At 40.2% G+C, this 110,016-nt stretch carries 82 protein-coding genes, 1 tRNA gene and 3 pseudogenes; 59 read left to right on the top strand and 27 right to left on the bottom strand.

Going from position 1 to position 110,016, the window contains the following annotated elements; genetic code table 11:
• Positions 1-255: 255 nt before the first annotated feature.
• Complete coding sequence (locus tag QM469_RS05180; RefSeq protein ID WP_414276140.1) at positions 256-9,738, top strand: mucin-binding protein; 9,483 nt, start codon at positions 256-258, stop codon at positions 9,736-9,738.
• A gap of 240 nt (positions 9,739-9,978) precedes the next feature.
• Entirely contained in the window at positions 9,979-11,262 is a 1,284-nt protein-coding gene (gene tig, locus QM469_RS05175) for a trigger factor (RefSeq protein WP_315640887.1), read from the top strand.
• Between the two features lie 46 nt (positions 11,263-11,308).
• Here the strand turns inward: tig and QM469_RS05170 are convergent, their stop codons facing one another.
• The 3 genes from QM469_RS05170 to rnhC all read right to left on the bottom strand — a co-directional run bounded on the left by QM469_RS05170 (position 11,309) and on the right by rnhC (position 15,272).
• Positions 11,309-13,675 (bottom strand): ATP-dependent RecD-like DNA helicase, encoded by a 2,367-nt coding sequence (locus QM469_RS05170; RefSeq protein WP_414276141.1) that lies wholly within the window; start codon positions 13,673-13,675, stop codon positions 11,309-11,311.
• Positions 13,676-13,775: 100 nt separating this feature from the next.
• Positions 13,776-14,387 (bottom strand): signal peptidase I, encoded by a 612-nt coding sequence (gene lepB / locus QM469_RS05165; protein WP_075231822.1) that lies wholly within the window; start codon positions 14,385-14,387, stop codon positions 13,776-13,778.
• Between the two features lie 3 nt (positions 14,388-14,390).
• Positions 14,391-15,272 carry a ribonuclease HIII gene (rnhC, locus tag QM469_RS05160; RefSeq protein ID WP_414276142.1) on the bottom strand — a complete coding sequence of 294 codons (882 nt, stop codon included), beginning with the start codon at positions 15,270-15,272 and terminating at the stop codon, positions 14,391-14,393.
• 86 nt (positions 15,273-15,358) lie between these two features.
• On the opposite strand from rnhC, the gene zapA reads away from it, so the two are divergent.
• From zapA to QM469_RS05145, 3 genes are all read left to right on the top strand, one after another.
• Positions 15,359-15,661, top strand: a complete 303-nt coding sequence (gene zapA, locus QM469_RS05155; protein ID WP_414276143.1) for a cell division protein ZapA — start codon at positions 15,359-15,361, stop codon at positions 15,659-15,661.
• Positions 15,658-16,206 (top strand): CvpA family protein, encoded by a 549-nt coding sequence (locus QM469_RS05150; RefSeq protein WP_414276144.1) that lies wholly within the window; start codon positions 15,658-15,660, stop codon positions 16,204-16,206. The genes zapA and QM469_RS05150 overlap by 4 nt, the downstream gene beginning before the upstream one ends.
• Positions 16,207-16,469: 263 nt before the next feature.
• Positions 16,470-18,806 carry an endonuclease MutS2 gene (locus tag QM469_RS05145; protein ID WP_414276145.1) on the top strand — a complete coding sequence of 779 codons (2,337 nt, stop codon included), beginning with the start codon at positions 16,470-16,472 and terminating at the stop codon, positions 18,804-18,806.
• A 29-nt stretch (positions 18,807-18,835) separates the two neighbouring features.
• On the opposite strand, the pseudogene QM469_RS05140 reads toward QM469_RS05145, so the two are convergent.
• The 3 genes and pseudogenes from QM469_RS05140 to QM469_RS05130 all read right to left on the bottom strand — a co-directional run.
• Positions 18,836-19,084: pseudogene (locus QM469_RS05140) on the bottom strand (transposase); the annotation flags it as partial.
• Between the two features lie 270 nt (positions 19,085-19,354).
• Entirely contained in the window at positions 19,355-21,193 is a 1,839-nt protein-coding gene (locus QM469_RS05135) for an N-acetylmuramoyl-L-alanine amidase (RefSeq protein ID WP_414276146.1), read from the bottom strand.
• Between the two features lie 110 nt (positions 21,194-21,303).
• The gene (locus QM469_RS05130; protein ID WP_414276147.1) at positions 21,304-21,657 is read right to left on the bottom strand and encodes a DUF3397 domain-containing protein; all 354 of its coding nucleotides are present in this window, start codon (positions 21,655-21,657) and stop codon (positions 21,304-21,306) included.
• A 251-nt stretch (positions 21,658-21,908) separates the two neighbouring features.
• Here QM469_RS05130 and QM469_RS05125 point away from each other — a divergent pair, with 251 nt between their 5' ends.
• Positions 21,909-23,159, top strand: coding sequence for a dicarboxylate/amino acid:cation symporter (locus QM469_RS05125; RefSeq protein ID WP_414276148.1), 1,251 nt, complete (start codon positions 21,909-21,911; stop codon positions 23,157-23,159).
• 14 nt (positions 23,160-23,173) lie between these two features.
• Positions 23,174-24,115: an ATP-grasp domain-containing protein gene (locus QM469_RS05120; RefSeq protein WP_281335069.1), complete on the top strand. Its 942-nt coding sequence runs from the start codon at positions 23,174-23,176 to the stop codon at positions 24,113-24,115.
• 226 nt (positions 24,116-24,341) lie between these two features.
• Here the strand turns inward: QM469_RS05120 and QM469_RS05115 are convergent, their stop codons facing one another.
• The 5 genes from QM469_RS05115 to QM469_RS05095 are packed head-to-tail and all read right to left on the bottom strand — an operon-like array spanning position 24,342 to position 29,038.
• The gene (locus QM469_RS05115) at positions 24,342-25,205 is read right to left on the bottom strand and encodes a YihY/virulence factor BrkB family protein (RefSeq protein ID WP_414276149.1); all 864 of its coding nucleotides are present in this window, start codon (positions 25,203-25,205) and stop codon (positions 24,342-24,344) included.
• 31 nt (positions 25,206-25,236) lie between these two features.
• Positions 25,237-27,291 (bottom strand): cation:proton antiporter, encoded by a 2,055-nt coding sequence (locus tag QM469_RS05110; protein ID WP_414276150.1) that lies wholly within the window; start codon positions 27,289-27,291, stop codon positions 25,237-25,239.
• A gap of 11 nt (positions 27,292-27,302) precedes the next feature.
• Complete coding sequence (locus tag QM469_RS05105; RefSeq protein WP_075231833.1) at positions 27,303-27,557, bottom strand: hypothetical protein; 255 nt, start codon at positions 27,555-27,557, stop codon at positions 27,303-27,305.
• Complete coding sequence (locus QM469_RS05100) at positions 27,550-28,107, bottom strand: class I SAM-dependent methyltransferase (protein WP_414276151.1); 558 nt, start codon at positions 28,105-28,107, stop codon at positions 27,550-27,552. The genes QM469_RS05105 and QM469_RS05100 overlap by 8 nt, the downstream gene beginning before the upstream one ends.
• Positions 28,091-29,038, bottom strand: coding sequence for a TIGR01212 family radical SAM protein (locus QM469_RS05095; protein ID WP_049504214.1), 948 nt, complete (start codon positions 29,036-29,038; stop codon positions 28,091-28,093). Before QM469_RS05095 ends, QM469_RS05100 begins: the two co-directional genes overlap by 17 nt.
• 200 nt (positions 29,039-29,238) lie before the next feature.
• Between QM469_RS05095 and QM469_RS05090 the strand changes: the two genes are divergently transcribed.
• From QM469_RS05090 to QM469_RS05065, 6 genes and pseudogenes are all read left to right on the top strand, one after another.
• On the top strand, positions 29,239-31,425 hold the full coding sequence (locus tag QM469_RS05090; RefSeq protein ID WP_414276152.1) for a PTS transporter subunit IIBC: 2,187 nt from the start codon (positions 29,239-29,241) through the stop codon (positions 31,423-31,425).
• 51 nt (positions 31,426-31,476) lie between these two features.
• Positions 31,477-32,295 carry an endonuclease/exonuclease/phosphatase family protein gene (locus tag QM469_RS05085; protein WP_414276153.1) on the top strand — a complete coding sequence of 273 codons (819 nt, stop codon included), beginning with the start codon at positions 31,477-31,479 and terminating at the stop codon, positions 32,293-32,295.
• Between the two features lie 149 nt (positions 32,296-32,444).
• Positions 32,445-33,170, top strand: coding sequence for a CppA N-terminal domain-containing protein (locus QM469_RS05080; protein ID WP_414276154.1), 726 nt, complete (start codon positions 32,445-32,447; stop codon positions 33,168-33,170).
• Positions 33,167-34,099 carry a serine hydrolase domain-containing protein gene (locus QM469_RS05075; protein ID WP_414276155.1) on the top strand — a complete coding sequence of 311 codons (933 nt, stop codon included), beginning with the start codon at positions 33,167-33,169 and terminating at the stop codon, positions 34,097-34,099. The genes QM469_RS05080 and QM469_RS05075 overlap by 4 nt, the downstream gene beginning before the upstream one ends.
• A 9-nt stretch (positions 34,100-34,108) precedes the next feature.
• Entirely contained in the window at positions 34,109-35,020 is a 912-nt protein-coding gene (locus QM469_RS05070) for a DMT family transporter (RefSeq protein ID WP_414276156.1), read from the top strand.
• Between the two features lie 166 nt (positions 35,021-35,186).
• Positions 35,187-35,885: pseudogene (locus QM469_RS05065) on the top strand (CPBP family intramembrane glutamic endopeptidase).
• A gap of 109 nt (positions 35,886-35,994) precedes the next feature.
• Here the strand turns inward: QM469_RS05065 and QM469_RS05060 are convergent.
• On the bottom strand, positions 35,995-37,278 hold the full coding sequence (locus QM469_RS05060; RefSeq protein ID WP_414276157.1) for a uracil-xanthine permease family protein: 1,284 nt from the start codon (positions 37,276-37,278) through the stop codon (positions 35,995-35,997).
• Between the two features lie 259 nt (positions 37,279-37,537).
• A complete protein-coding gene (rsmG, locus tag QM469_RS05055) occupies positions 37,538-38,251 on the bottom strand; it encodes a 16S rRNA (guanine(527)-N(7))-methyltransferase RsmG (RefSeq protein ID WP_414276158.1) in 714 nt (237 codons plus the stop codon).
• Positions 38,252-38,345: 94 nt separating this feature from the next.
• Between rsmG and QM469_RS05050 the strand changes: the two genes are divergently transcribed.
• The 3 genes from QM469_RS05050 to QM469_RS05040 all read left to right on the top strand — a co-directional run bounded on the left by QM469_RS05050 (position 38,346) and on the right by QM469_RS05040 (position 40,515).
• Positions 38,346-38,906 carry a LemA family protein gene (locus QM469_RS05050; protein WP_414276159.1) on the top strand — a complete coding sequence of 187 codons (561 nt, stop codon included), beginning with the start codon at positions 38,346-38,348 and terminating at the stop codon, positions 38,904-38,906.
• Position 38,907: 1 nt separating this feature from the next.
• Complete coding sequence (gene htpX / locus QM469_RS05045; RefSeq protein WP_414276160.1) at positions 38,908-39,807, top strand: zinc metalloprotease HtpX; 900 nt, start codon at positions 38,908-38,910, stop codon at positions 39,805-39,807.
• Between the two features lie 111 nt (positions 39,808-39,918).
• Positions 39,919-40,515, top strand: a complete 597-nt coding sequence (locus QM469_RS05040) for a lysostaphin resistance A-like protein (protein ID WP_414276161.1) — start codon at positions 39,919-39,921, stop codon at positions 40,513-40,515.
• Between the two features lie 329 nt (positions 40,516-40,844).
• Here QM469_RS05040 and QM469_RS05035 read toward each other — a convergent pair whose 3' ends face one another.
• Together QM469_RS05035 and QM469_RS05030 are read right to left on the bottom strand one after the other, a co-directional pair.
• A complete protein-coding gene (locus QM469_RS05035) occupies positions 40,845-42,404 on the bottom strand; it encodes an ATP-binding cassette domain-containing protein (RefSeq protein WP_414276162.1) in 1,560 nt (519 codons plus the stop codon).
• A 243-nt stretch (positions 42,405-42,647) separates the two neighbouring features.
• Positions 42,648-42,977, bottom strand: coding sequence for a helicase BlpT (locus QM469_RS05030; RefSeq protein ID WP_414276163.1), 330 nt, complete (start codon positions 42,975-42,977; stop codon positions 42,648-42,650).
• 169 nt (positions 42,978-43,146) lie between these two features.
• On the opposite strand from QM469_RS05030, the gene QM469_RS05025 reads away from it, so the two are divergent.
• The 7 genes from QM469_RS05025 (at position 43,147) to QM469_RS04995 (ending at position 52,529) form a co-directional block, all read left to right on the top strand.
• Positions 43,147-43,689 (top strand): YceD family protein, encoded by a 543-nt coding sequence (locus tag QM469_RS05025; RefSeq protein WP_414276164.1) that lies wholly within the window; start codon positions 43,147-43,149, stop codon positions 43,687-43,689.
• The gene (gene nth / locus QM469_RS05020) at positions 43,690-44,319 is read left to right on the top strand and encodes an endonuclease III (RefSeq protein WP_049549149.1); all 630 of its coding nucleotides are present in this window, start codon (positions 43,690-43,692) and stop codon (positions 44,317-44,319) included. It abuts the gene before it with no gap.
• 208 nt (positions 44,320-44,527) lie between these two features.
• On the top strand, positions 44,528-45,049 hold the full coding sequence (gene pyrR, locus QM469_RS05015; RefSeq protein WP_049549150.1) for a bifunctional pyr operon transcriptional regulator/uracil phosphoribosyltransferase PyrR: 522 nt from the start codon (positions 44,528-44,530) through the stop codon (positions 45,047-45,049).
• Between the two features lie 19 nt (positions 45,050-45,068).
• On the top strand, positions 45,069-45,992 hold the full coding sequence (locus QM469_RS05010) for an aspartate carbamoyltransferase catalytic subunit (protein ID WP_414276165.1): 924 nt from the start codon (positions 45,069-45,071) through the stop codon (positions 45,990-45,992).
• Positions 45,993-46,041: 49 nt separating this feature from the next.
• Positions 46,042-47,121 carry a carbamoyl phosphate synthase small subunit gene (locus QM469_RS05005; protein ID WP_000166838.1) on the top strand — a complete coding sequence of 360 codons (1,080 nt, stop codon included), beginning with the start codon at positions 46,042-46,044 and terminating at the stop codon, positions 47,119-47,121.
• Between the two features lie 448 nt (positions 47,122-47,569).
• Entirely contained in the window at positions 47,570-50,746 is a 3,177-nt protein-coding gene (carB, locus tag QM469_RS05000) for a carbamoyl-phosphate synthase large subunit (protein ID WP_414276166.1), read from the top strand.
• Positions 50,747-51,194: 448 nt separating this feature from the next.
• A complete protein-coding gene (locus QM469_RS04995) occupies positions 51,195-52,529 on the top strand; it encodes an Nramp family divalent metal transporter (RefSeq protein ID WP_371608329.1) in 1,335 nt (444 codons plus the stop codon).
• Positions 52,530-52,660: 131 nt separating this feature from the next.
• Here QM469_RS04995 and QM469_RS04990 read toward each other — a convergent pair.
• Positions 52,661-52,748, bottom strand: a tRNA-Ser gene (locus tag QM469_RS04990).
• 161 nt (positions 52,749-52,909) lie between these two features.
• Between QM469_RS04990 and QM469_RS04985 the strand changes: the two genes are divergently transcribed.
• The 9 genes from QM469_RS04985 (at position 52,910) to QM469_RS04945 (ending at position 77,960) form a co-directional block, all read left to right on the top strand.
• Positions 52,910-53,650 (top strand): DeoR/GlpR family DNA-binding transcription regulator, encoded by a 741-nt coding sequence (locus QM469_RS04985; RefSeq protein WP_311523652.1) that lies wholly within the window; start codon positions 52,910-52,912, stop codon positions 53,648-53,650.
• Positions 53,647-54,558: a 1-phosphofructokinase gene (pfkB, locus tag QM469_RS04980; protein WP_311523650.1), complete on the top strand. Its 912-nt coding sequence runs from the start codon at positions 53,647-53,649 to the stop codon at positions 54,556-54,558. Before QM469_RS04985 ends, pfkB begins: the two co-directional genes overlap by 4 nt.
• Complete coding sequence (locus QM469_RS04975) at positions 54,555-56,510, top strand: fructose-specific PTS transporter subunit EIIC (RefSeq protein WP_414286100.1); 1,956 nt, start codon at positions 54,555-54,557, stop codon at positions 56,508-56,510. The genes pfkB and QM469_RS04975 overlap by 4 nt, the downstream gene beginning before the upstream one ends.
• Before the next feature lie 100 nt (positions 56,511-56,610).
• Positions 56,611-57,378: a hypothetical protein gene (locus tag QM469_RS04970; protein ID WP_414276167.1), complete on the top strand. Its 768-nt coding sequence runs from the start codon at positions 56,611-56,613 to the stop codon at positions 57,376-57,378.
• A gap of 211 nt (positions 57,379-57,589) precedes the next feature.
• Positions 57,590-59,920, top strand: coding sequence for a DNA translocase FtsK (locus tag QM469_RS04965; protein WP_414276168.1), 2,331 nt, complete (start codon positions 57,590-57,592; stop codon positions 59,918-59,920).
• Between the two features lie 330 nt (positions 59,921-60,250).
• A complete protein-coding gene (locus QM469_RS04960) occupies positions 60,251-67,354 on the top strand; it encodes a SpGH101 family endo-alpha-N-acetylgalactosaminidase (RefSeq protein WP_414276169.1) in 7,104 nt (2,367 codons plus the stop codon).
• A gap of 157 nt (positions 67,355-67,511) precedes the next feature.
• On the top strand, positions 67,512-76,547 hold the full coding sequence (locus QM469_RS04955) for an SIALI-17 repeat-containing surface protein (RefSeq protein WP_414276170.1): 9,036 nt from the start codon (positions 67,512-67,514) through the stop codon (positions 76,545-76,547).
• Between the two features lie 495 nt (positions 76,548-77,042).
• Positions 77,043-77,207 (top strand): hypothetical protein, encoded by a 165-nt coding sequence (locus QM469_RS04950; RefSeq protein ID WP_414276171.1) that lies wholly within the window; start codon positions 77,043-77,045, stop codon positions 77,205-77,207.
• A gap of 123 nt (positions 77,208-77,330) precedes the next feature.
• The gene (locus QM469_RS04945) at positions 77,331-77,960 is read left to right on the top strand and encodes a lysostaphin resistance A-like protein (protein WP_414276172.1); all 630 of its coding nucleotides are present in this window, start codon (positions 77,331-77,333) and stop codon (positions 77,958-77,960) included.
• 280 nt (positions 77,961-78,240) lie between these two features.
• Here the strand turns inward: QM469_RS04945 and QM469_RS04940 are convergent, their stop codons facing one another.
• Positions 78,241-78,660, bottom strand: a complete 420-nt coding sequence (locus QM469_RS04940) for a DUF6556 family protein (protein ID WP_153224782.1) — start codon at positions 78,658-78,660, stop codon at positions 78,241-78,243.
• Positions 78,661-78,796: 136 nt separating this feature from the next.
• On the opposite strand from QM469_RS04940, the gene QM469_RS04935 reads away from it, so the two are divergent.
• The 10 genes from QM469_RS04935 (at position 78,797) to abc-f (ending at position 88,909) form a co-directional block, all read left to right on the top strand.
• Positions 78,797-79,939, top strand: a complete 1,143-nt coding sequence (locus QM469_RS04935; RefSeq protein WP_153224783.1) for a cysteine desulfurase family protein — start codon at positions 78,797-78,799, stop codon at positions 79,937-79,939.
• A gap of 8 nt (positions 79,940-79,947) precedes the next feature.
• Positions 79,948-81,162, top strand: a complete 1,215-nt coding sequence (thiI, locus tag QM469_RS04930) for a tRNA uracil 4-sulfurtransferase ThiI (protein ID WP_414276173.1) — start codon at positions 79,948-79,950, stop codon at positions 81,160-81,162.
• Positions 81,163-81,297: 135 nt separating this feature from the next.
• The gene (locus tag QM469_RS04925) at positions 81,298-82,122 is read left to right on the top strand and encodes an alpha/beta hydrolase (RefSeq protein ID WP_414276174.1); all 825 of its coding nucleotides are present in this window, start codon (positions 81,298-81,300) and stop codon (positions 82,120-82,122) included.
• A gap of 21 nt (positions 82,123-82,143) precedes the next feature.
• Positions 82,144-82,884: an esterase family protein gene (locus QM469_RS04920; protein ID WP_414276175.1), complete on the top strand. Its 741-nt coding sequence runs from the start codon at positions 82,144-82,146 to the stop codon at positions 82,882-82,884.
• A 12-nt stretch (positions 82,885-82,896) separates the two neighbouring features.
• Positions 82,897-84,063 (top strand): ATP-grasp domain-containing protein, encoded by a 1,167-nt coding sequence (locus QM469_RS04915; protein ID WP_414276176.1) that lies wholly within the window; start codon positions 82,897-82,899, stop codon positions 84,061-84,063.
• 158 nt (positions 84,064-84,221) lie between these two features.
• Complete coding sequence (gene gla, locus QM469_RS04910; protein ID WP_316108177.1) at positions 84,222-85,091, top strand: aquaglyceroporin Gla; 870 nt, start codon at positions 84,222-84,224, stop codon at positions 85,089-85,091.
• 164 nt (positions 85,092-85,255) lie between these two features.
• Positions 85,256-85,789, top strand: a complete 534-nt coding sequence (locus QM469_RS04905; RefSeq protein WP_414273312.1) for a YutD-like domain-containing protein — start codon at positions 85,256-85,258, stop codon at positions 85,787-85,789.
• A gap of 16 nt (positions 85,790-85,805) precedes the next feature.
• Positions 85,806-86,891 carry a 23S rRNA (adenine(2503)-C(2))-methyltransferase RlmN gene (rlmN, locus tag QM469_RS04900; RefSeq protein ID WP_045763788.1) on the top strand — a complete coding sequence of 362 codons (1,086 nt, stop codon included), beginning with the start codon at positions 85,806-85,808 and terminating at the stop codon, positions 86,889-86,891.
• Position 86,892: 1 nt separating this feature from the next.
• Positions 86,893-87,387: a VanZ family protein gene (locus tag QM469_RS04895; RefSeq protein WP_414276177.1), complete on the top strand. Its 495-nt coding sequence runs from the start codon at positions 86,893-86,895 to the stop codon at positions 87,385-87,387.
• The gene (gene abc-f, locus QM469_RS04890; protein WP_049549120.1) at positions 87,368-88,909 is read left to right on the top strand and encodes a ribosomal protection-like ABC-F family protein; all 1,542 of its coding nucleotides are present in this window, start codon (positions 87,368-87,370) and stop codon (positions 88,907-88,909) included. The genes QM469_RS04895 and abc-f overlap by 20 nt, the downstream gene beginning before the upstream one ends.
• A gap of 54 nt (positions 88,910-88,963) precedes the next feature.
• On the opposite strand, the gene QM469_RS04885 is transcribed toward abc-f, so the two are convergent.
• The 3 genes from QM469_RS04885 to QM469_RS04875 form a co-directional block, all read right to left on the bottom strand.
• Positions 88,964-89,767, bottom strand: a complete 804-nt coding sequence (locus QM469_RS04885; protein WP_153224792.1) for a peptidylprolyl isomerase — start codon at positions 89,765-89,767, stop codon at positions 88,964-88,966.
• A gap of 81 nt (positions 89,768-89,848) precedes the next feature.
• A complete protein-coding gene (locus tag QM469_RS04880) occupies positions 89,849-90,064 on the bottom strand; it encodes a hypothetical protein (protein ID WP_153224843.1) in 216 nt (71 codons plus the stop codon).
• Positions 90,065-90,466: 402 nt separating this feature from the next.
• Positions 90,467-90,997, bottom strand: coding sequence for a hypothetical protein (locus tag QM469_RS04875; RefSeq protein ID WP_414276178.1), 531 nt, complete (start codon positions 90,995-90,997; stop codon positions 90,467-90,469).
• A gap of 179 nt (positions 90,998-91,176) precedes the next feature.
• On the opposite strand from QM469_RS04875, the gene rpsP reads away from it, so the two are divergent.
• From rpsP to QM469_RS04835, 8 genes are all read left to right on the top strand, one after another.
• Complete coding sequence (gene rpsP / locus QM469_RS04870; RefSeq protein ID WP_414276179.1) at positions 91,177-91,449, top strand: 30S ribosomal protein S16; 273 nt, start codon at positions 91,177-91,179, stop codon at positions 91,447-91,449.
• 19 nt (positions 91,450-91,468) lie between these two features.
• Positions 91,469-91,708: an RNA-binding protein KphA gene (gene kphA / locus QM469_RS04865; RefSeq protein WP_000379617.1), complete on the top strand. Its 240-nt coding sequence runs from the start codon at positions 91,469-91,471 to the stop codon at positions 91,706-91,708.
• A gap of 43 nt (positions 91,709-91,751) precedes the next feature.
• Positions 91,752-92,078, top strand: coding sequence for a MazG nucleotide pyrophosphohydrolase domain-containing protein (locus QM469_RS04860; RefSeq protein WP_414276180.1), 327 nt, complete (start codon positions 91,752-91,754; stop codon positions 92,076-92,078).
• A gap of 348 nt (positions 92,079-92,426) precedes the next feature.
• Positions 92,427-93,329 (top strand): DMT family transporter, encoded by a 903-nt coding sequence (locus QM469_RS04855; protein ID WP_414276181.1) that lies wholly within the window; start codon positions 92,427-92,429, stop codon positions 93,327-93,329.
• 149 nt (positions 93,330-93,478) lie between these two features.
• Positions 93,479-94,336, top strand: coding sequence for an alpha/beta fold hydrolase (locus QM469_RS04850; RefSeq protein WP_414276182.1), 858 nt, complete (start codon positions 93,479-93,481; stop codon positions 94,334-94,336).
• 74 nt (positions 94,337-94,410) lie between these two features.
• Positions 94,411-94,929, top strand: a complete 519-nt coding sequence (gene rimM / locus QM469_RS04845; RefSeq protein ID WP_414276183.1) for a ribosome maturation factor RimM — start codon at positions 94,411-94,413, stop codon at positions 94,927-94,929.
• Positions 94,919-95,638 carry a tRNA (guanosine(37)-N1)-methyltransferase TrmD gene (gene trmD, locus QM469_RS04840; protein WP_049502991.1) on the top strand — a complete coding sequence of 240 codons (720 nt, stop codon included), beginning with the start codon at positions 94,919-94,921 and terminating at the stop codon, positions 95,636-95,638. Before rimM ends, trmD begins: the two co-directional genes overlap by 11 nt.
• A 12-nt stretch (positions 95,639-95,650) precedes the next feature.
• A complete protein-coding gene (locus QM469_RS04835; RefSeq protein WP_001196044.1) occupies positions 95,651-95,989 on the top strand; it encodes an ATP cone domain-containing protein in 339 nt (112 codons plus the stop codon).
• A gap of 30 nt (positions 95,990-96,019) precedes the next feature.
• Here QM469_RS04835 and QM469_RS04830 read toward each other — a convergent pair whose 3' ends face one another.
• Positions 96,020-96,340, bottom strand: coding sequence for a hypothetical protein (locus QM469_RS04830; protein WP_414276184.1), 321 nt, complete (start codon positions 96,338-96,340; stop codon positions 96,020-96,022).
• 98 nt (positions 96,341-96,438) lie between these two features.
• Between QM469_RS04830 and QM469_RS04825 the strand changes: the two genes are divergently transcribed.
• Positions 96,439-96,654 (top strand): YdbC family protein, encoded by a 216-nt coding sequence (locus QM469_RS04825; protein WP_311522650.1) that lies wholly within the window; start codon positions 96,439-96,441, stop codon positions 96,652-96,654.
• Between the two features lie 57 nt (positions 96,655-96,711).
• Here the strand turns inward: QM469_RS04825 and QM469_RS04820 are convergent, their stop codons facing one another.
• Both QM469_RS04820 and gor read right to left on the bottom strand, forming a co-directional pair.
• Complete coding sequence (locus tag QM469_RS04820) at positions 96,712-97,251, bottom strand: biotin transporter BioY (protein ID WP_414276185.1); 540 nt, start codon at positions 97,249-97,251, stop codon at positions 96,712-96,714.
• 335 nt (positions 97,252-97,586) lie between these two features.
• Positions 97,587-98,933: a glutathione-disulfide reductase gene (gor, locus tag QM469_RS04815; protein WP_414276186.1), complete on the bottom strand. Its 1,347-nt coding sequence runs from the start codon at positions 98,931-98,933 to the stop codon at positions 97,587-97,589.
• A gap of 241 nt (positions 98,934-99,174) precedes the next feature.
• Here gor and QM469_RS04810 point away from each other — a divergent pair, with 241 nt between their 5' ends.
• From QM469_RS04810 to QM469_RS04785, 6 genes are all read left to right on the top strand, one after another.
• Positions 99,175-100,362 (top strand): efflux RND transporter periplasmic adaptor subunit, encoded by a 1,188-nt coding sequence (locus tag QM469_RS04810; RefSeq protein ID WP_414276187.1) that lies wholly within the window; start codon positions 99,175-99,177, stop codon positions 100,360-100,362.
• Positions 100,346-101,047 (top strand): ABC transporter ATP-binding protein, encoded by a 702-nt coding sequence (locus QM469_RS04805; RefSeq protein WP_045763774.1) that lies wholly within the window; start codon positions 100,346-100,348, stop codon positions 101,045-101,047. Before QM469_RS04810 ends, QM469_RS04805 begins: the two co-directional genes overlap by 17 nt.
• Before the next feature lies 1 nt (position 101,048).
• Positions 101,049-102,308: an ABC transporter permease gene (locus QM469_RS04800; protein ID WP_414276188.1), complete on the top strand. Its 1,260-nt coding sequence runs from the start codon at positions 101,049-101,051 to the stop codon at positions 102,306-102,308.
• 134 nt (positions 102,309-102,442) lie between these two features.
• Positions 102,443-104,440 carry a methionine--tRNA ligase gene (gene metG, locus QM469_RS04795; protein ID WP_414276189.1) on the top strand — a complete coding sequence of 666 codons (1,998 nt, stop codon included), beginning with the start codon at positions 102,443-102,445 and terminating at the stop codon, positions 104,438-104,440.
• Between the two features lie 100 nt (positions 104,441-104,540).
• Entirely contained in the window at positions 104,541-105,467 is a 927-nt protein-coding gene (locus tag QM469_RS04790; protein ID WP_414276190.1) for an aldo/keto reductase, read from the top strand.
• A 133-nt stretch (positions 105,468-105,600) separates the two neighbouring features.
• Positions 105,601-106,419 carry an EbhA gene (locus tag QM469_RS04785; RefSeq protein WP_248035507.1) on the top strand — a complete coding sequence of 273 codons (819 nt, stop codon included), beginning with the start codon at positions 105,601-105,603 and terminating at the stop codon, positions 106,417-106,419.
• Positions 106,420-106,689: 270 nt separating this feature from the next.
• On the opposite strand, the gene QM469_RS04780 is transcribed toward QM469_RS04785, so the two are convergent.
• Together QM469_RS04780 and QM469_RS04775 are read right to left on the bottom strand one after the other, a co-directional pair.
• Positions 106,690-107,907 (bottom strand): tyrosine-type recombinase/integrase, encoded by a 1,218-nt coding sequence (locus QM469_RS04780; RefSeq protein WP_001291561.1) that lies wholly within the window; start codon positions 107,905-107,907, stop codon positions 106,690-106,692.
• Positions 107,908-107,988: 81 nt separating this feature from the next.
• Entirely contained in the window at positions 107,989-108,192 is a 204-nt protein-coding gene (locus QM469_RS04775) for an excisionase (RefSeq protein WP_000814511.1), read from the bottom strand.
• Here QM469_RS04775 and QM469_RS04770 point away from each other — a divergent pair.
• Positions 108,176-108,427: a hypothetical protein gene (locus QM469_RS04770; RefSeq protein ID WP_001845478.1), complete on the top strand. Its 252-nt coding sequence runs from the start codon at positions 108,176-108,178 to the stop codon at positions 108,425-108,427. The two genes, QM469_RS04775 and QM469_RS04770, sit on opposite strands and share 17 nt — an antisense overlap.
• Positions 108,428-108,652: 225 nt before the next feature.
• Here the strand turns inward: QM469_RS04770 and QM469_RS04765 are convergent, their stop codons facing one another.
• Together QM469_RS04765 and QM469_RS04760 are read right to left on the bottom strand one after the other, a co-directional pair.
• Positions 108,653-108,883, bottom strand: a complete 231-nt coding sequence (locus QM469_RS04765; protein WP_000857133.1) for a helix-turn-helix domain-containing protein — start codon at positions 108,881-108,883, stop codon at positions 108,653-108,655.
• Positions 108,880-109,302 carry a sigma-70 family RNA polymerase sigma factor gene (locus QM469_RS04760; protein WP_000804885.1) on the bottom strand — a complete coding sequence of 141 codons (423 nt, stop codon included), beginning with the start codon at positions 109,300-109,302 and terminating at the stop codon, positions 108,880-108,882. The genes QM469_RS04765 and QM469_RS04760 overlap by 4 nt, the downstream gene beginning before the upstream one ends.
• 494 nt (positions 109,303-109,796) lie before the next feature.
• Between QM469_RS04760 and QM469_RS04755 the strand changes: the two are divergent.
• A pseudogene (locus QM469_RS04755) lies at positions 109,797-110,016 on the top strand (IS3 family transposase); the annotation flags it as partial.

The following is a 110,016-nucleotide window of genomic DNA, read 5'->3' as shown; positions in this document are numbered from 1 at the left end:
ATTCACCAGATTTGAATCCTATTGAGCAGGCTTGGGCTATCTTGAAAAAGAAAGTGACAGATTTATTAAGGGAAGTCCCCAATATCTTTGAATCATTAGAGTGCTTTTTTAAAACTAAATAACTATAAGAGATGTAAAAAAATATTAAATTTAGTTCGTGTAATATGTTTTTTAGTAAAAAGTAATCGCTAACACTTGATTTTTATAAATATAGTGATATACTAAAACTTAAGAAAAAGTAAAAAGGAGATTACTATGAAGTTTCATTTTAATGAGCGTCAACGTTTTTCTTTACGTAAGTATAGTTTTGGTTTAGCCTCTGTTCTTTTAGGAACTGCCTTCTTTTTGAGTGGACAAGTTGCTAGTGCTGATGAGGTAAATGTTTCAGAAACATTGCTCACCTCCGTAGTATCTGTTAGTCCAGAAAGTTCAACAAGTACATCGGAATCTTCAGTACCAAGAACTTCTGAATCAAAACCTACAGTAGTAGATAAGTCTGCTCTATCACTAGAAACTGCCGATTCAAAATCAACAGTAGAAGATAAAGCTGTTGTAACACCAGAAACAACTGAAGTTTCTTCAGATTCTGAAAAACCTGTAATCGAGAGTCCAAAATCTGAAAAGTCAGAAGCACCAGCGAAAGAATCGAGTGAAGAAACGGCGAAAGCAACTGAAGTTAAAGCTGAAGTTGCTGAAAAAGACGATAAGTCTACTGACAAAGCTCCAGCTGAAGTTGCTGACAAAGATGATAAGTCTACTGATAAAGCTCCAGCTGAAGCACGCCGTTCAACGCGTACACGTCGAGCTACTTCAGAAGATAAACGAGAAGTATCTAATTGGAGTGAGTTTGTTTCAGCCTTAGAGGATGAAAATGTCAGCGAAATTACTGTTAATGGTGATATCGTAGCTCAAGGTGACAATGGTAACACAGATAGCCGAAATCCTGGTTCTGTAGACCGTAAAACTACCATTAGTGCACAATCTCGTGCAGTTACGATCCAAGGTAAGGACGACAATGCTCGTCTTGAACTCTTGTCACACACCTTGGAGTTGACTGGAGCTAGCTGGGAACTAAATCTTAAAAACCTTAAAATAGCGACTGCTAATTCTAAAGGTCCAATTGATTTATCAAGAACTAGCGGTTCAAATACTGTTACCTTTGAAAATGTAACTAGTGTTGGTTCATCACTTTATGGTGGTGGTGGTAACACCCATGTCGTTATCAAAGGAACTACAACTTCAACAGTTAGTGACAGTTATCAAGCTGCAAATGGTCAAACTCAACACGTACAACGTAATGTTGGAGCTGCTGGTCACTCAGACCAACGTCGTGAGTCAAATATTCACGATGCTAAATCTGTAACAGTTGCTGAGGGGGCTAGCTTAACGCTTAATCGCTCTTCTCAAGGTGATGCTATTACTCTTGAAAGTGGAGCTAAGGTCAGTGTAAAAGATAAAGCTAGTCTTACTATCAACATGAACACTGGCAATGGATCCGAAAATGCTCGCTACCACAATGCTGGTATTTTCATGGCTGATAGTGGTACCGTAGAAACTGGCAAAGGCTCTAAGTTAGTCTTGAATACTAGTATCGGTCAAGGGATTTCAATTGGTGTAAATCGTCCAGCTGATGGTATCACTGATAAGGATCGTTACGGTGGATATGTTGCAGGTAACCACGGTAGAAAAAATGGACCGAGTCGAGTTCTTATTGGCGATGGTGGAACTTTTGAATTTCATGGCCGTGATGGGATTATGATGGGAAATCACTCAGAACTTGTCACAGGTCAAAATGCCAAAGTTCGCTTTGAAAATAAAGGTCGTGGTGTTGCCCTTGATTTCGGAAATGATTCAAGAGTAGTCTTTGGAAAACATTCGAACAATACTTTCCATTCAGTAGGTAAAGGTAAAAATGAGGATACTAAGACACCTTCAGGTAGTTACGATGGGTACAACTATATCGGTCTGAATGAAAATGGTAAAATCTTAGTAGATGACTTTGCGACTTTCCGTGTACAAATGGATGACCGTACGTATAAGGATAAGAATGGTCACAGTTGGGATAATGACTGGGATGATGTCATTTCCCTTGATTCTAGGAATGGTCGTAAGAATGAGCCACTTTTCCAAGCGAATAAGGGTTCTATTGTAGATATTCGAGATGATAATACTAACTACTATGCTGAGTTGATCTCAGTAGCATTGGGAGCTAGTACAAACACTTATTTCCAGTTTAATAATCCGCTATATGTTTCCTTTATGAGATACACAAAATCAGATGGTACATCAGCAGGTGACATTACCGGGAAACTACCAATAACTATTCCTCAAGGGAACAATCCACAGGATATTGGCCACGGAAATATTCTTTATATCTCAAATAAATTAGAAGCTTCAGGGAACCGAGTCGAATTTAATGGTCCAACAAATAATGCAGGTGTTGGGACCTATACGGTTTATTCCATGAACAAGGATGGTAGGGATGCACAAAGTCATAATAAACAGAGTTCTGTTTGGATGAATATCCAGGGCGGATCTATGTCTATTGCTGGTTTCCAAAATAATAGAGCACACATAGAACCTGCTAATGCCACATCTGTACCAACAGGTTCTTCTACTGGGGGAGTTGTTGCCACAGATAGGACTTATGGTATTGACCCGGTAGGTGATAACCGTCAAAATATTTGGGTATCAAATGGTTCTAAAATCAACCCGACTGGTGTTCATAAAAATGTCATCAAATATGTGTACGAAGATGGAACTTCAGTTAAAGAAGATGTTATTCAGTCATCAAATTGGAACCGTACCTTGGATGTCTCTATTGACCAAGAAGGCTTTAAAAAGATTTTAAAAAATTCAAGTGTTACTAATGGTGATGAGTTCTTAGCTGCCTACAGTAAGGCTAAGTATCACATTTCTGATATTGATGGAGATCATATAGCTGATACTGGTTGGAAAGTTGATGGAACAAATTCAGGTACTTATAATTATGGTACTATCGCTTCGCCAAAACTCGAAGGCTATAAAGCAGAAATCAAGTCAAGTAATGTTCCAGGATTAGTAGCTGGGGCTAAAGCTGATTCAGTTTCTGTTTCATATGATTCAAGCAATGCACCAGAAACGCTTATTGAATCTCAAGCGGGTGGACGTACTATTTCAGATACCTATTGGCGTAATATTGTAGCCAACTCTGATTTGGGTGTCTATGAAACAGTTGTTGTCTATAAAAAAGTAAAACAAAAAGCTATTATCAAGTATGTTGATACAAGTGCTAATAATAAGGAATTAGCAAAAGATGAAGTTTCTGGTAAATCGTATGAAGCCATTAACTACTCAACTGCAGCTAAGATTGCTGATTTTGTTAATAAGGGTTACAAGCTTGTAGAAGATGGTTTCACAAACTCAACTGAAGATCAAAAGAAATTTGATAGTGATGCATCAACAGATCAAGAATTCGTAGTTAAGCTAGCACACGATGTAACTCCAGTTGGACCAAATAACCCACATAAACCAACAGAGCCAATCAATCCAAATGATCCAAACAGTCCAAGATACCCTGCGGAAAATCAATGGAAGAAAGATGTAACGTCAACTGTTCATTATGTGGTATCAGACGGTAAGGCAACTGCCCCAGCTGACAATGTTCAAAATGCACAATGGACACGTACCTTAAATGTTGATAAGGTGACAGGTGAAGTTCTTAACCCTACTGAACCATGGGCAGCGAATAAGGCTAACTATGATGCAGTTCCAACACCAGGATTGACAGGTTACTACGCTGATAAAGCAAGTGTTGCTTCTAAGACAGTTACTCAAGAAAATCTTGAAGAAACTGTAACTTACAGACCACTTGGAAAATTGGTTCCAAAACCAGAGACACCAAAAGATCCGAACTTCCCATCAACACCAGAAGTGCCGTATCCAAATGATCCAAACGATCCAACGAAACCAGGTCAACCAGTTGTGCCTAATGTACCAGGCTACAAACCATACTTGCCAGATCCAAACTATCCAACGAAACCAGGTGAACCAGGTAGACCAGTAGAACCAGGAAAACCAATCACTCCTGAAAATCCAGGTACTGACACAGAAATTATCTATCGTAAGGTAGATCAAAAAGCTATTATCAAGTATGTAGACCAAAATACTGGTGCAACACTTGAAAGTGATCAAGTAGGTGGCAAATCAGGTGAAGCTATTGCCTACTCAACTGCAGACAAGATCAAGAAATATCAAGATCGTGGCTATGTTCTTGTAAGTGATGGATTCCCAGCAGGAGCTACCTATGACAAGGATGAGTCAGTTGATCAAGAATTCGTAGTTACCTTGAAGCATGGTGAAACACCAGTTGGACCAAATGATCCACATAATCCAACAGATCCAATCAATCCAAATGATCCAAAGAGTCCTAAATACCCTGCGGAAGATCAATGGAAGAAAGATGTAACGTCAACTGTTCATTATGTGGTATCAGACGGTAATGCAACTGCCCCAGCTGATAAGGTTCAAAATGCACAATGGACACGTACCTTAAAACTTGATAAGGTGACAGGTGAAGTTCTCTCATCTACTCCATGGGCATCGAATAAGGCTAACTATGATGCAGTTCCAACACCAGGATTGACAGGTTACTACGCTGATAAAGGAAGTGTTGCTTCTAAGACAGTTACTCAAGAAAATCTTGAAGAAACTGTTACTTACAAGCCACTTGGAAAATTGGTTCCAAAACCAGAGACACCAAAAGATCCAAACTTCCCATCAACACCAGAAGTGAAGTATCCAAATGATCCAAACGATCCAACAAAACCAGGTAAACCAGTTGTGCCTAATGTACCAGGCTACAAACCATACTTGCCAGATCCAAACGATCCAAGTAAACCAGGTCAACCAGTAGAACCAGGAAAACCAATCACCCCTGAAAATCCAGGAAAAGATACGCCGATTATCTATGTACCAAAAACTAATGATGTGACGCAACCAACAAAACAAACTGTTAAGTACACAAGTACAGATGGTAAAGCTCAGGTACCTTCAGATAAGATTCAAAATGACTATACTTTCACAGGTAAGAAGAATCAAGCTGATGGTACAACAACATGGACTGAAAACAGTCATACTTACGGTAGGGAAAGTGTTCCAGTAGTTTCTGGTTACTACGCTGACAAGTCTGAAGCAGGTAGTAAAACAGTCACTCCAACCAATCCTAATGCTGAAGATGTTGTAACTTATAAACCACTTGGTAAGATTATTCAGGTAGATGAAGATGGAAATGTTATTCCAGGTTCAGTATCTAAGACTTATGAAAATAACCCATTGAATCCTAAAGAAGCAGCAGAAACTAAAATTCCAGATGCACCAACAGGATATGTGATTAAGGAGGAACAACCACAAGCATGGGGTTACAATATTGTTGATAAAACTATTGAACCAAATGATGAAAGTGATCCAGATCGAATTTCACAAGATACGAAGATTGTTTATGTTAAGGCAGACCAAAAAGCAGTGATCAAGTACGTTGATCAAACAACTGGTCAAACCCTTGCCAATGATCAAGTCGGTGGTAAATCAGGTGAGGCAATCAATTACTCAACTGCGGACAAGATCAAGTATTATGAAGATCGTGGCTATGTTCTTGTAAGTGATGGATTCCCAGCAGGAGCTACCTATGACAAGGATGAGTCAGTTGATCAAGAATTCGTAGTTACCTTGAAACATGGTGAAACACCAGTTGGACCAAACGATCCACATAATCCAACAGATCCAATCAATCCAAATGATCCAAACAGTCCTAAATACCCAGCGACAGATCAATGGAAGAAAGATGTAATGTCAACTGTTCATTATGTAGGTGCAGGTAGTCAAACACCAGCAGACAATGTTCAAAATGCACAATGGACACGTACCTTAAAACTTGATAAAGTTACAGGTAAAGTTCTTAACCCTGATGAAGCATGGACAACTAATAAGACTAACTATGATGCAGTTCCAACGCCAAGTGTTACTGGATACTATGCGGATAAAGCAAGTGTTGCTTCTAAGACAGTCACTCAAGAAAATCTCGAAGAAACTGTAACTTACAAACCACTTGGAAACTTGGTTCCAAAACCAGAGACACCAAACGATCCAAACTTCCCATCAACACCAGAAGTGAAGTATCCAAATGATCCAACGGATCCAACGAAACCAGGTCAACCAGTTGTTCCTAATGTACCAGGCTACAAACCATACTTGCCAGATCCAAAAGATCCAAGCAAACCAGGTAAACCAGTAGAACCAGGAAAACCAATCACTCCTGAAAACCCAGGTGACGACACACCAATTATCTACGTACCAATCGTAAATGATGTGAAGAAACCAACTAAACAAACAGTTAAGTTTGAAGGAGCAGGCGATAAGACTCCAGCCGACAACGTCCAAGACGACTTCACATTCACTGGTAAAGTAAACAAAGCTGATGGAAGTACAACATGGACTGAGAAGAGCCATACTTACGGTAAGGTATCTGTACCAGTAATTCCAGGTTACTACGCTGATAAGACAGAAGCTGGTGGTAAGACAGTTACTCCAGAAAATCCTGAAGCAACAGATACAGTAACCTACAAACCACTTGGAAACTTGGTTCCAAAACCAGGAACACCAGATGATCCAAACTTCCCATCAACACCAAAAGTGAAGTATCCAAATGATCCAACAGATCCAGGTAAACCAGGTAAACCAGTTGTTCCAGACGTACCAGGCTACAAACCATACTTGCCAGATCCAAAAGATCCAAGCAAACCAGGTAAACCAGTAGAACCAGGAAAACCAATCACTCCTGAAAACCCAGGTGACGACACACCAATTATCTACGTACCAATCGTAAATGATGTGAAGAAACCAACTAAACAAACAGTTAAGTTTGAAGGAGCAGGCGATAAGACTCCAGCCGACAACGTCCAAGACGACTTCACATTCACTGGTAAAGTAAACAAAGCTGATGGAAGTACAACATGGACTGAGAAGAGCCATACTTATGGTAAGGTATCTGTACCAGTAATTCCAGGTTACTACGCTGATAAGACAGAAGCTGGTGGTAAGACAGTTACTCCAGAAAATCCTGAAGCAACAGATACAGTAACCTACAAACCACTTGGAAACTTGGTTCCAAAACCAGAGAAACCAAATGATCCAAACTTCCCATCAACACCAGAAGTGAAGTATCCAAATGATCCAACAGATCCAGGTAAACCAGGTAAACCAGTTGTTCCAGACGTACCAGGCTACAAACCATACTTGCCAGATCCAAAAGATCCAAGCAAACCAGGTCAACCAGTAGAACCAGGTAAGGAGCTACCAAACCTTCCAACAAACCCAGGTGACGACACACCAATCATCTACGTACCAATCGTAAATGATGTGAAGAAACCAACTAAACAAATAGTTAAGTTTGAAGGAGCAGGCGATAAGACTCCAGGAGACAATGTCCAAGACGACTTCACATTCACTGGTAAAGAAAACAAAGCTGATGGAAGTACAACATGGAATGAGAAGAGCCATACTTACAGTAAGGTATCTGTTCCAGTAATTCCAGGTTACTACGCTGATAAGACAGAAGCTGGTGGTAAGACAGTTACTCCAGAAAATCCTGAAGCAACAGATACAGTAACCTACAAACCACTTGGCAGTTTGGTTCCGAAATCTGATGATCCTAAATTCCCATCAACACCAGATGTGAAATATCCAAATGATCCAAACGATCCAGGAAAACCAGGAAAACCAGTCGTTCCAGACGTACCAGGCTACAAACCATACTCGCCAGATCCAAAAGATCCAAGCAAACCAGGTCAACCAGTAGAACCAGGTAAGGAACTTCCAAATCTTCCAACAAACCCAGGTGAAGACACCCCAATCATCTACGTTCCAATCGTAAATGATGTGAAGAAACCAACTAAACAAACAGTTAAGTTTGAAGGAGCAGGCGATAAGACTCCAGGAGACAATGTCCAAGATGACTTTACATTTACTGGTAAAGTAAACAAAGCTTCTGGAACTACAACATGGACTGAGAAGAGCCATACTTACGGTAAGGTATCTGTACCAGTAATTCCAGGTTACTACGCTGATAAGACAGAAGCTGGTGGTAAGACAGTTACTCCAGAAAATCCTGAAGCAACAGATACAGTAACCTACAAACCACTTGGAAACTTGGTTCCAAAACCAGGAACACCAGATGATCCAAACTTCCCATCAACACCAAAAGTGAAGTATCCAAATGATCCAACAGATCCAGGTAAACCAGGTAAACCAGTTGTTCCAGACGTACCAGGCTACAAACCATACTTGCCAGATCCAAAAGATCCAAGCAAACCAGGTAAACCAGTCGAACCAGGAAAACCAATCACTCCTGAAAACCCAGGTGACGACACACCAATTATCTACGTACCAATCGTAAATGATGTGAAGAAACCAACTAAACAAACAGTTAAGTTTGAAGGAGCAGGCGATAAGACTCCAGGAGACAATGTCCAAGATGACTTTACATTTACTGGTAAAGAAAACAAAGCTTCTGGAACTACAACATGGACTGAGAAGAGCCATACTTATGGTAAGGTATCTGTACCAGTAATTCCAGGTTACTACGCTGATAAGACAGAAGCAGGTGGTAAGACAGTTACTCCAGAAAATCCTGAAGCAACAGATACAGTAACCTACAAACCACTTGGAAACTTGGTTCCAAAACCAGAGAAACCAAACGATCCAAACTTCCCATCAACACCAAAAGTGAAGTATCCAAATGATCCAAACGATCCAGGTAAACCAGGTAAGCCAGTGGTTCCAGACGTACCAGGCTACAAACCATACTTGCCAGATCCAAAAGATCCAAGCAAACCAGGTCAACCAGTAGAACCAGGTAAGGAGCTACCAAACCTTCCAACAAACCCAGGTGAAGACACCCCAATCATCTACGTTCCAATCGTAAATGATGTGAAGAAACCAACTAAACAAACAGTTAAGTTTGAAGGAGCAGGCGATAAGACTCCAGCCGACAATGTCCAAGATGACTTTACGTTTACTGGTAAAGAAAACAAAGCTTCTGGAACTACAACATGGAATGAGAAGAGCTATACTTACGGTAAGGTATCTGTTCCAGTAATTCCAGGTTACTACGCGGATAAGACAGAAGCAGGTGGTAAGACAGTTACTCCAGAAAATCCTGAAGTAGTAGAGATTGTTACCTATAAACCACTTGGAAGCTTGGTTCCAAAATCTGATGATCCTAAATTCCCATCAACACCAGATGTGAAATATCCAAATGATCCAACAGATCCAACAAAACCAGGTAAACCAGTTGTTCCAGACGTACCAGGCTACAAACCATACTTGCCAGATCCAAAAGATCCAAGCAAACCAGGTCAACCAGTAGAACCAGGTAAGGAACTTCCAAACCTTCCAACAAACCCAGGTGATGACACACCAATCATCTACGTTCCAATTGTACCAGTAACTCCAGAGAAACCAGTAACTCCAGAGAAACCAGTGACTCCAGAGAAACCAGTAACTCCAGAGAAACCAGTAACTCCAGAGAAACCAGTAACTCCAGAGAAACCAGTAGCTCCAGAGAAACCAACCTCTGCTAAAGAAAATACTCCTCAGTTGCCAAATACTGGTACTGAAGATCATACTAGCTTAGCAGCACTTGGACTTCTTGGAGTAATGAGTGGATTTGGACTTGTAGTTCGTAAGAAAAAAGAAGATTAGAATAAATATTTAATCCTATTGAAATTACTTTGGACTAGATGATCGAGTCTATAGCATTAAGAGGGCAAACATTTTAAGAATGTTTGTCTTCTTTTTATATAATGGATTGAACCTAGAATAGTACGCGCCAAATCACCCAAAATGTGTTTTAGCCAGATTTGTCTGCATTAGTCTAGCTTTTATCAATGGAAAATGTTATAATAGACTGTATTTAAAAAAATTTTAAGGAGAAATGACAGAATGTCTGTATCATTTGAAAACAAAGAAACAAACCGTGGTGTCTTGACTTTCACTATCTCTCAAGACCAAATCAAACCAGAATTGGACCGTGTGTTTAACTCAGTAAAGAAATCTCTTAACGTTCCTGGTTTCCGTAAAGGGCATCTTCCACGTCCTATCTTCGACCAAAAATTTGGTGAAGAGTCACTTTACCAAGACGTTATGAACGCTCTTTTGCCAAACGCTTATGAAGCAGCTGTAAAAGAAGCTGGTCTTGAAGTCGTTGCACAACCAAAAATTGACGTAACTTCAATGGAAAAAGGTCAAGATTGGGTTATCACTGCTGAAGTTGTTACAAAACCTGAAGTTAAATTGGGCGACTACAAAAACCTTGAAGTATCAGTTGATGTAGAAAAAGAAGTAACTGACGCTGACGTTGAAGAGCGTATCGAACGTGAACGCAACAACTTGGCTGAATTGGTGATCAAAGATGGTGCTGCTGAAGACGGCGACACTGTTGTTATCGACTTCGTTGGTTCAATCGACGGTGTTGAATTTGATGGCGGAAAAGGTGAAAACTTCTCACTTGGACTTGGTTCAGGTCAATTCATCCCTGGTTTCGAAGACCAATTGGTAGGTCACTCAGCTGGTGAAACTGTTGATGTTATCGTAACATTCCCAGAAGACTACCAAGCTGAAGACCTTGCCGGTAAAGAAGCTAAATTCGTGACAACTATCCACGAAGTAAAAGCTAAAGAAGTTCCAGCTCTTGACGATGAACTTGCAAAAGACATCGACGAAGAAGTTGAAACACTTGCTGAATTGAAAGAAAAATACCGCAAGGAATTGGCTGCTGCTAAAGAAGAAGCTTACAAAGATGCAGTTGAAGGTGCAGCAATTGATAAAGCTGTAGAAAACGCTGAAATCGTAGAACTTCCAGAAGAAATGATCCACGAAGAAGTTCACCGTTCAGTAAACGAATTCCTTGGAAACTTGCAACGTCAAGGTATCAACCCTGACATGTACTTCCAAATCACTGGAACTACTCAAGAAGACCTTCACAAACAATACGAAGCAGAAGCTGAGTCACGTACTAAGACTAACCTTGTTATCGAAGCAGTTGCGAAAGCTGAAGGATTTGACGCTTCAGAAGAAGAAATCCAAAAAGAAATCGAGCAATTGGCTGCAGATTACAACATGGAAGTTGCACAAGTACAAAGCTTGCTTTCAGCTGAAATGTTGAAACACGATATCGCAGTGAAGAAAGCTGTTGAATTGATCACAAGCACTGCAACAGTTAAATAATCTTTATAAGATAAAAGCCCACCGATTCGGTGGGTTTTCTTATACTTTATTTTCCGAAAATCTCCTTCAGGTCTTCTTCAGTAATCCCAATCATAGCTGGGATACTAGACCAGTTATCTTCGGTTAAGATGTAGGATTGTTCAGTGTCTGTAACTGGTGTAGCTTCAGTAGCTGATTTACTAGTTCCATCAGTTGATTCTATTAAGTCAGCGAAACGTTCAATTAGATAGGTCTTACGAGCTGTTCCGATATGTTGAGTTGCATAGTCAAAGGCCTGTAATTCGCCTAGTAGGATGAGCTTGCTTTTGGCACGAGTGATAGCAGTGTAGATGAGATTGCGTTCTAACATCCGCTTACTTGCACTGGTGATTGGTAAAATAACGACGGGAAACTCGCTCCCCTGAGATTTATGGATGCTCATGGCATAGGCTAAGCGAATCTTGTACCATTCATTTCGAGGATAGGAGACCTCATTGCCGTCAAAATCAATCATAATTTCATCCTGCTTGGATTCAGTGTATTTTCCAGGAATCAAGTCTGTGATATAGCCTAAGTCTCCGTTAAAGACATTGACCTCTGCATCGTTGACTAGGTGGATGACCTTATCTCCTGTTCGATAGTGACACTGAGGAGCTTCAAAGCTAAGCTGGTCTTTTTGTGGAGGATTGAGTAGGTCTTGCATGAGTTGGTTGATCGCATCAATACCAGCAGTTCCACGGTACATAGGGGCAAGAACCTGAATATCACGAGCAGGGATGCCACTTCTGATAGCAGCACCTAGGATTTTTTCAATGCTAGCAGGGATATGGTTACTAGCGATTTCAAAGTAGGAGCGATCTGCTTTTTTCTGGGTAAAATCTGCAGGCAATATTCCCTGACGAATCTGACTTGCAAGAGTGACGATGGTTGATTCTTCGCTCTGACGGTAGATTCTTTCCAAACGTGTTTGAGGTATGGTTGGTATCTGGAGTAAATCTGCTAGGACTTGACCAGGACTGACAGAAGGTAACTGATCGCTATCACCAACGATAAGGATTTTACTGGTAGAGGAGATATTGGAGAAGAGCTGGTTGGCTAACCAAGTATCTACCATAGAAAACTCGTCAACAATGATAAAGTCAGCATCCAGATAATCTTCCAGATGGCTGGTATCGTCGTCTCCAGTCATACCCAAGTGGCGGTGAATAGTTGCACTTGGTAGTCCTGTCAGCTCATTCATACGACGGGCTGCGCGACCGGTGGGAGCGGCTAGGAGAATGGGCAGATTGCTCTTTTTCTTGAGATCTAGTCCTTCTAAGAGAGCATAGACAGCGATAATGCCGTTGATAACAGTAGTCTTACCTGTACCAGGTCCACCTGTAAGGATAAAGACCTTGTTCTGGATAGCATCGCAGATAGCCTGTTTTTGAATACTATCATACTCAATCCCCAGTTCTTCCTCAACAGTTGCGATATGTTCTTGAATGGTTTCTAGATCCTGTTTTTTACTCTGCCCTTTTTCGAGGATTCTGATGAGATGGCTGCGAATCCCCTCTTCTGCAAAAAAGAGGCTATTATCAAAGATTTTGGTATCAATCTGCTGGACCTTATCTTCTTCAATCAGATAAGCAAGTTCTTGGGCAACTTGACTCGGCTCTAGTTCGACTGGACGAGAGGATTCAAGAAGGTTGAGGGTTTGCTCCAACAAGTCTCTAGCTTCCATATAGGTATCTCCCGTTTCCATGCAACCTTGAAAGAGAGTATGGACGAGACCAGCACGGAAGCGCTCGGGAGCCTGGCTCTCAATCCCCAATTCTTGGGCCAATTGGTCAGCGATGGTAAATCCCAAGCCCTTGATATCCTCGACCAGTTGATAGGGATAGTTCTCGACAATCTCTAGCGTTTCTTCCTTGTAAAAGTCTTGAATCTGGAAGGCTAGTTTATTTGGGATGCCGTAATTAGCCAGTTTGGCTAAGACCATCTCTGTTCCGTAATTAAGACGAAGGGTTGAGACGAAGGCTTCACGGTTTTTAGCAGAGAGTCCAGAGATAGACTGGAGTTTGTCTGGATTTTCTAAGATTTTGTCGATAGTGTTATCTCCGTAAATATCCACAATTTTCTGGGCTGTTTTGAGTCCAATCCCCTTAAAATGGCTGCTGGAGAAATACTTGACCAAGCCCTTACTAGTCGGCTTGGCTCTCTCATAGCGAGTCATTTGTAGCTGTTCCCCATACTTAGAGTGTTGGACAATTTGTCCCCAAAAGGTGTATTCCTCTCCTTCAATGATATCAGCCATGGTACCTGTGACAATGATTTCATAATCATCAAAGTCTTCAGCATTGGTATCCTCAATATCTAGGAGTAAAATACGGAAAAAATTGCTGACATTTTCAAAAATAATGCGTTCAATGGTGCCTGAAAAATAAACTTCCATAAAATTCCTTACAATAGTGTCTGAGAAAATTTATCCCAGATTTAGTCAAAATAGAATGAGAAGAGGCTGAGATGGATAATTCTCGGCCTCTTCCTAGTTTTTAAAATGTTCCGATACGCTTGAGTGGCCAAAAGCGGAATTTGGCTTCACCAGTGATATCTTTTGCCTTAAAGGTACCAACATGTCGACTGTCGCTAGATACCAGACGGTCATCACCAAGTAGGAGGTATTCTCCTTCTGGAACAGTGAAGGTGAAGCTAGTGTTGTAATTAACATCTAGGGTAAAGGCTTGAGCCTTTTGGGCAATGGTTCTAAAGTATTCTCCCTTTTTACCATCCCAACCAGTTCCAGTATAAGTGCTTTGGAGTTTATCTTCCTTGAAACGCTTAAGGTATTCTGCTAAATAGGGCTCATCAGTTTCTTGACCATTGATATAGAGCTTGTCGCTTTCGTAACGGATAGTATCTCCTGGCATACCAATGACCCGTTTAACGATATCCTTGTTCCCATCGTCTTCATGAGCAACCACAATATCAAAACGATTGATTGGGAGATGTTTAACCACAAAGAGGACTTCTCCATCTGCCAAGGTAGGATCCATTGAATGTCCTTCTACACTGACATTCCTCCAGAGAAAGAGACGACTAAGGGCGATAAGAGTGATAATGAGGATAAAACTCCACTCTTTTAAAAACGATTTAAAATATTTCATAATTTACCTTTCTAGCAGTTTTTTTGCTTTTTCAGTATTTTTAAAATGAAGTTTGGCGCAGAAGTTAAGTCCCTGCATACCATAAGCTTGAAGGATTTGGCTAGCTACCTTATCAGAAGCTGTCCCAGCCCCGCTTGGAAGTTGGTAGCCAAGTTCTCCACCCAGATTTTCTAAATTTTCCAGAAATAGATCACGCGCAATGATAGAACTTACTGCGACAGCCAAGTACTTACCTTCGGCTTTTTCCTCCAGACTGACTGGATTAGAAAAATGATTGGCTTCCTTTTTTAAGTACTTCTCATAGTTTTGAGCACTCGTAAAAGCATCGATCACAATCTTTTCTGGCTGGACTCCCTTTTGGAGGAGGAGAAAAATTGCTTGATTGTGCAGGGCTACCTTTACGGAAACGGCATTGTAGCGCTCCCCAATGACTTCATTATACTTACTGGGAGAAAGAAGTAGCGCTTGGTGCTGGATTCTCTCCTTAAGCAGGGGAGCAAGCTGACGAATCTTTTGGTCTGTCAGAGTCTTAGAATCCCCAACACCTAGTTTTCGTAGGAAGTCATGCTGGTCAGGAGTCACAAAGGATGCTACTACAGCTAGACCACCGAAGTAGGAACCATTTCCCACCTCATCTGTTCCAATCAAGGGGAAATTTTGTCCGCTAGTTCCTTGACTGACTTGATAACCAAAAAAACTGGCATAGTTTTCAGCCATTTCTCCCTGAAGCAAGACTTTTCCAGAAGTGTAGATGGAAACACTTGCCTGCGGAAGCTTCAAAAAGTAGCGAATATAAGGATTTTTACTAGGAGTCAGTGCTTGTTCATATTGCTGAACAAAGGTTTGGATTTCCTTTTCACTAGGGGTTAATGTAATACTTGCCATAGTTCTTATTGTACCATAAAAGCTGTAGAATTGGTAAAAACTGACAAACTTAGTGAAATTTGGTATAATATCGTGAGGTGAATTTTATGGCAAATTTAAATCGATACAAGTTTACATTCGGAAAAAAAACATTGACCCTAACAACTGAGCATGACAACCTCTTTATGGAGGAAATTGCCAAGGTCGCAACAGAAAAATATGAAGCAATTAAAGAGCAAATGCCTGGAGCGGATGATGAGACAATCGCTATTTTATTAGCAGTCAATAGCTTGTCAACCCAACTCAGCCGTGAGATTGAATTTGATGATAAGGAGCAAGAATTAGACGCCCTTCGTCATCAGGTTGTAGCAGCAAAACAAGAGCACAGCAAGATTGAGGACTCACTATGATTTCCATCTTTCTTTTATTGGTGCTGGCTTGGAGTTTTTATATCGGCTATCGCAGAGGCTTGGTCCTACAAGTCTATTATCTCCTAGCTACAATCGTCTCAGCTTATTTTGCGGGGAATTTTTATCAGTCATTGGGAGAAACATTTCACTTGTTGATTCCGTATGCCAATCCCCAGGAAGGGCAGGGTACCTTTTTCTTCCCATCTGACCAGCTCTTCCAATTGGACAAGGTCTTTTACGCAGGTATTGGCTATCTCTTAGCCTTTACCGTATTTTACTGCATCGGTCGTTTGATTGGACTCTTTTTTAACCTAGTACCAACCAAAAAGTTTGGTGGGAAATATTTTCGCATCGGTGCGGGAGTCTTATCAGTTGGAGTGACCTTATTTGTCCTTCAGATGATGCTGACCATCCTTGCGACTGTGCCTCTAGCAATCGTTCAAAATTCACTTGAAAACAGTTTTGTAGCTAAACATATTATCCAGAGTGTTCCCATCACTACTCATATGATTAAACAACTCTGGGTAACCAAAATAATCGGATAAAAAGGGCGGGAACTATTCCTAGCCTTTTGTTTACAATCTCATACTCTTCGGAAATCTCTTCAAACCACGTCAGCTTCGCCTTGGATTATATATGTGACTGACTTCGTCAGTCTTATCTACAACCTCAAAGCAGTGCTTTGAGCAACCTACGGCTAGCTTCCTAGTTTGCTCTCTGATTTTCATTGAGTATCAATAGTTTAGGAGCCTTTTTGAAAAGAGTGAGAATTTGAAAAATTCGTTCGCTCATTACGAAGGAAAAGAAAATGAATAAAAAAATACTAGAAACATTAGAATTTAATAAGGTCAAGGCTTTATTTGAGCCCCATCTTTTGACGGAGCAAGGATTAGAGCAGTTGAAAGAACTTGCTCCGACTGATAAAGGAGACAAGATTAGACAAGCTTTTGCAGAGATGAAGGAAATGCAAGAACTCTTTGTCGAGCATCCTCATTTCAGCATTTCTGCAACAAAAGATATTGCAGCGACCTCCAAACGTTTGGAAATGGGTGCTGATCTCAACATCGAGGAATTTCTTCTACTCAAACGTGTCATCTTTGCCAGTCGTGAATTGCAGAATTTTTATGACAATCTTGAAAATGTACGTTTGGATCACCTGGCAAGTTGGTTTGAGAAACTTCATGATTTTCCACATTTACAGGGAAATCTACAAGCCATCAACGAAGCTGGATTTATTGAGAACTTTGCTAGCGAGGATTTGGCACGAATCCGTCGAAAAATCCATGATAGTGAAAGTCAAGTCCGTGATGTCTTGCAAGACCTTCTCAAACAAAAAGCTCAGATGCTGACAGAAGGTATCATCGCAAGTAGAAATGGTCGCCAAGTTCTTCCAGTTAAGAATACCTATCGTAACAAGATTGCTGGTGTAGTACATGATATTTCTGCCAGTGGGAACACTGTTTATATCGAACCTCGTGAAGTGGTCAAGTTGAGTGAGGAAATAGCCAGTCTTCGTGCAGATGAACGCTATGAGATGATGCGTATCCTCCAAGAACTCTCTGAACGAGTAAGACCACACGCAGCTGAAATTGCTAATGATGCTTGGATTATCGGACATTTGGACCTGATTCGGGCTAAGGTTCGCTTTATCCAAGAGACGGAGGCAGTAGTACCTCAAGTGTCTGAGGGACAGGAGATTCAACTTCTTCACGTTCGTCATCCTCTTGTAAAAAATGCAGTCGCAAATGATGTGCACTTTGGAAAAGAATTAACAGCTATCGTCATCACGGGTCCTAATACAGGTGGTAAGACCATTATGCTCAAGACCTTAGGTTTGACTCAGTTGATGGCCCAGTCTGGTCTACCAATTTTAGCTGATAAGGGTAGTCGTGTAGGGATTTTCGAGGAGGTCTTTGCGGATATTGGAGACGAACAGTCCATCGAACAAAGTCTCTCAACCTTCTCTAGTCATATGACCAATATCGTAGATATTCTTGGTAAGGTCAATCAAAACTCGCTCTTGTTACTAGATGAGCTTGGAGCAGGAACAGATCCCCAAGAAGGTGCTGCCCTAGCCATGTCTATCCTAGAAGACTTGCGTTTGCGTCAGGTCAAGACTATGGCAACCACTCACTATCCTGAACTCAAAGCCTATGGGATTGAAACGGCCTATGTTCAGAATGCCAGCATGGAGTTTGATACAGCTAGCCTGCGTCCAACTTATCGCTTTATGCAGGGTGTACCTGGTCGAAGTAATGCTTTTGAGATTGCTAAACGTCTAGGTTTGTCAGATGTCATTGTAGGTGACGCTAGTAAGCAAATTGACCAAGACAACGATGTCAATCGCATCATTGAACAATTGGAAGAGCAGACACTTGAAAGCCGGAAACGTCTTGAGAATATTCGTCAAGTCGAGCAAGAAAACCTCAAGATGAATCGTGCCCTTAAAAAACTTTATAACGAGCTCAATCGTGAAAAGGAAACTGAACTCAATAAAGCGCGTGAACAAGCTGCTGAGATTGTTGATTTGGCTCTAGCTGAGAGTGATGATATACTTAAAAATCTTCACAGTAAATCTCAACTAAAACCACATGAGATTATTGAAGCCAAGGCTAAGCTCAAAAAATTAGCCCCTGAAAAAGTTGACCTTTCTAAAAACAAGGTCCTCCAAAAAGCTAAGAAGAAACGAGCTCCAAAAGTTGGAGACGATATCATCGTTTTAAGCTATGGTCAACGAGGTACCTTGACCAATCAACTCAAGGATGGACGTTGGGAAGCACAGGTTGGCTTGATTAAGATGACGCTTGAGGAAAAAGAGTTTGACTTGGTTCAAGTCCAGAAAGAAGCGCCAGTCAAGAAGAAACAAGTTAACGTCGTTAAACGTGCAGTAGGCAAAGGTCCACAAGCTCGACTAGACCTTCGTGGCAAACGCTACGAGGAAGCTATGGAAGCCTTGGATGCCTTTATAGACCAAGCCCTACTCAACAATATGGCTCAAGTAGATATCATCCATGGTATCGGTACAGGAGTCATCCGTGAAGGGGTGACTAAGTACCTACAAAGAAATAAACAGGTCAAGAGCTTTGGCTATGCACCACAAAATGCAGGTGGATCTGGCGCAACCATTGTAACCTTTAAGGGGTAAAGCGAAAATCATGAAAATTTGATTCAAGATAAACCACCTTTACCTGCAAGATAATCTGTTACAGCCTTTTCTTTTAACTCTGAACTATATTTCTTCCAGCTATGACGCTCCTTGAGGCCTTCTACACCCTCTGTTTGATACTTACGAATCCAATTTCTGATTGTGTCACCATTTACTCCAAATGCTTTGGTCAAAATAGATATTGACTTCCCTTGTTCAAGGTAAAGATGAACAACTTCTAACTTCTCCTCCACTGATTTCGGACCTCTTTTTGCCATACGAAAAGTCTCCCTGTAGTTTCTAGTGAAATTTTGTTTTTTCACTATCCACTATAAGGGGAGTGTATCAAACTTTAGTAGTAAGCAAAAGGGGGGCAAAAATATTATAGTCAATTGAAACAAGAACAAGACTATATCATGCCACTTTCAAGTGGTGTAGTTATCGGTGCTGGAGTTCTGGCCTGTGTGGGGATTGGTTTTCTCTTTCCTGAAGCCAACAAGTAAGAAGAATAATACAAAAAATCTCGAGATTTTCTCGAGACTTTTTCTTTATTGACCTGCGTAATATTTTTGAATTCCCTTAACGATACCTGCAACCAATCTGTTTTGGTAGGCGTCACTGCGGACTTGTTGATTCTCATTGAAATTATCAATATAGCCCAATTCCAATAGAACAGCTGGTTTATCAGTTTCTCGAAGGACAGCAAAACTACTTTGTAGGAGTCCTGCATCCTTAGCACCAGTTTCAGCTAGTAGTGAAGAGTGGATATCTGCAGCAAGGCGATTGCTTTCACTGATACGGTCAGGGTGGTTATGCCAGTATGGATTGATCTTAGCACGATAGCCACTGTCTTCTTCGTAAGAGTAAGTTTGAATACCGGATCTCCCTGAAGCAGGATTTCCGCTTGCATTGAAGTGAATACTGATGAACATGTCTGAGTCCGTTTTGTTAACCATTTTTGAACGTTCAGTGACAAAGTCGACATAGACATCACTATCTCTCGAAGAAAGAACGGTATAACCAAGACCCTGGAGTTCCTTACGTAGTTTTTGATAAATTTGCATGGTTAGGTCTTTTTCCTGAGTATTATAATAAACAGCACCAGGATCTTTTCCACCATGTCCTGGATCTAAGAAAACAGTTTTCGTGTATTTTCCTTTTTCAAATCCACGACTTATAGGTACTTCACCAATCCATTTTCCATTACTTTGGAACTGATGTGCTGTTCCATCGATTTTTCGAGTTCCCGTGACATAGACACCATTTTCATCCACATAGTAACGGGCATTGTAGTAGCTGTCGTCAATCCATTCGCTCTTAGCCATGTAACCACCTGACTTGAGATAGTAAGAGCCGATCCATTCACGCGCTGCATATGCACCACCAGATTTTAAGTAGAACCAGCTATTATAGTTTTTATCGAAAATCCATTCTTTTTCGGCCATAGCTCCGCTAGCTTTTAGATAGTAGCTACCTATCCATTGGTTATTGGCCATAATACCTTCTTTGTTAAAATAGTACCACGAGCTACCGACTTTTTCCCATTTCTCTTGAGTTGGACGACCAGATGTTTGGGCGAAGTACCATTTTCCTTCTAAATAAACCCAGGACCTTTCAGCCATAGCTCCACTATTGGAGAGAAGGTATCCGTTAAAAATTGTCTTACTTAGCATGATACCATCTTTGTCAAAGTAGTACCAAGAACCACCAATTTTTTCCCACTTGTTTTTGATGACTTTACCAGAAGCAAGTGCATAGTACCATTGTCCATCTTGTTTTACCCAAGCACTCTCAGCCATGGCGCCACTATTCGTTAACAGATAGCCGTCAAAAATTGTGTTGCTGAGCATGATACCGTCTTGGTCAAAATAGTACCAGACACCACCAATCTTTTCCCATTTTTGTTGAGAAATTTTTCCATAAGCGTTAGCGTAATACCATTTATCTTGGAGTTTACTCCAACCAGAATCGACCATAGCCCCGCTACTAGTCAGGATATATCCGTCAAAAATAGTATCGCTCAACATGATTCCATCTTTGTTGAAGTAGTACCATTTCCCGTGGATTTTTTTCCAGTTTAGAACAGGGGCATTGTTTTCATAGAAGCGCCAGATATTTTCCTCGAATACCCAACCATCTTTTTGGACTTCAGGAGCCTTGTCTTCTTCTTTCTTAGCTGGATTTGTTATTTGATTGGCATTTGCCTCAGTTGAAGGTTCAGTTTCCTTGGCTGGGAGACTGTTTTTCTCCACTTTGTCAGTAGAGGTTTCACTGTGTGTTGTTTCTACTGGGGTAGACTGTGCTTGGTTTTCCTCAGCATAGCTAAGGTTGGTGGTTAGACCAAAAACTGAAAGCGTAATGGCACTTGCCAAGAGCGTTTTTTTCACTTGATTTATCTCCTATTTTAACTTTTTTATAATTTTATCAGAAAAGTGCCTCAGATGGAACATTTAGTGGCCAAGATCGAGGTGCTGGTGGGCTATATTATAATAGTTGACTATTTCATCACGAAAATTTGAACAATCATGATGATATAGATGAGCAGTGTTAGTAAAAATCCAGCTCGCCAAAAGAATTTAATAAATTTGGGATAATAAAAGCTACGTCTTTTGTTTAAGAAGAAAAAGACCAACACAATTGCTAGTATTGATAAGGCCGTTCCCAATACTGGAAGTTGATTGTGTGTAAACATCTTAGCCGTAATCAAATAATATTCAAAAATTAGAAAAGGAAAAGCTAAATCAGCAGCATTGATGCCCTTTTTCTTTAACTTAAAGAGTCTGCTTAAAATAATCGCCAGAGCTAAGGTTAGTACCAAAAGCAAGATGGAAGCAAGTTTCATTAAAATCATACCATTATTGTATCATAAAATTTTGAGAATAGAAAAGTAAATTCCGTGATTTATCACTGTTTTAGCAAAAAATCATTGGTAAGAAACAGATTTTATAATTCCTGCTTGAACAGAATGAATCATGTGTTTGCTACGATGATAGTTTGAACTCTCAATATAAATCTTTTTTATGTTCAACATAGAAAATATATATTAGTCAGAAGTGAAGAATAGTAGTAGAATGAGTAGCAAATAAAACAAAGGAGTTTCTTATGAAATTAGTTACGTTATGGTCAAAACTCTCACTAGGAATCCAATTATTGGTGGCTTTGGTCTTGGGTGTTATCGCTGCGTTCATTTGGCCACAATTTGCAGACTTTTATCAATTTTTAGGACAAGCCTTTATTAAATTGATCAACATGGTCATCATCCCATTAATTTTCCCAACTATCGTTGTTGCAGTAGCCGGTGTTATCGGGAAAAAATCTTTTGGAAAAATATTGACCAAGAGTTTGGTTTACTTTTTCGCAGTAACAACTGCAATTACTCTTTTGTTTGTATTTGCTAGTTACTATTTAGGATTTGGTCAAGGAGTGAATATCGGTCAAACTGGTGGGAACCTTGATGGAATTGCCAATAATGTCAAATTTAACGAATTTTTGCTTGGTTTTATTCCATCAAATATCGTCAAGTCTCTTTCAGATGGTGCTCTTTTGACAATTGTCGTGTTTGCTATCTTTCTTGGTTACGGAATTGGGAATCTTAAATCAGAGAAATCTCAGAAAATTATCGAAGGTTTCCAAATCTGGATTGAGGCCATCTACAAGATTGTTACAGTGATTGTTAAACTATCACCGATTGGGATTTTTGGATTTATCGCCAAAGATGTTGCAACGACTGGCCTTGATAAATTGATTGGGCTTGGTCAATTTGTAATCGGAACTTACTTGGCTTACGCTGTTTTGGTTCTCCTTATTTTCCCTTTGATTGCTCTATTCTTTAAGGTATCGTATTTGTCAGCCTTTCGTGAAAATTTGAGTCTCTTGACCCTGGCCTTTGTTACTGGTAGTTCTAGTGTTGTTTTGCCATCCCTTCTTAAAGATTTGAAAAAACAGGGCCATGACGAGCATACAATTGATTTAGTTGTTCCTTTAGGATATACTTTTAACTTAGAGGGAGCAGCGGTTTACTTCTCAGTAGCGACAATCTTTATTGCGCATGCCTACGGCATTCAATTTTCATTATCAAGTCTCTTGTTTACTGTTTTGCTTTTGACCTTGATTGGAAAAACTGCGGCAACCGTACCATCAGGAGCTATCGTGGTTCTATTAGCTGCAGCACCTCAACTGGGCTTGCCAGTTGAAGGAGTAGCCTTGATCTTTGCAGTTGATTTCTTTGTCAATGCTGGCCGTACTATGATCAATGTTTTAGGTCAAATCTTAACAGTCGGCGTTATTGAAAAAACAGAAGGATATATTTTAGAAGAAGAAAAGGAAAGCCAATTATCAGTCAGCTTTTTTTAAGGAGTTTATAAGTAATGAGTGAAGCAAAAGTTTATGTAATTCATGAGAATCTTGAATGGACCCAGCATTTGGTCAAATGGTTGGAAGAACTAGGAGTCCCTTATGAACTGTGGGATTTATCTAGTGGTATATTGGACCTTCAAAGCCCACCACCACAAGGTATCTTTTACAATCGCATGTCTGCGTCTTCTCACACCAGAGGACATCGCTATGCACCAGAATTTACAGAGCAGGTGATTACTTGGTTAGAAGCACATGGACGCAAGGTTGTAAATGGAACTGGTGCCATCAACCTAGAGATCAGTAAAGTCAAACAATATTTGAAGTTAAACGAGTCAGGCATTGAGACTCCTGCGACAGTTGCAGTTCTGGGCCAAGAAAATATCATTGAAGCAGCAAGAAAATTGAACATCTATCCTTTGATTACTAAGCACAATCGAGCAGGTAAGGGATTAGGCGTTCAACTCTTCCAAAATGAAGAAGAACTGGAAGCTTATGTCAATAGCCCTCTCTTTGAACCATCAGTGGACGGGATTACCTTGTTACAAGCCTACATCAAACCAAGTGATGGACGCATCCGTCGTTCAGAGTTTATCAATCAGAAGTTCCTTTATACTGTTTCAATCGATTCTTCAGATGGTTTCCAATTGTGCCCAGCAGATGGTTGTCAAATTGGCAAGAGACCAGAACAACTAGAAACGTCTGAAAAATTCCAGATTACAGAACCTCTACCAGATTCTCGAAGAGAAGCTTATGAAAACTTCCTTAAAAATGCTCAGATTGAAGTTGCGGCTATTGAATGGGTTCAGTCAGAGAGCGGTGATATTTATGTTTATGATGTAAATACCAACACAAACTACAATCCTACCGCAGAAAAGAATGCCAATATTTTTGCTCACCAACATTTGGCTCACTATCTAAAAACAGAATTGCAAGCCCTAACGAGTGGACAATAAACTATGAAATTCAAAAATCCCCCAGTATCAAATAACTGGGGGATTGATTTGTTTATACTCTTCGAAAATCTCTTCAAACTACGTCAGCTTCCATCTGCAACCTCAAAATAGTATTTTGAGCTGCCTTCGTCAGTTCTATCCACAACCTCAAAACGGTGTTTTGAGCAACCTGCGGCTCGCTTCCTAGTTTGCTCTTTGATTTTCATTGAGTATTAATCGATAAAAATTATTGCTTTGCTTTAAAATCTGGATCCTTAAGGCTTTGAACACTGGCATTGATCACTGCACCGATAATCAATATCTTGGCAATAATTATAAACCAGAACATCATGACAACAACGATGATGGAACTGAAAAATCGAACGTCGACTAGATAGTTAACATAATTGTTGAAATAAGCTGAAAAGATCGTTAATAGAGATATGAGAGTAAGAAGTACGAATAGACTTCCAGGAAGGACGTAACGAATACGACCGATTTTCACGTTTGGAAGGAAATAATAGAGCATGATCAAGATCGCAAACAGAAAGACATAAATCAGCGGTCCTGTAAAATCCTGTAAATATGCAAATAGAGAACTTTCGGATTTCCAGTAGTTTTTTATCAGATCCAACAACATATGACCAAACATACTTAGGAATAAGGCAAGAGCAAAGAGAATTTGAAGTCCCAAACTAACTAGGAGACTCATCAGTTGGTGTGAGATAATTCCTCTATTTTTTGCAATTCCATAGGCTTTGTTAAAGGCCTTTTGAAGGAAATTCATGGATTTTGAAAATGTCCAAAGAGCTGATATCACCGCAAAACTCAATAGTCCAGCAGACGGTTGCGTCAGGACTTCACGAGCAATCTTTGCTACCACATCATAGATCGTATCTGGTAAAAATTCCTTTAGGATGATCAAAAAATCAGAGATCGGAATTTGAAAATAAGGCAAGATATTGACGGCTATCATAAGTAAAGGGAAGATTGAAATCAACCAATAATAAGCCACAGCTACACTGGTTAATTCAATATCTGAAACATGATAGTAGTGCAAAAAAGCTTTCAATAAAGGCCTATTGGTTAGTTGTTTCCACAACTTTTTCATTGCATAATCCTCCACAATAATAACCTAAATCTTAATTTCTGCGAACTAATTCCATCATATCATAAGGCAGTGTGTTGGCTGATTCTTTTAGAGAATAGGTTTCTAGGTTGTTCACATTTTGTCTCAGTTTTTTAGCATACTGGGCTGAAATAAGTTTTTGTTTCTCGTATTCAAAGATAGACTTACGTTCTAGATAGTAGCCTCTCAACATTTCGTCGATATTATTGGGTTTGATACGATTGATAACCCGTTCCACAAAGGCACCACTGGTAATATGACTGGTTTCACGGAGACGTGATTCCTGCATAAAACTAATCAAGGAACTCTTATAAATCCCTTTGAGGTTTTCTAAACTTTCGATGATGATTTCAGTGTTGGCTAGATAGAGTTCTGCAATCTGATCATAATCGATGGCAAGAAGTCTTTGGTTTTCCTTGTCTCTCCAAGAACGAAAGGTTTTTCCAAATGTGAGCAACTCATGAAGGAGAAAGCGCACAATCCGTATAGAAACAAGGAAGTAGTAGGTTAGTCGAGAAGCAAAGTTTCGCTTAATATTTTTCTCCATGCTTTTCAAGTACCGTTGATAAACACGATAACCTCTTTCACCGATTTTGCCTTCTTCATAGGCCTGTTCCAAACCATCGTTCTCGATACTGAGAATCAAGAGTTTCAGAGCTTCCCAGTCTTCTTGGATTTCTTTATTTTCTTGGCTGAGGATGAGATTTTCGATCCGTCCGTGATAGTTATCAATCGCAGCATAGAGGGGAACCTTGTTTTTAGTATGGTCCAAATCTCTCTCTAACTCCATGGCAACATCATTTAGGATAGCGATGTGCATGAGATGATCCTTAGATGGCTCTTGCTCTTCAGAAAGGTGTGGCAAGACCAATAATCCAGTAAGAAAACTGACCAGGGTTACACCAGCTACGAGGAAGAGAAGGAGCGGATATTCCTGCTCTAAGTTAGACGGTATCAAGAGGATGGTAGCAATAGAAACTGTTCCCTTAACTCCAGAAAATGTCAAGAGAAGCATATCTTTAACATACTTGTGGAGGCTTTTTTGAAGTTTCTTTATTCGAAACGCGTAAAAGCCGTAAATCATCACAAAGCGGATGGCAAAGAGTAGGAAGGTTAAAAGAAAGACTGTGACGAGAAGAAGCACATTGTTATAAAAAGCACTCTTCAGAATGGGCTCCGCAATCATCTCCAGTTCCATCCCCAACAGAACGAAGACAGAACCATTGAGCATGAAGGTTACTGTGTGCCAAACGGTTTCAGTCACAGTATCCACCTGGGCTTCAAGAAGATTTATCTTTTTAAAACGACTCGCTTTCAAAATACCAGCAACAACGACTGCGATAATTCCAGAAACGTGAATCTCTTCAGCGATGAAGAATGTTAAAAGTGGTAAACTGAGATCTAACAGAAGTTCACTGGCTATATCAGTAGCTCGAACACTGAGTAGAAAAGTATGGAGGAAACGATTGATTAAGGCTGTTATAAAGCCGACTGCAAACCCTCCCATGATGGAAATAGCTAGGGAAATTCCTGCTTGAGCGATTGAAAAGGTTCCCGTTGTCCATGCGATGAGAGCAACACGAAAGGCAATTAGCCCAGAAGCATCATTAAGGAGTCCTTCCCCTTTTAAGATATTTGAAATTCGTTTTGGAAAGGTAAATCGTTCAGAAAGGGAAGCAAAAGCAACCAGGTCAGTAGGACCAAGTGCAGCACCTACTGCTAGGCAGGCTGCTAATGGTAAGCTCGCCCAAAGAACATGGGCAAGTCCTCCCATACTTAGAGTAGATATAAAGATGACAGGGAAAATTAGATAGAGAACGATTCTCCAGTGCTTTAGGATAGAGGTTACATCTGCTTCTTGAGCTTCACGAAAGAGTAGTGGACCAATGACTAAAGCTAGAAACAACTCAGTATCTAAGTGATATTGGTTGTTGGGTAAGCAAAGCCCAATTCCTATCCCTAACAAAATTTGAATCAGGGGCATGGGTAGGAAGGGAAGAAGTTTATTGGTCGTACTAGAAACAATGAGAACAAGCAAAAATATCAAGAGATAAAAAAGTAAATCCATCTTCTACCTCCTTATTTTTGTTTTCGACAAGCTTCAAAAAGTTCTTTTTGTTCTTGGATTTTTTGATCAATTTTCGAGCAGTCCTTGTGCTCGATTTTCTTCTGACAACGCTCCATTTCAAGTGTTATCATTTTTTTCTTGATTTTCAGCATCTTCTTGCTCATATGAGCTTCATCTAACATACCAACTGCCCGTTCATGTTGGGTTGATTCTACAAAGTTGTGGCGAAGAGCTTCTATTTTATCTCGTAGGTATTGTTTATCCATGTCGATACCTTTCTAATTTTTCAATCATGACTAAAAACGGTGGATTGTTGATTTGGTTGAGAGTGCGATAGATCGTAGCAGTATATTCTTGTTGTGGTAAGTGACTGACAAAATCCATGACTGCATCCCGTTCAATATCTCCGCCTTCATGCCCGTAATAAATCATGATGGCTATTCGTCCACCCTTAACTAGCATTTGGCAAAGTTTATCCAGTGCTTCAATAGTTGTTTGAGGTTGGGTGATAATGCTTTTATCAGCTGAAGGAAGATAACCAAGATTAAAGATAGCTGCTTTCACCTCGGTTACAAACTGATCCACGGTTTCATGACCTTGTAGGATTAATTCTGCATTGGTCAAACCAGCTTCTTGTAGACGTTGACTAGTCTTTTCTAGAGCTTGTTCCTGTATATCGAAAGCATAGACTTGTTTAGCTAACTTAGCTAGAAAAAGGGTATCATAGCCATTTCCCATGGTCGCATCAACGACAATATCCTCTTGGGTGATGACTTGGGCAAGAAAATCATGCGCTATTTCAAGTGGTCTTTTCATTCATAAACTCCTGTTTTACAGCCTTGCATCCTTGGACGCTACCGCGTCGTCTCATTTCAGCCTCAATGCTATTTAGAACTTCCCATTTATTGAGACTCCACATAGGACCAATCAACATATCCCTAGGCGCATCACCCGTAATCCGATGGATGACAATATGCTTGGGAATAATTTCTAGTTGGTCACAGATGACCTTGACATATTCATCCTGACTCATGAGCTGCAAACGACCTTCATGATAATCCCTTTGCATCCGAGTGTTGGTCATGAGGTGAAGTAGGTGAAGTTTAATCCCTTGGATATCATTGTCCCTTACACAACGCCGAACGTTTTCCACCATCATTTCATGAGTTTCACCGGGCAAACCATTGATCAAATGGGCAACAATCTCAATCTTCGGATACTTTCGAAGTCGTTTGACTGTCTCCACGTAGAGTTCATAGGAGTGGGCGCGGTTAATCAATTCTGAAGTTTCTTCATAAGTAGTTTGTAAGCCTAACTCTACGGTAACATGCATTCGCTCTGATAATTCTGCCAAGTATTCAATTGTCTCATCAGGAAGGCAATCTGGTCGAGTTCCGATATTGATGCCGACAACCCCAGGCTCGTTGATTGCTTGTTCATAGCGCTCGCGAATCACTTCCAGCTTTTCATGAGTATTGGTAAAATTTTGGAAGTAAACCAAATACTTTTTAACATCTGGCCACTTACGGTGCATAAAGTCAATTTCCTTATAGAATTGCTCGCGGATAGGAGCATCAGGAGCAACGATTGCATCTCCAGAACCGGAAACCGTGCAAAAAGTACAGCCCCCATGTGCTACAGTTCCATCGCGATTGGGACAATCAAAGCCAGCATCAATAGGGACTTTAAAAGTCTTTTCTCCAAATAAATTTCGATAATAATCATTCAAGGTATTATAGGATTTCATAGCTAATATTATAACAAAAAATGGCAGTAAACTCAAAAATGGTCAGTAAGAGATAGCCTACCAGAAAGTGAAGTGAAAGAAAAAGTCAAATTTTTTTTATAAAAGCCTTTACAAAAAAATAAAAAGTGGTAAAATTAAAACATAAACATGCGCAAACGTTTTCGTAAAACGTTTGCCGAATAAATATAAAGGAGATTTGAATGATGAAAGATACATTCAAAAATGTCTTGTCTTTCGAATTTTGGCAGAAATTCGGTAAGGCTCTAATGGTGGTTATCGCTGTTATGCCAGCGGCTGGATTGATGATTTCAATCGGTAAGTCACTTGCAATGATTGACCCAAACCTTGCTCCCCTAGTTATTACTGGTGGCGTACTAGAGCAAATTGGTTGGGGAGTTATCGGTAACCTTCATATTTTGTTTGCCCTTGCTATTGGAGGAAGCTGGGCTAAGGAACGTGCTGGTGGTGCTTTTGCGGCAGGTCTTGCATTTATCCTTATTAACCGTATCACTGGTACAATCTTCGGTGTATCAGGGGATATGTTGAAGGATCCTAACGCTATGGTTTCAACAATCTTTGGTGGATCTATCAAGGTTTCTGATTACTTCATTAGCGTACTTGAGGCTCCAGCCCTTAACATGGGGGTATTTGTAGGGATTATCTCAGGTTTTGTTGGAGCGACTGCTTTTAACAAATACTACAACTTCCGTAAACTTCCTGATGCACTTTCATTCTTTAACGGGAAACGTTTTGTACCATTTGTAGTTATTCTTCGCTCAGCAATCGCTGCAATTCTTCTTTCAGCTTTCTGGCCACTGATTCAGACAGGTATCAACAACTTCGGTATCTGGATTGCCAACTCACAAGAAACTGCTCCAATCCTTGCACCATTCTTGTATGGTACTTTGGAACGCTTGCTCTTGCCATTTGGTCTTCACCACATGTTGACTATCCCAATGAACTACACAGCTCTTGGTGGTACTTATGACATTTTAACTGGTGCAGCTAAAGGTACTCAAGTATTTGGTCAAGACCCACTTTGGCTTGCATGGGTAACAGACCTTGTAAACCTTAAAGGTACTGATGCTAGTCAATACCAACACTTGTTAGATACAGTACATCCAGCTCGTTTCAAAGTTGGACAAATGATTGGTTCATTCGGTATTTTGATGGGTGTGGCTGTTGCTATTTACCGTAATGTTGAAGCAGACAAGAAACACCAATACAAAGGAATGATGATTGCGACAGCTCTTGCAACTTTCTTGACTGGTGTTACTGAGCCAATTGAATATATGTTCATGTTTGTTGCAACACCTATGTATCTTGTTTATTCAGTAGTTCAAGGTGCTGCCTTTGCTATGGCTGACGTGGTTAACCTGCGTATGCACTCATTCGGTTCTATCGAATTCTTGACTCGTACACCAATGGCGATCAATGCGGGTCTTGGTATGGATATTATTAACTTTATCTGGGTAACAGCGCTATTTGCAGTTATCATGTACTTCATCGCCAACTTCATGATTCAAAAATTCAACTATGCTACTCCAGGACGTAACGGAAACTACGAAACTGCTGAAGGTTCATCAGAATCTGCTGCTTCTGGTGAGTCAAAAGTTGCAGAAGCTTCTCAAGCTGTTAACATCATCAACCTTCTTGGTGGACGTGCTAACATCGTTGACGTTGACGCATGTATGACTCGTCTTCGTGTTACTGTAAAAGACGCTGAAAAAGTCGGAACAGAAGAACAATGGAAAGCTGAAGGAGCTATGGGACTTGTCATGAAAGGGCAAGGTGTCCAAGCTATCTATGGACCTAAAGCTGATGTTTTGAAATCAGATATTCAAGACCTTCTTGACTCAGGTGAAGTGATTCCTGAAACTCTTCCAAGTCAAATGGCATCATCTTCTAAAAATGCTGTTGTATATAAAGGTGTAACTGAAGAAGTTTATTCAGTTGCTGACGGTCAAGTGGTTGCCTTGGAACAAGTAAAGGATCCAGTATTTGCTCAAAAAATGATGGGTGATGGATTTGCGGTGGAACCAGCAAACGGAAACATTGTATCTCCAGTATCAGGTACTGTATCAAGTATCTTCCCAACTAAACACGCTCTTGGTCTTGTGACTGAAGCAGGCCTTGAAGTACTTGTTCACATTGGTTTGGACACAGTAAGTCTTGAAGGAAAACCATTTACAGTTCATGTTGCTGAAGGACAAAAAGTTGCGGCAGGTGATCTTCTTGTCACAGCTGACTTGGATGCTATCCGTGCAGCAGGACGTGAAACTTCAACAGTAGTTGTCTTCACAAATGGTGATGCGATCAAATCAGTTAAATTAGAAAAAACAGGTTCTCTTGCTGCTAAAACAGCAGTTGCAAAAGTAGAATTGTAATATTTAGGAGGTTGGAAGCTGTTTCCAACCTCTTGTTTATAGGAGAAAAGAATGAAGTTTTTAACACTCAATACCCATAGTTGGATGGAAAAAGATCCTGAACAAAAGTTCCAACTTTTACTTCAAGATATACTTGAAAACAGTTATGATTTGATTTGTTTTCAGGAAATCAACCAGGAAATCACCTCAGCGCAAGTAGAAGCTGGTGCACTTTATCAGCCATTACCATCGGCTGAGCCGATTCATCAAGACCACTATGTGCGACTTTTGGTAGAGAAGTTGGCTGAGCAAGGTCAAAACTATTATTGGACTTGGGCCTACAACCATATCGGCTACGATCGTTACCATGAAGGTGTTGCAATCCTATCTAAAACACCAATTGAAGCCAGAGAAATTTTGGTTTCAGATGTGGATGATCCAACAGACTATCATACTCGCCGTGTTGCCTTGGCTGAAACTGTAGTCGATGGTAAGGAGCTTGCAGTTGCCAGTGTCCATCTTTCTTGGTGGGATAAAGGTTTCCAAGAGGAATGGGCGCGCTTTGAAGCAGTTCTGAAAGAATTGAACAAGCCACTCTTGCTAGCAGGTGATTTTAATAATCCTGCAGGCCAAGAGGGTTACCAAGCTATTTTAGCTAGTCCATTAAACTTACAAGATGCATTTGAAGTTGCAAAAGAAAGAAGTGGTAGTTACACTGTTCCGCCTGAAATTGATGGTTGGAAGGGGAACAGCGAACCTCTTCGAATCGATTATATCTTTACAACAAAGGATGTGCAGGTAGAAAAACTTCACGTGGTCTTTGATGGTAAAAACAGTCCACAGGTGAGCGACCATTATGGTCTCCAAGCAGAATTAGCTTGGAAAGACTAAATAAGGTATTTTAGTAAAAACAAACCAGTCCCCCTTCTACTAGCAGAAGGGGTTGATTTATTTAAGGAGTTAATATAGTTAAAGTTTTTTATTGAATAACTTGTAAAAAAAGATAAAATCCTTTAAAATAAAAAGTGTTGGAGGAATTTATGATTGTAAATCAAATAAAGCGTATGATCCCGACGCTAAAGGTAAATAATAGAAATCTAAATGAATCATTTTATATTGAGACTTTGGGGATGAAACCTTTGCTTGAAGAGTCAGCCTTCTTATCACTAGGAGACCAGTCAGGCATTGAAAAGTTAGTTTTAGAAGAGTCACCAAGTATGAGGAGCCGTAAGGTTGAAGGGATTAAAAAATTAGCTAGATTACTTGTAAAGGTAGAGAAGCCATCTGAGATTGAAGCACTACTAGCTAGAATGGAAGAAATCCCTCAACTCTATAAGGGGGCTAAGGGATATGCTTTTGAGCTTCTTTCTCCAGAAGGGGATTGTATTCTTATTCATGCTGAAGATAATATCAAAGATTTGAAAAAAGTTGAGGAAGAAGTCACTTTTTCAAAAGATGAGAAACTGAGATATTTGACAGCCTTTGAAATCTCTGTGGAAATCAACTTACCAGATGAGATATCAAGCCTACTTGAAAAAGAAGAAATCGAAAATCGACTAGCTTTTAATCAAGCTCAAGGGAGCGATTTACTGGTTGAAAATAATGTAACTTGGGACTTGTCCATGTTGAAATTTCAAGTAGAGAATTTAGATTTGCCTGTATTGCGTCAGAGATTTGAAGAAGCCGGTTACTTTATTCCAAAATCAGAGAAGTTTTTCCTCACTAAGGATACCAACAATATCGAATTGTGGTTTGAAGCAGTATGAAACAAAAAATCATTCAAAAAATAAAGCAACAAATTGAGGCGGGGATTTATCCTGGTGCCTCTTTTGCATATTATCAGGATGGCGTTTGGTCTGACTGGTATCTAGGAGAAGCAAATCCAGAAATTGGTGAGCAGACTCGTGAGGGCTTGGTCTATGATTTGGCAAGTGTCAGCAAGGTTGTTGGAGTGGGAACGGTCTTAACCTTCTTGTGGAAGGAAGGCAAGATTGAGCTTGATAACTCCATAAGAGACTATCTTCCAGAAGTAGATTATCCAGACATCACTGTTCGTCAACTCCTAACGCATGCGACAGATTTGGATCCTTTTATCCCAAATAGGGATCAGCTCTCAGAAGACCAGTTGAGGAATGCCATGTATCATTTGAATCGCCGAGAGAAGAGAGCCTTTCTCTACTCGGATGTGCATTTTCTCTTGCTAGGTTTTCTCTTGGAAAACTATTTTGAAAAGGACTTGGATCAGATTTTACAAGAGCAAGTTTTGGATCCTTGGGGAATGAAGGAAACTCAGTTTGGTCCAGTTAACTGTGCTGTTCCAACGGTCCGTGGACAGAAAGCAGGAGTGGTCCATGATCCCAAGGCTCGTTTGCTTGGAAAGCATGCAGGTAGTGCAGGTTTGTTTTCGACAGTTCATGATTTAAAAATCTTTCTAGAGCATTATTTGCAGGATGATTTTGCTGAGGGATTGAGTCAGAATTTTTCGGATCTGAGTGATAAAGAACGCTCATTGGCCTGGAATCTTGAAGGTGATTGGCTGGACCATACAGGCTATACTGGGACCTTTATCATGTGGAATCGTAAGAAACAAGAGGCGGTAATCTTTTTATCTAACAGAACCTATGAAAAAGATGAGCGTGCCCAGTGGATTTTGGATCGTAATCAGGTTATGGACTTGATTCGAGAGGCAGACTAGGGAGGAAGTATGTCAAAAGCTTTAAAAGGAACTCTTTATACAGTCATTGCAGGTATTGCCTGGGGCTTATCGGGAACCAGTGGTCAGTACTTGATGGTTCACGGGATTTCAGCTCTCGTTCTGACCAATATCCGTTTGATAATCGCTGGATTACTCTTGGTTCTTCTGGCCTATACTAAATCAAGGGATAAATTTATGGCCTTTCTGAAGGATAAATCAAGTCTGTTTTCTCTCTTGCTATTTTCTTTATTTGGTCTTTTTCTAAATCAATTAGCTTATCTATCAGCTATTCAGGAGACAAATGCTGGGACAGCGACAGTACTTCAGTATGTCTGTCCAGTTGGAATCCTTGCTTACACTTGTATCAAGGATAAGGTGGCTCCGACGCTTTCAGAAATCATCTCTATGTTTTTAGCTATAGGTGGGACCTTTCTCATTGCAACACATGTGCAATTGGATCAACTCTCGATGACTCCAGCTGGTCTATTCTGGGGCTTGTTCTCAGCCCTAACCTATGCTCTTTATATCATTTTACCCATAAAATTGATTCAAAAATGGGGGAGCATTTTGGTTATTGGTGTTGGAATGACCATCTCAGGTATACTAGCAGTACCTTTTACGGGGCTTATCGGGGCCAGTATTCCCATATCTTTTGATACCATTCTAGCTTTTGCCGGCATCATTCTGATTGGAACGGTCTTTGCCTATACAGCCTTCCTCAAGGGAGCCAGTATGATAGGACCAGTTAAGTCTAGCCTTTTGGCTTCGATTGAGCCTATCTCGGCAGTATTTTTCGCCTTCATGATTATGGGAGATATTTTCTATCCGATTGACTTTGTTGGAATGGCTATGATTTTATTAGCTGTAACAATTATTTCATTGAAGGATCTAATATTGGAAAAGAAACATCACTCCGTTTAATGGATTAAAACAGTCTTTGATAAGGCTGTTTTTTTTAATCTTTCAGCAAGTTGGTTCATATAATTTTTTTATAATCAATCCATATTATTAAAGATAAGGAGGGAATATGAAGTTTCTACAAAGTATTTATCTTGCTAGACCTTGAAAATACTTAAAATAGTTTGATATCTTAATCGTTACTGTTCTAATGTTTGGAGAGTTTATCATTCGTTCTACCCAATAATTTATGGGGAGTTTATCGCCTTTAACTCTTACTAGCGTCGCAGAAACTACGACAAATCTAGCAAGTGATGGGGCAGCCTATTCTAGTAATTTCAATTTTCAATTGATGATGTTAGGGATTACCTTCCTTTATCTTGTGATTCGAAATTATGATTTTAAACAGCTTCCTATACGTTGGAGCTGGTCTGTTTTAATTTGGGTTCCCCTTATCTTTGCTGTAGTTGGGATATTCGGTGATATCATTACAACCCTTAGTGGTGAGTATAATTATTTCAATCCTCAACTAATTCCTTTTATAGCCCCTATGGAAATCATTCGAAAATTCATAGCCTTAACACCAATGGCTATTTGCTATGCTTTACTAAATGGTTTTTATGAAGAATTTTTCTTCTTAGGCTTACTGACCTCAGTAAAAGAAAAGCACAAGTGGTTGGCTCTAGTCTACTCGATAATTATACGGATTTCTTTCCATACCTATCAAGGATTGCTTTGGGCTTTGGTGATTGGGCTTGTTTACGGTCTATTCTATTATTTCTTGTACAAGTATGTAGTCAAGAATTTACTGCCATTTTTTCTCATGCATGCTCTTGCTGATATGTTTGGATCCAGTCTCTTGTATCTCTTGATTGCTTGGGCAAATTAAGAAATCAAACTTTTTGACAACAGTCCAATGAGTCACTGTATCAAAGGCTTCTTGTTCATAAAAATAAGGTCGGGATTTCGGTCCCGACCTCTTGTTGATTCTATATGGATTAGTCTTTGTTTTCGTATGGCAAGATCAAGTTTAGGATGATACCTGTCATAGCTGATAGGGCAGTACCTGAAAGGGTAACTGGACCAAGTTTAAGGATAGCACCACCAAGTCCAAGCACCAACATAGCACTTGCGATGATAAGGTTACGCATTTGACCGAAGTCAACACGTTCTTTGATCAAGACTTTCAAACCGTTACTTGCGATAACCCCGTAAAGAAGGATAGACATACCACCAAGTACAGCGTTTGGAATTGTTGAAATCAAAGCAGTAAATTTACCAAGGAAGCTAAGGGCAATCGCGATGAAGGCAGCGTTACGGATAACTGAGACAGAAGCGATACGAGTCATACCGATAACCCCTGTATTTTCTCCGTAAGTTGTATTGGCTGGTCCACCAAGGAAGGCAGAAACAGAAGTTGCGATACCGTCACCAAGAAGGGTACGGTGAAGACCTGGTTCTTTCAAGAATTGGCGTCCACAGATTTGACCTAGAACGGTGTGGTCTCCGATATGTTCAGAAATCGTTACGATTGCGATTGGTAGGATGGCAATTGTTTCAGGACCGAAGTAAAGGTTGTATTGTTTGAAGGCACCACCTGTGTTGAATGGTAGGTAGAAACCAGGGATTTCAAACCAGTTAGCTTCAAGAACAGGAGTGAAGTCAACTAATCCAAGTGCTAGGGCAAAGAGGTAACCACCGATAATGGCAAAAAGGAATGGGATGATTCGTAGGAAGCCTTTTCCTTTTGTATTGATAAAGGCAGCAATCAAGAAAGTAACAACGGCTACAAGAGCGTTTTTCCAGTTTCCGTCAGCTACAAGACCAGCGTTGGTAACAGCTGAACCTGCAAGTCCAAGACCGATAACGATGATCATAGGACCGATAATGATTGGAGGTAAGAGTTTGTCGATCCATTTTGTACCTGCAAAGCGAACACTTGCAGCAACAAGGACATAAACAAAACCAGTCAGGATAACCCCTGTCTGAGCGGCAGATACATCGCCACCCATTTCTTTCATAGCAAGTGACATGGCTGTGATAAAGGCAAAAGAAGACCCCAGATAAACTGGAACTTTAAAGCCAGTACAAACCATGTAAATGAGTGTTCCTACACCTGATGCAAAAAGGGCAACAGATACAGGCATTCCCAAGATCAAAGGTACCAAGATAGTAGCACCAAACATGGCGAATACGTGCTGGAAGCTAAGAAGAATTCCTTTTCCAGCTGAAGGACGTTGGTCAACGTCTAATAACAAATCAACAGTTGATTCCTGTTTCATATTAACCTCACTTTTGGGCATCAAAAAAGAGCCCATTATTTTATAGCAATAGGCTCCCAGAGTAAGACCTCTCTAAAACAAGAATCCTTCATCAAGTTTTAAAGAGTTTTATATAGATCTGCGCCTTCGTCACCTCACGGGATGACATTAAAAACCTTTGCTTAGGATAGTATAGCAGAAAAAAATGATTTTGTAAATCATTTTTTCCCGAGCCTTGAAATAAGAAAGTGAGATGTGAGTTTGCAGATTTTTAATCTTTCTAAAGCGGACGTTTGTTAGGCATACCTGCTTTTCTGGGGTATTTATTTGGAGTTTCTTTTTTCTTCTCTACAATAGTAATGTAGCGAGGGTCTCCGTTAGGAAGTTTGTAACTGAGATTATCTTCAACCTTACTAAAGAGAAGGTTAAGGGCATTTTTAGCTTCAGTTAATTCCTCAGGTGCATTGCTAGCCTTAAGAGCTAGCAATGTTCCACCGACTTTCAGGTAGGGGATAGTCAACTCGGACAAGACCTGCATACGGGCAACTGCACGAGCTGTAACGATATCAAACTGAGCACGGAAGTTCTTATCTTGGGCGAAGTCTTCGGCACGTCCATGATAGAAGTGAACATTTTCTAAACCTAGTTCTTGGGCTAATAGAGTAAGAAAGTTGATACGTTTATTGAGAGAATCAATAATAGTAACCTCTAGCTGAGGATAGAGAATTTTCATGGGAAGGCTAGGAAAACCTGCTCCAGCACCGATGTCTAAGAGTTTAATGGGCTGGTTTTCAATCAATCCTTGTAAAATAGGAGCGATGGAATCATAGAAGTGTTTGAGATAGACTTCTTCCTTTTCTGTAATAGCAGTCAGGTTGATTTTTTCGTTCCACTCGACTAAGAGTTCAAAATAACGCTCAAATTGAACTTTTTGCTGGTCAGAAAGAATAATATTTTGTTCAGCAAGTAATGTGTAAAAAGTTTCTGGTTTCATAGTAGTTTCCTTCTTTAGTATCATCTTATTTTACCACAAAAAGATAGAAATTTGATATACTGGTACTAATCTAAAAACAGAAAGGAGATATCAGATGAATTGGATTATTCTTGGAGTTCTTGCTCTTATTGGTATCTTTGTGATTATTACCTATAATGGATTGGTTAAAAATCGCATGCAAACTAAAGAGGCATGGAGTCAGATTGATGTTCAGTTGAAACGTCGTAACGATCTCTTGCCAAACTTGATTGAGACCGTGAAGGGATATGCAAAGTATGAAGGTTCAACGCTTGAAAAAGTTGCAGAACTCCGTAATCAAGTAGCCGCTGCAACCTCACCGGCAGAAGCTATGAGAGCTAGTGATGCCCTTTCACGTCAGGTTTCAGGAATCTTTGCAGTTGCAGAAAATTATCCAGACCTAAAAGCGAGTGGCAACTTTGCTAAATTGCAAGAGGAGTTGACCAATACTGAAAATAAAATCTCATACTCTCGCCAACTCTACAATAGTGTTGTTAGCAACTATAATGTTAAATTAGAAACATTCCCAAGTAACCTAGTTGCTGGACTCTTTGGTTTTAAAGTGGCTGACTTCCTTCAAACTCCTGAAGAAGAAAAGGTAGTACCTAAAGTCGATTTTAGTGGTTTAGGTGACTAGAATGTTGTATGATCAAATTGCGAGTAATAAGCGAAGAACTTGGATTTTACTACTAGTATTCTTTCTCCTTTTAGCCTTGCTCGGCTATGCGGTTGGTTATCTCTTTATGAGATCAGGAATAGGAGGTATGGTTCTAGCCTTAATTATCGGCTTAGTCTATGCATTCTCCATGATTTTTCAATCAACAGAGATAGTCATGAGCATGAATGGTGCGCGTGAGGTGAATGAGCAGACGGAACCAACTCTCTATCATGTTGTGGAAGATATGGCTATGGTGGCGCAAATCCCCATGCCACGTGTCTTTATTATCGATGATGCTAGCTTAAATGCCTTTGCAACGGGTTCAAATCCTCAAAATGCAGCGGTAGCAGCAACGTCAGGACTCCTATCGATTATGAATCGTGAAGAGTTAGAGGCGGTTATTGGCCATGAAGTCAGTCACATTCGTAACTATGATATTCGTATTTCTACTATTGCGGTTGCCCTTGCCAGTGCGATTACACTTTTATCAAGTATGGCTGGACGCATGATGTGGTGGGGAGGTGCAGGTCGTGGTCGTAGAAGTGATGACCGTGATAGTGGTGGACTTGAAATTATTATGCTAGTCGTTTCTCTCCTAGCAATTGTTTTGGCTCCCCTAGCAGCAACCTTGGTACAACTAGCCATCTCTCGTCAGCGAGAATTTTTAGCAGATGCTTCAAGTGTAGAGTTGACTCGTAATCCTCAAGGGATGATTAATGCTCTACGTAAGTTGGACAATAGTCAGCCAATGAGCCGTCATGTAGATGATGCTAGCAGTGCACTTTACATCAACGATCCTCAAAAACGAGGTGGTTTGCAAAAACTCTTCTATACCCATCCGCCAATCTCAGAACGAATTGAGCGTTTGAAACATATGTAAAAACATCCAGAGATTTTCCTCTGGATTTTTGCATCTATCACCTCACTTGTTACTTGTCCTATCACAAAAAAGTAGTATAATATATGTAATTAAATATTAGTGAGGTGAATCATGTATAAGCGCTGGATGACCTTTTTCTTGATTTTGATTTTCATACCAATACACTTGAGTATAGCTGACAAAGTTATGCAGACAAATTCATTAGTTCTCTCAATCATTTTTACACTTGTTGAACTCTCAATATTTTTTTATGTAGGAAGAAAGTATGACCTGTTTCACATTCGAAAAATCTGCCTAAAAGATATCTTGAAATGGCTTCTCTCCTACGCCTTGCTTTTCTTATTTTATATGTTGGTCAATTTTTTAGGACCTACCCAATCAGACACTACTCAATCAATTCAAAGTTTATCACTTTCATTGCCTGTGCTTTTTCTAGAACTCTGTATTTTAGCACCCGTTACGGAAGAAATTTTTATGCGAGGACTGTTACAAGGGACAGTATTTAAGAATACATATATTGGATTGGTTACCACATCGGTTTTCTTTGCTTATCTACATGGACCCTATACGATTTCTAGTTTTATCACCTATTTAGGTATGGGATTTGCATTTGGTATAAGGTATAAGACTTCCGACAATCTTTGGAATTCCATTCTCTTGCATGCCCTCAATAATATAGTTGCATTTTGCTTTATGTATTTGATATAATCGATAAATTAGAATGCTCCGATTTTTAAACAGAGGTAAAAAGTTATTTATCTTATACAACCGAAATAATAGCCAGTCATGAGGTGGCTTGTAGAGTATGTAGCAGAATCTTCTATAGCAAGGCTGCTCAAAAACTCTTCTATACTAAACCTTTAAACTCAGAACAAATTGAGCAGATCCAACGAGTCTGGGCAAAAAGTCTTTAAAATCAAAAAACGCATCATATCAGGTGTTGAAAAAACTTGATACTATGCGTTTTATTGTGGGAAGATTTACTTGATTTTCTTCTGAAATTTAGTTTTTGCCCAGCCACTTGCTATTTTCTACATTTATAAATCTTGTAAATCAACTATTTCTAACCCATTTTTTGTCAAACGATAGATACTCCTACATACTTCTTTTAAGAAACGTCGATCATGTGAAACAGTGACCAGACCACCAGGATAATTGGCAAAGAGTTTTCTGATTTCGGGTTGAGAAGTTGGAGAAAAGTTTCGTGTGGGTTCATCCAGAAGGAGAAAGTTTGGTTTCCGCAGCACTAAATTCAAAAGAAGGAGTTTACCTTGTTGGCCACCAGATAAGGAGCGGATTTGGTGGTGCATTTCTGGATAACTGAAATTGAGACTGGCTAGGAAGGATTGGATTTTCTGTACTTCCTCTTTATGTCCAGTTTGGCTGAGAAATTCTACTGGAGATAGATCCAATTGCAATGCTTCTTGGTAATTTTGTGGTATAAATCCAAGTGAAATCTCACTTTTGCCACTTAGTAGTTTTTGTAACTTGGCTAACAGAGTCGATTTGCCAACACCATTTGGCCCGATGATGCCGATTTTATCTTGCCCCCAAACAGTTAGTTGGAGTTTTTGAGCCAAAACACGCTCACCAATGGACAAACTTTCCTTTTCCAGTCGAAGTAAGACTTTAGAAGCTGCTAATGGCTCTATATCTGAAAAGAAAAGTTGGATTTGTTCCTCTTCAAGTGGCTTTTGGGTCATGGACTGAGCTGCTTTTTCGTAGCGTTTTTCTTGAGAAAGAACATTTTTCATCTTTTTAGCTAATAGGCGACCAGCAACATCATTTTTAGTATTTCTCAAGGCAGTTTCGACATTTTGCTTGACTCTGCGATGTTTTTCCATAGTTTTGCTATAGGCTCTTTGGTCGTTGGCAGCTTGCTGGCTTTGTCTGGCAAAGTTAGCCTTCCTTTGGGCACTATAGCGATCATAGTCTAAGTGCTCGACTAGGGTTTCAGCTTCCTTTCGATGTTTGACTAGTCGCAAGTGGATAATGGTGTCTGCCGTTTGAGAGAGGAAGTCTTCATCATGAGAAATGAAAATAACGGTTTGCCTCATCTTCTGAATCTGACTTTTTAGCCAATCAATCGTCTCAAGATCTAGGTCATTTGAAGGTTCATCTAAAAATAAAATCTCAAAGGGTTTGGCAAATTCATGGATGAGCTGAATTTTCAAAGCTTCACCACCCGAGAGACTACCAATTTCTTGATCACTTGCAAAACGACTGCTGTCAAAGTGTAATTCATCAGACAAGCGATAGAGAAGGCTGTAGTCCAAATCTGTAGACTCTAAAAAGAAGTAGTCCTGCAGAGATTTTTTTTTCAGTTCTTCAGGGAGATGTTGGGGAATGTAGGTCAGGGACTGAAGGTCAGACTGGATGTCGCCCTTGATAGTAAAATCAGGCAAAGCTTCCCCCATTAAAGCTCGTAGTAAGGTTGATTTTCCATTTCCTTCTTCGCCTATAATAGCGACCTTTTCTCCGTCTTGGATGGTAATGTTTAAATCGGAAACAAGGTCTCTTAAATCTTTGTTTTGTGTGATGGTCAGATGATTGATTTTTATCATATTATTGTCCTTTCTAGAATGTTCATATTGCATAACAAAAAGCTCTACTTTACCTAGTAGAGCCAATCGTCTATGTCAAAAAAACTCTTTTAAAAGGGCTGAAAATCCAGCAAAAAAAGAGCACACAAAAAAGAGACAGAAACAAGATCTACTAAATAAAGGTTCTTTATTTGATAGACTTAGTTGTTCATGTCTCCCTTACCTCCGAGTATTGTTGAAATCATCATACTCTTTTTGAGAAAATTTGTCAAGATTAAGCCAGAAAACCCTCTATTTTTAAAAACCAAAAACAGGTCCATAGAGAGTCAGTACGTGTTTGACTTGATCGTAGTGGAATTTGTCATAGTTTCTCCAAGCTGTGCGAGCTTCTTCATTGAGTTTAAGGGTGCCAAGTCCAATCAAGAGACTGGTATGTTGGTAAAATTTCTCCAGATCAATTAAGATAGAGTTATCGAGTTTCTCTGTCTTTTTAAGTTGATTGAGTAGCTCGTCGATATTTTGCTGCAAGCGCAGATCATCAGGCAATCCTTGTTTGCAAATTTGGTAAGCTTTGTTTAACTCGGAAATGAGTTGATAAGCTTCTAAGATTAGTTCTTTGTCTTCCATATGAGCGTCCTCCTTTGCTCATGTATTGATGTCTATAGTATAGCACCAAAAACAAAAAATGTCATAGTAAATATATCAAAAAATAGAGAATGATTTTTTGAAAGTTTAGTTGCCTTGCTTGCGGTTCTTTCATGGTATAATCAAGTGAGTAAATCTTTATGGAGGAAGTATGAAATTAAATATTCAAGAAATTCGTAAGTTGCCTGAAGGTTTGCACTTTGAGCAGACTTTAGACTTAGCAGCTGACTTGCGTGCCCGTAATCAAGAAATTTTAGATGTAAAAGATATTGTCGCTATTGGAAAAGTTCAGTACGAAGACCTTATGTTTTTCCTAGATTATCAGTTGTCTTATACAATCGTCTTAGCCTCTAGCCGTAGCATGGAACCGGTAGAATTGAAAGAGTCTTATCCAGTGACAGAAGTCTTTATGGAAGGTGCAACCAATCAACTGGACCAAGAAGTTCTAGATGATGACTTGGTCTTGCCGATTGAAAATGGAGAAATCGACCTGGCTGAAAGTGTTTCAGATAATATCTTGCTCAATATTCCTATCAAAGTCTTAACAGCTGAGGAAGAAGCAGGTCAGGGATTTGTATCTGGAAATGACTGGCAAATCATGTCTGAGGAAGAGTATCAAGCCCAACAAGCAGTCAAGAAAGAAGAAAATAGTCCTTTTGCAGGTTTGCAAGGACTGTTTGACGGAGACGAATAGATGGTTTTGTCCAAGAAACGTGCCCGTCATGTCATTGAGGAAATCATCGCTCTTTTTCCAGATGCGAAACCAAGTCTAGATTTTCGCAATCATTTTGAACTCCTGGTTGCTGTTATGCTGTCTGCTCAGACGACAGATGCGGCAGTCAACAAGGCTACACCAGGACTTTTTGCGGCTTTTCCAACCCCACAAACCATGGCAGAAGCCAGTGAGAGTGAGATTGCCTCGTATATTTCTCGCCTAGGCCTTTATCGCAATAAGGCTAAATTCCTCAAAAAATGTGCCCAACAACTACTGGATGATTTTGACGGTCAAGTCCCTCAGACTAGAGAAGAATTAGAGAGTTTGGCAGGAGTTGGTCGTAAAACAGCCAACGTAGTTTTGAGCGTGGGATTCGGTATTCCAGCTTTTGCAGTAGATACTCACGTAGAGCGAATCTGTAAACACCACGATATTGTTAAAAAATCAGCTACACCCCTTGAGGTCGAAAAACGTGTCATGGATGTTTTGCCACCAGAAGAATGGCTTGCAGCCCATCAGGCTATGATTTACTTTGGTCGTGCTATCTGTCATCCGAAAAATCCAGAATGCGATCACTATCCACAGTTGTACGATTTTAGTTCGTTATAAAATTGATTTCTTGTGTTTTTTCTTGCATCGATTCCTGGTTTGTGTTATAGTAGTACCAATCAAATATTCCTTTAATCCTGTCCCGTGAGGCAGGCAAGGAGCTGAATCAAGTAGAAGGGTGGAGTCTCTGCTGTTTTGGTAGGGCTAGCTTAACTATACATTCTGAAGTCTCCTTGTTTAAGGAGACTTTTCTTTTTGGAGGTTTGTCATGAAGACAAAAGAAGTTGTAGACGAATTGACCGTCAAGCGAGCGATTACTCGAATTACCTATGAGATTATCGAGCGAAATAAAGATTTGAACAAGATTGTACTGGCTGGGATAAAAACACGTGGTGTCTTCATTGCCCACCGTATCCAAGAGCGATTGGAACAGTTGGAATCTATCTCAGTGCCAGTCGTTGAGTTAGATACCAAACCATTCCGTGACGATGTCAAAAGCGGTGAAGATACTTCTATAATCTCTGTTGATGTGACAGAACGTGAGGTCATCTTGGTGGACGATGTGCTTTACACAGGTCGGACCATCCGAGCAGCTATTGACAACATCGTAAGCCATGGTCGTCCTTCTCGTGTGAGTTTAGCTGTTCTAGTTGACCGCGGGCATAGAGAATTACCGATTCGTCCAGACTATGTAGGGAAAAATATCCCAACCAGTCGTTCAGAAGAAATCATCGTAGAGATGACTGAACTAGATGGACAAGATCGTGTTCTTATTACCGAAGAAGCTTAGATAGCCAAAGGAGTTAGCCATGTCAGAAAATCAACAAGCCATTCAACATGTAGTCTCAATGGAAGACCTTACTGTAGAACAAGTCATGAAATTGATTAAACGAGGGATCGAATTTAAAAATGGAGCAAAGGCTTCTTATGAAGACCAACACATCGTCTCTAATCTCTTCTTTGAGAGTTCGACTCGTACCCACAAATCTTTTGAAGTAGCAGAGATTAAACTGGGCCTTCACCTACTGGACTTCGATGTAAAAACAAGTTCAGTCAACAAGGGTGAAACACTCTACGATACAATTTTGACCTTGTCAGCCTTGGGAGTAGATGCCTGTGTCATCCGACACCCAGAGGTAGATTACTACAGAGAGTTGATCGATAGTCCGACGATTATGACTTCGATTATCAATGGTGGCGACGGTTCTGGGCAACATCCTAGCCAGAGCTTGCTTGATTTAATGACGATTTATGAAGAATTTGGACACTTTGAAGGACTCAAGGTAGCCATTGCTGGTGACCTTGACCATTCGCGTGTGGCTAAATCCAATATGCAAATCTTAAAACGCTTAGGAGCAGAACTCTACTTTGCTGGACCTGAGGAATGGAGAAGTCAAGAGTTTGCAGACTATGGACAGTTTGTAAGCATTGATGAAATCATTGACCAAGTTGATGTGATGATGTTTCTCCGTGTTCAGCATGAGCGTCATGAAAGTGGAACAGTCTTTTCAAAAGAGGGTTATCATGCCCAGCATGGTTTGACTCAAGAACGTTACGATCGCTTGAAAGATAAAGCTATTCTGATGCATCCTGCTCCTGTAAATCGCGATGTTGAAATTGCTGATCACTTGGTCGAAGCACCAAAATCACGTATTGTTCAACAAATGACCAATGGTGTCTTTGTCAGAATGGCAATTTTAGAATCTGTATTGACTTACAGAAACGCAAAATAAGACACAAAACGTTAAAAGATGCCTGAGAGCATCCACGAGAGGTGAATTTATGACTAAACGACTTCTAGTTTTAGAAGATGGAACAATTTTTGAAGGAAAAGCCTTTGGGGCTGATATTGATGTAACTGGTGAAATCGTCTTTAATACTGGGATGACCGGTTATCAAGAATCCATTACGGATCAGTCTTATAATGGGCAAATTCTAACTTTTACCTATCCCTTGGTTGGAAATTATGGGATTAACCGTGATGACTACGAGTCTATCAGTCCAACCTGTAAAGGTGTAGTAGTATTTGAAGAAGCTCGTAGAGCCAGCAACTGGCGAAACCAGATGACACTGGATGAATTTTTGAAATCTAAGAAAATCCCTGGTATTTCAGGTATTGATACACGTGCTTTGACAAAAATCATTCGCAAACATGGAACTATGAGAGCGACTCTGACACATGTAGGAGATAGTATCGACCACATCACGGATCAGCTTCAAGCGACTGTTTTACCAATTGATAATATCAAACAGGTTTCTACAAAAACTGCATATCCAGCTCCAGGAGTAGGTTTAAGCGTGGTACTTGTAGACTTTGGTCTCAAGCATTCAATCTTAAGAGAGTTGTCTAAGAGAGATTGTAATGTAACGGTCGTTCCTTATACTACAACAGCAGAGGAAATCCTTCACTTAAATCCAGACGGAGTTATGTTGTCAAATGGACCGGGAAATCCAGAAGATGTACCAGAAGCACTCGATATGATTCGTGGTATTCTCGGGAAAATTCCAATCTTTGGTATTTGTATGGGGCACCAGCTCTTTGCAATGGCAAATGGTGCCAAGACCTATAAGATGAAATTTGGTCACCGTGGATTTAACCACGCTGTACGCGAAATTGCGACAGGGCGCGTGGACTTCACGAGTCAAAACCATGGATATGCAGTGAGTCGTGAAGATTTTCCAGACCATTTGATGATTACTCATGAAGAAATCAATGACAAGTCAGTTGAAGGTGTACGTCACAGATACCAACCAGGTTTTTCTGTGCAATTCCACCCAGATGCTGCACCAGGTCCGCACGATGCAAGTTATCTATTTGACGAGTTCATCGAGATGATGGAAGCCTTCAAACAAGCAAACTAAAGACGAGTGTGAAATCGTCGGAGAATTTATGCAATTGAACACGGACGGAAAGCTCGAAATTTAGAGAACCCAACTCGGATTGTCAATCCTTCCTTGGTTTCCTAAAATTCAATCGCTTTCTATTCGTCCTTTATATCTTATTTAATGTCGCCCTGTGAGGCGACGAATAGAAAGGCAGGTCGTTTCTTTTAGTCGCTATTAGGCGAACTAAAAACTCCCTGCACTAGATTTTTTATCGAAAATTATCGTTTCTCTAAAAAATCGTCGGAGAATTTATTTAATGTCGCCCTGAGAGGCGACGAATAGAAAGGAGAAGGGTGAGCCGTATTTGCTGAACTGAATACGGGCTACGGACGGTACTAAAAAGATAGTTATTCCTAGAACTGACAGTTCTTCGTCATAACTCCTATTTTAGCTTTGTCCGCTTGACGCCCTTAATATCTTATAAATGCCTAAACGTACTGATATTCAAAAAATTATGGTGATTGGTTCTGGTCCGATTATTATTGGTCAGGCTGCTGAGTTTGACTATGCTGGGACTCAGGCTTGCTTGTCTTTGAAAGAGGAAGGTTATGAGGTTGTCTTGGTGAACTCAAACCCTGCAACTATCATGACTGATAAGGAAATTGCAGACAAGGTTTACATTGAGCCAATCACACTTGAGTTTGTAACTCGTATTCTCCGTAAAGAACGTCCAGATGCCTTGCTTCCAACTCTTGGTGGGCAAACAGGGCTGAACATGGCCATGGAATTGTCTAAAAATGGCATTCTTGATGAATTGGGAGTAGAACTTCTCGGTACTAAATTGTCTGCCATCGACCAAGCGGAGGACCGCGATCTCTTTAAACAATTGATGGAAGAGCTGAACCAACCAATTCCTGAATCAGAAATTGTTAACACAGTGGAAGAAGCAGTTTCCTTTGCAGCAACTATTGGCTACCCAGTTATCGTCCGCCCAGCCTTTACTCTAGGTGGTACTGGTGGTGGTATGTGTGCCAACGAGGAAGAACTACGTGAAATTGCTGAAAATGGCTTGAAGTTGTCACCTGTTACCCAGTGTTTGATTGAACGTTCAATCGCTGGCTTTAAGGAAATTGAATACGAAGTCATGCGTGACTCAGCTGACAATGCTTTGGTTGTTTGTAACATGGAAAACTTTGACCCAGTCGGAATTCATACAGGAGATTCCATTGTATTTGCCCCAGCGCAGACTATGTCAGACTATGAAAACCAAATGCTTCGTGATGCAAGTTTGAGCATCATCCGCGCTCTCAAGATTGAAGGTGGATGTAACGTTCAGTTGGCCCTCGATCCACACAGCTTTAAGTACTATGTCATCGAAGTAAACCCTCGTGTATCTCGTTCTTCAGCCCTTGCTTCTAAGGCTACGGGGTATCCAATTGCAAAATTGGCTGCAAAGATCGCAGTAGGATTGACCTTGGATGAGGTCATTAACCCAGTTACAGGTTCAACCTATGCCATGTTTGAGCCAGCCCTTGACTATGTGGTGGCTAAGATTCCACGTTTCCCATTTGACAAGTTTGAAAAAGGGGAGCGTCGTCTGGGTACCCAAATGAAGGCAACTGGTGAAGTTATGGCTATTGGTCGTAACATCGAGGAATCTCTTCTTAAGGCTTGTCGCTCCCTTGAAATTGGGGTGCATCATAATGAAATGCCTGAACTTGCAGAAATTTCAGATGATGCCTTGATTGAAAAGGTTGTGAAGGCTCAAGATGACCGCCTCTTCTACGTATCAGAAGCCATCAGACGTGGTTATACAATAGAGGAAATCGCTGAACTCACAAAAATTGATATCTTCTTTCTAGATAAACTCTTACACATTTTTGAGATTGAGCAAGAATTAGGCTCACATCCACAAGATCTTGAAGTTTTGAAAACTGCAAAATTGAATGGTTTTTCAGACCGTAAGATTGCTGAACTCTGGAATACTACAGCTGATCAAGTTCGCCAACTTCGTTTGGAAAACAAGATTGTTCCAGTTTACAAGATGGTTGATACTTGTGCGGCAGAGTTTGAATCAGAAACTCCATATTTCTATTCAACTTATGGTTGGGAAAACGAATCTATCAAGTCTGAAAAGGAATCTGTACTGGTCCTAGGTTCTGGTCCAATCCGTATTGGTCAAGGGGTTGAGTTTGACTACGCGACTGTTCACTCTGTTAAGGCGATTCAAGCTGCTGGCTACGAAGCCATCATCATGAACTCAAACCCAGAGACAGTTTCAACCGACTTCTCTGTATCGGATAAACTTTACTTTGAGCCATTGACATTTGAAGATGTCATGAATGTGATTGACCTTGAGCAACCAAGAGGCGTTATCGTTCAGTTTGGTGGTCAAACAGCTATTAACCTTGCTGAGCCATTAGCAAAAGCTGGTGTAACTATCCTTGGTACGCAGGTTGCTGACCTAGACCGTGCCGAAGACCGTGATCTCTTTGAGCAAGCTCTCAAAGACTTGGATATTCCACAGCCACCTGGGCAAACAGCAACAAACGAAGAAGAAGCAGTGCTTGCAGCTCGCAAGATTGGTTTCCCAGTCCTCGTTCGTCCTTCTTATGTCTTGGGTGGACGTGCTATGGAAATTGTAGAAAACGAAGAAGACCTTCGTTCTTACATGCGTACAGCCGTTAAAGCAAGTCCAGACCATCCAGTTCTTGTCGACTCTTATATCGTTGGACAAGAATGTGAAGTTGATGCTATCTCAGATGGACAAAATGTCCTTATCCCTGGTATCATGGAGCATATCGAACGTGCTGGTGTCCACTCAGGTGACTCCATGGCTGTTTATCCTCCACAAACCTTGTCTCAAAAAGTGCAAGAAACGATTGCAGACTACACAAAACGCCTAGCAATCGGCCTTAACTGTCTTGGTATGATGAACATTCAGTTTGTCATCAAGGATGAGAAAGTCTACGTTATTGAGGTCAATCCACGTGCCAGCCGTACTGTTCCATTCCTATCAAAAGTAACCAATATCCCGATGGCTCAGGTTGCAACTAAGTTAATTCTTGGTCAAAGTCTTGAAGAACTTGGTTACCAAGATGGACTTTACCCAGAAAGTAGTCGTGTTCATATTAAAGCACCAGTCTTCTCATTTACCAAGCTAGCGAAAGTAGATAGCTTGCTTGGTCCTGAAATGAAGTCAACAGGGGAGGTTATGGGTTCTGATACGACTCTTGAAAAAGCTCTCTACAAGGCCTTTGAAGCTTCTTATCTTCACTTGCCAACCTTTGGAAATGTTGTCTTTACTATCGCTGATGATGCCAAGGAAGAAGCTTTGGATTTGGCTCGTCGTTTCCAAAATATTGGTTATGGTATCCTTGCGACTCAAGGAACAGCAGCTTTCTTTGAAAGTCATGGCTTGAAGGCTCAACTCGTTGGTAAGATTGGTGATGATGAACATGATATCCCAAGCTATGTTCGTAAAGGGAAAATCCAAGCTATCATCAACACAGTTGGTACTAAGCGAACTGCTGATGAAGATGGTGAACAAATCCGCCGTTCAGCTATTGAACACGGAGTTCCTCTCTTTACAGCTTTGGATACAGCGGATGCTATGCTTAAGGTACTTGAAAGCCGTAGCTTCGTTACAGAAGCAATTTAGTTTCTTGTTAAATGATCTAAGTAGCTTTTATCCAGCGTCAAAAGACGCTGGTTTTTCCTCTTTTATAGAGAAATCGAGTTAGAAATAATAGTTACAGTTCACCATTAAATGTCAAAGTTTATCAATAGATTTATCATTATCGTTAATGAGTAGACTTATTCTGACTTTCCCTAAAATTTTGTTGAATTTTCTTAAGTTTTTATCATATTTTTTATAATTAAGGTGCCTTAAGAAAAATAATGAAAAAACTAAATGTTTTTCATATAGTTTTCATTTTTTGTGTTATAATTAAGGTGCCTTAAGAAAAATATTAAGGTGCCTTAAGAAAAATAATGAAAAAACTAAATGTTTTTCATATAGTTTTCATTGTTTTAATAGTTTAAAGTCAATCTTATTTTTCTCTAATAGAAAATAATGAAAAAGTAGGTTTAGAAAGAGGTAAGTATCTATGTCTTCTCATAAAAAAGTGTCACTCTCTGAGATTAATCAATCTATCGATACTCCAAATAACAATCATTTCTGGCAAAATTTAAAGGCCTTTTTAGGTCCGGGTGCTCTTGTCGCAGTTGGTTATATGGATCCAGGAAACTGGATTACCAGTGTAGTCGGTGGTGCTTCCTATAAGTATAGTCTCTTGTTTGTTATCTTGATTTCATCTCTCATTGCCATGCAACTTCAGCAGATGGCAGGAAAGCTTGGTATTGTAACCCAGATGGACCTGGCTCAAGCAACGGCTCATCATTCACCTAAATGGCTTCGTTATAGTCTATGGGTGATTTTGGAATTGGCCTTGATGGCGACAGATTTGGCAGAAGTTCTAGGTTCAGCCATTGCCCTAAATCTTCTCTTTAAGATTCCGATTATGATAGCCATTCTCTTGACTGTGTTGGATGTTTTTCTCTTATTGCTCCTGATGAAGTTTGGCTTTAAGAAGATAGAAGCTATCGTGACAACGCTGATTTTAACGATTCTAGCAATCTTTACCTATCTGGTAGCTTTATCACATCCAAGCTTCCAAGGAATCGTTGAAGGTTATTTGCCAAATGCAACCTTGTTTGAGAGTCCTCTGCCTGGACATGAAAGTCAATTAACCTTGGCGCTGGGGATTGTGGGTGCGACAGTGATGCCCCATAACCTCTATTTACATTCTTCCTTGTCTCAAACTCGGAAAATCAATCACAAGGACAAGAATGATTTGCGAAAAGCCGTTCGTTTTATGACTTGGGATTCTAATCTCCAGTTATCCTTGGCCTTTGTGGTTAACTCCCTTCTTTTGATCTTAGGGGCGGCTCTCTTTTTCGGACATGCATCTGAGATTTCTGCTTTCTCTCAAATGTATAATGCCTTGCAGGATTCAACCATTGCGGGAGCTATAGCTAGCTCAACCTTATCAACCTTGTTTGCCTTGGCCCTATTAGCCAGTGGTCAGAATTCGACTATCACAGGTACCTTGACAGGACAAATCGTTATGGAAGGTTTCTTACATATGCGATTGCCTCAGTGGTTCATTCGTTTGGCGACTCGTCTCTTTGCCTTACTGCCTGTCATGATAGTAGCAGTTTTGTTTGGTCATCAGGAAAAAACCTTGGATCAGTTATTGGTCTATTCACAGGTCTTTCTTTCTATCGCTCTTCCATTTTCAATCTTCCCCTTGATTTATCTCACTTCAAAAAAATCAGTGATGGGAGAATTTACCAATGCCAAGTGGAATACTATCCTTGGTTATATTGTTTCCATTATCTTAACTGTCCTCAATGTGAAATTGCTATTTGATATTTTTTAAGGACCTTTTAACGTGAATTAGAAAAAAATCACCCAAGAGTTAACTCTCGGGTGATTTTTTGCAATTTAAATCTTTGATAGACGAAAATCCATTATAAAAAGCTGCATGAAGATGCAGCCACACTATAGCTACGGAAGACATGGGATTCGAACCCACGCACGCTTTCACACGCCTACCGCGTTTCCAACACGGCCTCTTAAGCCTCTTGAGTAATCTTCCAATACTTACTAAAATAGTTTATCATAAAGGGAATTATCTTGCAAATAAAATTCAAACAATTGGCAAAATGATAGAAAATGAAAGAAAGTGACAAAAAGTGCTTGACTTTGATTTTTTTTGTGGTAGAATGATTATTGTAATCGTTAACAGGAGGTGAGTAAGTGCTAAAAACCGAGAGAAAAAAATTGATTTTAGAGGAGCTGGGCAAACATAAAGTCGTTTCTCTAGAGAAATTAGTAGGTTTGTTAGACACGTCAGAATCAACGGTTAGACGAGATTTAGATGAATTGGAATCGGAAAATAAACTTCGCCGAGTTCATGGAGGAGCAGAGTTGCCTCACTCCTTGCAAGAAGAAGAAACCATTCAAGAAAAATCTGTCAAAAACCTTCAAGAGAAAAAATTGATTGCGCAAAAGGCAGTTTCCTTCATCAAAGAAAAAGACGTTATCTTTGTGGATGCAGGAAGTACAACAGCCTTTCTCATTAAGGAACTGGAGCGAAAAGACATTACTGTTGTGACTAACTCCATTCACCATGCGGTTCAATTAGTGGATAAGCAAATTCCAACTGTGATTATCGGTGGTGGAGTTAAGATGACAACGGATGCCAGCATCGGTGGTGTCGCGCTTAACCAGATTAACCAATTACACTTTGATCGTGCCTTTATCGGAATGAACGGGGTAGACGAAGGTTATTATACAACTCCAGATATGGAGGAGGGAGCTGTTAAGCGTGCTATTCTAGAAAATGCCAAACAAACTTATGTTTTGGCGGATTCATCTAAGATTGGTCAATCTTGTTTCGCTAAGGTAGCGCCTATAAAACGAGCAATTGTTATTACAAGCAAGGGTCACGAACTCTTGCCAGCTATCAAAGAAAAAACGGAGGTTATCGAAGTATGATTTATACAGTCACGCTAAATCCATCTATTGACTATATTGTCCGTCTGGATAAAGTGGAAGTTGGTAGTGTTAATCGTATGGATAGTGATGATAAGTTTGCTGGTGGTAAGGGAATCAACGTTAGCCGTGTCTTGAAACGCTTGGATATTCCGAATACAGCGACAGGCTTCATCGGTGGCTTTACAGGTAAATTTATCACTGATACTTTAGCTGAAGAGCAAATTGAAACCCGATTTGTCCAAGTGGCAGAAGATACGCGTATCAATGTCAAGATCAAAGCAGATCAAGAAACCGAAATCAACGGAACGGGTCCTACAGTTGAGCCTGAGCAATTGGAAGAGCTAAAAGCTATTCTTTCAAGTCTAACAGCAGAAGATACAGTGGTATTTGCTGGTTCAAGTGCTAAAAACTTAGGCAATGTCATCTATAAGGATTTGATTGCCTTGACTCGTCAAACGGGTGCTCAAGTAGTCTGTGACTTTGAAGGTCAGACCTTAATCGATAGTTTGGATTATCAACCGCTTTTGGTCAAACCAAACAATCATGAACTGGGAGCTATCTTTGGAATCAAGCTCGAAAGCTTAGATGAGATTGAAAAATACGCTCGAGAATTGTTGGCTAAAGGTGCTCAAAACGTTATCATCTCTATGGCTGGTGACGGTGCCCTTCTGGTAACATCAGAGGGAGCCTACTTTGCTAAACCGATTAAGGGAACCGTGAAAAACTCAGTTGGTGCTGGTGACTCTATGGTTGCTGGATTTACTGGTGAGTTTGTCAAATCAAAAGACGCAGTAGAAGCCTTCAAGTGGGGAGTGGCTTGTGGAACAGCAACTACCTTCTCTGATGACTTGGCGACTGCAGCATTTATTAAAGAAACTTATGAAAAAGTTGAGGTAGAAAAAAGATGAAAATTCAGGATTTATTGAGAAAAGATGTCATGTTGCTTGATTTGCAAGCAACTGAAAAAACAGCAGCTATCGAAGAAATGATTCATAGCTTGGTTGAACACGGATACGTGACAGATTTTGAAACCTTTAAAGAAGGAATCTTGGCGCGTGAAGCTTTGACTTCTACAGGTTTGGGTGACGGTATCGCAATGCCTCATAGCAAGAACGCTGCAGTTAAAGAAGCAACTGTTCTCTTTGCTAAGTCAAATAAGGGTGTTGACTACGAAAGTTTAGATGGACAACCAACTGACCTCTTCTTTATGATTGCCGCTCCAGAAGGTGCCAATGATACTCACTTGGCGGCCTTGGCAGAATTATCTCAATACTTAATGAAAGACGGTTTTGCTGATAAACTTCGTCAAGTAACATCAGCTGATCAAGTTATTGAACTCTTTGATCAAGCATCAGAAAAAGCTGAGGAACCAGTTCAAACACCTGCAAATGGTTCTGATGACTTTATCGTTGCTGTAACTGCTTGTACAACAGGAATTGCCCACACTTATATGGCTCAAGAAGCTCTTCAAAAAGTGGCTGCGGAAATGGGTGTCGGTATCAAGGTTGAAACCAATGGTGCTAGCGGTGTTGGCAACAAATTGACTGCAGAAGATATCCGCAAGGCTAAAGCCGTTATCATCGCAGCAGACAAGGCCGTTGAAATGGATCGTTTCGATGGTAAACCATTGATCAATCGTCCAGTTGCAGATGGTATTCGTAAGACAGAAGAGTTGATCAACTTGGCTCTTTCTGGAAATGCTGAAGTTTATCATGCCGCTAACGGAGCAAAAGCTTCAACAGCGTCTAACGAAAAACAAAGTATCGGTGGTGCTTTCTACAAACACTTGATGAGTGGTGTATCTCAAATGTTGCCATTCGTTATCGGTGGAGGTATCATGATTGCCCTTGCCTTCTTGATCGATGGTGCTATGGGTGTGCCAAATGATAGCCTCGGAAATCTTGGATCTTACCATGAACTCGCTTCTATGTTCATGAAAATCGGTGGCGCAGCCTTTGGTTTGATGCTTCCAGTATTTGCAGGATATGTTGCCTACTCAATCGCTGAAAAACCAGGTTTGGTAGCAGGTTTCGTAGCTGGTGCTATCGCCAAAGAAGGTTTTGCCTTTGGTAAAATCCCTTATGCTCAAGGTGGTGAAGCAACTTCAGCCCTTGCAGGTGTATCATCAGGTTTCCTAGGCGCCCTTGTGGGTGGATTTATCGCAGGTGCCTTGGTACTCTTGGTTAAGAAATACGTGAAGGTTCCTCGCTCGCTTGAAGGTGCTAAATCAATCCTTCTCTTGCCACTTCTTGGAACAGTCTTGACAGGATTTGTCATGCTTGCTGTTAACATCCCAATGGCAGCAATCAACACTGCTATGAACGACTTCCTTGGCGGTCTTGGAGGCGGTTCAGCTGTCCTTCTTGGTATCGTTCTTGGAGGAATGATGGCTGTCGATATGGGTGGACCAGTCAATAAAGCAGCTTATGTCTTTGGTACTGGTACTCTTGCAGCAACAGTGTCAACAGGTGGTTCTGTAGCGATGGCAGCGGTTATGGCTGGCGGAATGGTTCCACCACTTGCAATCTTTGTCGCAACACTTCTCTTCAAAGATAAATTTACTAAAGAAGAACGCAACTCAGGTTTGACTAACATCGTTATGGGCTTGTCATTCATCACTGAAGGTGCGATTCCATTTGGTGCAGCTGACCCAGCTCGTGCTATCCCAAGCTTTATCCTTGGTTCAGCAGTGGCAGGTGGACTCGTTGGTCTTACTGGAATCAAACTCATGGCTCCACACGGAGGAATCTTCGTAATCGCTCTTACTTCAAATGCTCTTCTTTACCTTGTCTCTGTCTTGATTGGAGCACTTGTTAGTGGTGTAGTTTATGGTTACCTTCGTAAACCTTTAGAAAAATAATTACAAATACATTCAAATGACTGAACACGAAAGTGGGCAGTCATTTTTGGTAGTGATTGACAAATTAATAGTTTAATGATATTCTGAGTTAGAAATTTATATGAGTAAAAATGAGATTGGAGAACTGTATATGTATATTAGTGATTTTTTTATAAATTTGAATTGGAAAGGAATTGTAGAAAATTTAATTACGGCTCTTGTTGTTTCAGGATTTGGTTATTTAGTATCAAAAAAAATTATGAGGGATTTACGTATTTCTAAAGAGATGAAATCCTATGGTTTTAAAGGTGTAGTTGCAATGAAAAACCATACAAAACGAGAGATTAAACAATTATGTAAAGATACTGTAAGATTGGATTTGCTTTTTATATCAGGAATTGGATTTTTTAAGAATAATAAGAGTATTTTAACAAAAGCTATGGAGCGTGGGATGAAAATAAGGCTTTTATGTTCACAGGTAGATACTGTTTTTTTGTCAGATCTTGAACGTCTTGAAGAAAACAATATTCTACGTGAACCTGGAACGAAAATTAGTGATGAGATTAAAGAACTTTTAGAACTATATAGTGATTACATTAAGGATGGGAAGATTGAGATTCGTTATTACTCAACAGAATATAGATTACCCTTTATTATAGCCTATAAATATAAAAAGAATATAAAAACTATTCAAGCGTGGCTGAGGGTTACTCTACCTCCATTTAATTGGTTAACAAATTTTGCATTAGTTGGTGAACGTAAATATAAAATTGGGGATAGTTTTTTTGAAACGGAGAAAGGTAAGATTGATTTTATTTCAATGATGGAAGATCATTTTAGTTGTGTTTGGGAAGTTGCGGATAAGAAACTGAATGAAAAACATGAATAAAAAACATGAATAAAATACATGAATAAAATACACATTTAGAAGAGTCTTAATTTTTTATACCTAAAAAATTTACGTAATAAGTAATACTATGATAAAGCGTAATCTTTGATATATTAAATTCCTATTGTAACAAAAAATTGGACTATGGACTGGACACTTATCCAGTCTTTTCTCTTTCCGAAATGGATTTGAAATATGGTATAATAGAAGCATGGCAAACAAGAATACAAATAAAACAAGACGGAGACCGTCAAAAGCTGAATTAGAAAGAAAGCAAGCTATCCAAAGGATGTTAATTTCCTTAGCCATAGCTTTTTGCTTAATGTTCGCTGCTCTTAGATTAGGAGCAGTGGGACTCACGCTTTATAACCTTATTCGATTACTAGTAGGAAGTCTGGCCTATCTGGTCATCTTTGTCGTCCTAGTCTATCTTTTTTTCTTCAAATGGATTCGGAAGCAAGAAGGTCTAATCTCAGGTTTTCTTTGCATTTTTTCAGGCTTATTGTTGATTTTTGAAGCTTATCTTGTATGGAAATATGGCTTAGAGCAGTCTGTCTTTAAGGGGACTTTAGCCCAAGTTTTGACAGATTTGACAGGCTTTCGTGTGACTAGCTTTGCTGGAGGAGGGCTTCTAGGTGTTGCCCTTTATATTCCAGTCGCCTTTCTCTTTTCAAATATTGGTACTTACTTTATCGGAGCTATCTTAATCTTGATCGGAGCTCTTCTAGTCAGTCCCTGGTCTGTCTATGATGTCGCTGATTTTCTTGGAGCACGTTTTGCACTTTGGATGGAGCGACGTGAGCAGAAGAAACAAGAACGCTTCGTCAAACGAGAAGAAGAAAAAGCTCGTAAGGAAGCAGAGGAGCGAGAAAGATTAGAAAAAGAACAAGCAGAGCAAGCTTTTTTGGATATACCTCCTGTTGATATGGAAACTGGCGAGATTTTAGAAGCTCCCCCTGTTCACTTTGATGATTTACCACCCCTTCCAGAGGAAGAATGGGTAGAACCTGAAATTATTCTCCCGCAAGCAGACTATGATCTTCCTAGCGAAGTTGATATTCCAGAGGAAGCTGAGTTCTTAGATGATGAGGATGTTGAGGTAGATTTTTCTGCTAAGAAAGCCTTGGAATATAAACTGCCAAGCTTGCAACTCTTTGCACCCGATAAGCCAAAAGACCAGTCCAAGGAAAAGAAAATCGTACGCGAAAACATCAAGATTTTGGAAGAAACCTTTGCAAGTTTCGGTATTAAGGTAACGGTTGAACGTGCTGAAATCGGCCCATCCGTTACCAAGTACGAAGTCAAGCCAGCTGTTGGTGTGCGGGTCAATCGTATTTCCAATCTAGCAGATGACTTGGCTCTGGCCTTAGCTGCTAAAGATGTTCGTATCGAGGCACCAATTCCAGGGAAATCCTTAGTCGGTATTGAAGTTCCAAACTCTGAAATTGCGACCGTATCTTTCCGAGAGCTTTGGGAACAATCGCAAACTAAACCTGAAAATCTGCTAGAAATTCCGCTTGGGAAAGCTGTTAATGGTACAGCTCGTAGTTTCGACCTTTCTAAAATGCCTCACTTGCTAGTGGCTGGTTCAACAGGTTCTGGTAAATCTGTTGCAGTCAATGGTATCATTGCAAGTATTCTCATGAAGGCGCGTCCAGACCAAGTCAAGTTTATGATGGTCGATCCCAAGATGGTTGAGTTGTCAGTCTATAATGATATTCCTCATCTTTTGATTCCGGTCGTAACTAACCCTCGTAAAGCCAGCAAGGCATTGCAAAAGGTTGTTGATGAGATGGAAAACCGCTATGAACTCTTTGCCAAAATTGGCGTTCGTAATATTGCTGGTTTTAATGCTAAGGTGGAGGAATTCAACGCTCAATCTGAGTACAAACAAGTACCTCTTCCATTGATTGTCGTGATTGTCGATGAGTTAGCTGACCTCATGATGGTAGCCAGCAAGGAAGTAGAGGATGCTATTATCCGTCTTGGGCAGAAGGCGCGTGCAGCTGGTATTCACATGATTCTTGCGACGCAACGTCCGTCGGTTGATGTTATTTCTGGTCTGATTAAGGCCAATGTGCCGTCTCGTGTGGCCTTTGCTGTATCTTCTGGAACGGATTCTCGAACTATCTTAGATGAAAATGGTGCTGAGAAATTACTTGGTCGAGGGGATATGCTCTTTAAACCAATCGATGAAAACCATCCTGTTCGTCTGCAAGGTTCCTTTATCTCGGATGATGATGTTGAGCGTATTGTTAGCTTTATCAAGGCTCAAGCAGATGCTGACTATGATGAAAGTTTTGATCCTGGAGAGGTTTCTGAGACAGAAGGTGAGTCTGTCTCAGGAGATGAAGGTGGAGATCCGCTATTTGAAGAAGCTAAGGCTCTGGTCATTGAAACTCAAAAAGCGAGCGCATCCATGATTCAACGTCGTTTATCAGTTGGTTTTAACCGAGCAACTCGCTTGATGGAAGAATTAGAGATGGCTGGAGTTATCGGACCTGCAGAAGGAACGAAGCCACGAAAAGTTTTACAACAATAAAAAACGTAAAAATAGTATAAAAATGCATGGAAACTTTATTGAAAAGTTAGTCAAAAATGGTCTAACTTTTTCGATGAAGTTTCTTTTTTTATAGCGATTTCTTTAGAAATAAAGCCATCTGAAAATCGTTTCAGACTTGCCCAATAATTGGATTTTACTTTTACTAGTTTTACCTATTAAACTATTGATTTTTCAAACTGTTTTTGATATATTAAATTGGTATAGAAAAAATTATATGTTTATCCAGAAGTGTTTAAAAATTGAGGAGGATATTTTTTTAAAACAAAATGCAAACGCTTACTTGGTAAACTGAAAGGAACAAAAAAACCGATGGATAAAGGATTATTTGAAAAACGTTGCAAATATAGTATTCGGAAATTTTCATTAGGAGTTGCTTCTGTTATGATTGGTGCAGCTTTCTTTGGAACTAGCACTGTTCTCGCAGATTCTGCACAAACAGGTTCAACAGCGAATATGCCAGCTGATTTGGCGGCAGCTCTTGCCAATGCTAAAGAGGATGATGGGCATGACTTTGAAGCGCCAAAACCTGGTGAAGATCAGGGTTCTCCTGAAGTAACTGAAGGACCAAAGACTGAAGAAGAATTGCTGGCAAAAGAAAAAGAAACTGCAACTGCAACAAGCTCAGCAGCTTCAGATACTCTTCCTGAAGAACTACGTGGAAAACTTGATAAGGCTGAAGAAAATGGCCGCACTGCCTCAAAAGAAGAACTAGAAAAAGAAGATAAAAGCCTAGTCCCAGAAGATGTTGCTAAAACAAAAAATGGGGTATTAAACTACGGTGCGACTGTCGAAATTAAAAGTGCTGCAGGGCTTGGTAGTGGTATCGTTATCGGGGAAAATCTCGTTTTGTCTGTTTCTCATAACTTTATCAAAGATGTTCCAGATGGCAATAATCGTAAGGTAGCTGATAATGTTGAAAGTGATGACGATGTTTATACAGTTTCTTACAAAGGGGCACCGGACGTCAAATTCAGTAAGAATGATGTGAAACACTGGGATCGTGAAGGTTTCCTAAAAGGTTATAAAAATGACTTAGCCATTGTCAAACTTCGCAGTCCACTTGCAAATGCTCCAGTTGAAGTTTTGGATAAACCATCTACAATTAAGGTGGGAGATAAGGTGCATGTTTTTGGTTATCCAAAAGGCGAGCTCGATCCGATTTTGAATACCACTGTTGAAGCTATTAACAATCACGGAGAAGGTGTTCGTGGCATTAGCTATCAAGGAAGTGAACCTGGTGCCAGCGGTGGTGGAATTTTCGATGAAAATGGGAAATTGATTGGTATTCATCAAAATGGTGTATCTGGTAAACGTAGTGGAGGTATTCTCTTCTCACCTGCTCAGCTAGAGTGGATTCAAAACTACATCAAGGGTATTGAAACAACGAAACCAGCTGGTCTAGATGCTCTCGATAAACAAGTTGAGGACAAGGAAGAAAAACCAAAAGAGGATAAACCTAAGGAAGATAAGCTAAAAGAAGAAACACCAGCAGAAAATAAACCTGCTGAAAACAAGCCAGCTGAGAACAAGCCAGCAGAAAATAAACCTGCTGAAAACAAGCCAGCAGAGAATAAACCAGCTGAATCAAAAGAAGTTTCTCCAGAATGGAAAACAGTTGAAAATAAAGACCAACAGGGAACAGTAACAATCCGTGAAGAAAATGGAGTTCGTTACAACCAACTAGCTTCAACTGCTCAAAATGACAATGGTAAGAAACCAGCCTTGTTTGAAAAAGATGGTTTGACAGTCGATGCTAATGGAAATGCCACAGTCGATTTGACCTTTAAAGAAGAATCTGAAACAGGTAAATCACGCTTTGGTGTCTTCATGAAATTCAAAGACACTGATAACAACGTTTTTGTAGGTTATGACCAAGGCGGATGGTTCTGGGAATACAAGTCAAATGGAAGTGGACTTTGGTACCAAGGTGGACGTGTTGCAGCTCCTGTTAATGGCTCAACCAACCACTTGACCATCAGTCTTAAATCAGATGGACAACTTAACGCAACAAACAATGATGTCAAACTTTTTGACACACTTACCTTACCATCTGCTGTAAATGACAAGCTCAAAGATGAGAAGAAAATCGTTCTTAAGGCTGGAAGCTATAGCAGTGAGAGAACCATTGTCAATGTTAAAACAGATGACCAAGAAGGCGTGAAAAACGACCAAGAGGCTGCTGAAAAAGAAAAAGGTGATACAGTAGACGATAGCAAAGTCAAATATGACACGATCGAATCTACAGTATTGAAAGCAGTCATCGACCAAGCCTTCCCACGTATTAAAGAGTACGTCCTTAATGGTAACAAGCTCCCAGGTCAAGTGCAACCGATTAATCAAGTTGTGATTAACAAGCACGCTGTGACTCCTGAAGTTACCTATAAGAAGGTCAATGCAACGACTGCCGAGTATGAAATGAAACTCCGTGATGAGGAAAATCTCATCAATGCAGATATGACCGTTCGTTTGCAAGTGGTGGACAACCAACTTCACTTTGATGTGACTAAGATTATCAACCATAACCAAGTTACACCAGGACAAAAGATTGATGACGAACGTAAATTACTTTCTTCAATCAGCTTCCTAGGAAATGCCTTGGTATCTGTTTCAAGCGATCAAGCGGGAGCTAAGTTTGATGGGGCAACCATGTCAAACAATACTCACGTCAGTGGTGATGACCATATCGAAGTAACAAATCCAATGAAAGAATTAGCCAAAGGCTATATGTACGGATTTGTTTCAACAGATAAACTCGCTGCTGGTGTATGGAGTAACTCGCAAAATAGCTACGGTGGTGGTTCTTACGACTGGACACGTTTGACAGCTTATAAGAATACGATTGGCAATGCTAACTACGTGGAAATTCATAGCTCTGAATGGCAATGGGAAAAAGCCCACAACGGAGTTGTCTTCCCAGCATACACTCAAGAACTTCCAAGTGCAAAAGTTGTCATCACAGAAGATGCCAATGCTGACCATAAGGTTGACTGGCAAGATGGTGCGATTGCTTACCGTAGTATCATGAACAACCCACAAGGATGGGAAAAAGTTAAAGACATTACTGCTTACCGTATCGCTATGAACTTTGGTTCACAAGCGCAAAACCCATTCCTCATGACCTTGGATGGTATCAAGAAGATTAACCTCCATACAGATGGTCTTGGACAAGGTGTTCTCCTTAAAGGTTATGGTAGTGAAGGTCATGACTCTGGACACTTGAACTATGCTGATATTGGTAAACGTATTGGTGGTGTCGAAGACTTCAAGGCTTTGATTGAGAAAGCGAAGAAATATGGAGCTCATCTAGGTATTCACGTTAACGCTTCTGAAACTTATCCTGAGTCTAAATACTTTAACGAAAATATTCTTCGTAAGAATCCAGATGGAAGCTACAGCTATGGTTGGAACTGGCTTGACCAAGGTATTAATATCGATGCAGCTTATGACTTGGCTCATGGACGTTTAGCGCGTTGGGAAGAATTGAAAAACAAACTTGGTGAAGGTCTCGACTTTATCTATGTGGACGTTTGGGGAAATGGGCAATCAGGTGATAATGGAGCCTGGGCAACTCACGTTATTGCGAAAGAAATTAACAAACAAGGTTGGCGTTTTGCTATTGAGTGGGGCCATGGTGGTGAATATGATTCTACCTTCCAACACTGGGCAGCTGACTTGACCTACGGTGGCTATACAAATAAAGGTATTAACAGTGCCATCACTCGCTTTATCCGTAACCACCAAAAAGATTCTTGGGTTGGGGACTACAGAAGTTATGGTGGTGCAGCTGACTACCCACTTCTAGGCGGTTATAGCATGAAGGACTTCGAAGGATGGCAAGGACGTAGTGATTATAACGGTTATGTAACCAACTTGTTTGCTCATGACGTTATGACTAAGTTCTTCCAACACTTCACAGTCAGCAAATGGGAAGATGGTAAACCAGTAACCATGACTGACAATGGTAGTACCTATAAATGGACTCCAGAAATGAAAGTTGAGTTGGTCGATGCTGCAAATAACAAGGTTGTGGTAACTCGTAAATCCAATGATGTCAACAGTCCACAATATCGTGAACGAATTGTTACGCTTAACGATCGTGTGATTCAAGATGGTTCAGCCTACTTGACACCTTGGAACTGGGATGCAAATGGTAATAAGCTTGAAAGTGACAAGGAAAAAATGTACTACTTCAATACTGAAGCAGGTGCAACAACTTGGACACTTCCTAGCGACTGGGCAAATGGTAAGGTTTACCTTTATAAACTAACTGACCAAGGTAAGACTGAGGAAAAAGAAGTTGCCGTGAAAGACGGTAAGATTACCCTTGACCTCACTGCAAATCAGCCATATGTTCTCTATCGTTCTAAACAAACAAATCCAGAAATGTCATGGAGTGAAGGAATGCACATCTATGACCAAGGATTTAACAGTGAATCTTTGGATCATTGGAAGATTTCGGGAGATGCTTCTAAGGCTGAAATCGTGAAGTCTCAAGGTGCAAACCAAATGCTCCGCATCCAAGGCAATAAAGAAAAAGTTAGTCTCACTCAAAAATTGACTGGCTTGAAGCCAAATACTAAATACGCAGTCTATGTCGGTGTAGACAACCGTAGTAATGCTAAAGCAAGTATTACCGTTAATACTGGTGAAAAAGAAGTAACCAACTACACCAACAAGTCACTAGCTCTTAACTATGTAAAAGCCTATGCTCACAATACTCGTCGAAGTAATGCAACAGTTGATAACACAAGTTACTTCCAAAATATGTATGCTTTCTTCACAACAGGTTCAGATGTATCAAATGTAACCTTGACCTTGAGTCGTGAAGCAGGCGATGAAGCAACTTACTTTGATGAAATCCGTACTTTTGAAAATGAATCAAATATGTACGGGGATGGTCACGATACTGCAACAGGCGTCTTCAAACAAGACTTTGAAAATGTTGGTCAAGGTATCTTCCCATTTGTCATCGGTGGTATCGAAGGTGTTGAAGACAACCGTACTCACTTGTCTGAAAAACATGGACCATACACACAACGTGATTGGAATGGCAAGAAAGTTGATGACGTTATCGAAGGAAATTGGTCACTCAAGACAAATGGTCTCGTAAGTCGTCGTAACTTGGTTTACCAAACAATTCCACAAAACTTCCGCTTTGAAGCAGGCAAGACCTATCGTATTACATTTGACTATGAAGCTGGATCTGACAATACTTATGCCTTTGTAGTCGGTAAGGGAGAATTCCAATCTGGTCAAACGAACAATATGGAAGTGCATGAATTGCCAAATACTTGGACAGATTCTAAGAAAGCGAAACGTGCAACCTTCCTAGTAACAGGTGCAGAAACTGGCGATACATGGGTAGGTATCTACTCTACAGGCAATGCAAGTAACACTCGCGGAGACTCAGGTGGTAATGCTAACTTCCGTGGCTACAATGACTTCATCATGGACAGACTTCAAATCGAAGAAATTGTCTTGACTGGTAAGATGATGACAGAAAATGCTGTCAAGAACTATCTTCCAACTGTTGCTATGACCAACTACACCAAAGAAACAATGGATGCTTTGAAAGAAGCAGTCTTCAACCTCAGCCAAGCAGACGATGATATAAGTGTAGAAGAAGCTAAGTCTGAAATTGCTAAGGTCAATGCTCTTAAAGATGCTTTAGTGATGAAGAAAACAGCTCTTGTAGCAGATGACTTTTCAAGCCTAAGTGCTCCTGCTCAGGCTCAAGAAGGTCTTGAAAATGCCTTTGATGGCAACGTGTCAAGCCTATGGCATACATCATGGAGCGGAGGAGATGTTGGTAAACCTGCAACTATGGTCTTGAAGGAACCAACTGAAATCACAGGCTTCCGTTACGTTCCACGTGGTTCAGGTTCAAATGGTAACTTGAGAGATGTGACTCTTGTAGTAACGGATGAAACAGGTAAGGAACATACCTTCAATGCAACCAATTGGGCTAACAATAATAAACCAAAAGATATTGACTTTGGTAAGACTATCAAGGCTAAAAAGATTGTTCTAACTGGAACGAGAACCTACGGTGATACTGAAAACCAATATCAATCAGCTGCGGAATTGATCTTCGCTCGTCCACAGATTGCTGAAACTGGTCTTGATACTACAGCCTATGAAGCAGCCTTGGCTAAAGCTCAAAAATTGACTGATAAGAGTAATCAAGAGGAAGTAGCAAGTGTTGTTGCCAGCATGAAATTTGCAACAGATAATCATCTTTTGACAAATAGAATGCTTGAATACTTTGCAGATTATCTCGACCAATTGAAAGACCAAACACCTACTCCAACTCCAGATCCAGAACCTAAACCTGAAACTCCAACTTCAAGCAAGGGAGATGAATCAGCCCCAGTTGTTGACCTTCCAGAATTCACAGGTGGTGTAAATGGTGTTGAAGCCGCAATCCATGAAGTTCCAGAGTACACAGAATCAATCGGTACAGCAGGCGCTGAATCAGCCCCAGTTGTAGAGGTTCCAGAATACACTGGCGTTCTTGGCACAGCAGGCGATGAAGTAGCCCCAGTTGTAGAGGTTCCAGAATACACTGGCGTTCTTGGCACAGCAGGCGATGAAGTAGCCCCAGTTGTAGAGGTTCCAGAATACACAGGAGTTCTTGGCACAGCAGGCGATGAAGTAGCCCCAGTTGTAGAGGTTCCAGAATACACAGGAGTTCTTGGCACAGCAGGCGCTGAATCAGCCCCAGTTGTAGAGGTTCCGGAATACACTGGCGTTCTTGGCACAGCAGGCGATGAACCAGCCCCAGTTGTAGAGGTTCCAGAATACACAGGAGTTCTTGGCACAGCAGGCGATGAACCAGCACCAGTTGTAGAGGTTCCAGAATACACTGGCGTTCTTGGCACAGCAGGCGATGAAGTAGCGCCAGTTGTAGAGGTTCCAGAATACACAGGAGTTCTTGGCACAGCAGGCGATGAGCCAGCGCCAGTTGTAGAACTTCCAGAGTATACAGGAGTAGTTGGAACGGCAGGAGAAGAAGTAGCTGTAAACGAAGTTCCAGAATTCAAGGGTGGAGTTAACGCAGCAGAAGCAGCTGTGAGCCAAGCACCAGAATTCACAGGTGGTGTAAATGGTGCCGAATCCGCAATTCATGAAGTACCAGAGTTTACCGGAGGTGTGAATGGAAGTGATGGCGCAATCCATGAAATTCCAGAATACAAAGGCCAAATTGGTACAGTAGGTAACCAACCTGCCCCTGTAGTGGAAAAACCAGAGTATCGAGAAGATTTAGTAGAGAATAAAGATACATCTAAAGAGTCACATTCAAATGTTCTTCCAAATACGGGTGAACATAATTCTGAAACATCTCTCTTCATCGCTAGTGTCAGCATGGCAGTTTCAGCAGCACTCTTAGCTGTCAAAAGAAAAGAAGATTAAAATACAAAAAAGTTTTCAATAAAAGAGAGCTTAAAACTCCACAATCACTGTAGTGGAGAAAAAGAAAACCCAGAGAGGACCCTCTAGGTCCTCTCTTTTTCTAAAGGGGAATGATAGCGCTTACTCCTTGTGAGCGTATGAAAGGAAATAGGAAAAAATGGGAAAACATTTTTTTGAGAAACGGTGTCATTACAGTATACGTAAATTTACAATCGGCGCAGCTTCTGTTATGATTGGTGCCAGTATCTTTGGAACTGGTATGGTTCAAGCTGCTGAAACAGAAGGACCTGCAGAGACAGAAGGTACGGTAACACAGGCTCAGCCTCTGGATAAACTGCCAGCAGATATAGCAGCAGCTATTGAAAAAGCAGAAGCAAGTACTGGAACTGTAGATGAACAACCTGCAGCGTCAGAAACTGGAGCAACTGCAGCTGAAACAACTACTCCAAAACCAACTGAAACTCCTGCTCCTAAGGAAGAAGTAGCTTCAAAACCAGCTACAAATCCTAAAGAGGAAGCAGCTTCTGAGGCGAAACCAGTTGCAACTCCTGCGACCAAAGATGTAGTTGAAACACCAGATGTCAATCATCTTGAAAAAGCTACTGCTACAGCCTCTAACCATGAAGCCAACACACCATTTACAGCAGAAAAGGCAATCGACGGTAAACCTGATACTCGTTGGGCTACTGACCAGAACGTTGAGAAACCAACAATCGAATTTACACTTGAGAAGACAACTGTGATTAAGCATGTGGAGATTGATTGGGACCGCCGTCTTCGTGGTGAACAAAACGATCCAAACATCAAATCTTGGAATCTCTACTATGCTGGTCAAGATGATGTGAATGGTTCAGGAGCTAAAGAATGGAAATTAGCTCATCAACGGACAGGAACTCCGGTTCTAGATGAAAAAGTTGATTTAAAAGAAGCCATTCAAGCTAAGTATCTTAAACTTGAAATCACAGACTATCAAGCTGGTACTATGAACTGGAAGAATGTCGGAATTCAAGAAATTCGTGCTTATTCAAACATTCCAGATGCCAGCAAACCGACAGATATTCGTCAAGTTACAGAATTAACAGTTGCTGAAGATGGAAAATCACTTGTATTGCCTAAATTACCTGGTCAAGTTAGCTTGATTGGTAGCAACAAACAGGGGGGTGTTGATCTTAATAACAAAATCTACAAACCCCTAACAGACCAACGTGTGAAAGTTATGGTTCAACAGATTAAGGATAGCCATACCTTCACAAAAGAATTTGAAGTTCTTATTAAAGGATTACATGCAGACGAAGGTGTTGGAACCAAACCAGCAGTTGCGCCAGCAGTCCAACAATGGTATGGAACTGAAGGGAAAACTTCTATTACTTCAGAAACTGTCATTTCAGTTGGAGATTCTGGATTTGACAAAGAAGCGAAGTTCTATCAAACAGACCTTGAAAATCGTGGTTTGGAAGTCGCAACAGGTGGTCAAGAAGCACAAAGCCGCATTGAGTTTAAAAAGGTTGAAAACAAGGGCTATGGAAAAGAAGGCTATGGTATCACCATTAAAGATGGAGTTATCACTGTAGAAGCTGCAACGAACGCAGGTGCCTTTTATGCTACTCGTACTCTTCTTCAGATGGGAGAAAAAGACTTACAGAACGGTGAAATCCGTGACTTTCCAAGCTTCAGTCACCGTGGTTTCATGCTAGACACAGGTCGTAAGTTTATCCCTTATGATACGCTTGTAGATATCATGCTCAACATGGCCTACTACAAAATGAATGATCTTCAGTTACACTTGAATGACAACTATATCTTCCTAAAAGATCACTTGGCTGGTAAAAATCTTTCTCAAGATGAAGAACTAGATTATGTTCTTAAAAATGCCAAGACAGGCTTCCGTGTAGAAACGGATGTTGTTGGTGAGAATGGTGAAAAATTAACATCAAAAGAGCATTACACCAAGGAAGAAATGCAACAGATCATTAGACTTGCTAAAGACTTGCATATCAACCTTGTTCCTGAAATTGATACACCAGGTCACGCCCTCTCATTTGTTAAAGTTCGTCCAGATTTGATGTATAAGGGACAACTTAGTGCGAGAAAACACAATGTAGAACGTGTAGCTATGCTAGACCTGGATAACAAGTACGAAGAAACGCTTGCTTTTGTCAAATCAGTCTATGATAAATTGCTCGATGGCGAAGACGCACCGCTCCATGGTGTATCTACAGTTCATATCGGTACAGATGAGTACTATGGAAGTCCAGAAAGTTATCGTCGCTATGTCAATGACCTCATCAAGTATATCAAAGGCAAGGGCTTAACACCACGTATTTGGGGTTCACTCTCTGCTAAACAAGGAACTACGCCAGTTGATTGGAAAGATGTAGAAGTGGATATCTGGAGTCTGGGATGGCAACGCCCAGCAGCTGCCATTGCTCAAGGTGCTAAGATTATCAATATCACAGATATTCCAACCTATAGTGTTCCAAGCGGAAGCAATAGTCAAGGTGGTTACGGAGACTATGCAAGTTATGAGCGCCAATACAATAGTTGGACTCCAAATGACTTTACAACAGGTGGAGGACCACGCCTAGAAGCATCTAATCCAAATATCATCGGTGGTGGTCACGCTGTATGGAATGACAATATTGACCTTCACGAAACTGGACTTACTTCTTACGATATCTTTAAACGCTTCTTCAAGAGTATGCAAACAACTGCAGAACGCACTTGGGGATCTGATCGTGCAGGTAAGACTTTTGCAGAGCGTACCTTGCCAACAAGTGTTTATGCACCGCAATCTAACCCTGATAAGACAGTAGAAGAAAGCGACTTGTTCAAGATCAATCCAGAAACTATCAAAGATTATCTTGCTAAGAAAGTACAGAAGACTGAAGCAGGTTTGAACTTCGAAAAAGATAGCACTATCGAAGGTCTTGTTGGTGATGTTGGTCCTAGTCATGTCTTGAAATTGGATGTTACTGTAACTGGTGATGGTCAACAAACCTTCTCAACTAGCGGAGACAACCAACTTTATCTTGCGGATAAGGATGGCTACCTCGCTTATAAATTTGAACAATTCCATATCCAATTTAACAAGAAACTCGAGAAGAACAAACGTTATCAAATCTCTGTTGTAACCAAACCACAAGTGACTGAAGTTTATGTAGATGGTGAAAAGGTTGAACGTATTGCAAATCCTGCTTACCCTCGCTTTGCTCACAATAGTTTAGTTCTACCTCTTGAAACAATCGGTGGCTTCAAAGGAATCTTGCATAGCGCTGAGTTGTCAAATGAAGCATTTGTAAACCCACGTTTGATTCCAACGGATCACTTTACAGCTTCTGCAACGAGTCAGGAAACACCAGGAACCAATGCAGAAGGTCCAGTAGAAAAAGCCTTCGACAATGATCCAAATACCTTCTGGCATTCAAAATGGACTGGAGACCATGCTCCTTATACAGTTGCTATGAACTTGAAAGCAGCAGAAAAAGTAAATGGCTTAACCTATCTTCCACGTCCAGGTGGTGGCAACGGAGTCGTGACTTCTTACGAAATCTATGCTCAAAAAGATGGTCAAATGGTTAAAGTTGCTTCAGGAACTTGGGAAAATAATAGTAAAGAGAAGACTGTTAACTTTGATGCAGTTGAAACGGATAAGGTAGAATTTAAGGTCTTATCAGGTGTCGGTGGATTTGGTAGTGCCGCAGAAATTCAACTACTCAAGCCACTTTCTGATAGCGAATCAGAAGAGCCAGTTGCTCCAGAAAAACCAGTGACTCCAGAGAAGCCTGTAACTCCAGAAAAACCTAAAGTTGAGGAAATGGGAGATGGTACAACTGAACTTGCTGATAACTTTGTAGCTAGCAAACCTGCTAGTGACGACGTAGTTACTGCTGCAGCACAAAGTCAAGACTATCTCAAAAAAGAATACAAGGTCTTCCCAACACCACAAAAAGTAACTTATGATGAAGGTGTTACGAAACTCCATAAACAAGTCAATCTTGTCATGGGAGATCAATTAGACATCTATACTCGCAACCGCTTGAAGAGTGTTCTGCAAGATCATCAAATCTCATACACAAGCAGTCAAACAGCAGTGGCGGGTGCTACTAACATCTACCTTGGTGTTCATGGTCAAAATTCACAGGCTGAAAAAGAAGTGTCTGGAATTTCTCAAGGACTCTTTGATAAGATTGATGCCTATGCCTTGTCAATTAAGAACAATACAATCTCTATCGTCGGTAAAGACACAGATGCTGTCTTTTACGGTTTAACGACTCTCAAACACATGCTTAATGAGAGCGAGGCACCAGTCTTGCGTAATGTAACAGTTGAAGACTACGCTGAAATTAAGAACCGTGGCTTTATCGAAGGATACTATGGTAACCCTTGGAGCAATGCTGATCGTGCAGAATTGATGCGCTATGGTGGTGACTTGAAGTTGACTCAATACTTCTTCGCACCAAAAGACGATCCATACCACAACAAGAAGTGGCGTGAACTTTATCCAGAAGAAAAACTTGCAGAAATCCGTGAATTGGCACGTGTCGGAAATCAAAACAAAACTCGTTATGTATGGACCATTCACCCATTCATGAACAATCGTATCCGATTCGGAAACGATGCTGACTACCAAAAAGACCTTGAAACTATTAAGGCTAAGTTCACTCAATTGATGAACGTCGGTGTCCGTGAGTTCGGTATTTTGGCAGATGATGCTCCAAGTCCAGTTGGTGGCTACAATAGCTACAACCGCTTGATGAAGGACATGACAGACTGGTTGACTGAAAAACAAGCAACTTATGTTGGCCTTCGTAAGGAAATGATTTTTGTCCCTGGTCAGTATTGGGGTAATGGACGTGAAGATGAGTTGAAAGCACTCAACGAAAACCTTCCAACCTCGACTTCTATGACCCTTACTGGTGGTAAGATTTGGGGTGAAGTGTCAGAAAACTTCCTTTCAAATCTTAAGAATAACCTTACTGCAGGTGGTAAGACCTACCGTCCAGTTTCTCTATGGGTCAATTGGCCTGTTACAGATAACTCTAAACAACATTTAATCTTGGGTGGTGGTGAGAAATTCCTTCATCCGAATGTAGATCCTAGTCTCCTTTCAGGAATCATGTTGAACCCAATGCAACAATCTGAGCCTTCTAAAATTGCCCTCTTCTCTGCAGCTCAATATGCATGGAAACAATGGAAGTCTGAAGAAGAAGCTAAGAAAGTAAATGACATCGCCTTTAACTTTGTTGAAAACGGTAAGTTTACAGATAGCGAAGCATCAGTTGCCTTCCGTGAACTTGGTAAACACATGATTAACCAAAACATGGATGGTCGTGTTGTTAAGTTGGAAGAGTCTGTTGAACTTGCACCGAAATTGGCAACCTTCATGTCTAAGTTGAAAGCTGGTCAAGATGTCAGCGCAGAGCGTCAAGAATTGCGTGCAGAATTTGCTAAACTAAAAGCTGCAGCACAACTTTATAAAGCATCTGGTGATGAAAAGATGCGTGCTCAAATCCACTATTGGTTGGACAATACCATTGACCAAATGGATGCCTTGAGTGCTCTTCTTGATGGTACAGAAGCTATCGAAACCAATGATTCTGCAAAACTTTGGGATAGCTACTATAAGGGATTGAAACTATATGAACAGTCTCAAACTTATACCTTCCATTATGTAGACCATGATGAGAGAGCTGAGTTGGGTGTTCAACATATCCGTCCATTCTTGCTTGGCCTTCGTGAAATCCTTGCAACAGAAGTTCAAAAAGCCTTGCATCCTGACCAAGTCATTAGTACCTTTATCACAAACCGTACAGGTGTCGAAGGTGGACTTGCTGAAGTAACTGACGGAGATTTAGGAACACATGCATTAATCAAATCGCCAAACAGTATCAAGACTGGTGATTACATTGGCTTGAGATTTAATAAAGCTGTTTCAATTCAAAACTTGACCTTTGCAATGGGAACTCAAGCAAATCCTCGTGATACCTTTAACAACGCTAAGGTTGAGTATCTCAATGAAAATGATGAGTGGGTAACCCTTTCAGAACCAAGCTACACTGGTAATGAGCCTCTTCTTAAATTTGAAAATCTCAATATCAATGCTAAAGCTGTTCGCATGATTGCGACTTCAGATCGTGAGAACACTTGGTTTGCTGTACGAGAAATCGCTGTGAACCGTCCTGTAGAAGTTACTCGTGCTAAACAGTCAGCTACTTTGACTATCAGTCCAAATCTTATGTACAAGTACAACACAACAGTTGGTCAAATTACAGACGGACGTGATAATACGGAAGCTATGCTTGCAAATGCTGATCGCACTGATACAACTCCTGTTGATGGTTGGGTACAACTAGACTTGGGTGAAGTCAAACCTGTGACTAAGGTTCGTCTTGTTCAAGGATCAGGAGATAAATTGGCAGAAGGTGTTCTTGAGTATTCTACAGATGGAACTTCATGGCAAGAGTTGGATCGCTTGACTGGTGAACAAACTAAAGAAATTGAAACTCCAATTTCAGCTCGCTACGTCCGTGTTCGCAATACTAAGAACATCAACCTATGGTGGCGTATCGCTGACTTCTCAGTTGAAACACGTGCAGGCAATAGCGAATTGACTGATACAAACGTTGAAAGCTTGAAGTCAACTCCAGTTTATGATAGCCTAGGCCGTTATGACCTGCAAATTCCAAGCGGAACTAAGCTTCCAGCTCATAGCTACTTGGGTATGAAACTTGATCGTCTTCACCAAGCTGAAAGCATTCAAGCACTTGGTACAGCAAATCCATCCCTCAACTTGGAATACTCTCCAAACGCCCAAGAATGGTATTCAGCTGATCAAGTGACTGATAAGTCCTTGGTACGTTATGTTCGTCTGTTTAATAAGACTGATCAAGAACAAGCAGTGACAGCAACATCTCTACTTGTTCAGACCAAAGAAGTTCAACCAACCACACTTGATTCTACATCAATGGGAATCCATCCGACATACGGTAGAAATGATGTTCGTAAGATTAAGAACTTGGATCAATTGTTCGATGGTGTTTACAATAATTTTGTAGAATTCTCAGATTATGCTCGTAAAGATGGTCATATCACTCTTAAACTTGGTAGCGAACGTGACATCAAGAAGATTAGAGCTTACATCCAAGACGGCACTCAAAACTATCTTCGGGATGGTAAGATTCAGGTCAGTCAAGATGGTAAGACTTGGACCGATGTTGTCACTGTTGGTGACGGCGTTGCCAATGAAACTCGTGATGATTCCTTGACAGATGGATGGACACATGATTCTAAGATGCCAGGAAATCGTTACATCGAGGGTGAACTTTCAAGCCCAGTTAAAGCCAACTACCTCCGCGTTCTATTTACAGCAGACTACGATGCTCGTTTTGTAGGCTTCACTGAGTTGGTTATCAATGATGGTGAATTTGTGAAACCAATCAATGACCCAACTGTAGAAGGAAACAGCGGTGAAAGCCAAGGCAACCTTTACACTAATATTGTTGATGGTAAAGTCTTGACAAGCTACAAGGCTGAGAAAGAACAAGGTGAGCTTGTCTACCACTTGTCAGAACCGACAGATGCAAATCATATCCGACTTGTTTCAAGTCTTCCTCAAGGAGTGAAAGCTCGTGTGCTTGCTCGTACTCTGAAAGAAGATAAAAAAGATGCTTGGACAGATTTGGGCGCAATTACCTCAAACTTCCAAACATTTGCTGTCAGAGATAAGTCTCCATTATTGGATGTCAAACTTGTTTGGGAAGGTGGCAAACCAGAGTTCTACGAAATGACTACATTCCACCAAGAACTTCCGGAAGAACCAGAGCAACCAACTCCAACTACAAGTAAGGGTGATGAAGCAGCCCCAGTAGTAGAAGTTTCAGAGTACACAGGAGCAATTGGCACAGTAGGCGAAGAGCCAGCCCCAGTAGTAGAAGTTCCAGAGTACACAGGAGCAGTTGGCACAGCAGGCGAAGAGCCAGCTCCAGTAGTAGAAGTTCCAGAGTACACAGGAGCAGTTGGCACAGCAGGCGACGAGCCAGCTCCAGTAGTAGAAGTACCAGAGTACACAGGAGCAGTTGGCACAGCAGGCGACGAGCCAGCTCCAGTAGTAGAAGTCCCAGAGTACACAGGAGCAATTGGAACAGCAGGTGACGAGTCATCTCCAGTAGTAGAAGTTCCAGAGTACACAGGAGCAATTGAAACAGCAGGCGACGAACCATCTCCAGTAGTAGAAGTTCCAGAATTCACAGGTGGAGTAAACGGTGTTGAAGCAGCTGTTCATGAAGTACCAGAGTACACTGAAGCTATTGGCACAGCAGGCGATGAAGCAGCACCAGTAGTAGAATTCCCAGAGTTTACTGGTGGAGTAAATGGTGTCGAAGCAGCTGTTCATGAAGTTCCAGAGTACATTGAAGAAAATGAAGCAGCAGATAAAATCCAACCACCAGTAGTAGAAGTCCCAGAATTTACAGGTGGAGTAAATGGTGTCGAAGCAGCTGTTCATGAAGTTCCAGAGTACACTGAAGCTATTGGTACAGCAGGTGACGAAGCAACACCAGTAGTAGAAGTCCCAGAATTCAAGGGTGGCGTTAACGCAGTCGAAGCAGCTGTTCATGAAGTTCCAGAGTACACTGAAGCTATTGGTACAGCAGGTGACGAAGCAGCACCAGTAGTAGAAGTCCCAGAATTCAAGGGTGGCGTTAACGCAGTCGAAGCAGCTGTTCATGAAGTACCAGAGTACACTGAAGCTATTGGTACAGCAGGTGACGAAGCAGCACCAGTAGTAGAAGTCCCAGAATTCAAGGGTGGCGTTAACGCAGTCGAAGCAGCTGTTCATGAAGTTCCAGAATACACAGGAGCAATTGGCACAGCAGGTGAAGCAGCTATTCATGAAGTCCCAGAATTTACTGATGGAGTGAATGGTGAAGCAGCAGCTGTTCAGGAAGTAAGCCCAGAATTCACAGGTGGTGTCAATGGAGCAGAAGGAGCTATCCATGAGGTTCCAGAATACACAGATGAGCAGTCTCTTGTAGCTCTTACTATGTCACAAGATAAGACTTATCAAGCACCTGCAAGTCATCCATACAAACTCCCAGAGACAGGCACTAAAGAAAATGCTGGCCTTGCAGCCGTAGGTCTTGTAGGAGCACTTCTTGGTATGTTTGCTATGGGAAAGAAAAAAGACGACGAATAAGATGATGTAAAAGCATTCGAGTCATAGAGATTGGATCAAGAGACTAATCTCGATTATAAAAAGCGGACAGAACTAGTTTTCTGATGAACAGAATCTGGTCTTGTTCGCTTTTTCTTAAAGTGAGGAAGCTGATGGCCACTGAAGTTCTTTGACCAGAATATTTTTAACTTGGGACGAAGAACTTTCGATTGGGTTAAGTCGCAAGCCAATTTCTACCATTTAGGATGTTTTGATGACAATTTAAGAAAGAGCAATCTTTTCCTGGAAATAAATGCTAAACTATGATTGTTCCTAAACATGATTTAGTAGATCGGTAGTCTGGTTCAACCCTAAAAGAATAGAGCAGATCTTACAAGTTAATCAGAAGAGTCATTGTCAGCTTAGCTTTAGAGGTAGCTAGTAGAGAAAAGTAAATCTGAAATTTGATGTTCTCTTGTGAGTAAGACTAAGGAGTTATTCTATTCATTTATTTGTAGAAAGCTTTGGGGAGTATCTATGAAATTTAAGAAATATATCTTTCCTTTAGCACAAGCCTGCTTGGGTTTGTATTTATTTGCTAATGGAGGTAGTTTAATCAATTTGGATATTGGAGTTATCCTTGTTTTACTATCTATGATCAAGGGAGTAGAAATCTATAACGAGGAAAGAAAACACAGATGAGCTTTCTTAGTAAGTAGAGATGCTGGAGTTAAGGAAAGAAGAGGTATTGATGTGCAAAAGTTGAAAAATATTTTAAAATTTATAGGAATGATCTTACTGATTATAAATGTAAATACATTTCCCATGAGAATGCTGACTCTCGAAGACTCTAGTTCTCTATCCTTAAAGTGGACGACTAGTATTGGGTATTTGGTACTTGCTACCTTCTTGCTAGTTGCTGTTTGGAGACAGTATAAAAAGAAAGTTCCAGACCAGCAGAAGACTCTCAAATTTACCTGGAAGGATTTTGGAATAGCCCTTTTATTTTATGTGGCTACTCGACTAGTAGCGATTGTAGGTACCCTCCTAATCCAAGTGGTTACTGGAAATCCAACATCCGCTAACGATGCTGCCTTGCTGGCTACAAGCGAGCAGGTCACTCGTGTTTTTCCTCTATTTTTCATCGCCTTTCATTTTGCAATTGGTATATTTGCTCCAATCATGGAAGAATTAGTATTTAGAGGATTCTTCAGCCACTATTTTTTTAAAGAAGATCAAAAGTGGTTGAAATTGCTAATAAGTTCTGCGATTTTTGGCTACCTGCATATGTTTTATCCGATAGAGTTTGTAACTTATTTTTTACTAGGAGTGATATTTTACTTAGCCTATGCTCGTAGAGGGAATATCCTTGATTCCATAGCTGTTCATTTGATAAATAACGGAGTTCTAGTACTGGTATCTATTTTAAACTATCTATTTTTAGTTTTTAGCTAATACTCTTCGAAAATCTCTTCAAACCACGTCAGCGTCGCCTTGCCGTATATTTGTTACTGACTTCGTCAGTTCTATCCACAACCTCAAAACAGTGTTTTGAGCAACCTGCGGCTAGCTTCCTAGTTTGCTCTTTGATTTTCATTGAGTATAAAATATATTCAAAAAATGATTGGTTTAAAGGCTGATCATTTTTCTGTTGCAAAGATCAACTTTTGCTGATAAATGCTGAAGATAGCAATAAAAAACCAGCGATTCAATCACTGGCTGTTAGATCGTTCTTTTAGGAAGCTCCATTAGTAGTAGACGTTTTTGTATCTGTTGTTTGAGTGCTAGAAGAAGGAACAGTCGGTTGTTCTTTTTTACTGCTAGTATCTTCTTTCTTATCTTCTACACTACTACTAGATTGTGTTGTCGTCTCTTCTTGTGTGTTGTCCTTTGTAGAAGTATTGTCCTTGTTTGGAGTAGTGTTCTCTTTAGGGGATTCCTTTTGAATCTCTTTTATGACAGTTGTCTGGGTTGTCGTAGTTTCTTTTTTAGAGTTATTATTATTGTTGTTGTTATTCATAGCATTCATGATGGTGATGCTTGCAGTAATCAGCCCCAGAATACTACCGATAGTAGCAATCGTTTTTTGAAAAACAGTAAATCCTTTTTTGATGTGTTCCGTTTTGGGTTTTGATGTTCTACGATAATTAGACATAATATCTCTCCTTTACTAAAATTCATTATACCGAAAATCTTTAAAAAAAACTTAAATGAACCTGAACTGCCTTTCTTGTCGCCTGAACTGTTTCGTGATACAATAGAAGGAGTGATTTTAGAAAGCGTGAGAAACCATGATTTACTTTGATAATTCGGCAACTACAAAGCCCTATCCAGAAGCACTTGAAACCTATATGCAGGTGTCTGCAAAAATTATTGGTAACCCATCTAGTCTCCATCGTTTGGGGGAGCAGGCAACACGAATCTTAGATGCTTCTCGTCAACAGATTGCAGATTTAATTGGTAAGAAAAGCGAAGAAATCTACTTTACATCTGGTGGCACTGAAGGAGATAACTGGGTTATCAAAGGGGTTGCGTTTGAAAAAGCTCAGTTTGGTAAACACATTATTGTGTCTGAGATTGAACACCCAGCGGTTAAGGAGTCTGCTCTTTGGCTGAAAAGTCAAGGTTTTGAAGTGGATTTTGCGCCAGTAGATGAAAAAGGTTTTGTAGATGTAGATGCCTTAGCAAATTTGCTTCGAGCTGATACGACCTTAGTTTCTATCATGGCTGTTAACAATGAAATTGGTTCAATCCAACCTATTGAAGCTATCTCAGAACTTTTAGCAGATAAGCCGACTATCTCCTTCCATGTTGATGCGGTTCAAGCCTTGGCTAAGATTCCGACAGAAAAGTATTTGACAGACCGAGTGGACTTTGCGACTTTCTCGAGTCACAAGTTTCACGGCGTTCGTGGTGTTGGATTTGTCTATATCAAGTCAGGTAAGAAGATTATGCCACTATTAACTGGTGGTGGACAAGAGAGTGATTATCGTTCAACTACTGAGAATGTAGCAGGTATTGCAGCAACCGCCAAGGCTCTACGTTTGTCTATGGAAAAACTTGATTTGTTTACGAACAAAACAAGTCAGATGAAGGAAGTCATCCGTCAAGCCCTTCTAGAATATCCAGATATTTTTGTCTTCTCAGATGAGGAAGACTTTGCACCTCATATTCTGACCTTTGGGATTAAGGGGGTTCGTGGTGAAGTCATCGTTCATGCTTTTGAAGACTATGATATTTTCATTTCTACAACGTCAGCTTGCTCGTCCAAGGCTGGGAAACCTGCTGGGACCCTGATTGCTATGGGCATTGATAAGGATAAAGCCCAGTCAGCAGTTCGTCTCAGTCTAGACCTAGAAAATGATATGAGTCAGGTTGAGCAATTTTTGACTAAATTAAAATTAATCTACAATCAAACTAAAAAAGTAAGATAGGAGTATTCATGCAGTATTCAGAAATTATGATTCGCTATGGTGAGCTTTCAACCAAAGGTAAAAACCGTATGCGTTTCATCAATAAACTACGTAATAATATCTCGGACGTTTTATCCATCTATCCTCAAGTTAAAGTGACAGCAGACCGCGATCGTGCCCATGCTTATCTGAATGGGGCAGATTATGAGCCAGTGGCAGAATCTCTCAAGCAAGTTTTCGGGATTCAAAACTTTTCACCTGTATACAAGGTTGAAAAATCTGTCGAGGTTCTGAAGTCTACTGTCCAAGAGATTATGAAGGACATCTACAAGGAAGGTATGACCTTTAAAATTTCTAGTAGACGCAGCGACCACAACTTTGAACTCGATAGTCGTGAACTCAATCAGACACTTGGTGGAGCAGTATTTGATGCTATTCCAAATGTACAAGCACAAATGAAACATCCGGATATTAACCTTCAGGTGGAGATTCGTGAGGAAGCAGCCTACCTTTCATATGAGACCATTCGAGGAGCAGGTGGTTTGCCAGTTGGAACTTCTGGAAAAGGGATGCTCATGTTGTCAGGTGGGATTGACTCCCCTGTTGCTGGATATCTAGCTCTAAAACGTGGAGTGGATATCGAGGCTGTTCACTTTGCTAGCCCTCCATACACAAGTCCAGGTGCCCTCAAGAAAGCGCAAGATTTGACCCGTAAATTGACCAAATTCGGTGGTAATATCCAGTTTATCGAAGTGCCATTCACGGAGATTCAAGAGGAAATCAAGGCTAAGGCTCCAGAAGCTTATCTTATGACACTGACTCGTCGCTTTATGATGCGGATTACTGACCGTATCCGTGAGGTACGAAATGGCTTGGTTATCATCAATGGGGAAAGCCTTGGTCAGGTAGCAAGCCAAACCCTTGAAAGTATGCAGGCTATCAACGCGGTGACCAATACCCCAATTATCCGTCCAGTTGTGACTATGGATAAGTTGGAAATCATTGATATTGCTCAGGAAATTGATACCTTTGAAATTTCTATTCAGCCATTTGAAGACTGTTGTACGATTTTTGCACCCGATCGTCCGAAGACAAATCCTAAGATTAAGAATGCTGAGCAGTATGAAGCGCGAATGGATGTCGAAGGTTTGGTTGAACGTGCAGTAGCAGGAATCATGATTACTGAAATTACGCCTCAAGCTGAGAAGGATGCAGTTGATGAGCTAATTGATGACCTCCTTTAATCAGAAAAACCAGAGGAAAAAATAAAATAAGTAAGAAAAGTTAGTTTATTGTCCTAAATTTGGACGGAAACTGACTTTTTTTCTATTTTTATGATATAATTAGGTAAAATTTTGAATATAGAGAGTTTTCTGACAATGAATCAATCTTATTTTTATCTAAAAATGCGAGAGCATAAATTAGTGGTTCCCTACACAGGTAAGGAGCGCCGGGTACGTGTTCTCCTCCCCAAAAACTATGATAAAGACACGGATAGAAGCTACCCAGTTGTGTATTTTCACGATGGACAAAACGTCTTTTATAGTAAGGAATCTTACGTTGGACATTCCTGGAAGATTATCCCAGCCATCAAGCGAAATCCAGATATCAGCCGTATGATTGTTGTGGCTATTGACAATGATGGACTTGGACGGATGAATGAGTATGCGGCATGGAAATTCCAAGAGTCAAACATTCCTGGCCAACAATTTGGTGGTAAGGGAGTAGAGTATGCTGAGTTTGTCATGGAAGTGGTTAAGCCTTTTATTGACGAAAACTATCGTACAAAGTCTGACCGCAAGCACACTGCTATGGTTGGTTCTTCTCTGGGAGGTAATATTACCCAGTTTATCGGCTTGGAGTATCAAGATCAGATTGGTTGCTTGGGAGTTTTCTCATCAGCTAACTGGCTTCACCAAGAGGCCTTTGATCGCTATATCGAGCGTAAAAAACTCTTACCTGACCAACGAATTTTTATCTATGTTGGAACGGAAGAAGCTGATGATACAGACAAGACCCTCATGGCTGGCAATATTAAGCAGGCCTATATCGACTCTTCCCTTCGCTATTATCATGATTTGATAGCGGGAGGAGTGCAGTTGGAAAATCTCTCACTCAAGGTTCAGGCTGGAGCCATTCACCATGAAGTGACATGGTCAGAAAATCTTCCAGCTTGCCTACGCTTTTTTGCAGAAAATTGGTAATTAGTATAAAGGAGACAGGATATGCATATTGAACATCTTAGTCACTGGAGTGGTCATCTTAACCGTGAAATGTATGTTAATCGTTACGGACACGCAGGTATCCCAGTGGTTGTCTTTGCTTCCTCAGGTGGTAGCCACAATGAATACTATGATTTTGGCATGATTGATGCATGTGCATCCTTTATCGAGGAAGGTCGAGTGCAATTCTTTACCCTTTCAAGTGTCGATAGTGAGAGTTGGCTAGCAACATGGAAAAATGGTCATGACCAAGCTGAAATGCACCGTGCTTATGAGCGATACGTGATTGAAGAAGCCATTCCTTTTATCAAGCACAAAACAGGCTGGTTTGACGGTATGATGACAACAGGTTGCTCAATGGGCGCTTATCATGCCCTAAACTTCTTCCTGCAGCATCCGGATGTCTTCACCAAAGTCATTGCTCTTAGTGGTGTCTACGACGCGCGTTTCTTTGTAGGTGACTACTACAATGATGATGCCATCTATCAAAATTCACCAGTAGATTATATCTGGAATCAAAATGATGGTTGGTTTATTGACCGTTACCGTCAGGCTGAGATTGTGATTTGTACTGGCTTAGGTGCTTGGGAGCATGATGGCCTGCCTTCTTACTACAAGTTAAAAGAAGCCTTTGACCAAAAACAAATTCCTGCCTGGTTTGCAGAATGGGGGCACGATGTTGCCCATGATTGGGATTGGTGGCGCAAACAAATGTCTTATTTCCTCGGTCATATGAGTCTATAAAAGGAGTCGCTTATGAATTATCTTGTAATTTCACCCTATTACCCACAAAATTTCCAACAATTTAGTATTGAACTAGCTAATAAAGGAATCACTGTTCTAGGGATTGGGCAAGAACCCTATGAACAACTAGATGAGCCATTGCGCAATAGCTTGACTGAGTATTTCCGTGTTGATAATCTTGAAAATATTGATGAAGTTAAACGTGCAGTTGCCTTTCTCTTTTATAAGCATGGTCCAATTGACCGTATCGAATCTCACAATGAATACTGGCTAGAGTTGGATGCTGCTCTTCGTGAACAATTTAATGTCTTTGGTACCAAACCAGACGATCTCAAAAAGACCAAGTTCAAGTCTGAAATGAAGAAACTCTTCAAAAAAGCTGGAGTTCCAGTGGTTCCAGGTGCTGTCATTGAAACAGAAGCAGATGTTGACAAAGCTGTGAAAGAAATTGGCCTTCCGATGATTGCCAAACCTGACAATGGAGTGGGAGCGGCAGCAACCTTCAAGCTTGAAACAGAAGAGGATATCCATCATTTCAAGGCAGAGTGGGACCATTCAACCGTTTATTTCTTTGAAAAATTTGTTACCTCTAGTGAAATCTGTACCTTCGATGGTTTGGTAGATAGAGATGGAAATATTGTCTTTTCTACAACCTTTGACTATGCACATACACCGCTTGATCTCATGATTTACAAGATGGACAATTCTTATTATGTTCTTAAAGATATGGATCCAAAATTGCGCAAGTATGGTGAGGCAATCGTTAAAGAATTTGGCATGAAAGAACGTTTCTTCCATATCGAGTTCTTCCGTGAAGGTGATGATTATATTGTCATTGAGTACAATAATCGTCCAGCGGGTGGCTTCACAATTGATGTCTATAACTATGCCCATTCTTTTGACTTGTATAAGGGCTATGCAGCGATCGTTGCAGGTGAACCATTCCCAGCTTCTCAATTCGAGCCTCTATACTGCTTGGCAACATCTCGTCGCGCTAATGCCAACTATGTTTATTCAGAAGAAGACTTGCTCGCCAAATATGGTCAGCAATTTAAGGTTAAGAAAATCATGCCTGCAGCCTTTGCAGAATTGCAAGGAGACTTTCTCTATATGCTAACGACGCCAAGTCGTGAAGAAATGGATCAGATGATTAAGGACTTTGGTCAGCGTCAAGAATAATCAAAATTAGGACTTAACAAACTAGGTTTGTTAGGTCTTTTTTGAAGAGCTGAAATAAAAGCGTTTTCCCGCAGGATTCTTTTAGAAAATCTGTTGCTAAAAGGCTTAAAAATTGATAGAATAGGGATTGTCTAAAAAATATTAAGGAGAATCTATCAATGGATTTCGCATGGGCAGTCAAATATGCCACTGAATTTTTGGGAACAGCCATCTTGATTATCTTGGGAAATGGTGCAGTTGCCAACGTTGAACTTAAAGGTACGAAAGGTCACCAAAGTGGCTGGCTCGTTATCGCTGTTGGTTACGGTATGGGGGTTATGATCCCTGCCTTGATGTTTGGTAATGTTTCTGGTAACCACATCAACCCAGCCTTCACTCTTGGTCTAGCAGTTAGCGGACTTTTCCCTTGGGCACAAGTAGCACCATACATCGTTGCACAAGTCTTGGGAGCAATCTTCGGACAAGCCTTGGTTGTTGCAACTCACCGTCCTTACTACTTGCAAACTGAAAAAGCAAACAATATCTTGGGAACTTTCTCAACAATTTCAAGTATCGACCACGGAACAAAAGAATCACGCTTCGCTGCAACAGTTAATGGTTTTATCAACGAGTTCGTTGGTTCATTCGTTCTTTTCTTTGCAGCACTTGGTTTGACAAAAAACTTCTTTGGTGCTGAAGTTCTACAATACATGAAACAAATGGCAACTCAAGCTGGTCAAAATGTTGACTTCTCTGATTTGGCAATTAAAGCTCAAGTAGCGCCTCATACAGCTTCAGGACTTTCTGTTGCACACTTGGCACTTGGTTTCCTAGTAATGGCCTTGGTTACTTCACTTGGCGGACCTACTGGACCTGGTTTGAACCCAGCTCGTGACTTTGGACCACGTCTCCTTCATGCCTTCCTTCCAAAATCAATCCTTGGTCAACACAAGGGTGATTCAAAATGGTGGTATGCTTGGGTACCAGTAGTTGCACCGATTGCAGCTGGTATTGCAGCAGTAGCGCTTTTCAAATTACTTTACCTATAATCACTCAAAACTGGGAAGACCCAGTTTTTTTCTTGTCCATGAAAGTCGAGTTTTTAGATAGAGATTCTTAAATCGTCAGACTTTTTTCATTTTAATGCTAAAGGTGAAAATGTGGCGAAAATATGGTAAAATAGAGTACTAAGTAAACGTTAAAAAGGAATATTATGCGTAAAGAGATTGCACCCGAATTATATAATTACAATAAATTCCCTGGTCCTGAATTTCATCTATCTGGAGATAAAGTCGAAGCTGAAGGGTTTACCTTTACTTTGGTTGAAAATAGTAAGGATGCTTTTGATGCAACGGCATTTACTCAACGCTTTTCTGAAGTTTTAAGTAAGTTCGATTATATTGTAGGAGACTGGAGCAATGAGCAGCTGCGCTTACGAGGTTTCTACAAGAATGAGCGAGCTGAAGAGTCTCTTGAGAAAATCAGTCGTTTACAAGATTACCTACTTGAGTATTGTAGCTATGGTTGTGCCTATTTTGTTCTAGAAAATGAAGTTCCTAAACGAGCACCGTTTGACCAAAAGATGCGCAAAAAAGAGGAAGAAAAGGATTCTCGCAAAGGGAAAAAAACTTCCCAAAGTAAGAAAAAAAATCATACGGACAAGAGAAATAGACGCCGTTCAAAAGAACAGAAATCTCAGAAAGAAGACAAGGGGCAACGTCATTTCGTCATCCGTCAGAAAGATTAGAGAATAAGGAGAAAACATGAAACCGTCTATTTATAGTTTAACACGTCAAGGCATGCAAGAATGGGTCTTGGAGCAGGGAGAAAAGAAATTCCGTGCCGATCAAATCTGGGAGTGGCTTTACCGTAAACGTGTCCAGTCATTCGAAGAAATGACCAACTTGTCTAAGGATTTGATTGCCAAACTCAACGACCAATTTGTAGTCAACCCTTTGAAACAACGCATCGTTCAAGAATCGGCTGATGGTACTGTAAAGTATCTCTTTGAGTTGCCAGATGGGATGTTGATTGAGACAGTGCTGATGCGTCAACACTACGGTTTGTCAGTCTGTGTAACGACTCAGGTAGGATGCAATATCGGTTGTACCTTCTGTGCATCAGGCTTGATCAAGAAGCAACGTGACCTCAATAACGGTGAAATCGTTGCGCAGATTATGTTAGTCCAAAAATATTTTGACGAACGTGGACAAGATGAACGTGTTAGTCATATCGTTGTAATGGGGATTGGAGAACCTTTTGATAACTACAATAATGTCTTGAACTTTATCCGTACTATCAACGACGATAAGGGAATGGCTATCGGTGCTCGCCATATCACCGTATCAACTTCTGGTTTGGCTCACAAAATCCGTGAATTTGCTAATGAAGGAGTTCAGGTCAACCTTGCTGTTTCTCTTCATGCACCAAACAATGAACTTCGTTCAAGCATCATGAAGATTAACCGTGCCTTTCCAATTGAAAAACTCTTTGCAGCTATTGAGTACTACATCGAAACTACCAATCGCCGTGTGACTTTTGAGTATATCATGCTCAATGAAGTTAACGATGGAGTTGAACAAGCGCTTGAGTTGGCTGAATTGCTTAAGAATATCAAGAAATTGTCTTATGTCAATTTGATTCCTTACAACCCAGTTAGTGAACATGACCAGTATAGCCGAAGCCCTAAAGAACGTGTCATGGCTTTCTATGATACACTCAAGAAAAAAGGTGTCAACTGTGTCGTTCGTCAGGAACATGGTACAGATATCGATGCGGCTTGTGGACAATTGCGTTCAAATACCATGAAGCGTGATCGCCAAAAAGCAGTAGCGGAAGTAAATCCATAAGATGAGTCGAAAAACATTACTAAGCTTGGGAGTGCTTTTATACAGTCTTTGTATCGTCTGTTTTTGTTTTAGTCCCCAACCTCAACTTCCTACAGGAGTGGAAACTCCAGGTATTCAAACTTTTGGACGCCTGGTTTTTCTTTTGACGCCTTTTAACTCCCTCTGGAGACTGGGTGAAGTGACTAGCCTTCTGCAGCTATTCTGGATATTTTTGCAAAACGCCTTAAATATCCTTTTACTTTTCCCGCTGATTTTCCAACTTCTCTTTCTCATGCCTAGTCTAAGAAATACTAAGAAAGTGATTTTGTTTAGCTTTTTATTGAGCTTGGGAATTGAATGCACGCAACTAGTTTTAGACTTTTTCTTGGACTTTAATCGGGTCTTTGAGATTGATGATTTGTGGACCAATACTCTAGGTGGCTACCTGGCTTGGCTCCTCTATAAATTACTACATAAAAACAAGATAAGGAATTTAAATGAGTATCTTAGAAGTTAAAAATTTGAGTCACGGTTTTGGTGACCGTGCGATTTTTGAAGATGTATCTTTCCGTCTCCTCAAAGGTGAACATATCGGCTTAGTTGGTGCCAATGGTGAAGGAAAATCAACCTTTATGAGCATCGTGACTGGTAAAATGTTACCTGATGAAGGTAAGGTGGAATGGTCTAAATATGTTACAGCTGGCTACCTAGATCAGCATGCGGTGCTTAAAGAAGGCCAAACTGTGCGTGATGTTCTTCGTACAGCTTTTGACGAATTATTCAAAGCCGAAGCACGTATCAATGAACTCTACATGGAAATGGCAGAAGAGGGAGCTGATATTGATGCATTGATGGAAGAAGTTGGCGAACTCCAAGACCGTTTGGAAAGTCGTGATTTCTATACATTAGATGCTAAGATTGACGAAGTAGCGCGTGCCCTTGGTGTCATGGATTATGGTATGGATACAGACGTAACAGCCTTGTCAGGTGGACAAAGAACCAAGGTGCTTTTGGCCAAACTTCTTCTTGAAAAGCCAGATATCTTGTTGCTTGACGAGCCAACTAACTATTTGGATGCTGAGCATATTGACTGGCTCAAGCGTTATCTGCAGAATTATGAGAATGCCTTTGTCCTTATTTCGCACGATATTCCATTCCTCAACGATGTGATCAATATCGTATATCACGTTGAAAATCAACAGTTGACTCGTTATTCTGGAGATTACTACCAGTTCCAAGAAGTCTATGCCATGAAGAAATCGCAGCTGGAAGCAGCCTATGAGCGTCAACAGAAAGAAATTGCGGATCTCAAGGATTTCGTAGCCCGTAATAAGGCGCGTGTTGCAACACGAAACATGGCCATGTCTCGCCAGAAGAAATTGGATAAGATGGATATCATCGAACTCCAAAGCGAGAAACCAAAGCCTTCCTTTGATTTTAAACCAGCTCGTACACCTGGACGCTTTATCTTCCAAGCTAAGGACTTGCAGATTGGTTACGACCGCCCACTTACAAAACCATTAAATCTTACCTTTGAACGCAATCAGAAGGTCGCCATTATTGGTGCCAATGGTATCGGTAAAACAACCCTCTTGAAGTCTCTTTTGGGCATTATCCCCCCAATTGCTGGAGAAGTTGAACGTGGTGACTATCTAGAACTTGGTTACTTTGAACAAGAAGTGGAAGGTGGCAATCGTCAGACACCTTTAGAAGCAGTTTGGAATGCCTTTCCAGCTCTCAACCAAGCAGAAGTCCGTGCAGCCCTTGCCCGCTGTGGTTTGACAACCAAGCATATCGAAAGCCAGATTCAAGTTCTATCAGGTGGAGAACAAGCTAAGGTTCGTTTCTGTCTCTTGATGAATCGTGAAAACAACGTTTTGGTGCTGGACGAGCCAACCAACCACTTGGATGTGGATGCTAAGGATGAACTCAAACGTGCTCTAAAAGAGTATAAGGGTTCTATCCTTATGGTCTGCCACGAACCAGACTTCTATGAAGGCTGGATGGACCAAATCTGGGATTTTAACAACTTAACTTAAAATGAGAGTAAAAGAAATACAGTACCAAGATTGGATACTGTATTTTTTTGGTTTTTAAGATTTAAAATCGTAGTCCTTAACAATTTCGATACTGTCGATAGTGATAGCAGTAGTTGGTTTGTCTTTTTCGTCTTTCTCAGCCTTGGCAATCTTGTCAACAACTTCCATACCGTCGATCACTTGACCAAAGACAGGGTGTTTTCCGTCTAGACTAGGGTTGCCCCCTTCTTTATAGGCTTCGATAATTTTCTTTGGATAGCTACTTGTAGGCAGTTTGGCAGAAATGTCTGTCGTATTTTGGTTGATGAAGAACTGGCTACCATTGGAATTTGGTTGGCCAGTATTAGCCATGGAGAGAGAACCACGGATATTATAGAGATATGGAGAGATTTCGCTCTTGAAACCAGTTCCTTGATCTTTTGTTTTGTCCTTATCGTGCCAGATAGATTCACCACCTGTACCATCTCCTTTTGGATCACCAGTCTGAACCATAAAGCCATCAATCACTCGGTGGAAGGTAACGCCATTGTAGTAGCCTTCCTTAGCATGAGTTAGGAAATTTTCAACCGCAAGAGGGGTTAGCTTTGGAAAGAGTTTGATGCGGATATCTCCTTGACTTGTATGGAGAATAACTTCAGCCTCGTCTTCAGCAACTTCTTTAGATAGTTGTGGGAAATTGGCATTTTCATTTGTCAAGGCGTCTTTAAGATCCTTGGCAGATTGGGCAGCTGCTTTGGAACTTTCTTCGGCAGCCAAGCTAGAATCTACATAGTCATCCCCTCGAAGACTACGTTGGATACTGCTACATCCAGCAAGGGCAAAAGTTGAGATTAATAGAAGTGTTGCTATTTTTTTCATGGTAATCCTTTCAAAAATCATTTCTACCATTGTACCCTAATTGAAAGTGGATTTCAAATATTAGTAGTTTACAGAAATAGTTTAGATAATAGTTGGGATTTCATCATCATCTTGAAAATCTTCAACTTCTTTTTCCCCAGTAAATGGTTTCTGAAAAGAACTTAGTATAAAACGGGCAATTGGTCCAACAATTAGGAAATTTAGAGGAAGAGCTGCAATAAAGTTTACAGTCCAGGCACTTAGATAGGTCTTGGGTGTGATAGCAATGCCATTGTAAAAAAGTCCATAGAAGGACATGAAAGTGACCATGAGAACTGCCATTCCTCCAGAAATTGTAATGATTTTCTGCCAGCGTTTATGATGATCCTTGAGGATACGAAAGGCAATTGACTTAACGATTGGTCCAACAAGGATGACATCCAATAAAAAGGCTGTGACAAAACCAGGAATGTAGCCAAGGGATAAATGATGTAGTGAAAGTTGACCAACAATAAAAAGGTTCCAAATAGACATACCGAGTACCATCATGGAACACATTAGTGTTGTAAATAAAAGAGCTTCTTTAAAATTTCTAGGCATTATAGTCTCCGTTTCTTTTTGATTAGAAATCAGTCTATCATAAAAATTTTTTTCTCGTAAGTGAATTGATTAGATTTTTTTAAGAAACTGTTTTCAAAAAAATCAACCTGACTTGGTTGATTAAAGATTCTTCTTTGGATGGCGGTCAATGATTGCCTGATGGTCCTTGAGAGCCTGTTCTCCTTTTGGAGTTAGTTTATAACCGCGAATCGAAAAGAGACTAGCTAATTCTTCTGAAAAATGGTCATGAAGGGCTTGGTCCAGATCTGCAGCCTTCATCTTAGAGAGTCCAGTAACACCCTTCTTTTTAAGGATGTTCTTTTTCATTGTAGCATTGATATGATCCAGCGAATCAAAAGCAGTTTCAACAAGAGCATAGCCTTTTTCAACAAGCGTTTCTAAATGTTTTGGGGCATCAATACCATAAGTATACTCAAAATATTTTGGAAACCAAGTTTCAGTGGTGAAAGTTCCAAAGTTGATTCTCCAGAGAAGGATAATATCTCCTGCCAGGAGATTGTCTTCTAATAATTCCATATTTCGTTTTGGGACAGGCTTGGGATTTTGTAGCCAAGCCTCTATATCACGATCAGGAGAGATATAAGGCTTAACCTGATGGTCTTTGTAAATGTTCTCTAGACTAGTATTCATAAAGTTTCTCTTTCTAATTTATCTCTATTAGTCTAACAAATTTCTAAAAAATTTAAAAATTTTAAAGTCTGTCAAGTTTTTTTCTTGACACCTCTTAGAAATCTGCTATAATAGAACATGTGCTAAATAGCTCAGCTATTTCACCGAACTAAAAAAATAAAAGAAAAGAGATATTAAAAATGGCAGTAAAAATCCGTTTGACTCGTATGGGTTCTAAGAAAAAACCTTTCTACCGTATTAACGTAGCAGATTCACGTTCACCACGTGATGGACGTTTCATCGAAACAGTTGGAACTTACAACCCACTTGTTGTTGAAAACCAAGTAACTTTGAAAGAAGACCGCGTTCTTGCATGGTTGGCTGATGGAGCTCAACCTTCAGATACAGTACGCAACATCCTTTCAAAAGAAGGCGTATTGAAGAAATTCCACGATTCTAAATTCTCTAAATAATTCTAAAGTAGGTTGACAGATGGATACGATTGAAAATCTCATTATTGCAATTGTGAAACCTTTGATTTCACAACCAGATGCCTTAACTATCAAGATTGAAGATACACCAGAATTTTTGGAGTATCATTTGGATCTTGACCAAAGCGATGTGGGTCGTGTGATTGGTCGTAAGGGTCGCACTATCTCTGCGATAAGAACGATTGTCTACTCTGTCCCAACTGAAGACAAAAAAGTAAGAATCGTTATTGACGAAAAATAAGAAAAGCGGGACGGAAGTCTCGCTTTTTTGCTAGGAGTAGGATATGAAGGATTTAACAGTTAGACAACTACAAGCCTATTTGCTAGAACATTACCAGCAATCTCGGACTGAGGAAGGTCTTTTTATCAAGCTAGTGGAGGAAGTTGGAGAAGTCGCTGAGGTTTTGAATGGACGCTCTGGGCGAAAAGAAGGGGTTCAGGATTCTAACGAGGAACTTGCAAAAGAACTGGCTGATATTATTCACTACACCGTCGCAATCGCAGCCATCAACCATATTGATCTAACCAAGACCATTTTTGAAAAAGATAAGAAAGCTGCCATCAAGTATCACCATGAACGAGATTTGGAAAATTTTTTGGAGAACTTCTAAGAGAATAAGAAATGATTTTTTACTAATAAAGAAGATTTTACCTATATTGGTCTAGCTAGTAAATAGAAAACAATGAAACTGGTAGTTTATATTATCAAAGTAAGGAATCTCCAAGAGGTAGACAAGCTATAACTTGTGAGACAAGAACTAGAAAAGCAGATCAGAATAGCCGACTCCTTTATAGTTAATGAGAAAGAATTTATCAGCTTGAAAGAGGGATAGTAGACATAAAATATCAATCCTAGAAATAGTATCTAGGATTTTACTATGCTAAAATGGAAAGACAGTCTCAAAGAATTCTAGTCAATCAATCTTGAGACTGGCTACTTTTAAAGGGAGTAACAATCTATGAACGAGAAAACAAAAGCATACCTAGCGGCCTTATCCTTTTCAGCCATCATTGGTTTTTCTTTTTTATTTACTAAGATAGCTTTGGGCTATGCCAGTCCTCTTACAAACTTGGCACATCGCTATACAATCGCTGCTCTGGTATTGGTCATCCTTCATCAAACAAAACTTATCAATGTGAGTTTAAGTAGAAAAACTATTCTTTCTATTCTGCCTATGAGTCTTTTCTATCCACTCCTCTTCTTTATTTTCCAATCCTTTGCTTTACAGTATATATCGTCTTCTGAAGCTGGAATTTTACAAGCGCTTGTCCCGATTTTTACTCTCCTTTTGGCATCGGTCTTTCTCAAGGAAAAGACAAGTTTGCTGCAAAAGTTCTTTTTAATTTTATCCGTAGCAGGAGTAGTTTTCATCTTCCTTAGCAAAGGAGCCAACTTTAGCAAGGAAACTGCTAGCTTGGGCTTTCTCTTGATGTTGGGATCCGTTCTTGCAAATGCGATAAACAATATTCTCAGCAAGGCTAAAGGAGGTCGCTATCGGGCCATGGATATGACAGCTGTTGTGATATGTGTTGGCTTCGTCACCTTTAATACGCTGAGTCTGACCTCGCACTATCTAGATGGCAACATATTAGCCTACGTTGCACCGCTCGGACAGCTTCCTTATCTGCTTTCAATCCTCTATTTGGGAATACTAGCCTCTATCGTGACTGGTAGTCTTTCTATCTATGCTATTGTTCGACTTGGAGCATCAACCGTCAGTATCTTTGGCAATCTTGGAACAGTTTTGACCATTCTAAGCGGAGCTCTTATCCTCTATGAACCAATTTATAGTTACCATGTGATAGGAGCCACTCTGATTATTGCTGGAATTTTAGGCATGAATCTGATGAGAAAAAAGTAAAGATTGCTTAGCAGTCTTTTTCTTAATCTAAATGATACAGAAAATTCAAAATTTTTAATGGAATTAAGTTTAGAAAATGATGATTTTAATATAGCATGATAAAATAGATAAAAAGAATAATACTAGGATAAAGAAGAGAGAGTTTAGAAATGAAGCAAAATGATATAGCTGAAGCTATTGCTTTTTATAACAGAAAACCTGAGACTTTGGTACGTCACATTATACCAGTCGTAGATTGTGATTTGGTTGTTTATCATCGTCCTGGAAACACAAATAAAGGCCACATTATTTTTTATCATGGAGCTTGTGGACGTAGTCAGATGTGGGCCCACCAGTATGATGCCTTTGAAGGATTTGACCTCTACTTTGTCAATGTTAGAGGACAGGGTGAATCACCTATGAAAGTTGGCCTACCCGACTTAGAAGGTGCTGTTCAAGATGTAGATGCTATTTTGTCCTATTTCCAGTTGGATAAGGTGATATTGGTTGGTCATTCTTGGGGAGGGAATCCACTTCAAGAGTACACCTATCGCCATCCAGAAAGAGTCCTAGCCTTGGTCATGGTAGATAGTTGGGGACAGCATCGATACCTATCAGATAAAGAGAGAAATCGCATAAAATATAGTTCTCTTATGTACAAAACGATTCCTTGGAAGTTGATTGCAGATAAGAACTCAAAAATGTGTAGTGATAATCCTATCACAAGAGAATTAGTCAAGACGGCCATTATAGAAACTGGGAGAGATGTTTTCTTGAATCTTGGAATCACAGGTTTCTTAGCTGTCCATGAGATAGAGGATTATCAAGGAAATCCTCCTATGCTATTAGTAAGAGGAAAAAATGATTTTCCCAAACACCTAAAAATAATCTATGATGGTATCATTGCTCTAAATCCCAATGCGCGTCAAGTAACGATTTCAGATAGTAAACACCAACCGATGAATGATTACCCTAAAGAGTTTAATCAGCTAGTTGGTGATTTTTTTGAAGAAGTAGTAGCTCTGTAAGATGATATTTATCCAACTTGTGAAAATCCCTGGAACATGATAAAATATAGGGAGAAACATACACAGGAGATCAAATGAACTATTTTAACGTTGGAAAAATCGTCAATACGCAAGGTTTACAAGGTGAGATGCGAGTCTTATCTGTGACGGATTTTTCGGAAGAACGCTTTAAAAAAGGTGCAGAGCTTGCCTTATTTGATGAGAAGGATCAATTTGTTCAAACAGTGACTATCGCAAGTCACCGTAAGCATAAAAACTTTGATATCATCAAATTTAAGGATATGTATCACATCAATGATATCGAAAAATACAAGGGCTACAGTTTGAAGGTTGCGGAAGAAAACCTTAATGACCTGGATGAGGGTGAATTTTACTATCACGAGATTATCGGCTTAGAGGTTTACGAGGGTGATAACTTGATTGGAACCATTAAGGAAATTCTTCAACCAGGGGCCAATGATGTTTGGGTAGTTAAGCGTAAGGGAAAACGTGATCTGCTTTTACCATATATCCCACCGGTCGTCCTCAATGTTGATATTCCTAATAAGCGCGTGGATGTAGAACTCTTAGAAGGGTTAGACGATGAAGATTGATATTTTAACCCTCTTTCCAGAGATGTTCTCACCGCTAGAACATTCCATCGTTGGAAAGGCCCGTGAAAAAGGACTTCTTGACATCCAGTATCATAATTTTCGTGAATATGCTGAAAAGGCTCGTCATGTCGATGACGAACCCTACGGTGGTGGTCAAGGCATGTTGCTACGTGCGCAGCCAATCTTTGATGCCTTTGATGCTATTGAAAAGAAGAATCCGCGCGTGATTCTTTTGGATCCTGCTGGTAAGCAGTTTGACCAGGCTTATGCTGAAGATTTAGCACAAGAAGAGGAACTCATCTTTATCTGTGGTCACTACGAGGGCTATGATGAACGCATTAAGACCTTGGTAACAGATGAGATTTCTCTTGGTGATTATGTTCTGACGGGTGGTGAACTAGCAGCAATGACCATGATTGATGCGACGGTTCGCTTGATACCAGAAGTAATTGGGAAGGAAACCAGTCACCAAGATGATAGCTTTTCATCTGGTCTCCTTGAATATCCTCAGTACACACGTCCTTATGATTATCGAGGCATGGTGGTTCCAGAGGTGCTTATGAGTGGACACCATGAGAAGATTCGTCAATGGCGTCTCTATGAAAGTCTCAAAAAAACTTATGAGCGTAGACCAGATTTGTTGGAACATTACGAATTAACAGCAGAAGAAGCTAAAATGTTAGCGGACATTAAAGAAAATACAAATTAAAAGGAGAAGCCTATGCAAGTCATTAAACGTGATGGACAAGTTGCCGACTTTGATCCAGATAAAATTTATCAAGCCATTCTCAAAGCTGCTCAAACGGTTTATGTTTTGACAGATGATTTACGTCAAAATCTAGCTCAGGTAACTAAGAAAGTTGTCTTGGATCTAGAAGAGGCAAAAGTGGAGCGTGCCACTATCAGTATGATTCAATCAATGGTTGAGCATCGCTTGCTTGGTGCAGGCTACATTACCATCGCTGAACACTATATCTCTTACCGTTTGCAACGTGATTTAGAGAGAAGTGGTTACGGAGAACACATTGCTGTTCACCTTCATTTTGAACAAATTCGTTAATAGAAAAGAGTGAGATGAAGAAAACTCATCTCACTCTTTCTTAAATCGATTTTTTTGGGCTGTTTGGACAGTCAAGGGAACAAAACTTATTTTTTGAATATCTGGGATTCGAATAATGCGAGTCACATTTTTTGCAAAATTTTTTACGATAATTTGCTGGCGGTCCGTATCATATTTGATGATATCCCCTGTAAAACTTGTATCTGAAAAAATAATGTGGACAGCAGTTTTTTTTAGGAGCGCCTCTTTAATGGCACTTGTCAGGGAGTCGGCTTTGGAATGATCTAGTTCTTCTCGCCCGTCGAGAAAGCTTTGGAACTTTTGTTGAATGTGTTTAAATAAATCTTTCATCGGAGCCTCCCTTCTTTTTAACATTATTATATACAATTTTAAGAAAATCTACAAGATTTTACGAATAATCAAGTGAAGACAATCAAAAGGAGAATACAATGTCAGAATTTACATTTGAAATCGAGGAACACTTACTTACGCTCTCAGAGAATGAAAAAGGTTGGACTAAGGAAATCAATCGTGTCAGCTTTAACGGAGCACCAGCAAAGTTTGACATTCGTGCTTGGAGTCCAGACCACACTAAGATGGGGAAAGGAATCACCCTTTCAAACGAAGAGTTTCAAGTGATGGTCGATGCCTTCAAAAATCAATAAGCAATCATATAAAAACAGACGAAAGGAGGTTGTGAGAAAATTCCCGACCTCCTTTCTTTATTTATGTGAAAAGTAGGGTTGATTACTAAGACGTTGAAGGAGTGGTCGTCCGATAAAACTAATGGCAATAATTTTTGCAAGATCAGGAATGATAAAGGGAATGACACCGACAGCCAGTGCCTTATCAAAAGGCATACCAGCGAGGAAGTGGAGGCTGAGGATACCACCGACAAAGACAAGGGAATCCCCTAAGAGATTGGCTAGGAAAATACGTACAACACTGCTATTCGTATGAGTCAGATAGGAAGCAAGCCCAGCATAGACTAGGTCAAACCATAGATAACCAGCACTTGGCCCAATTAAAACGTGGAAACCAGCTCTGCCGCTAGCAAAGACAGGAAGACCAATGACACCCAGTAAAAGATAGATTCCAACAGAGAGAACAGCTTCCCTTGGTCTAAAAACAGTAGCAATGAGTCCGATAGCAAAGTTTTGTAGAGTAAACGGAACAGGTCCAATTGGGACACTGATTTGGGCTAATACTGCAATCAGAGCAGCTCCAATAGCAGGAATAGCGTAAATATGTGCTTTTTTCATAATAGTTAACCTCTTTTTTAATTTATAGTAACTATTATACTGGAAGGGGGATGATTGTCAACCTGTTTTAAAAATAAAGGTTACAAATCTGTAATGGCCGATTTAGAGAGAGCCGGAGGACAAGAGATTTTTCAAAACACAGGTAAATCTTATCAGTAATAAAAAGATGAGCCTTATGGAAGTTGGCTATCATATAGTGCAAACACTTAGGAATCCTGATGGGATGCTATTTTTAAGTGTTTTATAATTTGCTCTAATAAAAGAAAAAGATTGAAGAAAATGGTCCTAAATAGGCTTTTTCTTCAATCTGAGTGACCAAGATGGTCTTTTTTGTATTAACGCATGGTCACAAATTCTTCTGAACCTGTAGGATGGATAGCGACCGTCGCATCAAAATCAGCTTTTGTAGCTCCCATCTTGATAGCAACTGCAAAACCTTGAATCATTTCGTCGACGCCGTAGCCGATACCATGAAGGCCAACTACCTTTTCGTTCTCACCAGCTGTAATGAGCTTGAAGCGGGCTTCTTGACGGTGGCTAGTGACTGCTGAATACATAGAAGCAAATTTTGAAGTATAAACTTTAATGTTTTCTTGTCCATACTCTTTGATAGCTTCTTCCTCAGTCAGACCGACAGTTCCGATAGCTGGATGTGAGAAGACAACAGTTGGAATAGTAGTGTAGTCCATTTTAGCATTGGTTTTACCGTTGAAAAGTCTCTCGGATAGGGTACGACCAGCCTTGATAGCGACGGGAGTTAGTTCTTTCTCACCCGTGACATCTCCTAGAGCATAGATACCATCAACGACTGTATTTTGGTATTCGTCAACTTGAATGAAACCACGTTCATTGAGGGTAACACCTGCTTTCTCAAGCTGGAGCCCTTCAACATTTGGACGGCGACCAGTTGCCCATATAACTTGACTGGTAGTATGAGTGCTCCCATCTTCGAAATGAATGGTAATGCCTTGTTCAGTTTCTTCAAGTTTAGCAGGAACCTTATGGGTGTGGAGGTGTAATCCAGTATTTTCCATTTCTTGAACTAGACTCTCAACAATATAACTATCAAATCCACGGAGCGGACGCTCGCGACGGACGAATAAATCTGTCTGCACACCAAGGGTATGGAGCACGCCAGCTAATTCGACAGCAATGTAACCAGCACCCAGAATGGCTACAGAATCTGGCAACTTTTCCCAAGCAAAGACATCATCAGAACTACCACCTAGTTCAGCACCAGGAATGGTAGGAATACGAGGATGTGCCCCAGTTGCAATCACGATGTGCTTAGCACGGATCAACTCTCCATTGACACTAACAGTATGAGCATCAACGAACTCGGCGCGTCCTTCAATCAAATCAACTCCGTTACGCTTAAAGCTTCCACCATAAGAAGAGCGAGCACGATCAATATAGGCTTCACGATTTTTACGAAGCCTTGCATAATCAAATTCATTCCCAGTACTTGTGAAACCATAGTCAGGTCCATATTTGTGGATACTCTCTGCGATTTGAGCACCGTACCACATAATTTTCTTAGGAACACAGCCCAAATTTACACAAGTTCCACCTAATTTCTTTTCCTCAATGACTGCAGCTTTTGCCCCGTGTTCACCAGCACGATTCATAGTAGCAATACCTCCGCTACCTCCTCCGATGGCGATAATATCATATTCTCTCATAGAAAGCTCCTTTACTTGTTTTCTAGTCATATTCTATCTTTTTTTGGGAGTCAATGCAAAAATCTGCTACGCTTAAAAATTTTAAGAAAATGCTTGCAAAAATAAAAAAGAAAGTGTATTATATAACTAATACAACAATAAAAGATTTTAGTAAATATTTTTGGATAATGAGAAATAAATTGTCCATTTTTAGGATATGTGCTATAATCTTAACATATATATTTATAAAAGGGGTATTGCTATGAAAAGAAAGTCAAAAGCTAAGAAATGGCCTTTATTTACTGCTATTGGAGTTGCATCCGTACTTGTAGTGGGAGCAGCAGCTGTTCTTCTATTGAGACAACCAAATCAAGCTGCAGCAAAAGATGAAACTGCTAAGATTGTCTTTGCCAAAGAGGGGTCTGTGGCATCTTCAGTTCTTTTATCTGGTACAGTAACTGCTCAGAATGAACAATACATCTATTATGATGCAAGCAAGGGTGACTTGGATGAGGTCTTGGTTTCTGTTGGTGATCAGGTCAGCGAAGGACAGGCTCTCGTTAAGTATAGTAGCACAGAAGCCCAGGCTGCCTATGATGCTGCCAGTCGTGCTGTTGCTAAAGCTGACCGTCATATCAATGAACTGAATGAGTCTCGAAATACCGCCGCAGCAACACCTAACCTTCCGCAAGCAGGTCTAGAAGGAGCAACTGGACAAGCGCCAGCTCAGTCATCCGGTTCTGCCACAGCTGCTATTGATTCTCAAATCAGCGATGCTCGTGATGTGCGTGCAGATGCAGAAGCGCAACTCGAAAAAGCTCAAGCCCAGTTGAATGCTGCTACAGTATTGAGTACGGTGGAGGGAACAGTTGTTGAAGTGAATCGTAACGTTTCAAAATCTCCAACAGGAAATAGTCAAGTTTTGGTTCATATCGTAAGTAACGATAACTTGCAGGTCAAGGGAGAACTTTCTGAGTACAACCTTGCCAATCTATCTGTAGGCCAAGAAGTCACTTTCACTTCCAAGGTTTACCCAGATAAAACTTGGAATGGTAAGATTAGCTATATTTCAAATTATCCAAAAAATAACAGTGAAGCAAGTAGTAGCTTAGCTGCTTCAAACACAGGTTCTAAATACCCATATACAGTCGATGTAACTAGTGAAATCGGTGACTTGAAACAGGGCTTTACAGTCAGTGTCGAAGTGAAAAGTACTAGCAAAGCATTGATTGTTCCGATCACCAGCGTAGTCATGGAAGAAGATAAAAACTATGTTTGGATCCTTGATGAAAATCAAAAGGCCAAAAAAGTTGAAGTTGGATTGGGCAATGCAGATGCAGAAAATCAAGAAATCACATCTGGTCTGACAGATGGAGCAAAAGTCATCAGTAATCCGACGGCTTCCTTGCAAGAAGGAAAAGAGGTGAAGACTGATGAAGCAACTAATTAGCCTCAAAAATATCTGTCGTAGCTATCGTAATGGTGACCAAGAACTACTAGTCCTCAAGAATATTAACCTAGAAGTTCATGAGGGAGAATTTGTAGCAATCATGGGACCATCTGGTTCTGGGAAATCTACCCTCATGAATACCATTGGGATGTTAGATACCCCTACAAGTGGTCAGTATTTTCTAGATGGAAAAGAAGTAGCTGGTTTGGGTGAAAAACAATTAGCCAAGGTTCGAAATCAGGAAATCGGCTTCGTCTTTCAACAATTCTTTCTCTTGTCCAAGCTCAATGCTCTTCAAAACGTAGAATTGCCCTTGATTTATGCAGGAGTTTCAGCTTCAAAACGTCGCAAATTAGCAGAAGAGTATCTGGAAAAGGTTGAACTGACCGAGCGTAGCCATCATTTACCTTCGGAGTTGTCAGGTGGTCAGAAGCAAAGAGTTGCCATAGCGCGCGCACTCGTTAACAATCCTTCGATTATCTTGGCAGATGAGCCTACTGGAGCCCTTGATACAAAAACTGGGAATCAAATCATGCAACTCTTGGTTGAATTAAACAAAGAAGGAAAAACCATTATCATGGTTACGCATGAGCCTGAAATTGCCGCTTACGCTAAGCGTCAGATTGTCATTCGTGATGGCGTCATTTCATCTGATAGTGGTCTCGTAGAAAAGGAGGAAAACTAAGATGCAGAATCTGAAATTTGCCTTTTCATCCATTATGGCCCACAAGATGCGGTCCTTCTTGACCATGATCGGGATTATCATCGGTGTATCCTCCGTTGTCGTGATTATGGCCTTAGGTGATTCCATGTCTCGTCAGGTCAATAAAAATATGACCAAGTCCCAGAAAGATATCCATGTCTTTTTCTCACCTACCAAGAGTAAGGACGGATCCTTTACACAAAGACAATCTGCATTGACCTTGTCTGGTGGTCGAGAAGAAGATTTTGTTGAACCACCAAAACCTCAAGAAGCATGGGTCAAGGAAGCTGCTAAGCTCAAGGGAGTGGATAGCTACTATGTGACTAACTCAGCCAATGTGACCTTGACTTATAAGGATAAAAAGGTGGAACACGCTAACATGACGGGTGGGAATGTCACCTATATGGATGCGGTTGAAAATAAAATCATTGCAGGTCGCAGTCTAAGAGCGCAAGATTATAAGGATTTCGCAAGTGTGATCATCCTAGATGAAGAACTAGCCAATAGCCTTTTTGGTTCTGCACAGGAAGCACTCAATCAGATTGTGGAAGTAAACGAAATTAGTTACCGTGTTATTGGTGTTTATGCAAGTAAAGAGGCTAAGGCTGCGAAAACATTTGGAGTAGGAGGATTACCAATCACGACCAATATTTCCTTAGCAGCTAATTTTAACACAGATGAGATTTCAAATATTGTCTTCCGTGTCAATGATACTAGCTTAACCCAGACTTTAGGACCAGAGTTGGCAAGAAGAATGACAGAGATTGCAGGTCTTCAACAAGGGGAATATCAAGTTGCAGATGCGTCTGCTGCCTTCCAAGAAGTTCAACAACTCTTTGGCTTCATAACAACGATTATTAGTGCCATTGCGGGGATTTCCCTTTTTGTTGGTGGTACTGGTGTTATGAACATCATGCTTGTTTCGGTGACAGAGCGTACTCGCGAGATTGGTCTACGCAAAGCACTGGGAGCTACACGGGCGAATATTCTGGTTCAATTTTTGATTGAATCTATGATTTTGACTTTGTTAGGTGGGGTCATCGGTCTTGTGCTGGCTGCAGGGGTGACTATTCTTGCAGGTGTTCTTCTTCAAAACATGATTGCAGGAATCGAAGTTGGCGTATCCATCCCAATCGCTCTCTTTAGTTTAGCGGTCTCGGCTGGTATCGGTATGATATTTGGTGTTTTACCAGCCAATAAAGCTTCTAAACTTGATCCGATTGAAGCACTTCGCTATGAATAAGATAATCAACAGGAAAAACAAGATGGACATTTGTCTGTCTTGTTTTTGTATGGATTTCCTTATCGAAAATCATCAAAATATGATATAATGAAGTGTTAGAAAAACAGGTTTCATTAGCCTGGAAAGGAAATATTATGTCTGAAAAGAATTTTTATATTACAACACCGATTTACTATCCATCTGGTAAACTTCATATCGGTTCTGCCTACACTACCATCGCTTGTGATGTCTTAGCTCGCTACAAACGCCTTATGGGCTACGATGTCTTTTATTTGACAGGTTTGGATGAGCATGGTCAAAAGATTCAACAAAAAGCAGAAGAAGCTGGCATCACACCACAAGCCTATGTTGACGGGATGGCAGTTGGAGTTAAAGAACTCTGGAAATTATTGGATATCTCATACGATAAATTTATCCGTACCACAGATGACTACCATGAAAAAGTGGTAGCACAAGTCTTTGAACGCTTGCTTGCTCAAGATGATATTTACTTGGGTGAATACTCTGGTTGGTATTCAGTTTCAGATGAGGAATTCTTTACAGAAAGTCAACTTGCGGAAGTTTTCCGTGATGAAGCTGGAAATGTAACTGGTGGTATCGCTCCATCAGGCCACGAAGTGGAATGGGTTTCAGAAGAGTCTTACTTCCTTCGCCTCAGCAAATACCAAGATCGTTTAGTTGAATTTTTCAAATCACATCCTGATTTTATCACTCCTGATGGACGTCTCAATGAAATGTTGAAAAACTTTATTGAGCCTGGATTGGAAGACTTGGCGGTTTCTCGTACAACCTTTACCTGGGGTGTACCAGTCCCATCAAATCCAAAACACGTTGTCTATGTGTGGATTGATGCCCTTCTCAATTATGCGACAGCTCTTGGTTATGGTCAAGAGGATCATGCTAACTACGATAAATTCTGGAATGGAACTGTCTTCCATATGGTAGGAAAGGATATTCTTCGTTTCCACTCAATCTACTGGCCAATCCTTCTTATGATGTTGGATATCAAATTGCCTGACCGTTTGATTGCCCATGGTTGGTTTGTCATGAAAGACGGCAAGATGTCTAAGTCTAAAGGGAATGTCGTATATCCTGAAATGCTAGTAGAACGTTATGGTCTCGATCCGCTTCGTTACTACCTCATGCGTAGCCTTCCAGTTGGTTCAGACGGAACCTTCACTCCAGAGGACTATGTAGGTCGTATTAACTATGAATTGGCAAATGACCTCGGAAACCTCCTCAACCGTACGGTTTCTATGATTAACAAGTACTTTGATGGGCAAATCCCTGCTTACGTAGAGGGTACGACAGACTTTGACAATGCTCTTGCTCAAGTGGCAGAACAATCAATCGCCGACTACCATACCTACATGGAAGCAGTTGACTACCCACGTGCCCTTGAAGCAGTCTGGACTCTTATCTCACGTACCAACAAATACATCGATGAGACAGCTCCATGGGTACTGGCTAAGGATGAAGCTCATCGTGACCAATTGGCAAGTGTTATGAGTCATTTGGCAGCCAGCCTTCGTGTCGTAGCTTACATGATTGAACCATTTATGATGGAAACCAGTCGTGCAGTCTTGACTCAACTTGGTCTAGCAGAAGTTTCTAGCCTTGAAAATTTGAGTTTATCTGATTTCCCTGAAAATGTCACTGTAGTTGCCAAAGGAACACCTATCTTCCCACGTCTGGATATGGAAGAAGAAATCGCCTATATCAAGGAACAAATGGAAGGTAACAAGCCAGCCGTCGAAAAAGAATGGAATCCAGATGAAGTTGAACTCAAACTCAACAAGGATGAAATCAAATTTGAAGACTTCGATAAGGTTGAAATCCGTGTTGCTGAAGTCAAAGAAGTTTCTAAAGTGGAAGGTTCTGATAAATTGCTTCAATTCCGCCTAGATGCTGGTGATGGTGAAGACCGTCAAATCCTTTCTGGTATTGCAAAATTCTATCCAAACGAACAAGAATTGGTTGGTAAGAAAGTACAAATCGTTGCCAACCTTAAACCACGTAAAATGATGAAAAAATATGTCAGCCAAGGTATGATCCTCTCAGCTGAACATGATGGCAAATTAACCCTTCTCACAGTTGATCCAACTGTACCAAACGGAAGTGTGATTGGGTAAGATTAAAGAACCAGTTTGAGCTGGTTCTTTTCTTTTGTGAGATAGCAGTTGATAAAAGTGTCATTCTGCTTTATAATGAAGAAAAACGGAGGAAGTTGCCATGAAATACATCACATTTGGTCAAGAGAAAAGAGAATTGTCCGAAATCGTCCTAGGTATGATGCGAATCAGTGACAAATCGGTTAAAGAAGTGGAGGAGCTGGTTGAAACAGCCCTATCTGTCGGAATCAATGCCTTTGATTTGGCAGATATCTACGGTGGAGGTCGATGTGAAGAATTACTAGGTCAAGTGTTGAACAATCGTCCTGACCTACGAGAAAAGATGTGGATCCAGTCCAAGTGTGGCATTCGCATAGAAGAATTTACCTATTTTGATTTTTCTAAAGATTATATTTTAGAGTCAGTTGATGGGATTCTAAAACGATTGCAGGTTGATTATCTAGATAGCTTGCTTCTCCATCGTCCAGATGCTTTGATGGAAGCTGATCAAGTGGCTAAAGCCTTTGAAATTCTACACAAATCAGGTAAAGTTCGAGACTTCGGTATGTCCAATCAAAATCCTATGATGATGGAATTACTGAAGAAAGAGGTCAAACAACTTTTATCTATCAATCAATTACAGCTAAGCGCAGCTTTCACGCCAGGATTTGAATCAGGTTTCCATGTCAATATGGAAGGTGACAAGGCAGCTGTGCGTGATGGTAGCGTCTTTGAATACTGCAAACTGAATGATATGGTCATTCAGGCTTGGTCAGTCTTGCAGTTTGGCTATTTTAAGGGTAATTTTGTTGGAAAAGAGCAATTTCATGATCTAAATGAAGTTCTAAATCGACTAGCCTTAAAATACGGTGTAAGCCCATCAGCCATTGCTATCGCTTGGGTGTTACGCTATCCAGCCAAGATGCAAGCTGTAGTAGGGACAACAAATCCAAAACATTTGCTAGAAGCAAGCCAAGCAAGTAACTTTAGTTTGACTCGAAAAGAATGGTATGAGATTTACCTAGCAGCAGGAAATGATTTGCCTTAGAATTAAAACGAAATCCATTCAAGAGCGAGATTTTATCTCGCTCTTTTTGTTAAAAAAAATTTATATAATTGTTTGAAAATACAAACTAATAATAGTATAATAAAATAAATATTTTTTTGAAAAGGAAGTAAATATGAAAAAAATTGTAGTAGTCATATCAATTATGATATTTGCGATACTAGGTGTTGGTTTAGGTTATTACTTTTTATCTTATGTACCTTATAAAACTGCTGTCAGTAATTTTGAAAAAGCTTCGGTATCTCTAAAAGAAAAAAATAAGGATATTGAAGACTTAGTATCTGAGGCCGAAACGGTAGTTGAAAAAGGCGAAGAAGCATTAGAATCAAATACTTTAGATGACTTAAAGAATTCTGTAGAAAAAACTCAAAAATCAATAAGAAAAGTACCAGAAATGGAGAAAAAAACAAAAGATATTGAAAATCAAATTAATGAAATGAATCAACCAATAAGTTATGAAGAAAATCAAAATGAATTAAAGAATAAACTTGAAAAATACAAAAATAGCGTCACTCAATTAAAACAAATTACGAATCCATCTAGTACATTTATTGAGGAAAGACTTAAAGAAGTTGATACAATTACTGGAGTACAATCTGTGACAGAAAGTAATGATCCTAATAAGCATCTAAATAAACAAGGTGGTTATACGGCGTCTGTTTATTTTGTAGATAATCAAGTAACTCCTCCGGTGGAGGGTTCTGATATTATTCAAAAAGGAAATGATGCAGGCGGAAATATAGAGGTATATAAAACAAAAGAGGAAGCAGAACAGCGTAATAAATATATTAGTACATATGATGGAACCTCTCTTCAACCTGGTTCTCATTATGTATATGGTACAGTTCTGATTCGTACCTCTTCACGACTAACAGCAAGCCAGCAAGAAGAATTAACTAAGAAAATATATCAGAAATTTATAGAAATAAAATAATCAAAAGAATTAAATTTTTAAAATATGATTTAAGCTTTTCTATTTTTACATTAACTTTTATTCAAGAGCGAGATTCTATTTCGCTCTTTTTGTTTAAAACAAAGTATAAATTTCTAATTATCTTTTTATATTTTCTTAAATGCTCGTAAAGCCTTATTCTATGTGCTTTCGAGTATTTTTACTGTAGGAAGATACTTCACGTTTCTTTGCATATTTCCTCATGTCTTAGCTGTCAGAAGTGGTAAATAAGTAGTAAATTCATTTGTACTACTAAGCAACAAGACGCTCCTGTTGCTTCTCTTTATTCAAGCGTTTCATTTCTGCCATTGCAGAATCGAATGTTGCATGTGCGTAATAGTTCAGCGTCATGGCTATATTAGCATGTCCCATAATGTACTGTAATGCCTTTGGATTCATTCCTGCATTTGCATAGTTGGTACAGAATGTATGTCGCAAACTATGTGGAGTGATGTGTGGCAATTTATCCTCGTTATACTTATTGTATTTCTTAACAAGACCTTTCATCATGCCGTTGTAATCACTTGCCACTTTTGGATAGTTCTTTCTATTAAGAAAGAGGAAATCACTATATCCATCAATCTCAACACGCTTATCATTCTTTCGATTCGCTAACACTCGCTTAAATGCTTGATAGGCTTCTTCAACCATAGGAACTTGACGTTCGCCACTTTTGGTCTTTGGTGTTTCAATGTAGTACCCAATTTCAGTATCTCTCAATAGCTGATGGTCTATATTGACAAGACGATTCTCAAAATCTAAATCTGGAAGTGTCAAACCACCAAACTCTGAAATACGAAGACCTGTTTTTAAGAGTATCAGAATTTCATCATAATTTTTGCTGTAGGTTTTATCAGCTTTTGCAAAGGCTAACAGTTTTTCTTCCTGTTCTTCTGTTAGTACGGTCTTAGGGACAGTATCATCATCAAGAACTGCTTTCAGTTGAAAGTCAAATGGATTCTTCCGAACACAATCATCTTGTATAGCAATATAGAATGAAGCCTTTAAAGAACGTTTGTAGTTATTGATGGTTTGATAAGCATAACCATTTTCACTCATTCTAATAGCCCATTCTTTAGCGTCTGATGGCTTAATACTGTCAATACTTCTTACACCTAACTTGTCTTTCTTCAAAATATCCATAAGATATTTGCGTCCAGTTTCAGTGTTTTTTCTAACCTTTGGTCTTTGAGCGTTCTGTTTTGCGTAAAGCTGGCAGAGTGTCATTTTCTTTCCTACAACATCAATACCATCATGAATGTCTTTCTGTAACTCTGCGATTTTCTCTCTAAGTGAGATACAATCACGCTTTCCTGCTGGTACTCGGTCTGTAGCCACAAGTTTCCACGAGTAAACAAATTGCGGTTCTCCAAATGAATCTATATATTTGTATAAGTATCTTCCGTCTTTTCGTTGGCTCTCTCCAGTCTTTAAGATTCGACCTTTATTGTCACGTCTTTTTTCTGACATGGCATTTGCTCCTTTCCTTTATGGAAAGAGCCTTGATACGACTTAATACTATTTTATCATATACAAGACCCTTTGGCGACGCTAGATTGCGTCCAATGTATCTATAATTTTTTCAAATTGTTTTCGTTTAATCTGAATACGATTGCCATTCATAATCAGCCAATTTGCATTTTTATTTTCCTCTGCCAAGCGTCGTAGCTTGTTTTCGCCAATACGAAAATATTTTGACGCTTCTTCAATGGTTAGGGTATAACGTTCCCAAATAGGAATGTCAGTCTGCTTCATAAAATCCTCCTTTCCAAATCACTTATTTGGATTTCATAAAAGTTGTTTTACCAGCAATCGAACAGCTTTAGCAAAGCTCACGGGAGTTCCACCCCTGCATGGTTCTCATGTAGCCATACTCATTGCCTGCGACGGTTTTATCACGCTCGGACTATTGACTGTATGGGAGTATCATTATCACGATAAGAATGTCGTTGCAGGCAATCCTGCTAAAGATTGCTTCTCGGATCACTAACATGAATCGCTCGCTATCTTTATAAGATAGGTCATGGCGGTTAGTTCCGTTGGCTCTTTTCTTATCGAAACGTATTCGATTACTTTTATTCAGTTTTCAAAGAACAATGGCTCGTTAGCCTATCAAAACACATTGAAAGCTCAATATGCTTTGGTGGAATAACAAACCTCCCTGTTCGGGAAGCGTGGAATGGTTTAGCACGCTTCCACGAAAGGAGAGAGGATATTACTTAATTTCAAATGACAAAATCTTTGTAATCAGTCTGGTTTCCATTCTTCCACGTAAGACTTCATCAACGACCATACTTTGATTGCCATATTCATCTTTCATAAGTCGTAGGGAACGCTTCGTTATGTACCCTCTGTAATGATGTAGAATCTGGTTAATCGCTTCGGTATCGCCATCTGTTGCCTTTACAATGAGAGGAAAGGGAATCATAGGATATTGTGTTTTCATTCTTCAAATTCCTCCATAAACTTTTTAATTAAGGCTAGTCCACTGGTTCTATGCCGATAGACAGTAGAACGGTTCAATTTCAACAGGTCTGCAATTTCTGAATCGCTCATGTCCATAAAGTAAAACAGCAGTAGAATTTCACGTTTCTTGTCTGGCAACTCACGTAATGCTTCACTCAACAAATCATTTTCAACGCCTACTGATAACCCATTGAGTGTAAAAATCTGAAAGTCAGTTGAATAGTTATCTGTTGTCGCAAACTGGCTAACAAGATAATCGCCAACATCCGAAAAGGACACCTCACGCTTTGCAATCCTTGAAAGATAAAGCATATAATTCTTTCGCTCGTCTTCCATAGCACGTTTACAGATATAGTCAAACTGATTTTCTATTGTGGTCTGAAAAGAAGATGGTTTCATGTTTCTCACCCCCTTTCTGTCTAGGAAAGGAAGTGAGCCTTGCTCGTTTATCTCCTTTCACTCTTAGTCCCAATGTGAAAGGGGGATTTGTTGCATTACTGATAAATAAACTTTGTAAAAAAGTTCTGAATAGCCAAAAAAGCATATAAACAGATTTATTTCTCTGTTTACATGCTTCTGTTATTCTATCTATATGATTTATAAAACCACATTGGTGGACGTACTTATCTATTGCAGATAGACGACTTTTTTTGACAAGAACCCAATGTAAGGAAATTTATTGTATATGATGTACTTCATGGCGACGTTGACCTCCAACAAACCGCCATTTGGAAGTAATATACAATATTTTAACAGCGTAAATAGCACTACCATATAACGGTTTTTTTTATTGGCGTTTAGTAGTGCTTTTTATTAAATATAAACCTATAAACCATATTGAACTGCACCCCAAAAGTTAGACAGAAAAAATCTAACTTTTGGGGTGTTTTGTTATGAAATTAACTTATGATGATAAAGTTCAAATCTATGAACTTAGAAAACAAGGATATAGCTTAGAGAAGCTTTCAAATATATTTGGGATAAACAATTCTAATATTAGGTACATGATTAAATTGATTGATCGTTACGGAATAGAGTTCGTCAAAAAAGGAAAAAATCGTTACTATTCTCCTGATTTAAAACAAGAAATGATTAATAAAGTCTTACATGAAG

It is taken from the genome of Streptococcus infantis (assembly GCF_047464215.1).
Classification (GTDB): domain Bacteria; phylum Bacillota; class Bacilli; order Lactobacillales; family Streptococcaceae; genus Streptococcus; species Streptococcus infantis_P.
This window is presented reverse-complemented; position numbering and strand designations above follow the sequence as displayed.

Excerpts from the sequence above, each read along its gene's own strand:
- QM469_RS05080 (WP_414276154.1), top strand. The coding sequence starts at position 32,445 with ATGATTGTAAATCAAATAAAGCGTATGATCCCGACGCTAAAGGTAAAT.
- QM469_RS05005 (WP_000166838.1), top strand. The coding sequence starts at position 46,042 with ATGACTAAACGACTTCTAGTTTTAGAAGATGGAACAATTTTTGAAGGA.
- QM469_RS04975 (WP_414286100.1), top strand. The coding sequence starts at position 54,555 with ATGAAAATTCAGGATTTATTGAGAAAAGATGTCATGTTGCTTGATTTG.
- QM469_RS04785 (WP_248035507.1), top strand. The coding sequence starts at position 105,601 with ATGAAAAAAATTGTAGTAGTCATATCAATTATGATATTTGCGATACTA.
- QM469_RS05075 (WP_414276155.1), top strand. The coding sequence starts at position 33,167 with ATGAAACAAAAAATCATTCAAAAAATAAAGCAACAAATTGAGGCGGGG.
- QM469_RS04810 (WP_414276187.1), top strand. The coding sequence starts at position 99,175 with ATGAAAAGAAAGTCAAAAGCTAAGAAATGGCCTTTATTTACTGCTATT.
- rlmN (WP_045763788.1), top strand. The coding sequence starts at position 85,806 with ATGAAACCGTCTATTTATAGTTTAACACGTCAAGGCATGCAAGAATGG.
- QM469_RS05180 (WP_414276140.1), top strand. The coding sequence starts at position 256 with ATGAAGTTTCATTTTAATGAGCGTCAACGTTTTTCTTTACGTAAGTAT.
- QM469_RS05120 (WP_281335069.1), top strand. The coding sequence starts at position 23,174 with ATGAGTGAAGCAAAAGTTTATGTAATTCATGAGAATCTTGAATGGACC.
- pfkB (WP_311523650.1), top strand. The coding sequence starts at position 53,647 with ATGATTTATACAGTCACGCTAAATCCATCTATTGACTATATTGTCCGT.
- QM469_RS05030 (WP_414276163.1), bottom strand. The coding sequence starts at position 42,977 with ATGGAAGACAAAGAACTAATCTTAGAAGCTTATCAACTCATTTCCGAG.
- nth (WP_049549149.1), top strand. The coding sequence starts at position 43,690 with ATGGTTTTGTCCAAGAAACGTGCCCGTCATGTCATTGAGGAAATCATC.
- trmD (WP_049502991.1), top strand. The coding sequence starts at position 94,919 with ATGAAGATTGATATTTTAACCCTCTTTCCAGAGATGTTCTCACCGCTA.
- QM469_RS04860 (WP_414276180.1), top strand. The coding sequence starts at position 91,752 with ATGAAGGATTTAACAGTTAGACAACTACAAGCCTATTTGCTAGAACAT.
- QM469_RS04800 (WP_414276188.1), top strand. The coding sequence starts at position 101,049 with ATGCAGAATCTGAAATTTGCCTTTTCATCCATTATGGCCCACAAGATG.
- QM469_RS04825 (WP_311522650.1), top strand. The coding sequence starts at position 96,439 with ATGTCAGAATTTACATTTGAAATCGAGGAACACTTACTTACGCTCTCA.
- QM469_RS05035 (WP_414276162.1), bottom strand. The coding sequence starts at position 42,404 with ATGCAATATGAACATTCTAGAAAGGACAATAATATGATAAAAATCAAT.
- QM469_RS04775 (WP_000814511.1), bottom strand. The coding sequence starts at position 108,192 with ATGAAGCAGACTGACATTCCTATTTGGGAACGTTATACCCTAACCATT.
- QM469_RS05025 (WP_414276164.1), top strand. The coding sequence starts at position 43,147 with ATGAAATTAAATATTCAAGAAATTCGTAAGTTGCCTGAAGGTTTGCAC.
- QM469_RS04935 (WP_153224783.1), top strand. The coding sequence starts at position 78,797 with ATGATTTACTTTGATAATTCGGCAACTACAAAGCCCTATCCAGAAGCA.
- QM469_RS04920 (WP_414276175.1), top strand. The coding sequence starts at position 82,144 with ATGCATATTGAACATCTTAGTCACTGGAGTGGTCATCTTAACCGTGAA.
- QM469_RS04820 (WP_414276185.1), bottom strand. The coding sequence starts at position 97,251 with ATGAAAAAAGCACATATTTACGCTATTCCTGCTATTGGAGCTGCTCTG.
- gla (WP_316108177.1), top strand. The coding sequence starts at position 84,222 with ATGGATTTCGCATGGGCAGTCAAATATGCCACTGAATTTTTGGGAACA.
- QM469_RS05130 (WP_414276147.1), bottom strand. The coding sequence starts at position 21,657 with ATGATTTTAATGAAACTTGCTTCCATCTTGCTTTTGGTACTAACCTTA.
- tig (WP_315640887.1), top strand. The coding sequence starts at position 9,979 with ATGTCTGTATCATTTGAAAACAAAGAAACAAACCGTGGTGTCTTGACT.
- QM469_RS05100 (WP_414276151.1), bottom strand. The coding sequence starts at position 28,107 with ATGAAAAGACCACTTGAAATAGCGCATGATTTTCTTGCCCAAGTCATC.
- QM469_RS04950 (WP_414276171.1), top strand. The coding sequence starts at position 77,043 with ATGAAATTTAAGAAATATATCTTTCCTTTAGCACAAGCCTGCTTGGGT.
- QM469_RS05090 (WP_414276152.1), top strand. The coding sequence starts at position 29,239 with ATGATGAAAGATACATTCAAAAATGTCTTGTCTTTCGAATTTTGGCAG.
- QM469_RS05105 (WP_075231833.1), bottom strand. The coding sequence starts at position 27,557 with ATGGATAAACAATACCTACGAGATAAAATAGAAGCTCTTCGCCACAAC.
- QM469_RS04960 (WP_414276169.1), top strand. The coding sequence starts at position 60,251 with ATGGATAAAGGATTATTTGAAAAACGTTGCAAATATAGTATTCGGAAA.
- lepB (WP_075231822.1), bottom strand. The coding sequence starts at position 14,387 with ATGAAATATTTTAAATCGTTTTTAAAAGAGTGGAGTTTTATCCTCATT.
- htpX (WP_414276160.1), top strand. The coding sequence starts at position 38,908 with ATGTTGTATGATCAAATTGCGAGTAATAAGCGAAGAACTTGGATTTTA.
- QM469_RS04965 (WP_414276168.1), top strand. The coding sequence starts at position 57,590 with ATGGCAAACAAGAATACAAATAAAACAAGACGGAGACCGTCAAAAGCT.
- gor (WP_414276186.1), bottom strand. The coding sequence starts at position 98,933 with ATGAGAGAATATGATATTATCGCCATCGGAGGAGGTAGCGGAGGTATT.
- QM469_RS05145 (WP_414276145.1), top strand. The coding sequence starts at position 16,470 with ATGAATAAAAAAATACTAGAAACATTAGAATTTAATAAGGTCAAGGCT.
- QM469_RS04955 (WP_414276170.1), top strand. The coding sequence starts at position 67,512 with ATGGGAAAACATTTTTTTGAGAAACGGTGTCATTACAGTATACGTAAA.
- QM469_RS04770 (WP_001845478.1), top strand. The coding sequence starts at position 108,176 with ATGTCAGTCTGCTTCATAAAATCCTCCTTTCCAAATCACTTATTTGGA.
- QM469_RS04880 (WP_153224843.1), bottom strand. The coding sequence starts at position 90,064 with ATGTCCTTCTATGGACTTTTTTACAATGGCATTGCTATCACACCCAAG.
- kphA (WP_000379617.1), top strand. The coding sequence starts at position 91,469 with ATGGATACGATTGAAAATCTCATTATTGCAATTGTGAAACCTTTGATT.
- QM469_RS04905 (WP_414273312.1), top strand. The coding sequence starts at position 85,256 with ATGCGTAAAGAGATTGCACCCGAATTATATAATTACAATAAATTCCCT.
- QM469_RS05110 (WP_414276150.1), bottom strand. The coding sequence starts at position 27,291 with ATGGATTTACTTTTTTATCTCTTGATATTTTTGCTTGTTCTCATTGTT.
- thiI (WP_414276173.1), top strand. The coding sequence starts at position 79,948 with ATGCAGTATTCAGAAATTATGATTCGCTATGGTGAGCTTTCAACCAAA.
- QM469_RS05050 (WP_414276159.1), top strand. The coding sequence starts at position 38,346 with ATGAATTGGATTATTCTTGGAGTTCTTGCTCTTATTGGTATCTTTGTG.
- pyrR (WP_049549150.1), top strand. The coding sequence starts at position 44,528 with ATGAAGACAAAAGAAGTTGTAGACGAATTGACCGTCAAGCGAGCGATT.
- QM469_RS05115 (WP_414276149.1), bottom strand. The coding sequence starts at position 25,205 with ATGAAAAAGTTGTGGAAACAACTAACCAATAGGCCTTTATTGAAAGCT.
- carB (WP_414276166.1), top strand. The coding sequence starts at position 47,570 with ATGCCTAAACGTACTGATATTCAAAAAATTATGGTGATTGGTTCTGGT.
- QM469_RS05095 (WP_049504214.1), bottom strand. The coding sequence starts at position 29,038 with ATGAAATCCTATAATACCTTGAATGATTATTATCGAAATTTATTTGGA.
- QM469_RS04995 (WP_371608329.1), top strand. The coding sequence starts at position 51,195 with ATGTCTTCTCATAAAAAAGTGTCACTCTCTGAGATTAATCAATCTATC.
- QM469_RS04855 (WP_414276181.1), top strand. The coding sequence starts at position 92,427 with ATGAACGAGAAAACAAAAGCATACCTAGCGGCCTTATCCTTTTCAGCC.
- QM469_RS05070 (WP_414276156.1), top strand. The coding sequence starts at position 34,109 with ATGTCAAAAGCTTTAAAAGGAACTCTTTATACAGTCATTGCAGGTATT.
- QM469_RS04885 (WP_153224792.1), bottom strand. The coding sequence starts at position 89,767 with ATGAAAAAAATAGCAACACTTCTATTAATCTCAACTTTTGCCCTTGCT.
- QM469_RS04925 (WP_414276174.1), top strand. The coding sequence starts at position 81,298 with ATGAATCAATCTTATTTTTATCTAAAAATGCGAGAGCATAAATTAGTG.
- rnhC (WP_414276142.1), bottom strand. The coding sequence starts at position 15,272 with ATGGCAAGTATTACATTAACCCCTAGTGAAAAGGAAATCCAAACCTTT.
- QM469_RS04915 (WP_414276176.1), top strand. The coding sequence starts at position 82,897 with ATGAATTATCTTGTAATTTCACCCTATTACCCACAAAATTTCCAACAA.
- rimM (WP_414276183.1), top strand. The coding sequence starts at position 94,411 with ATGAACTATTTTAACGTTGGAAAAATCGTCAATACGCAAGGTTTACAA.
- QM469_RS05040 (WP_414276161.1), top strand. The coding sequence starts at position 39,919 with ATGTATAAGCGCTGGATGACCTTTTTCTTGATTTTGATTTTCATACCA.
- QM469_RS05150 (WP_414276144.1), top strand. The coding sequence starts at position 15,658 with ATGATTTCCATCTTTCTTTTATTGGTGCTGGCTTGGAGTTTTTATATC.
- QM469_RS04835 (WP_001196044.1), top strand. The coding sequence starts at position 95,651 with ATGCAAGTCATTAAACGTGATGGACAAGTTGCCGACTTTGATCCAGAT.
- QM469_RS04895 (WP_414276177.1), top strand. The coding sequence starts at position 86,893 with ATGAGTCGAAAAACATTACTAAGCTTGGGAGTGCTTTTATACAGTCTT.
- rpsP (WP_414276179.1), top strand. The coding sequence starts at position 91,177 with ATGGCAGTAAAAATCCGTTTGACTCGTATGGGTTCTAAGAAAAAACCT.
- QM469_RS04850 (WP_414276182.1), top strand. The coding sequence starts at position 93,479 with ATGAAGCAAAATGATATAGCTGAAGCTATTGCTTTTTATAACAGAAAA.
- QM469_RS04780 (WP_001291561.1), bottom strand. The coding sequence starts at position 107,907 with ATGTCAGAAAAAAGACGTGACAATAAAGGTCGAATCTTAAAGACTGGA.
- zapA (WP_414276143.1), top strand. The coding sequence starts at position 15,359 with ATGGCAAATTTAAATCGATACAAGTTTACATTCGGAAAAAAAACATTG.
- QM469_RS05170 (WP_414276141.1), bottom strand. The coding sequence starts at position 13,675 with ATGGAAGTTTATTTTTCAGGCACCATTGAACGCATTATTTTTGAAAAT.
- QM469_RS04760 (WP_000804885.1), bottom strand. The coding sequence starts at position 109,302 with ATGAAACCATCTTCTTTTCAGACCACAATAGAAAATCAGTTTGACTAT.
- QM469_RS04790 (WP_414276190.1), top strand. The coding sequence starts at position 104,541 with ATGAAATACATCACATTTGGTCAAGAGAAAAGAGAATTGTCCGAAATC.
- QM469_RS04830 (WP_414276184.1), bottom strand. The coding sequence starts at position 96,340 with ATGAAAGATTTATTTAAACACATTCAACAAAAGTTCCAAAGCTTTCTC.
- QM469_RS05125 (WP_414276148.1), top strand. The coding sequence starts at position 21,909 with ATGAAATTAGTTACGTTATGGTCAAAACTCTCACTAGGAATCCAATTA.
- QM469_RS04970 (WP_414276167.1), top strand. The coding sequence starts at position 56,611 with ATGAGTAAAAATGAGATTGGAGAACTGTATATGTATATTAGTGATTTT.
- QM469_RS04940 (WP_153224782.1), bottom strand. The coding sequence starts at position 78,660 with ATGTCTAATTATCGTAGAACATCAAAACCCAAAACGGAACACATCAAA.
- QM469_RS04945 (WP_414276172.1), top strand. The coding sequence starts at position 77,331 with ATGAGAATGCTGACTCTCGAAGACTCTAGTTCTCTATCCTTAAAGTGG.
- QM469_RS04875 (WP_414276178.1), bottom strand. The coding sequence starts at position 90,997 with ATGAATACTAGTCTAGAGAACATTTACAAAGACCATCAGGTTAAGCCT.
- QM469_RS04765 (WP_000857133.1), bottom strand. The coding sequence starts at position 108,883 with ATGAAAACACAATATCCTATGATTCCCTTTCCTCTCATTGTAAAGGCA.
- abc-f (WP_049549120.1), top strand. The coding sequence starts at position 87,368 with ATGAGTATCTTAGAAGTTAAAAATTTGAGTCACGGTTTTGGTGACCGT.
- QM469_RS05010 (WP_414276165.1), top strand. The coding sequence starts at position 45,069 with ATGTCAGAAAATCAACAAGCCATTCAACATGTAGTCTCAATGGAAGAC.
- metG (WP_414276189.1), top strand. The coding sequence starts at position 102,443 with ATGTCTGAAAAGAATTTTTATATTACAACACCGATTTACTATCCATCT.
- QM469_RS04805 (WP_045763774.1), top strand. The coding sequence starts at position 100,346 with ATGAAGCAACTAATTAGCCTCAAAAATATCTGTCGTAGCTATCGTAAT.
- QM469_RS05060 (WP_414276157.1), bottom strand. The coding sequence starts at position 37,278 with ATGAAACAGGAATCAACTGTTGATTTGTTATTAGACGTTGACCAACGT.
- QM469_RS05085 (WP_414276153.1), top strand. The coding sequence starts at position 31,477 with ATGAAGTTTTTAACACTCAATACCCATAGTTGGATGGAAAAAGATCCT.
- rsmG (WP_414276158.1), bottom strand. The coding sequence starts at position 38,251 with ATGAAACCAGAAACTTTTTACACATTACTTGCTGAACAAAATATTATT.